Origin of the sequence: Qipengyuania sp. ASV99 (assembly GCF_047872805.1) — a bacterium.
Taxonomy (GTDB): domain Bacteria; phylum Pseudomonadota; class Alphaproteobacteria; order Sphingomonadales; family Sphingomonadaceae; genus Erythrobacter.
The window spans coordinates 113,389-227,484 of record NZ_JBLQUK010000003.1 but is presented as its reverse complement, the minus strand read 5'-3'; the positions used below and the strand labels follow the sequence as shown (position 1 = coordinate 227,484).

Annotated in this window: 105 protein-coding genes and 1 tRNA gene (2 of these 106 cut by a window edge); 44 read left to right on the top strand and 62 right to left on the bottom strand. The window is 60.2% G+C overall.

Annotated features, from left to right (window positions below; translation table 11 throughout):
* Window positions 1–1,025 carry the 5' portion of a glutathione-disulfide reductase gene (gene gorA / locus ACM64M_RS06495; protein ID WP_416227855.1) on the bottom strand. It extends 331 nt beyond the left edge of the window, so the window shows 1,025 of its 1,356 coding nt (coding positions 1–1,025); the start codon lies at window positions 1,023–1,025; its stop codon lies beyond the left edge, outside the window.
* A gap of 243 nt (window positions 1,026–1,268) precedes the next feature.
* On the opposite strand from gorA, the gene ACM64M_RS06490 reads away from it, so the two are divergent.
* Window positions 1,269–1,865: a cytochrome P460 family protein gene (locus ACM64M_RS06490; protein WP_416227854.1), complete on the top strand. Its 597-nt coding sequence runs from the start codon at window positions 1,269–1,271 to the stop codon at window positions 1,863–1,865.
* 75 nt (window positions 1,866–1,940) lie between these two features.
* Here the strand turns inward: ACM64M_RS06490 and ACM64M_RS06485 are convergent, their stop codons facing one another.
* From ACM64M_RS06485 to ACM64M_RS06465, 5 genes are all read right to left on the bottom strand, one after another.
* The gene (locus ACM64M_RS06485) at window positions 1,941–2,969 is read right to left on the bottom strand and encodes a hypothetical protein (protein WP_416227853.1); all 1,029 of its coding nucleotides are present in this window, start codon (window positions 2,967–2,969) and stop codon (window positions 1,941–1,943) included.
* 114 nt (window positions 2,970–3,083) lie between these two features.
* A complete protein-coding gene (locus ACM64M_RS06480; RefSeq protein WP_416227852.1) occupies window positions 3,084–4,565 on the bottom strand; it encodes a DEAD/DEAH box helicase in 1,482 nt (493 codons plus the stop codon).
* Between the two features lie 206 nt (window positions 4,566–4,771).
* Window positions 4,772–5,191, bottom strand: a complete 420-nt coding sequence (locus ACM64M_RS06475; protein ID WP_416227851.1) for a hypothetical protein — start codon at window positions 5,189–5,191, stop codon at window positions 4,772–4,774.
* 89 nt (window positions 5,192–5,280) lie between these two features.
* On the bottom strand, window positions 5,281–6,078 hold the full coding sequence (locus ACM64M_RS06470) for a hypothetical protein (protein ID WP_416227850.1): 798 nt from the start codon (window positions 6,076–6,078) through the stop codon (window positions 5,281–5,283).
* Window positions 6,079–6,098: 20 nt separating this feature from the next.
* A complete protein-coding gene (locus tag ACM64M_RS06465) occupies window positions 6,099–6,533 on the bottom strand; it encodes a hypothetical protein (RefSeq protein ID WP_416227849.1) in 435 nt (144 codons plus the stop codon).
* Window positions 6,534–6,716: 183 nt separating this feature from the next.
* On the opposite strand from ACM64M_RS06465, the gene ACM64M_RS06460 reads away from it, so the two are divergent.
* Window positions 6,717–6,878, top strand: a complete 162-nt coding sequence (locus ACM64M_RS06460; protein ID WP_416227848.1) for a hypothetical protein — start codon at window positions 6,717–6,719, stop codon at window positions 6,876–6,878.
* Here ACM64M_RS06460 and pgi read toward each other — a convergent pair.
* On the bottom strand, window positions 6,875–8,416 hold the full coding sequence (gene pgi, locus ACM64M_RS06455; protein WP_416227847.1) for a glucose-6-phosphate isomerase: 1,542 nt from the start codon (window positions 8,414–8,416) through the stop codon (window positions 6,875–6,877). The genes ACM64M_RS06460 and pgi overlap by 4 nt on opposite strands.
* 50 nt (window positions 8,417–8,466) lie before the next feature.
* Between pgi and lepB the strand changes: the two genes are divergently transcribed.
* The 3 genes from lepB to era all read left to right on the top strand — a co-directional run bounded on the left by lepB (window position 8,467) and on the right by era (window position 11,016).
* A complete protein-coding gene (lepB, locus tag ACM64M_RS06450) occupies window positions 8,467–9,321 on the top strand; it encodes a signal peptidase I (RefSeq protein ID WP_416227846.1) in 855 nt (284 codons plus the stop codon).
* Window positions 9,318–10,010, top strand: a complete 693-nt coding sequence (gene rnc / locus ACM64M_RS06445) for a ribonuclease III (RefSeq protein ID WP_416227845.1) — start codon at window positions 9,318–9,320, stop codon at window positions 10,008–10,010. Before lepB ends, rnc begins: the two co-directional genes overlap by 4 nt.
* Window positions 10,011–10,119: 109 nt before the next feature.
* Complete coding sequence (gene era / locus ACM64M_RS06440; protein WP_416227844.1) at window positions 10,120–11,016, top strand: GTPase Era; 897 nt, start codon at window positions 10,120–10,122, stop codon at window positions 11,014–11,016.
* 170 nt (window positions 11,017–11,186) lie between these two features.
* Here era and ACM64M_RS06435 read toward each other — a convergent pair whose 3' ends face one another.
* From ACM64M_RS06435 to plsY, 7 genes are all read right to left on the bottom strand, one after another.
* Window positions 11,187–11,369, bottom strand: a complete 183-nt coding sequence (locus ACM64M_RS06435) for a hypothetical protein (protein WP_416227843.1) — start codon at window positions 11,367–11,369, stop codon at window positions 11,187–11,189.
* 48 nt (window positions 11,370–11,417) lie between these two features.
* Window positions 11,418–11,891 (bottom strand): response regulator, encoded by a 474-nt coding sequence (locus ACM64M_RS06430; RefSeq protein ID WP_416227842.1) that lies wholly within the window; start codon window positions 11,889–11,891, stop codon window positions 11,418–11,420.
* A gap of 140 nt (window positions 11,892–12,031) precedes the next feature.
* On the bottom strand, window positions 12,032–12,418 hold the full coding sequence (locus ACM64M_RS06425) for a hypothetical protein (protein WP_416227841.1): 387 nt from the start codon (window positions 12,416–12,418) through the stop codon (window positions 12,032–12,034).
* A gap of 117 nt (window positions 12,419–12,535) precedes the next feature.
* Window positions 12,536–15,160 carry a type I DNA topoisomerase gene (topA, locus tag ACM64M_RS06420; protein WP_416227840.1) on the bottom strand — a complete coding sequence of 875 codons (2,625 nt, stop codon included), beginning with the start codon at window positions 15,158–15,160 and terminating at the stop codon, window positions 12,536–12,538.
* A gap of 73 nt (window positions 15,161–15,233) precedes the next feature.
* Window positions 15,234–15,950: a hypothetical protein gene (locus ACM64M_RS06415; protein ID WP_416227839.1), complete on the bottom strand. Its 717-nt coding sequence runs from the start codon at window positions 15,948–15,950 to the stop codon at window positions 15,234–15,236.
* A 66-nt stretch (window positions 15,951–16,016) separates the two neighbouring features.
* The gene (dprA, locus tag ACM64M_RS06410; RefSeq protein WP_416227838.1) at window positions 16,017–17,153 is read right to left on the bottom strand and encodes a DNA-processing protein DprA; all 1,137 of its coding nucleotides are present in this window, start codon (window positions 17,151–17,153) and stop codon (window positions 16,017–16,019) included.
* Window positions 17,150–17,746, bottom strand: coding sequence for a glycerol-3-phosphate 1-O-acyltransferase PlsY (plsY, locus tag ACM64M_RS06405; RefSeq protein ID WP_416227837.1), 597 nt, complete (start codon window positions 17,744–17,746; stop codon window positions 17,150–17,152). Before plsY ends, dprA begins: the two co-directional genes overlap by 4 nt.
* Before the next feature lie 139 nt (window positions 17,747–17,885).
* On the opposite strand from plsY, the gene murI reads away from it, so the two are divergent.
* The 3 genes from murI (at window position 17,886) to ACM64M_RS06390 (ending at window position 20,756) form a co-directional block, all read left to right on the top strand.
* The gene (gene murI / locus ACM64M_RS06400; protein ID WP_416227836.1) at window positions 17,886–18,686 is read left to right on the top strand and encodes a glutamate racemase; all 801 of its coding nucleotides are present in this window, start codon (window positions 17,886–17,888) and stop codon (window positions 18,684–18,686) included.
* A gap of 169 nt (window positions 18,687–18,855) precedes the next feature.
* Window positions 18,856–20,076 (top strand): 5-aminolevulinate synthase, encoded by a 1,221-nt coding sequence (gene hemA / locus ACM64M_RS06395; protein WP_416227835.1) that lies wholly within the window; start codon window positions 18,856–18,858, stop codon window positions 20,074–20,076.
* A gap of 5 nt (window positions 20,077–20,081) precedes the next feature.
* Window positions 20,082–20,756 carry a nitroreductase gene (locus tag ACM64M_RS06390; RefSeq protein WP_416227834.1) on the top strand — a complete coding sequence of 225 codons (675 nt, stop codon included), beginning with the start codon at window positions 20,082–20,084 and terminating at the stop codon, window positions 20,754–20,756.
* A gap of 273 nt (window positions 20,757–21,029) precedes the next feature.
* Here the strand turns inward: ACM64M_RS06390 and ACM64M_RS06385 are convergent, their stop codons facing one another.
* Entirely contained in the window at window positions 21,030–22,235 is a 1,206-nt protein-coding gene (locus tag ACM64M_RS06385) for a type III PLP-dependent enzyme (protein WP_416227833.1), read from the bottom strand.
* 183 nt (window positions 22,236–22,418) lie between these two features.
* A complete protein-coding gene (locus ACM64M_RS06380; RefSeq protein ID WP_416227832.1) occupies window positions 22,419–22,979 on the bottom strand; it encodes a LemA family protein in 561 nt (186 codons plus the stop codon).
* A 65-nt stretch (window positions 22,980–23,044) separates the two neighbouring features.
* Here ACM64M_RS06380 and ACM64M_RS06375 point away from each other — a divergent pair, with 65 nt between their 5' ends.
* The gene (locus ACM64M_RS06375) at window positions 23,045–24,004 is read left to right on the top strand and encodes a DUF3137 domain-containing protein (protein WP_416227831.1); all 960 of its coding nucleotides are present in this window, start codon (window positions 23,045–23,047) and stop codon (window positions 24,002–24,004) included.
* Between the two features lie 9 nt (window positions 24,005–24,013).
* Here ACM64M_RS06375 and ACM64M_RS06370 read toward each other — a convergent pair whose 3' ends face one another.
* From ACM64M_RS06370 to ACM64M_RS06360, 3 genes are read right to left on the bottom strand one after another with little or no spacing between them, the layout of a single operon-like run.
* Window positions 24,014–25,207, bottom strand: a complete 1,194-nt coding sequence (locus ACM64M_RS06370; RefSeq protein ID WP_416227830.1) for a carboxynorspermidine decarboxylase — start codon at window positions 25,205–25,207, stop codon at window positions 24,014–24,016.
* A gap of 44 nt (window positions 25,208–25,251) precedes the next feature.
* Entirely contained in the window at window positions 25,252–25,662 is a 411-nt protein-coding gene (locus ACM64M_RS06365) for a GxxExxY protein (protein WP_416227829.1), read from the bottom strand.
* Window positions 25,663–25,685: 23 nt separating this feature from the next.
* Window positions 25,686–26,897 (bottom strand): saccharopine dehydrogenase family protein, encoded by a 1,212-nt coding sequence (locus ACM64M_RS06360; protein ID WP_416227828.1) that lies wholly within the window; start codon window positions 26,895–26,897, stop codon window positions 25,686–25,688.
* A gap of 223 nt (window positions 26,898–27,120) precedes the next feature.
* On the opposite strand from ACM64M_RS06360, the gene ACM64M_RS06355 reads away from it, so the two are divergent.
* From ACM64M_RS06355 to ACM64M_RS06325, 7 genes are all read left to right on the top strand, one after another.
* Window positions 27,121–28,071, top strand: a complete 951-nt coding sequence (locus tag ACM64M_RS06355) for a threonine ammonia-lyase (RefSeq protein WP_416227827.1) — start codon at window positions 27,121–27,123, stop codon at window positions 28,069–28,071.
* A 98-nt stretch (window positions 28,072–28,169) separates the two neighbouring features.
* Window positions 28,170–29,396, top strand: coding sequence for a DUF3419 family protein (locus tag ACM64M_RS06350; RefSeq protein WP_416227826.1), 1,227 nt, complete (start codon window positions 28,170–28,172; stop codon window positions 29,394–29,396).
* Entirely contained in the window at window positions 29,396–30,043 is a 648-nt protein-coding gene (locus ACM64M_RS06345; RefSeq protein ID WP_416227825.1) for a class I SAM-dependent methyltransferase, read from the top strand. The genes ACM64M_RS06350 and ACM64M_RS06345 overlap by 1 nt, the downstream gene beginning before the upstream one ends.
* 46 nt (window positions 30,044–30,089) lie before the next feature.
* Window positions 30,090–30,458, top strand: coding sequence for a hypothetical protein (locus tag ACM64M_RS06340; protein ID WP_416227824.1), 369 nt, complete (start codon window positions 30,090–30,092; stop codon window positions 30,456–30,458).
* On the top strand, window positions 30,458–30,847 hold the full coding sequence (locus tag ACM64M_RS06335) for a hypothetical protein (protein ID WP_416227823.1): 390 nt from the start codon (window positions 30,458–30,460) through the stop codon (window positions 30,845–30,847). The genes ACM64M_RS06340 and ACM64M_RS06335 overlap by 1 nt, the downstream gene beginning before the upstream one ends.
* 90 nt (window positions 30,848–30,937) lie before the next feature.
* Window positions 30,938–31,387, top strand: coding sequence for an MAPEG family protein (locus ACM64M_RS06330; RefSeq protein WP_416227822.1), 450 nt, complete (start codon window positions 30,938–30,940; stop codon window positions 31,385–31,387).
* 24 nt (window positions 31,388–31,411) lie between these two features.
* Entirely contained in the window at window positions 31,412–31,840 is a 429-nt protein-coding gene (locus ACM64M_RS06325) for an MAPEG family protein (protein WP_416227821.1), read from the top strand.
* A 19-nt stretch (window positions 31,841–31,859) separates the two neighbouring features.
* On the opposite strand, the gene trxB is transcribed toward ACM64M_RS06325, so the two are convergent.
* From trxB to ACM64M_RS06270, 11 genes are all read right to left on the bottom strand, one after another.
* Complete coding sequence (gene trxB, locus ACM64M_RS06320; RefSeq protein ID WP_416227820.1) at window positions 31,860–32,831, bottom strand: thioredoxin-disulfide reductase; 972 nt, start codon at window positions 32,829–32,831, stop codon at window positions 31,860–31,862.
* A 59-nt stretch (window positions 32,832–32,890) separates the two neighbouring features.
* Window positions 32,891–33,682: a tyrosine-protein phosphatase gene (locus ACM64M_RS06315; RefSeq protein ID WP_416227819.1), complete on the bottom strand. Its 792-nt coding sequence runs from the start codon at window positions 33,680–33,682 to the stop codon at window positions 32,891–32,893.
* Window positions 33,683–33,759: 77 nt separating this feature from the next.
* The gene (locus tag ACM64M_RS06310) at window positions 33,760–35,883 is read right to left on the bottom strand and encodes a proprotein convertase P-domain-containing protein (RefSeq protein WP_416227818.1); all 2,124 of its coding nucleotides are present in this window, start codon (window positions 35,881–35,883) and stop codon (window positions 33,760–33,762) included.
* 7 nt (window positions 35,884–35,890) lie between these two features.
* On the bottom strand, window positions 35,891–40,990 hold the full coding sequence (locus ACM64M_RS06305; RefSeq protein ID WP_416227817.1) for a hypothetical protein: 5,100 nt from the start codon (window positions 40,988–40,990) through the stop codon (window positions 35,891–35,893).
* A gap of 49 nt (window positions 40,991–41,039) precedes the next feature.
* Window positions 41,040–42,173 carry a hypothetical protein gene (locus tag ACM64M_RS06300; RefSeq protein ID WP_416227816.1) on the bottom strand — a complete coding sequence of 378 codons (1,134 nt, stop codon included), beginning with the start codon at window positions 42,171–42,173 and terminating at the stop codon, window positions 41,040–41,042.
* A 97-nt stretch (window positions 42,174–42,270) separates the two neighbouring features.
* Window positions 42,271–42,756 carry a hypothetical protein gene (locus tag ACM64M_RS06295; RefSeq protein ID WP_416227815.1) on the bottom strand — a complete coding sequence of 162 codons (486 nt, stop codon included), beginning with the start codon at window positions 42,754–42,756 and terminating at the stop codon, window positions 42,271–42,273.
* 30 nt (window positions 42,757–42,786) lie between these two features.
* On the bottom strand, window positions 42,787–43,767 hold the full coding sequence (locus ACM64M_RS06290; protein ID WP_416227814.1) for a hypothetical protein: 981 nt from the start codon (window positions 43,765–43,767) through the stop codon (window positions 42,787–42,789).
* Between the two features lie 199 nt (window positions 43,768–43,966).
* Window positions 43,967–44,971: a DUF2891 domain-containing protein gene (locus tag ACM64M_RS06285; protein ID WP_416227813.1), complete on the bottom strand. Its 1,005-nt coding sequence runs from the start codon at window positions 44,969–44,971 to the stop codon at window positions 43,967–43,969.
* Complete coding sequence (locus tag ACM64M_RS06280) at window positions 44,962–45,912, bottom strand: DUF979 domain-containing protein (RefSeq protein WP_416227812.1); 951 nt, start codon at window positions 45,910–45,912, stop codon at window positions 44,962–44,964. The genes ACM64M_RS06285 and ACM64M_RS06280 overlap by 10 nt, the downstream gene beginning before the upstream one ends.
* Complete coding sequence (locus tag ACM64M_RS06275; protein ID WP_416227811.1) at window positions 45,909–46,604, bottom strand: DUF969 domain-containing protein; 696 nt, start codon at window positions 46,602–46,604, stop codon at window positions 45,909–45,911. Before ACM64M_RS06275 ends, ACM64M_RS06280 begins: the two co-directional genes overlap by 4 nt.
* Complete coding sequence (locus tag ACM64M_RS06270; RefSeq protein WP_416227810.1) at window positions 46,601–50,155, bottom strand: hydantoinase B/oxoprolinase family protein; 3,555 nt, start codon at window positions 50,153–50,155, stop codon at window positions 46,601–46,603. Before ACM64M_RS06270 ends, ACM64M_RS06275 begins: the two co-directional genes overlap by 4 nt.
* A gap of 179 nt (window positions 50,156–50,334) precedes the next feature.
* Here ACM64M_RS06270 and ACM64M_RS06265 point away from each other — a divergent pair, with 179 nt between their 5' ends.
* Window positions 50,335–51,126: an enoyl-CoA hydratase-related protein gene (locus ACM64M_RS06265; protein WP_416227809.1), complete on the top strand. Its 792-nt coding sequence runs from the start codon at window positions 50,335–50,337 to the stop codon at window positions 51,124–51,126.
* A 2-nt stretch (window positions 51,127–51,128) separates the two neighbouring features.
* Here the strand turns inward: ACM64M_RS06265 and ACM64M_RS06260 are convergent, their stop codons facing one another.
* Window positions 51,129–52,781 (bottom strand): acyl-CoA dehydrogenase family protein, encoded by a 1,653-nt coding sequence (locus tag ACM64M_RS06260; RefSeq protein ID WP_416227808.1) that lies wholly within the window; start codon window positions 52,779–52,781, stop codon window positions 51,129–51,131.
* The gene (locus ACM64M_RS06255; protein WP_416227807.1) at window positions 52,778–53,581 is read right to left on the bottom strand and encodes a TIGR03084 family metal-binding protein; all 804 of its coding nucleotides are present in this window, start codon (window positions 53,579–53,581) and stop codon (window positions 52,778–52,780) included. The genes ACM64M_RS06260 and ACM64M_RS06255 overlap by 4 nt, the downstream gene beginning before the upstream one ends.
* A gap of 299 nt (window positions 53,582–53,880) precedes the next feature.
* Here ACM64M_RS06255 and ACM64M_RS06250 point away from each other — a divergent pair, with 299 nt between their 5' ends.
* Together ACM64M_RS06250 and ACM64M_RS06245 are read left to right on the top strand one after the other, a co-directional pair.
* Complete coding sequence (locus tag ACM64M_RS06250) at window positions 53,881–55,779, top strand: DEAD/DEAH box helicase (protein ID WP_416227868.1); 1,899 nt, start codon at window positions 53,881–53,883, stop codon at window positions 55,777–55,779.
* 89 nt (window positions 55,780–55,868) lie between these two features.
* A complete protein-coding gene (locus ACM64M_RS06245; protein WP_416227806.1) occupies window positions 55,869–56,669 on the top strand; it encodes a hypothetical protein in 801 nt (266 codons plus the stop codon).
* 46 nt (window positions 56,670–56,715) lie between these two features.
* Here ACM64M_RS06245 and ACM64M_RS06240 read toward each other — a convergent pair whose 3' ends face one another.
* Complete coding sequence (locus ACM64M_RS06240; protein ID WP_416227805.1) at window positions 56,716–57,324, bottom strand: hypothetical protein; 609 nt, start codon at window positions 57,322–57,324, stop codon at window positions 56,716–56,718.
* Window positions 57,325–57,623: 299 nt separating this feature from the next.
* Between ACM64M_RS06240 and ACM64M_RS06235 the strand changes: the two genes are divergently transcribed.
* Entirely contained in the window at window positions 57,624–58,820 is a 1,197-nt protein-coding gene (locus ACM64M_RS06235) for a tyrosine-type recombinase/integrase (protein WP_416227804.1), read from the top strand.
* On the opposite strand, the gene ACM64M_RS06230 is transcribed toward ACM64M_RS06235, so the two are convergent.
* Together ACM64M_RS06230 and ACM64M_RS06225 are read right to left on the bottom strand one after the other, a co-directional pair.
* Window positions 58,795–58,989, bottom strand: a complete 195-nt coding sequence (locus ACM64M_RS06230) for a helix-turn-helix domain-containing protein (protein ID WP_416227803.1) — start codon at window positions 58,987–58,989, stop codon at window positions 58,795–58,797. The genes ACM64M_RS06235 and ACM64M_RS06230 overlap by 26 nt on opposite strands.
* A complete protein-coding gene (locus ACM64M_RS06225) occupies window positions 58,986–59,192 on the bottom strand; it encodes a helix-turn-helix transcriptional regulator (RefSeq protein ID WP_416227802.1) in 207 nt (68 codons plus the stop codon). Before ACM64M_RS06225 ends, ACM64M_RS06230 begins: the two co-directional genes overlap by 4 nt.
* Window positions 59,193–59,676: 484 nt before the next feature.
* Here ACM64M_RS06225 and ACM64M_RS06220 point away from each other — a divergent pair, with 484 nt between their 5' ends.
* The 6 genes from ACM64M_RS06220 (at window position 59,677) to ACM64M_RS06195 (ending at window position 62,962) form a co-directional block, all read left to right on the top strand.
* Window positions 59,677–60,255, top strand: a complete 579-nt coding sequence (locus tag ACM64M_RS06220) for a MarR family winged helix-turn-helix transcriptional regulator (RefSeq protein WP_416227801.1) — start codon at window positions 59,677–59,679, stop codon at window positions 60,253–60,255.
* A 69-nt stretch (window positions 60,256–60,324) separates the two neighbouring features.
* Window positions 60,325–60,570, top strand: a complete 246-nt coding sequence (locus ACM64M_RS06215; RefSeq protein ID WP_416227800.1) for a thioredoxin family protein — start codon at window positions 60,325–60,327, stop codon at window positions 60,568–60,570.
* The gene (locus tag ACM64M_RS06210; protein ID WP_416227799.1) at window positions 60,567–61,361 is read left to right on the top strand and encodes a hypothetical protein; all 795 of its coding nucleotides are present in this window, start codon (window positions 60,567–60,569) and stop codon (window positions 61,359–61,361) included. The genes ACM64M_RS06215 and ACM64M_RS06210 overlap by 4 nt, the downstream gene beginning before the upstream one ends.
* An 87-nt stretch (window positions 61,362–61,448) precedes the next feature.
* Window positions 61,449–61,682, top strand: a complete 234-nt coding sequence (locus ACM64M_RS06205) for a hexameric tyrosine-coordinated heme protein (protein ID WP_416227798.1) — start codon at window positions 61,449–61,451, stop codon at window positions 61,680–61,682.
* Between the two features lie 5 nt (window positions 61,683–61,687).
* Entirely contained in the window at window positions 61,688–62,218 is a 531-nt protein-coding gene (locus ACM64M_RS06200; RefSeq protein WP_416227797.1) for a peroxiredoxin family protein, read from the top strand.
* Between the two features lie 57 nt (window positions 62,219–62,275).
* Window positions 62,276–62,962, top strand: a complete 687-nt coding sequence (locus ACM64M_RS06195; protein ID WP_416227796.1) for a 2OG-Fe dioxygenase family protein — start codon at window positions 62,276–62,278, stop codon at window positions 62,960–62,962.
* A gap of 6 nt (window positions 62,963–62,968) precedes the next feature.
* Here ACM64M_RS06195 and ACM64M_RS06190 read toward each other — a convergent pair whose 3' ends face one another.
* The 3 genes from ACM64M_RS06190 to ACM64M_RS06180 form a co-directional block, all read right to left on the bottom strand.
* Window positions 62,969–63,262 carry a DUF1971 domain-containing protein gene (locus ACM64M_RS06190; protein WP_416227795.1) on the bottom strand — a complete coding sequence of 98 codons (294 nt, stop codon included), beginning with the start codon at window positions 63,260–63,262 and terminating at the stop codon, window positions 62,969–62,971.
* Window positions 63,262–63,594 carry a hypothetical protein gene (locus tag ACM64M_RS06185; protein ID WP_416227794.1) on the bottom strand — a complete coding sequence of 111 codons (333 nt, stop codon included), beginning with the start codon at window positions 63,592–63,594 and terminating at the stop codon, window positions 63,262–63,264. Before ACM64M_RS06185 ends, ACM64M_RS06190 begins: the two co-directional genes overlap by 1 nt.
* Window positions 63,595–63,706: 112 nt before the next feature.
* Window positions 63,707–64,168 carry a group III truncated hemoglobin gene (locus ACM64M_RS06180; protein ID WP_416227793.1) on the bottom strand — a complete coding sequence of 154 codons (462 nt, stop codon included), beginning with the start codon at window positions 64,166–64,168 and terminating at the stop codon, window positions 63,707–63,709.
* Between the two features lie 83 nt (window positions 64,169–64,251).
* Here ACM64M_RS06180 and ACM64M_RS06175 point away from each other — a divergent pair, with 83 nt between their 5' ends.
* Window positions 64,252–64,704 carry an RrF2 family transcriptional regulator gene (locus ACM64M_RS06175; RefSeq protein ID WP_416227792.1) on the top strand — a complete coding sequence of 151 codons (453 nt, stop codon included), beginning with the start codon at window positions 64,252–64,254 and terminating at the stop codon, window positions 64,702–64,704.
* Between the two features lie 221 nt (window positions 64,705–64,925).
* On the opposite strand, the gene ACM64M_RS06170 is transcribed toward ACM64M_RS06175, so the two are convergent.
* The 9 genes from ACM64M_RS06170 to ggt all read right to left on the bottom strand — a co-directional run bounded on the left by ACM64M_RS06170 (window position 64,926) and on the right by ggt (window position 75,073).
* Window positions 64,926–66,134 carry a pyridoxal phosphate-dependent aminotransferase gene (locus ACM64M_RS06170; RefSeq protein ID WP_416227791.1) on the bottom strand — a complete coding sequence of 403 codons (1,209 nt, stop codon included), beginning with the start codon at window positions 66,132–66,134 and terminating at the stop codon, window positions 64,926–64,928.
* Complete coding sequence (locus tag ACM64M_RS06165) at window positions 66,131–66,862, bottom strand: hypothetical protein (RefSeq protein WP_416227790.1); 732 nt, start codon at window positions 66,860–66,862, stop codon at window positions 66,131–66,133. Before ACM64M_RS06165 ends, ACM64M_RS06170 begins: the two co-directional genes overlap by 4 nt.
* Window positions 66,862–67,647 (bottom strand): SDR family oxidoreductase, encoded by a 786-nt coding sequence (locus ACM64M_RS06160; protein ID WP_416227789.1) that lies wholly within the window; start codon window positions 67,645–67,647, stop codon window positions 66,862–66,864. Before ACM64M_RS06160 ends, ACM64M_RS06165 begins: the two co-directional genes overlap by 1 nt.
* On the bottom strand, window positions 67,647–68,582 hold the full coding sequence (locus tag ACM64M_RS06155; RefSeq protein ID WP_416227788.1) for a dihydrodipicolinate synthase family protein: 936 nt from the start codon (window positions 68,580–68,582) through the stop codon (window positions 67,647–67,649). Before ACM64M_RS06155 ends, ACM64M_RS06160 begins: the two co-directional genes overlap by 1 nt.
* A gap of 75 nt (window positions 68,583–68,657) precedes the next feature.
* Window positions 68,658–70,280 (bottom strand): N-acyl-D-amino-acid deacylase family protein, encoded by a 1,623-nt coding sequence (locus ACM64M_RS06150; protein WP_416227787.1) that lies wholly within the window; start codon window positions 70,278–70,280, stop codon window positions 68,658–68,660.
* Window positions 70,277–71,287 (bottom strand): N-acetyl-D-Glu racemase DgcA, encoded by a 1,011-nt coding sequence (gene dgcA / locus ACM64M_RS06145; RefSeq protein ID WP_416227786.1) that lies wholly within the window; start codon window positions 71,285–71,287, stop codon window positions 70,277–70,279. The genes ACM64M_RS06150 and dgcA overlap by 4 nt, the downstream gene beginning before the upstream one ends.
* Window positions 71,269–72,282 carry an N-acetyltransferase DgcN gene (gene dgcN, locus ACM64M_RS06140; RefSeq protein ID WP_416227785.1) on the bottom strand — a complete coding sequence of 338 codons (1,014 nt, stop codon included), beginning with the start codon at window positions 72,280–72,282 and terminating at the stop codon, window positions 71,269–71,271. Before dgcN ends, dgcA begins: the two co-directional genes overlap by 19 nt.
* Window positions 72,283–72,369: 87 nt before the next feature.
* On the bottom strand, window positions 72,370–73,278 hold the full coding sequence (locus ACM64M_RS06135) for a LysR family transcriptional regulator (RefSeq protein ID WP_416227784.1): 909 nt from the start codon (window positions 73,276–73,278) through the stop codon (window positions 72,370–72,372).
* Window positions 73,279–73,333: 55 nt separating this feature from the next.
* Window positions 73,334–75,073, bottom strand: a complete 1,740-nt coding sequence (gene ggt / locus ACM64M_RS06130) for a gamma-glutamyltransferase (protein WP_416227783.1) — start codon at window positions 75,071–75,073, stop codon at window positions 73,334–73,336.
* Window positions 75,074–75,577: 504 nt separating this feature from the next.
* Here ggt and ACM64M_RS06125 point away from each other — a divergent pair.
* The 4 genes from ACM64M_RS06125 to ACM64M_RS06110 all read left to right on the top strand — a co-directional run bounded on the left by ACM64M_RS06125 (window position 75,578) and on the right by ACM64M_RS06110 (window position 83,101).
* Entirely contained in the window at window positions 75,578–76,864 is a 1,287-nt protein-coding gene (locus ACM64M_RS06125; protein WP_416227782.1) for an APC family permease, read from the top strand.
* Window positions 76,865–77,118: 254 nt separating this feature from the next.
* A complete protein-coding gene (locus ACM64M_RS06120) occupies window positions 77,119–78,387 on the top strand; it encodes an FAD-dependent oxidoreductase (RefSeq protein WP_416227781.1) in 1,269 nt (422 codons plus the stop codon).
* 429 nt (window positions 78,388–78,816) lie between these two features.
* Window positions 78,817–81,879: a TonB-dependent receptor domain-containing protein gene (locus tag ACM64M_RS06115; protein ID WP_416227780.1), complete on the top strand. Its 3,063-nt coding sequence runs from the start codon at window positions 78,817–78,819 to the stop codon at window positions 81,877–81,879.
* Window positions 81,880–81,907: 28 nt separating this feature from the next.
* Complete coding sequence (locus tag ACM64M_RS06110) at window positions 81,908–83,101, top strand: SGNH/GDSL hydrolase family protein (protein ID WP_416227779.1); 1,194 nt, start codon at window positions 81,908–81,910, stop codon at window positions 83,099–83,101.
* Between the two features lie 202 nt (window positions 83,102–83,303).
* On the opposite strand, the gene ACM64M_RS06105 is transcribed toward ACM64M_RS06110, so the two are convergent.
* From ACM64M_RS06105 to ACM64M_RS06095, 3 genes are all read right to left on the bottom strand, one after another.
* On the bottom strand, window positions 83,304–83,534 hold the full coding sequence (locus ACM64M_RS06105; protein ID WP_416227778.1) for a transposase: 231 nt from the start codon (window positions 83,532–83,534) through the stop codon (window positions 83,304–83,306).
* A 171-nt stretch (window positions 83,535–83,705) separates the two neighbouring features.
* A complete protein-coding gene (locus ACM64M_RS06100; protein ID WP_416227777.1) occupies window positions 83,706–83,966 on the bottom strand; it encodes a conjugal transfer protein TraD in 261 nt (86 codons plus the stop codon).
* Between the two features lie 7 nt (window positions 83,967–83,973).
* Window positions 83,974–84,279, bottom strand: a complete 306-nt coding sequence (locus ACM64M_RS06095) for a conjugal transfer protein TraD (RefSeq protein ID WP_416227776.1) — start codon at window positions 84,277–84,279, stop codon at window positions 83,974–83,976.
* A gap of 172 nt (window positions 84,280–84,451) precedes the next feature.
* Between ACM64M_RS06095 and traA the strand changes: the two genes are divergently transcribed.
* Both traA and ACM64M_RS06085 read left to right on the top strand, forming a co-directional pair.
* Window positions 84,452–87,337, top strand: coding sequence for a Ti-type conjugative transfer relaxase TraA (gene traA, locus ACM64M_RS06090; RefSeq protein WP_416227775.1), 2,886 nt, complete (start codon window positions 84,452–84,454; stop codon window positions 87,335–87,337).
* Window positions 87,338–87,347: 10 nt separating this feature from the next.
* The gene (locus ACM64M_RS06085) at window positions 87,348–88,166 is read left to right on the top strand and encodes a DUF6118 family protein (RefSeq protein WP_416227774.1); all 819 of its coding nucleotides are present in this window, start codon (window positions 87,348–87,350) and stop codon (window positions 88,164–88,166) included.
* Between the two features lie 100 nt (window positions 88,167–88,266).
* On the opposite strand, the gene ACM64M_RS06080 is transcribed toward ACM64M_RS06085, so the two are convergent.
* From ACM64M_RS06080 to aspS, 8 genes are all read right to left on the bottom strand, one after another.
* Window positions 88,267–88,343: transfer RNA gene (locus ACM64M_RS06080), tRNA-Met, on the bottom strand.
* Between the two features lie 137 nt (window positions 88,344–88,480).
* Complete coding sequence (locus tag ACM64M_RS06075; RefSeq protein WP_416227773.1) at window positions 88,481–89,137, bottom strand: cyclic nucleotide-binding domain-containing protein; 657 nt, start codon at window positions 89,135–89,137, stop codon at window positions 88,481–88,483.
* Between the two features lie 64 nt (window positions 89,138–89,201).
* Entirely contained in the window at window positions 89,202–89,720 is a 519-nt protein-coding gene (locus ACM64M_RS06070) for a 2'-5' RNA ligase family protein (RefSeq protein ID WP_416227772.1), read from the bottom strand.
* A gap of 106 nt (window positions 89,721–89,826) precedes the next feature.
* Entirely contained in the window at window positions 89,827–90,798 is a 972-nt protein-coding gene (gene mltG, locus ACM64M_RS06065; protein ID WP_416227771.1) for an endolytic transglycosylase MltG, read from the bottom strand.
* 4 nt (window positions 90,799–90,802) lie between these two features.
* Window positions 90,803–92,062, bottom strand: a complete 1,260-nt coding sequence (gene fabF / locus ACM64M_RS06060) for a beta-ketoacyl-ACP synthase II (protein ID WP_416227770.1) — start codon at window positions 92,060–92,062, stop codon at window positions 90,803–90,805.
* 165 nt (window positions 92,063–92,227) lie between these two features.
* Window positions 92,228–92,464, bottom strand: a complete 237-nt coding sequence (locus ACM64M_RS06055; RefSeq protein ID WP_416227769.1) for an acyl carrier protein — start codon at window positions 92,462–92,464, stop codon at window positions 92,228–92,230.
* 89 nt (window positions 92,465–92,553) lie between these two features.
* Window positions 92,554–93,225: a hypothetical protein gene (locus ACM64M_RS06050; protein WP_416227768.1), complete on the bottom strand. Its 672-nt coding sequence runs from the start codon at window positions 93,223–93,225 to the stop codon at window positions 92,554–92,556.
* A 128-nt stretch (window positions 93,226–93,353) separates the two neighbouring features.
* Window positions 93,354–95,147 carry an aspartate--tRNA ligase gene (gene aspS / locus ACM64M_RS06045; RefSeq protein ID WP_416227767.1) on the bottom strand — a complete coding sequence of 598 codons (1,794 nt, stop codon included), beginning with the start codon at window positions 95,145–95,147 and terminating at the stop codon, window positions 93,354–93,356.
* A 186-nt stretch (window positions 95,148–95,333) separates the two neighbouring features.
* On the opposite strand from aspS, the gene rnd reads away from it, so the two are divergent.
* The 5 genes from rnd to ACM64M_RS06020 all read left to right on the top strand — a co-directional run bounded on the left by rnd (window position 95,334) and on the right by ACM64M_RS06020 (window position 104,453).
* Window positions 95,334–96,548, top strand: a complete 1,215-nt coding sequence (rnd, locus tag ACM64M_RS06040; protein WP_416227766.1) for a ribonuclease D — start codon at window positions 95,334–95,336, stop codon at window positions 96,546–96,548.
* A 9-nt stretch (window positions 96,549–96,557) separates the two neighbouring features.
* A complete protein-coding gene (locus ACM64M_RS06035) occupies window positions 96,558–97,454 on the top strand; it encodes a hydrogen peroxide-inducible genes activator (RefSeq protein ID WP_416227765.1) in 897 nt (298 codons plus the stop codon).
* Between the two features lie 211 nt (window positions 97,455–97,665).
* Complete coding sequence (locus ACM64M_RS06030; protein ID WP_416227764.1) at window positions 97,666–99,339, top strand: BCCT family transporter; 1,674 nt, start codon at window positions 97,666–97,668, stop codon at window positions 99,337–99,339.
* A gap of 370 nt (window positions 99,340–99,709) precedes the next feature.
* Window positions 99,710–102,406 (top strand): TonB-dependent receptor, encoded by a 2,697-nt coding sequence (locus ACM64M_RS06025; RefSeq protein WP_416227763.1) that lies wholly within the window; start codon window positions 99,710–99,712, stop codon window positions 102,404–102,406.
* A 70-nt stretch (window positions 102,407–102,476) separates the two neighbouring features.
* Complete coding sequence (locus ACM64M_RS06020; protein ID WP_416227762.1) at window positions 102,477–104,453, top strand: tetratricopeptide repeat-containing sulfotransferase family protein; 1,977 nt, start codon at window positions 102,477–102,479, stop codon at window positions 104,451–104,453.
* A 9-nt stretch (window positions 104,454–104,462) separates the two neighbouring features.
* Here ACM64M_RS06020 and pgsA read toward each other — a convergent pair whose 3' ends face one another.
* Window positions 104,463–105,071: a CDP-diacylglycerol--glycerol-3-phosphate 3-phosphatidyltransferase gene (pgsA, locus tag ACM64M_RS06015; protein WP_416227761.1), complete on the bottom strand. Its 609-nt coding sequence runs from the start codon at window positions 105,069–105,071 to the stop codon at window positions 104,463–104,465.
* A gap of 134 nt (window positions 105,072–105,205) precedes the next feature.
* Here pgsA and ACM64M_RS06010 point away from each other — a divergent pair, with 134 nt between their 5' ends.
* Window positions 105,206–106,615, top strand: a complete 1,410-nt coding sequence (locus ACM64M_RS06010) for an MFS transporter (protein ID WP_416227760.1) — start codon at window positions 105,206–105,208, stop codon at window positions 106,613–106,615.
* Between the two features lie 4 nt (window positions 106,616–106,619).
* On the opposite strand, the gene ACM64M_RS06005 is transcribed toward ACM64M_RS06010, so the two are convergent.
* The gene (locus ACM64M_RS06005) at window positions 106,620–106,877 is read right to left on the bottom strand and encodes a hypothetical protein (protein WP_416227759.1); all 258 of its coding nucleotides are present in this window, start codon (window positions 106,875–106,877) and stop codon (window positions 106,620–106,622) included.
* A 133-nt stretch (window positions 106,878–107,010) separates the two neighbouring features.
* Between ACM64M_RS06005 and ACM64M_RS06000 the strand changes: the two genes are divergently transcribed.
* Entirely contained in the window at window positions 107,011–108,687 is a 1,677-nt protein-coding gene (locus ACM64M_RS06000) for a thiamine pyrophosphate-binding protein (RefSeq protein ID WP_416227758.1), read from the top strand.
* Window positions 108,688–108,769: 82 nt separating this feature from the next.
* Here ACM64M_RS06000 and ACM64M_RS05995 read toward each other — a convergent pair whose 3' ends face one another.
* Both ACM64M_RS05995 and ACM64M_RS05990 read right to left on the bottom strand, forming a co-directional pair.
* Window positions 108,770–108,940, bottom strand: coding sequence for a CsbD family protein (locus ACM64M_RS05995; RefSeq protein WP_416227757.1), 171 nt, complete (start codon window positions 108,938–108,940; stop codon window positions 108,770–108,772).
* 130 nt (window positions 108,941–109,070) lie between these two features.
* Window positions 109,071–109,463, bottom strand: coding sequence for an EVE domain-containing protein (locus tag ACM64M_RS05990; RefSeq protein WP_416227867.1), 393 nt, complete (start codon window positions 109,461–109,463; stop codon window positions 109,071–109,073).
* 208 nt (window positions 109,464–109,671) lie between these two features.
* Between ACM64M_RS05990 and ACM64M_RS05985 the strand changes: the two genes are divergently transcribed.
* From ACM64M_RS05985 to ftsY, 4 genes are all read left to right on the top strand, one after another.
* Window positions 109,672–111,354, top strand: coding sequence for a putative bifunctional diguanylate cyclase/phosphodiesterase (locus ACM64M_RS05985; RefSeq protein ID WP_416227756.1), 1,683 nt, complete (start codon window positions 109,672–109,674; stop codon window positions 111,352–111,354).
* A 114-nt stretch (window positions 111,355–111,468) separates the two neighbouring features.
* Window positions 111,469–112,278 carry a diaminopimelate epimerase gene (gene dapF, locus ACM64M_RS05980; RefSeq protein WP_416227755.1) on the top strand — a complete coding sequence of 270 codons (810 nt, stop codon included), beginning with the start codon at window positions 111,469–111,471 and terminating at the stop codon, window positions 112,276–112,278.
* The gene (locus ACM64M_RS05975; protein WP_416227754.1) at window positions 112,275–113,450 is read left to right on the top strand and encodes a MiaB/RimO family radical SAM methylthiotransferase; all 1,176 of its coding nucleotides are present in this window, start codon (window positions 112,275–112,277) and stop codon (window positions 113,448–113,450) included. Before dapF ends, ACM64M_RS05975 begins: the two co-directional genes overlap by 4 nt.
* Window positions 113,447–114,096, top strand: partial view of a signal recognition particle-docking protein FtsY gene (gene ftsY, locus ACM64M_RS05970; RefSeq protein WP_416227753.1) — the 5' portion only. The gene runs 265 nt beyond the window's last position; 650 of the gene's 915 nt are visible here — the first part of the coding sequence; its start codon is at window positions 113,447–113,449; its stop codon lies off the right edge, out of view. Before ACM64M_RS05975 ends, ftsY begins: the two co-directional genes overlap by 4 nt.

The window sequence follows — 114,096 nt, the reverse complement described above, 5'->3', positions numbered from 1 at the left end:
ATGCAGGAATGGTCGACCGCATAGGGTTCGCCTGGCCCAAACACGCTGTCGGCAAAGGCCTGACCTTCGCGGATTGCTACGGGGGTTAGCTGGACCCGGTCCGTCACATCGCCGACGGCATAGATGTAATCCACATTGGTGCGCGAAAATTCATCGACCTTGATCTCGCCGCGCTTGCCCAGTTCGACCCCGACTTTTTCCAGTCCCAGCCCTTCGACATTGGGCACCCGTCCGGTGGCGATCATCACAACATCGACTTCGCGTTCATCATGGCCGGTCAGTTTGACCAGCAGCGTGCCGTCATCCTGTTTGCGGACCCATTCAAATGCCGCGTGAAAGCAGAACTCGATCCCCTTGGTCAGCGAGATTTGCAGCAACCGGTCGCGCAGCGCCGCGTCATAGCTGCGCAGCAGCACATCGGACCGATTGACGATGGTCACCTTGCTGCCGAATTCGTTGAAGATGCCGGCAAATTCATTGGCGATATAGCCGCCGCCCGCGATCAACATGCGCCGAGGCACAGCATCAAGATGAAACGCCTCATTCGAGGTGATCGCATGCTCATTGCCTTCGAATTCGGGCATATGCGGATGGGCACCGGTGGCGATCAGGATATATTTCGCGGTAACAATCTTGCCGCTGGCCAGCGTGATTTCATGCGGGCCGGTAATCTCTGCACGTTCGCGGAAAATTGTCACCCCGTGATTGTCGAGCGTCTCGCCATAGAGCCCTTCGAGCCGGGTGATGTCTTTCTGCACATGATCGCGCAGCTTGACCCAATCGAAGCTTTTGCCCTCAATCGTCCAGCCAAAATTTTCCGCATCGACCAGATCCTCGGCAAAATGCGCGCCGTAAACCAGCATCTTCTTGGGAACGCAGCCGCGAATGACGCAGGTTCCGCCGACGCGGTACTCCTCGGCCGCAGCGACGCGCGCGCCGTGCCCGGCGGCAATGCGGCTGGCACGGGTGCCGCCTGATCCGATGCCAATGGTGAAAAGGTCGTAATCGTATTCGCTGTCAGCCATGATTGCTCCTCTTGATTAGGGGCCTATGGTCAGATCCGTTGACACGGGCAAGCGGGTTACGGCCCGGCGGGCCTTCTTTGTTTGCCTTCCTGAAAGTTCAGGTTTTGTCGACTGGCGGCGCGGCAGACACAGGAATTGATGGATTCGTGAGTTTCGCAGGACAGATGTAACCAATTGCCCTCTAACATCGAAAAAAACCAGTCACCGCGCATAAGCAATCGGGCGGTACTGGAGACATTTAGAATGCATTATTCAAAGTACCTGCTGATGGTCGGCATCGGGGCTTTTTCGCTGGTCGGCTGCACAGATGAAGCCAAGACCAATTCAACAGATGCGATCATAGCGAACAATGCGGCAGGCGAAATCTTTTTGCCGCAAGACTTCGATCGTTGGCCAACACTGGGAAGTTGGGCCACTGCTTCCGCCGGCCCCGAAACCCCAGTGGACGAGATGCACACCGTTTACGTTTCACCCGGGGGGATCGAAAGCTATAATGAAAACGGCGTGTTCGCAGACGGTACCGTGTTGATAAAGGAAGTAAGAGGTGCAAAGCCATCACAGCTAACGACGGGCAATGCACATTGGCCGACCGATACAAAGGTCTGGTTTGTAATGGTAAAAGATGCCGCTGGCACGCACCAGGGCAATCCGCTTTGGCAAGAAGGGTGGGGCTGGGGCCTGTTCGAAGCTGGCGATCAGACAAAACAGGTGGCCACGTCATTCGCCGAAAACTGCCAGACCTGCCACGAGCCAGCAAAAGACAGCGACTGGATCTACAGCGCAGCCTACCCCGTTATTCGCGGCGAGGTTCCCAAGAAAGTGAGTTGGGACAACGATTAAGGTTTCACGATCACGCAATTGGACCACGCCGCAGATCAAGCATGTGGCGTGGGTCGGCTGCGGTCTGAATCCCGATCAGCTTTCGAGGAACCGCCCGTAATCGCGCAGCAGTTCAAAGGCTTTCATGTTTTCCAGCGTGATGCGGTCCTCGTCCTCGATCCCGGTGAGTCGGTAGATCAACCGCAGGATCGCCTTTTGCTGGGTCGCACTGATATCAACCAGGCTGATGAGCATGTCGGGGTTTTCATGCTCCAACTCGTCAAACAACATGGCGACATTCATCGGATCAAACCCAAAGCCGAGAAAGCCGAGCCGCCGCCCGCGCGACATTTCAGCGCGCAGATAGGATTGAAACTGGCGCGATGCCGATCGCTGGCTGGCGGTGTAGATGCGTTTGGACAGGGCAACGATATTGTCGAGGTCGGTGTCGCCCCAATTCGCGCCGTGTTCCTCATCGCCCTGCCACGACAGCCGCCCGGCGACGCCATAGGGATGGACGATCCGCAATCGGCCCGCGACCAGCTCGCAGGCTTCATCATAGGTCATGCCGAAAGCGCGCTGCACTACCCACGGCAGATAATGTTCGATCGCGCGGTCATAGTTGAAACAGACGATGGACAGCTTTTCGAAGCATTCCTCCGCCTTGGCACGCGGCACGCCTTTGACGATCAATTGCCCCAGTTGGAACAGCCAGTTGTCGGTTCCGCGCAAAGGCAGTTCGCCCGCACCGCGCGGCTCTATCGCCATCGTGGATTTCGATTCCGCCTGCAGCGTGTAATAAACAATCGCCAGCTTTCCCGCCGCAAGCACCGCGCGGTCATGGCCATATTGTTCGAGAATGGCGTCGATCGAAGTGCTGACCAATGTCGCATCGCGGATCGCCATCGCGCCCGCCACCAGTTCGTCATAGGTCAGGTCAAGCTGATCGCCGACGCGCTGGAACAGGATCGAGAAATTGACCAGATCGCGCGACTTTACCTCAGAATCGAGGCGTTCAAATTCAAACCCTCCGGCAATCTTTGACAGCAGGTCTGGCCCGTCGGGCATTTCGATTTCACGGTTGGCACCGGCACCGATAATCAGCGTGGTATCGGTTCGGATCATGTGAGCAATAGGCCCCCTGGCTGGCGTGGATCACCAATTAGGAGGCCTATGCTTAATTTTCACTTAGGCAGGCAGTGCGCATTTGTAAAAAGATGTGCGCTCTGCATGCGGCATTCAGCCATTGGCAGAGCGGGGGCCGGAGCCTCCGCCCTGACCGCGGCCCCTACCGCCGCCACCGCCGCCACTGCCGCCGCCGCCGCGCCGACCGCCGCCACCGGGACGTCCGCCGCCAGCGCCGCCGCCCGGACGGCCTCCCGGACGACCATTGCGCGCCGAATGTTTGGCACCCGGATTCTTGGACCGCGAAGCGCCTTCGCCTGACCCATCGGCGCCGCCGCTATTGCCGCGCGGTTTGCTGCTGCCCATCGGCTTTGGCTGAATGCGGTGTTTTGACACGCGGTTCTGCCCGCGAGCTTCGGGTTTGGTTGGGCCGACCCCTTCGACCACAGCGCGGAAATTCTCCGGCAGGGATAGCCGGTCCAGCTCCGCTCCGGTGAGCTTGCGAATATCCTTGAGATAGGCGCGTTCATCCTCAGCGCAGAAGGCAATCGCCACCCCGTCCTTGCCCGCGCGCGCGGTGCGCCCGATGCGGTGGACATATTGTTCAGCCACGTTGGGCAGTTCGTAATTGATGACGTGGCTGACGCCGGGAATGTCGATCCCGCGCGCAGCAACGTCGGTGGCGATCAGCACGCTGGTCTTGCCCCGGCGGAATTCATCGAGCGCGCGCTGACGCTGCGGCTGCGATTTGTTGCCGTGGATGGCATTGGCAGGAATGCCGCACTGGCTCAATTTCTTCACCACGCGGTCTGCACCGTGTTTGGTCCGGGTAAAGATCAGCACCCGTTCCAGATCGCCCGGAACATCATGGCGGCCCGACAGGATCATTTCGAGCAGCGCCTGCTTTTCATCCTGCTGCACCATGAAGAGGTATTGGTCGATCCGCTCTGCCGTCGTGCTTTCGGGGGTAACGGAAACCTGCACCGGATTGGTGCAATAACCGCTCACCAATTCCTTGATCGATTTGGGCATGGTGGCGCTGAAAAACAGCGTCTGGCGTTCTTTCGGCACCAGCTTGTTGATGGTGCGCAGCGCATGAATGAAACCAAGGTCGAGCATCTGGTCGGCCTCGTCCAGCACCAGCACTTCGACCGAATTCAGGTTGAGCGCTTTCTGGTCGATCATGTCGAGGAGACGTCCGGGCGTCGCGATCAGAATGTCGGTGCCGCGGTGCAGTTTGTTGCGGTCCTTGTTGACCGATGTACCGCCGACGATGACCTGAACTTTCAGGCCCGCCAGCGCGCCGTAATCCTTGGCGCTGTCGGCAATCTGCACCGCCAATTCGCGGGTCGGGGCCAGCACCAGCATACGGCAGGATTTGAACGGGATGTTGTTGTCAGAGGCGCGCAACCGATCGATGCTGGGCAGCATGAATGCCGCCGTCTTGCCGGTGCCGGTCTGGGCAATGCCCAAAAGGTCGCGGCCAGCCAGCACCGGCGGGATCGCCTGTTCCTGAATCGGGGTTGGAACGGTGTAACCTTTAAGGTCAAGCGCCTGGAGTACGGGCTGCGACAGCCCGAGTTCGGAAAAATTCATAAGTGTAAAACTCGCAAAATATGCGTAGCGCACGAGCGAAATTGCACGTGCGACGCAGGGGTAGAAACCGCCCGCGTGAAAAGGGAAGTAGGGGAACTGGTTCGAGGAGTAGCCGGGGCGCATTCTTGCGAACGCCGCCACTTCACGCTGGCTGTTACGCCTCGGGTGAGCGCCAGATGGACGCAAAGCCTGCAAATGTCAAAGGATTATTGGCTTGGGGCAAAATATGAATAGATTTCCACTTCGCCCGTATAGCTGCCATCGACAGCGTTGCCTTGGGCATCACGCGCCGGCTGAAACTGGGCATAGCGGGCAATCGCCTTGCACAATTCTTTGGTCGTGTAGGGCCTGCGGAAACTGCGCGCCAAGGCACATTCGGTCACTTCGCCATCAGCCGCGACCGTCACGGTGTAACCGAGCGTCTGGGTCAACATGCCCAATCGCATCGCGCGGACGAAAAATTCTTCGTAATCGAATTCAACCAGCTCGACAGGCTGAGCTGCCGTCGGCGATATTGATTCGACAGGTTGGTCTGCGTCCGAATGGGCCGCCAATGGTGCGACGCACGCACAGCCTGCAGCGATACCACCCGCCAGAATTGCGAAACGAAGCGAAACCTTGCCCATAGGTGCGACCCTTTGCATTTGATGCTTTGGAAGATTAGCCAAATCTTGAGCAATGGCCAGTGCTTCCAGCGTCTACCTGTGATGATTGACTAACGATCCTCCGCCTCAAGATAGCCTTGCGGGGTCATCCACATGTCGAAATTGATCTCCATTTCGAAAACGCCCGCGATCCGATTGGCCTCTGCATCCAGCGCGGGCTCGAAGGTCGTGGTTTCCAGCAATGGTCGGCACAACGCAATTTCCGTTGCCCGCCGGCGAAACTTGCGGGTGAGTTCGCAATCGGTCGGTTTGCCCTGGGCGTCGATTGTCAGAATATAGCCAAGCGTGCCCGATAGCAGCCGCTGGCGCGATGCCTCCGCGCGAAGTTGCTGCATGCCATCAAAAGCAGTCAAAATCGGCGCCCTAGGCCCGCGCAACCCTGCCCTATCTGCACTGCACCGATTGAATTCCTCTGCGGCTGCCGCGAAACCGGCGAGCGGGATCTGCTCTGCGCCTGCTTCGGTCTGGAGGGTGAATTCATCGGCGTCACCAAGCGCCGTAAGGAATAGATCAATGGGATATTTGCGCGTTGCCTGCGCCTGTTCGCGCATCGCTTCCTCGCTGCCGAAAAGCAGCATTTCGCCTGACCCAGCGATGATACGAATGTCGCCCGATACACTCCGGCCCGTTCTGGCCATCCGCAGCGCCTCGCCCGAGAGCGAGTATTCCGCGCCGCCAAAGTCACGGATCATGAAAATCATCGTTGGGTCACGATGAAACGAGATATCGCAATAATTATCGCCGGTCGCGGTTCGCCAACCCTCTGGGCTCTGGGCCAGAGCGGGGCGCTGGATCAGCAGCGCCGCAAAAGCGACTGCGATTGCCAGAAATCCGCTAAAGGACCGCATTCAATCCCCCCAAAGCCCGACTATTCCAGCCGTTCGCGCACATCCGCATAGGCTATCCGCGCGGAATAGCTGCCTTCGACCGGTTCACCCTCCGCGTTCTGTGCCGGTTCAAACTCGTGATGTTCGGACAGAATATCGCAAAGGCGTTCGGACACGCTTTTAAGCCGGAAGCTTTCCGTAAGCTCGCAATCGGTAACATCGCCTTCTGCATCAACAGTGAGATTATAGGCAACATGCGAACGCCAGATCCGCATCCGGCGCGATTCCTTCATGAATTCAAAATCGCCGTCCCATGATACCAACCGCACAGGCGTTGCAGTGTCTTGCGCTTCCGACGTTTCCGATTTGGACGGCGCAGGCGGTGCCATCTCCCCGGCACCATCGGCCTTCGCCATCACCGCTGGCGTCAGAACAAGCGTGGCGGCGGCAGCATATTGCGAAAGCTTGCGAACCATGAATTGGGGGCCTTTTTGGGAACACGTGAGGAATGCGACAGGCCTGTGAAATTACTGAAAATTTAATAAAGTGCAAATGCGATATGAATGCTGCGTTGCGGCGAAACATGCGTGCGAATATCCACCCTCGCAAGCAACAGACCTAGCGAGCCGCGCGTTTTGTTCATGATCGGAGCGGTTGGGGTGAAAGAATCACCTCGATGTTTAGAGCGGTTTCCGACCATTCTGACCCATCTCGACGAAGCCGATTTTGGCCCTCTGCAAGAAGGCGAAGCGCGGGAATATGTCGATATTTCTAGCTTCGCCGCCGCCGCAGTGGGTCAGAATGGTCGGAAGCCGCTCTAGCCGCGCAAACCCGCCGCCTGCATCAGCACTGCGGTGCTGGGGTCGAACTCCCCCTCGCCGCTGCCGATGGACTTGGCCATGGCCTTGCCCAGCTCCACCCCGAACTGGTCAAAGGGGTTGATCCCCATCATCACCGCATTGGCAAAGGTCCGGTGTTCATGGAACGCAATCAGCGCGCCAAAGGTGGCCGCGTCCAGATCATCAATCAGGAACATCGCCGATGGCCGGTCCCCCGGGTAATCCCGCGCAAGGTCGTCCGAAGCCTTGCCCGCCATCAGCGCCGCGCCTTGTGCCAGACAATTCATCAGCAGATTGCGGTGATGCGCCGGGTCCAAATCATCGCCGGGTGCGATGCTGGCGATGAAATCGACCGGGATCAGATGTGTGCCCTGATGCAGCAGCTGGAACACCGCATGCTGCGCATCGGTCCCCACCCCGCCCCAGGTGACCGGCGCGGTCGGCTGATCGACCCTATGGCCATCGGTGCTGGCCCGCTTGCCATTGGATTCCATCTCCAGCTGCTGAAGATAATCGGGAAGCAGCCCCAGCCTTTCGTCATAGGCGAACACCGCGCGAGTCTGACAGCCGCGCAGCCGCGTGTAATAGAGATCGCCAAACGCCGCGAGCAGCGGCGAATTGGCGCGTCCCTCTGCCTCACGGAAATGTGTGTCGATGACCTGCGCCCCGGCCAGCATCGCGCGGAAATCCTGCATCCCCACCGCCAGCGCGACCGGAAATCCGATGCTCGACCACAGCGAATAGCGCCCGCCGACGCTTTCGGGGAACGGCAGTATGCGCGTTTCATCGACGCCCCATTCGACCGCGCCAGTGGGATTGGCGGTCAGCGCGATCAGCCGCCCGCTGGGATCGTCCACCCCGTTTTCGCCCAGCCATTTCAGCGCGCTGGCCGCGTTGGTCATCGTTTCGGTCGTGGTAAAGGTCTTGGACGCGACCGCAATCAGCGTCGTCTGCGGGTCACATGCAGCAAACGCCTGTTCCAGCGCCAGCCCATCGATGTTCGACACGACATGCACATCGACCAGTTTCAGATCGCGGGTCAGTGCGTCAATCGCCAGCGCCGGGCCCAGCGCCGATCCGCCGATCCCGATATGGATCAGATGATTGATCTCGCCCAATGCTCCGGCATGAACGGCCTCGACCAGCAATCCCATCCGCGCCAGAAGCGCTTCAGCTTCCTCGACATCGGCGTCTGTGCCGCTGCCGCGCATCGCCCCGTGGGTGGCGGCGCGCCCCTCGGTCGGATTGACGATTCCGCCGCCGAACAGGGCTTCGCGCGCGGCGGCAAAGCCCGCTGCCTCGGCCAATTCCTCAAATGCGGCGAGCAGGTCATCGTCCAGATGCGTCTTTGACCAATCAAGCAGCATCCCGACCTGCCCAAGCTCTCCCAGATCCGCTTCGATCCGCTGGCTGAACTTGGCAACGCGGTCTGGATCGCCTGCAAACAGGTCAGCAAGGGTTCGCCGAGGCAATTCGGCCAAACGGTCCCATGCTGCTTTACGATTAGTCTGATTGGTCATGAAGCAAACTCTCTTTGCGTGACGTGGGAGCGCGAGTAAGGGGAGCGGTGATGAATGTTAAGAGCCAATCTTCCCCCGCTGCGGCGGCGTCCCCCGAAATTGCTCCGCCGCAGGATGAGGTGGTGAAAAAGGAAAGCCTTGGCAGCTTCCTGTGGTTCCTTGCCAAGCTGCTGATCGCGGTGCTGTTGTTCCGCAGTCTGGTGTTTGCGCCGTTTTCGATTCCCTCCGAAAGTATGCTGCCGCGGCTGTGGAACGACGATTACCTGCTCGCGGCCAAATGGTCCTATGGCTATTCGAACAATTCGCTACCCTTCAACGCTCCATTGATACCGGGGCGCATTTTCGCAAGCCAGCCCGAACGCGGCGATGTGGTGATTTTCAAACATCCGATTGACCGCACCGATTACATCAAGCGGGTGATCGGCCTGCCGGGTGACAGCGTGGCGCTGGTCGATGGACAGATCCTTCTCAATGGCGAACTCGTCCCGCGCGAGGCATTGCCGGATTTCGACATTCCGATGTCGCTCAACACACCCTGTGCCTGGGGCGGAGACGAAGCCGATGGCGCGGGCGGCGCGGCGGTCTGCCGCTACAAACGGTTCCGCGAAACGCTGCCGGGCGGGCGCAGCTATGACGTGCTCGATTTTGGCAATGTCCCCGCAGACTCTTACCCGCCCAAGATCATTCCCGAAGGGCATTTGTTCGTACTGGGCGACAACCGCGACAATTCGCGCGACAGCCGATTTGAGGCACGGCGCGGCGATGCAGTGGGGATCGTGCCGCAGGAAAACCTCGTGGGCGAGGCCAGCATCATCATCTGGTCCACCGATGGCAGCGCCGAGTGGGTCAAGCCTTGGACATGGTTTTCCGCCGCCCGCTGGGGCCGGATTGGGCGCACGATATGAGCGAGCTTTCCCCCGAAACGCGCGAATGGCTCACCGCGACCGGTTTCGCCGTGTGCAACGACAGCGTGTGGGTCGAAGCCTTGACCCATGGCAGCTTTAACTCCGGCCTGCTGGGTGCCGCGCCAGAGCCAGATTATCAGCGGCTCGAATTTCTGGGTGACCGGGTGCTGGGTCTGTCGGTGGCGAGCTGGCTCTACCGCGCCAGCGATAACCACGAAGGCCAGCTGTCGCAGCGGCTTAATGCATTGGTCAGCGGGGCAACCTGCGCGCGCATCGCCCGCGCCATTGGCGCAGGCGCGCATATCCGGCTGGGCAAGCAGGCGCGCGAGGATGGCGGCGCGGATAGCGACAACATTCTGGGCGATGTGATGGAATCGCTGATCGGGGCGTGCTTTGTCGAAAACGGCTATGATGTGGCCCGCGAAACGATCTACCGCCTCTGGGAAAGCGAGCTTGGCGGCGATGCAGGCAAGTCGAAACATCCCAAAAGCGCGCTGCAGGAATGGGCAGCGGGCAATCGCCGGGCGATGCCGCATTATTCCGTGGTCGAACGCAGCGGTCCCGACCACGCGGCGCGCTTTACCGTCGAGGTCAGCATCCACAATGTCGGCGCGGCCCAAGCCATCGCCAGCAGCAAGGGCGAGGCAGAAAAGCTCGCCGCAAAGGCATTTCTGGAGGAATTCGGTTGACGAAGTATAGCAATACAAAGGGACGAAGCCGCGAGGCTTCGCTAGGCCAAGTGGCCGCCCGCAGCCGCTCCGCCGCGCAGCAGTGGAAGCGCGGCGAGGAAGTCATGCAATGACCCAACAAAAATGCGGCATGGTGGCCGTCATCGGCGCGCCCAATGCGGGCAAATCGACACTGGTCAATCAACTTGTCGGGCAGAAGGTCGCGATCACTTCGGCCAAGGCGCAGACCACCCGCGCGCGAATGCTGGGTATTGCCCTGCACGGTCCGGTGCAGATGGTGCTGGTCGACACGCCCGGCATATTCGCGCCCAAGCGGCGGCTGGACCGCGCGATGGTCAGCGCCGCATGGGAGGGCGCGGACAGCGCCGATGCAATCCTGCTGATCGTCGATCCGATCAAGCAGCGGCGGCACGAATTGGAGCCGCTGCTCGCATCATTGGAAAACCGCCCCGAGCGCAAGATCCTCGTGCTGAACAAGGTTGACCGCGCCAAGAAGGAACCGCTGCTGGCACTGGCGCAGGAAATCGGCGCGCGCATGGCGTTCGAAGAGGTGTTCTTCGTCTCCGCACTGACCGGCGATGGCGTGGCCGAAATGAAAGATGCACTGGCCGCGATGATGCCCGCCGGCGAATGGATGTATCCCGAAGATCAAGTGTCGGACGCCTCAGAGCGCCTACTAGCCGCCGAGATCACTCGCGAACAGCTTTACGCGCAATTGCACGAGGAACTGCCCTATGACGCCGCCGTGCGCCCGGAAAGCTACACCGTGCGCCCCGATGGCAGCGTCGAGGTGCGCCAACAGATCGTGATCGCCCGCGACAGCCAAAAACCCATCGTTCTGGGCAAAGGCGGGGCCAAGATCAAAGCCATCGGCGAGGCCGCGCGCGCCGAACTGGCGGAGATTCTGGGCGTCAAGGTCCACCTGTTCCTTCACGTGAAAGTGTCGGAAGGCTGGAGCGAGGACAAGGAAGTGTTCGAGGAAATGGGGCTGGACTGGGTGCGGTGATGGTGACGTCATCCTGGTGCCAAGTTGCGCCCATTGCGGTGACCGTAGCCGACGAAACGGATACGCAATAGTTTAAGTCTTCACATCTTGCCGGGCTTGACCCGGGGCGACGATAGAGTGGCTGAATGTTTCGCAGCCTTCGCTGGGAGGACGGGGGAGGCAGCCGCCTCCTACCGCTTCTTCGCAATCGCAATTTTCTGCTGTTTGGCAAAGGTCTTGGCCGAATCCTCGCTGCGGCCCAGCGCTTTTGCGATTTGTTTCAGGCCTTGCCCTTTGGAGGCAAGCAGGCGCAGCTTGGCCGCCTCGTCGGCGTTCCACGGCTGTTTGTGTCGTTCAAAGGTTTCCTTGGCCATGGCCGCGCGCCCTAACGGGTCCGGCGCGGTTTGGCGATAGGGAGCGGTTTACCCTCGCCCCAGCTTCTCCAGCTTTGCCTTGAGCGCCGCTTCATCAAACGGTTTCACGATGTAATCATCCGCCCCTGCCGCGATGCCTTGGTGGATGTCCGTGGCCGCGCCGTTGGAGGTGCAGAACACCACCACCGGCGGTTTGGGGGTCGGGATGGCGCGCAGGCGTTTGACGAATTCGATGCCGTCCATTTCGGGCATGTTCCAATCGGTCAGCACCAATCGCGGCATTGCCTGTTTGCAGCGCGCCAGCGCCTCTTCGCCGTCCTGTGCCTCGACCGGAATATAGCCGAGGCTCTTGGCGATCTTGCTCGAAACCTTGCGGATCACGCGGCTGTCATCGACGATCAGACAGATGTTGGCCTGCTGCACTTGCGACTGCGGCGCGGTGCCATCGCGCATGGCCTTTGCCGCGCGCACGATCGCGTCGATGTCGTGTTCCGACGACCCTACGCCAAGCGCCTCGCGCACGTCCTGTGGCGTAGCGATCGGCGTTCCATCTGGTGCATCATCACGTGCACTGCCCTGCGGCCGCGCATTCGCAAGCTTTTCGACCAGCGTCTTGCCTTCCAGACCTTGCGCCCGTTTATGCGCGCCGGTGGTGCGTTTGATCAGATTTTGAATGGCTCGGCCTCCCCTGCGAGCGAGGCGAAGCGGCCTTCGCGCTGAAATTCTTCCTCGTAATCGTGCCCATATTCGGGGTCATAATCATCACGATATTGGGGGGCGTAGTCGTGTTCCAGCGGGTCCATTTTTGGCTGTTCGGCTTCCGCTCCGGTATCGCCTGCCGCTTCGCCCGGGGTCAGGCGAATATGCAGATAGGGCATCCAGATGTCGCCATATTCGACTTTTTGGTACCATACGTCGATCACGTCATAACTCGCCCAAATGCCTCCGGGCGCGCGCAGGCGGATGCCTTCGCCAATGCGCGGCACAGCGGCAAAGCGAATCCGCTCCTGCGTCTGATGAGTCTCGTTCTGGACTTCGATTTCAATCACAGCATTTGTCCCCGGTCTTTGCGCAGAGATAGGGGACAATACTAAATGATTTACCAACGCCGCAGCGGCGCTAGCCCGGATTGCGCGGGATTCTTGCAGGATTGAGGCGGTGACGCTCTATGCGGCTGAGCTAGTCGCTGATTTTGCCGCGCTTTTGCCGGTCGCAGCCTTCTTCGCGGGAGCCTTCTTAGCCGTCGTCTTTTTCGCTGGAGCCTTTTTTGTGGGAGCCTTTTTCTTGGGCGCGGCTTTGCGGCCCTTCTTCTTGGGCGGACCCTTGGCTGCACGCGCATCGATCAATTCGATGGCCTGCGCCGCTTCGATATCCTCTGGCTTTACGTCTTTGGGCAAAGTCGCATTGGTCGTGCCATCGGTGACATAGGGGCCATAGCGGCCCGGCATCACCTTGATCTCGCCGCCGCTGGTCGGGTGTTCGCCCAGCACCTTTATCGGTTCGGCCTTGCCGCGCGTGCCGCCTTTGCGATTGGCGGCCTCCGCCAGCAGAGCGACCGCTGCGTTCATGCCGGTGTCGAACACGTCAATCGTGCTGGTCAGCTTGGCATATTTGCCATCGTGGCGCAGGTATGGGCCATAGCGTCCGATGGCAGCCTCGATCTCCAGACCGGTTTCAGGATGCGCGCCGATGATGCGCGGCAGATCAAGCAGTTTCGCCGCCCATTCGACCCCGAAATCATCAATATCCTTGGGGATGCTCGCGCGTTTTTTCGTCTCGCCATCAGCCATTTCGACATAGGGGCCAAAGCGCCCGGTCTTGCGGTGGATGTCCGCGCCGGTCTCGGGGTGCTGGCCCAGAATACCGTCTTCGCCGCCATCCTCTCCGTCCCCGCCCGGCTGCGCAAAGCGGCGGGTGAATTTGCATTCGGGATAGTTCTGACACGCGACGAAGGCGCCGAATTTGCCGCCGCGCAGGCTCAATCTCCCGCCTTCGCGCCCTTCGCTGTCGCACAGCGGGCAGTGGCGCGCGTCCTTGCCATCCTCGCGCGCTGGAAACAGGAAGTCGGAGAGATATTCATCAAGCGCTTCGGTCACTTCGGAGGGCAGTTTTTCCATGACCTCATCGGCCTTGGGCTTGAAATCGTGCCAGAATTTGGCGAGCAGCGCTTTATAATCCTCGCGCCCATCGGACACCACGTCGAGTTCATCTTCCATCCCGGCGGTGAAATCATAGGCGACATAGGTGGGGAAGAACCGTTCGAGAAAAGCGGTCAACAGTCGTCCGCTTTCCTCTGCGAAGAAACGGTTTTTCTCCATCCGCACATAGTCGCGGTCGCGCAGGGTCTGGATGGTCGAAGCATAGGTCGATGGGCGCCCGATGCCGAGTTCCTCCAGCCGTTTGACCAGGCTGGCCTCGGAAAAGCGCGGCGGCGGCTGGGTGAAATGCTGGTTCGCCTCAACCCCGGTCTTGGCCGGAACGTCGCCCTGCCGGATCATCGGCAACAGGCCGCCTTCGTCGTCGTCCCCGCCGTCCGAATTGTCGTCGAAGCCTTCCTGATAGACCGCGAGGAAGCCGGGGAATTTGATTACCTGCCCGGTCGCGCGCAATTCATGCTGGCCGGTCGCATCGCGCAGGGTGACGGTGGTGCGTTCCAGCTGCGCGGCGGACATCTGGCTGGCCATCGCGCGTTTGAAAATCAGCGAATACAGCTTTGCCTCGTCGCCCGACCCTGCGCCATCCTTGCTGAAATTGGTCGGACGGATCGCTTCATGCGCTTCCTGAGCATTCTTCGCCTTGGTGCTGTAGAAGCGCGGCTTTTCCGGGCGATATTCCTTGGCAAAGCGTTCTTCGATGGCGTCACGCGCGGCCAATATCGCGCTCATGTCCATCTGCACGCCGTCCGTCCGCATATAAGTGATCGCGCCCGCTTCATACAGCGACTGTGCGCAGCGCATCGTGTGGCTGGCAGAAAAGCCAAGCTTGCGCGCGGCCTCTTGTTGCAGGGTCGAAGTGGTGAACGGCGGCGAGGGATTGCGTTTGAGCGGCTTGGTCTCAACCCCCTCGACGGTAAAGCGCCCGGCTTCGACGGCGGCTTTCGCCTCCAGCGCGATGCCTTCATGGCCGAGCGAGAGCTTCTCCAGCTTCTCGCCCCTAAACCGCACCAGCCGCGCATCGAACGCGGTCCCGTCATGCTCCAGCCGCGCGAGCACCGACCAATATTCATCCGCGCGAAACGCCTCGATCTCGCGCTCGCGGTCAACGATCAGCCGCAGCGCCACCGATTGCACCCGGCCCGCCGATTTCGCCCCGGGCAGTTTGCGCCACAGCACCGGAGACAAGGTAAAGCCGAACAGATAATCGAGCGCGCGGCGACCCAGATAGGCATCGATCAGCGGCTGATCGAGCTCGCGCGGGCTCTTCATTGCCTCGGTCACGGCCTGCTTCGTGATCGCGTTGAAGGTCACACGGTCAACCTTGGTCGGCAGCGCCTTGCGCTTTTTCAGCAGCTCGCGGACATGCCAGCTGATCGCCTCACCCTCGCGGTCAGGGTCGGTCGCCAGCACCAGCCGCGATGCCCCCTTGGCCGCATCGGCGATTTCCTTGAACCGGCTCTGTTTGTCCCGGTAAAGTTCCCAATCCATCGCAAAATCTTCATCCGGGCGCACGCTGCCATCCTTGGGCGGCAGATCGCGGACGTGGCCATAGCTGGCGAGAACCTTGAAATCCGCGCCGAGATATTTCTCGATAGTCTTCGCCTTGGCCGGCGATTCAACGATGACAAGCTGCATGAGAGAGGTCTGAAATCCTTACACGTGTGTATGCGCGCGAGAGTGGGGCGGGTTTTAGATGCCCGTCAAGTGGTCATTCAAACACCTCGGCCAGTTGCTCTCGGTCGTCGCGCATCAGGCGGTATGCTCCGACCGCAAAGGCCGCGTAGACCACTGATCCGGCCGCTTCGACCGCGGCGGCCAGAACGCTAGAAGCGATGCTGCCTTCACCCAGCACAACGGTCATACCCCCAACCACCGCGCCCACCGCGATCAACGCGATCAGCAGGATCAGCACCGCCCCGAACAACGACCAGCCATGCCCGCGCGTCATGTCCCAGCTATCGCCAAAGGAATCCATTGCCCGGTCATCGCGGTCAATCACCACCGCGAGCAACGGCGTCCAGCGAATGGCCAGAATGACGCCTGGCACGATGATGAGGACCAGCCCGAAACCAATCGCCAGCGAACCCAATATGTAAATGCCAAGATAGGGCCAGAACCGCCCGAAACCGGGCGAGTCCGTCCGTTTCGTCATCGCGGCATAGAGCCAGTAATGCGCCAGCAATCCGATCACGAACACGCCCAGAACCACGACCACCGCCAATGCGCCCTGATCGATCAGCGCCTGATCGATCATCAACCCGAAATTAAACAGATCGCCGTTGTCTGCACCCTGCCCATCGAAATATTGCGACAGCGCACCCAGCGGGATCATCAGCGCCAGATACACAGCGACAATTCGGCCATGCTCCTGAAACTGGTCCGAAGTCGCAGATAGCAGGCTGGAAAGGCTCACTCGGTCATTCATTGGCGCTTTACCCCTTAATAATCTGCGCTGTGGCCCCGGTCCCTTGCCCTTCAGGCTCCGATCAGGTCAAGGACCGATGCCCGTCAAACTCACCAACCCGCCGCCATGCCGTTCCAGCTCACCGCTCAATTCCAGTTCGAGCAGCGCCATTTGCACCGCCGCCCCGCTCGCGCCGGATTGGCGGATCAATTCATCGACCGCAATCGGCGCAGCGGATAAAAGTCCCGCAATCGCGGCTGCGCCTGCGTGCGGGTCGGCGCTTTCCAGTTCGCTGTAATCGTAAAGCGCAGCGTCTTCGCCCAGCCGATAGGTGGAACGCGGTGCGCCGGTGAAATCTTGTAGCAATTCCATCACATCCTCAGGCGAGCTGACGAGCACCGCGCCGTCGCGGATCAATTGATTGCAGCCATGCGAGCGGGCATCGAGCGGAGAACCGGGGATCGCCATCACCTCGCGCCCCGCCTCCCCCGCCAGCCGCGCGGTGATAAGGCTGCCCGATTGCAGCGCTGCCTCCACCACCAGAGTGCCATTGGCCAATCCGGCAATGATGCGGTTGCGGCTGGGGAAATGCCGCCCGCGCGGCTCGGTCCCCGGCGGCTGTTCGGCGATCAGCAGACCCTCTGCCGCGATGCGGTCCTGCAAGGCGGCGTGCTGCGGCGGATAGGCAATGTCGATCCCGCTGGCGATCACTCCGATGGTGCCGCCAGCCCGCGCAGCGAGCGCCGCTTCATGCGCGGCCCCGTCGATCCCGCGCGCGAGGCCACTGACAATCGTGAAGCCCGCATTAGCCAACGCCGCGGCAAAATCGCGCGCCAGCTTGATCGCCGCAGCCGAGGCATTGCGCGCGCCGACCATCGCCGCGCAGGGGGCCGAAGCCAGTTCCAGCCGCCCCTTGCAGGTGATGATCGGCGGCGCGCTGTCGATTGCGTCGAGCAACGCGGAATAATCGGCCTGATCGTGAAACAGATAGCGCGCACCGGCGCCGCGTACCCCTTCGATTTCGCGTTCGATCCGGTCGGCGGGCGCTGGGCGATAGGGCACCTTGCCCCGGCTGGCGAGGTCGGGCAGCGCCTCGATCGCCGCCGCCGCGCTGCCGAACCGGGCGAGCAATTGGCGATAGCTGACTGGGCCGATATTGGGCGAACGCAGCAAGCGGATGCGCGCGAAGGCCTCAGCTTGGGTCAGCGCGGGGGTTCCGCTCACTTCTTGCCGCCGATTTTCGGTTCCTCACCCTTCATCAGGCGGGCAATATTGGCGCGGTGAAGGTAGATTATCAGCCCCGCAATCGCCGCAAGCACCGGGAAAAACTGCGGATAGCCGAACAGCGCCGAGGCTGCTGCGGCAGCGACAACCGCGCTCATCCCGGCGAGGCTGGAAATGCGGAAAATGCCAAGCATCGAAAGCCAGATCAGCGCGTAGGCCAGCCCGATGGGCCAGGCGAGGCCAAACGACACTCCGGCATTGGTGGCGACACCCTTCCCGCCCTTGAAGCCGAGCCAGACGGGATAGCAATGCCCGATCACCGCGCCGCCCGCCGCAAACGCCTTTGCCACGTCGCTGATGTCCCCCGCCCAGATCATCCCGGCGGCGATGACAGGTGCCAGCCCCTTGAGCAGATCGAGCAGCAACGTCCCCGCCGCCAACCCCTTGTTCCCGGTGCGCAGGACATTGGTCGCACCGATATTGCCGCTGCCGATATTGCGCACATCGCCCAGCCCGGCCGCGCGGGTCAGCAGCAGGCCAAACGGGATGGAGCCGGACACATATCCGATCAAGGCTGCAAGAATTGGTTCCACTAATCTCTCTCATCCGGTCGCCCCAAGCTTGTCTAAGGGCTGCACTTTCTTCTAGGGGCTTGGTAAGAAAAGAAAAGGACAGGGCTTCGACAAGCATGTCCTGAGCCTTTCGAAGGGCTCAGCCCGAATGGAGTTATTTTTGTCGGCCCAGGCTCTCTCTCCCATCCTGTTGTTCGATTCCGGTGTCGGCGGGCTGACCGTTTACGATGCGCTGCGTGCTGCCTTGCCTGATGCGCCGATCATCTATGCAGCCGATTTCGCTGGTCTGCCCTATGGCACCAAATCAGAGGCAGAAGTCGCCGCGCGGGTCGCCGGATTGCTTGGCCGGATGAGCGAACGCTTCGCCCCGCGCCTCGCCTGCATCGCCTGCAACACCGCCAGCACAATTGCGCTGGGCATGGTGCGCGAAGTGCTCGAAATCCCGATTGTCGGCACAGTCCCCGCGATCAAACCCGCCGCCGGCTTGACCCGCAGCGGCGCGATTGGCCTGATCGGCACACAGGCCACCGTCCGGCAGGCCTATATTGACGATCTGGAAGCCCGCTTTGCGAACGGCAATCGCCTGCTGCGGATCGCGGCCCCGGGTCTGGTGCGCTGCGCCGAGGCAAAGCTGCGCGGTAAGCCCTATGACACATCCGCCATCGCTGAGGCGGCAGAGCGGCTGCGCGCGATGCCCGGCGGCGACGAAATCGACACTTTGGTGCTTGCCTGCACCCATTTCCCGTTGCTGGCCGAAGAATTGGCGGCGGCCTTTGGACCCGATGTCGCGTTGATCGACGGGGCAAAGGGGATCGCCGCCCGGATTGCCGAGCTGACGCAGGGTCAAGCCATGGCGAAAGACCGGGCCGACCGATTTGTCATCACCGGACCGATCGAGGCAGCCCACGGACTTGAACAGGCGCTCAGCAGCCGGGGTTTCGGCGTGCCCGAATTGTTCTAATCTGCAAATCATTCGCAAAGATCGTGGTTTTCAACCGCGCCGCACTTGCTAAAACGCAGCCCTCTGAAACCAAGGGGCCATCAGGGGGTTGTATGGCCTGTATTGTTGGAAATTTGGACGTGAAGAGCCTGCCAAACGGGCCGTCCGACACTGCGAGAGCGTGAGACAAGTGAATTACGACCAAATTTTCGACGCCGCGATTGACCGCCTCCACGAAGAAGGGCGCTACCGCGTCTTCATCGACATCATGCGCAACAAGGGTGCCTATCCCAACGCGCGCTGTTTCCACGGGCACAATGGCCCGAAACCGATCACCGTGTGGTGTTCCAACGATTATCTCGCCATGGGTCAGCACGAAGTCGTCATCAGCGCGATGGAGGCCGCGCTGCACGATGTCGGCGCGGGATCAGGCGGCACGCGCAACATCGGCGGCAACACCCATTTCCACGTCGAGTTGGAACAGGAGCTTGCAGACCTGCACGGCAAGGAAACCGCGCTGCTGTTCACCTCGGGCTATGTCTCCAACGATGCAACACTGTCGACGCTGGCGAAATTGCTGCCTGGCTGCGTGATCTTCTCCGACGAACTCAACCACGCCAGCATGATCGCAGGGATCCGCAATTCGGGCTGCGAAAAGCGGGTGTTCCGCCACAATGACGTGCGCCACCTCGAACAATTGCTCGCCGAAGAGGACCCGAACACGCCCAAACTGATCGCGTTTGAAAGCGTCTATTCGATGGACGGCGACGTCGCCCCAATCCACGCGATCTGCGACCTGGCCGAGAAATACAACGCGCTGACCTATATCGATGAAGTCCACGCGGTCGGCATGTACGGCGCGCGCGGCGGCGGCATTTCGGAACGCGACAACGCCGCGCACCGCATCGACATTATCGAAGGCACTCTGGGCAAGGCGTTCGGCGTCATGGGCGGCTATATCGCGGCGAGCACCAAGGTGGTCGATTGCATCCGCAGCTATGCGCCGGGATTCATATTCACGACCTCGCTGTCGCCCGTGCTGGTCGCGGGCGTGCTGGCATCGGTGCGGCACCTCAAACAATCCAATGCGGAACGTAACGCGCAGCAACAGGCCGCCGCCACGCTCAAGCTGAAATTTGCCGAAGCCGGTCTGCCGGTGATGGACAGCACCACCCACATCGTCCCGCTGATGGTTGGCGATCCGGTGCGCGCGAAGAAGATCAGCGACATCCTGCTCGCCGAATACGGTGTCTATGTGCAGCCAATCAACTTCCCCACTGTGCCGCGCGGGACAGAACGCCTGCGCTTCACCCCCGGCCCGCACCACACCGAGCCGATGATGACCGAACTGACACAGGCGCTGGTGGAAATCTGGGACCGGCTGAAACTGGAACTGGCAGAGGCGGCGTGAGCGCGATGAATTTCGATGATGTCATCCTCGGTCGCCGCAGCATTCGCGGCTATCTCGACAAGCCGGTGCCGCGCACGCTGATTGAGGAGGTGCTGGCGCTGGCGATGCGCTCGCCCACTTCGATGAACACCCAGCCGTGGCATTTCCATGTCATAACTGGCGAGCCGCTCGACCGTATCCGGCGCGGCAACACCGAACGGATTCTGGCCGGCGAGCCCGACAGCCGCGAATTTCGCCGGGGCGAGCCGTTCGCAGGCGTCCACCGCGAACGCCAGATCGGCGTTGCCAAGCAGCTTTTCAGCGCCATGGGCATCGAACGCGACGACAAGGACGCGCGGCAGGATTGGGTGCTGCGCGGGTTCCGCCAATTCGACGCGCCAGTCTGCGTGATCGTCACCTATGACCGCGAATTATCAGGCAGCGACGACACTGCGTTTGATTGCGGCGCGGCCACGACGGCGCTGGTCAACGCCGCATGGTCGCGCGGGCTCGGCTGCGTGATCAATTCCCAAGGCATCATGCAAAGCCCGGTGGTGCGCGAACATGCCGGGATTCCCGACGATCAGGTGATCATGAAAGCGGTAGCGCTAGGCTGGCCCGACCCGAATTTTCCCGCCAACGCCGTGGTGAGCGAACGCAAGCCAGTGGAAGAAGCCGCGCGGTTTGTGGGGTTTGATTAGGGCGGATAGGCTTATTATCAGAGGTCAGCGTTTTGGAATTGTCTCTTTAGAATTTTGCGACCGTGATTAGATGCGGAACAGCCACTCCGCCTTTGCCGTCACCCCAGCGAAAGCTGGGGCCCTGGGGCAGCAAGGCGCAGAGTTTGCCGCTTGAGATCCCAGCTTTCGCTGGGAGGACGATAAAGTGCGGTTTTGGCGTCAAGACTCGAACGTCAAATCTGGATGACAAGGCGCTTAAATTCCGCCCCCACCACCAAAGCGGGGCGCGCCAAATTAACGCAAACTCACCACATTGTTGCTGGCTTCGCGCACGCGGGTGCCGTTGAAAAGGCTCAGCATTGGTTCGTCTTCGACCACCACAACCCGCGCATCGCCAAAGCCGTTGAAACCGGTCTTCATCGCCGCGCCATAGGCACCAAGCATCCCGATCTCGATGAAATCGCCGGCCTGAATGTCGCCGGGCAGCGCAAACGGGCCGGCCATGTAATCGGCATCGTCGCAGGTCGGGCCGTAAAAGGCGAAGTCTTCCTTGGCATCGCGCAGATCGTCTTCCAGCGCCTCCACGGGGAACCGCCATGCGACATGCGCCGCATCATACAGCGCGCCATAGGCACCGTCGTTGATGTAAAGCTCATTCCCGCGGCGCTTTTCGACCTTGACGATCATGCTCGAATATTCGGCGCACAGCGCACGGCCCGGCTCGCACCAAAGCTCGGCGTTATAGGCAATCGGCAGAGCGTAAAAGTGCTGGTGGATGATGGCAAAGTAATCTTCGAGCGGCGGCGGCTCCATGCCCGGATAGATCGAGGGGAAGCCCCCGCCGACATCGATCATATCGATCACCACCGAAGCCTCGGCAATGGCGGCGCGGGTGCGGTCGAGCGCTTGCACAAAGGCAAACGGGCTCATCGCCTGGCTGCCGACGTGAAAACAAATGCCCAGCCAGTCGCAATGCTGGCGGGTCTGCTGGAGCAGCAGCGGCGCCTCGGTCAGGTCGCAGCCGAATTTGCTCGCCAGCGACAGCTCCGAATATTCGGACGACACGCGCAGCCGCACGCACAGGCGCAGGTCGCTAGCCGGTTCGCCGGTTTCAGGATCGCGGCAGGCATCGACGATCTTCTCCAATTCCTCGACCGAATCGAGGCTGAAGGTTTTTACACCGTGCTGAAAATAGGCTTCGCGGATAGCACTGGGCGTCTTGATCGGGTGCATGAAACACAGCGTGGCATCGGGCAGCGCCGCGCGCACCAGCCGCACCTCTGCGATCGAGGCGACGTCGTAATGGGTTACGCCCGCACCCCACAGCACCGCGATCAGATCGGGCGCAGGATTGGCCTTCACCGCATACAGAACCTTGCCGGGGAAACGATCGGCAAAGAAACGGGCGGCCCGCCGCGCAGCATGCGGGCGGTTAAGGATAATCGGCTCATCCGGGCGAAGAGCCCGCGCTACAGCCTTGGCGTCAGGATAGATGTGCAACTCAAGGGACCCCCAGAAGGTTTAGTTGGTAGAACCAAACGGTTTTGAGGCTGCCTTGCGGTATGTCCCTTGGGGCAGCGGAAGAGCGCGTATAGTTACCTTGTGCAAATACGCAAACGAAAAAACGCGCGCCATGTTTGGCCATTTCCCGATCAGCGTATGCAAGCGGAAATCGTTCCGAAATTATTGAAATCCGACGCGCGGAACCTGGTCGACCGTGCCGCGCTCGCTATCGTCAAGCTGGTTGAAGTCTGCGGGGTGAAAACCGATCGCTCCGGCAAACAGCACCGCCGGGAAATTTTCGCGCGCGGTGTTGTAACGCGCCACGGCCGCATTCAGTGCACGGCGCGCGGCGGCAAGCTTGTCCTCGATATCGGCCAGTTCGCGCTGCAATTCCTGAAAATTGGCTGAGGCCTTCAGGTCAGGATAGGCCTCCCCCAGAGCCAGCAGATTGTCGAGCGCGAGGCGCAGGCCTTTTTCGCTGCCGCTGTCGGGATCGCCCTTCGCCGCTGCATTGCGCGCTGCAATCACCGCCTCCAGCGTGGTCGCCTCATGCCCGGCATAGCCCTTCACCGTTTCAACGAGGTTGGGGATCAGATCGTGCCGCTGGCGCAATTGCGCGTCGATATCGGCGGTGCCCTGACGGACATTCTGCCTTAACCCGACAAGCCGGTTGTAAATGCCGATCACTAGGAATGCGGCCAGCACCCCCGCGCCAAGAACGATCCAGATCACGAAATCCATTGTCCACCCCTCCTATACCGGGCACGATGATAGTAGCGGGAAAACGGTTAAGGGAAAGGGGCCGAATGCGCGCGGATATTCAGGGTCTGATGGAGGGCGAGCTGGGAAACTGGCTGTCTGGCCAACAATCCATGCGCGAGGCCGCCCGCGCAAAGGCGCACAATCGCTGGTTCTATGGCGGGATCGCGGCGCTGCCGGTGCTGGCGTTTCTGTGGTTTGCGCCGTGGTTTGGCAATTTCAAGATCGTGCTGGCGGCGTTTGCGTTTCTGGGCGTCTCGGCCTGGGGCTATATGCCGATTGCCGAGGCAAAGAAGGCGATCAAGACCGGCATCAATTCGGCCATCGCGCGGCATTTCGGCATTGCCTATTCCCACGATGTCACCCCCGGCGCCGAATATGAAGCGGCGCGCACTTACGGCCTGCTCCCCGGCAGCGACCGCGAGGGGTTCGAGGATTGCTGGCACGGCACGCTCGAAGGGCACGGCTTCCAACTGTATGAAGCGCATCTGGAAGAGCGGCGCGGATCGGGCAAGAATCGCCGCTGGGTCACGGTGTTTCGCGGGGTCATCATACGGATGGAATTTGGCCGAAGGTTCCATTCGACCACCCTGCTTCAGCGCAAAGGCAAGCACAAGAAATGGCTGGGCCTGGGCGGGCGGGCCGATCATGCCAGCTTTCGCGGCCACCGGCTCGATTACGTCGATCAGGTCCACCCCGATTTCGAGGATGTGTTCGAGGTGTGGAGCGACGATCAGGTTGAGGCGCGGGTGCTGATCCACCCCTCCTATATCGAGCATTTGCTGGCGCTGGAACGCGCATTTGGCGGCAAGGCGGTGCGTGCGCTGTTCGCGCGCGGAGAGGTCATCCTAGCGGTGGAAAGCAGAAATTTGTTCGAAAGCGGTTCAATGAACGCTGATGAGGATCACGCGCGGGTGGCAGAAGCCGCAGAGCAGTTCGGCGCGATGGCGGGCCTCGCGCTGGCGATCAACCAGAACGAACGCGGGCGGGTGCTGCGCGGGGGTTAGCCCAAAGGTCTAACTCAGCCGGTCGCGGAAATCTTCGTAATCGAAGCGCTTGATGCATTCGAGCGCGTCGGTTTCGCTGTCCCACAGCCAAATCGAGGGCAATTGCACGCCGTTGAAAGTATTGGTTTTGACCATCGAATAATGCGCCTGATCGAGGAATGCGAAACGCGCGCCGGGATCGGCGGGCACCGGCAGGCGGTAATCGCCGATCACGTCGCCGGCGAGGCAGGACGGCCCGCCAAGGCGCAAGGGGATGATGTCGGGATCGGACAGTTCGCCCAGCATGGCCGGGCGATAGGGGGCCTCCAGCACATCGGGCATATGGCAGGTCGCGCTGATATCGGTGATGCCAACGGGCACTTCGTTGATGAACGTGTCGAGCAGAGTGCCCACCAGAATTCCGGCGTCGAGCGCCACCGCCTCGCCGGGCTCAAGTATGATTTCCGCGCCGGTGTCCTCGGCCGCGTCTTTCAGGAATTGCACCAGTTCATCGCGTTCGTAATCAGCGCGGGTGATGTGGTGACCGCCGCCCATGTTGATCCATTTGAGCTGGCCGAAATACGGCTCGATCACGTCGAACACCCGGTCCCACGTCTGTTGCAGTGGTTCGAAGGTCTGTTCGCACAGATTGTGGAAGTGGATGCCCTCCACCCCTTCCATGTGCTCTTCGGTCAGTTGGTCGAGCGGGAAGCCGAGCCGCGATCCCGGCGCGGAGGGATCGTATTTCGCTACCTCTCCGGTGGGCACCTGCGGGTTGATGCGAAGGCCCACCGACACATCGCCGCCCGTGGTCGCCGCGTGTTCGAGGATCAGCGCCGCGCGCTGCATCTGGCTGGGCGAATTGAAAATCACGTGGTCCGACAGACGGCAGACTTCTTCAAGGTCCTCCGGCTTGTAAGCGGCGGAATAGGTGGCGATCTCGCCGTCGTAGAACTCCGAAGCGAGGCGCGCTTCCCACAGGCCGCTGGTGGACACACCGTCGAGATATTCTCCGATGATCGGCGCGACCGACCACATGGAGAAAGCCTTTAATGCAGCGAAGACCTTTATATTCGCGCCGTCTGCCGCAGCCGTATCGCGGATAGCGGCGAGCAATTGACAATTGGCGCGAATCTTTGCGGCGTCCACAACGAAGGCGGGGCTGTCGACACGCGAAAGGTCAAACTGGGCGAAAGCGCCCGGATCACCGGCTTTGGTTTGCATTGTGAGCTTTGCTCCGTTTTGTATCACGCAAAGACGCGAAGAGGTCATTTGGTGCTGCCACCACCGCGATGATTATTAACGACCCGCCTGACGCCATCTTTGAACATCGCCTGCCCAAAATTCACCAGCAGACCAAGTGGCAGACCGGTGAGCCGCAAATAGGTCAAGAGCTGCTTACCGTGGATCGGCGCAAGCTTTTCGACCGATTTCAATTCGACGATCAGGCTTTCTTCAACCAGGAGATCAATCTTGAATGCGTTGTCTACGACAACGCCATTGTATTTCAGCGGCACGTTGACTTGGCGACGCACATTCAACCCAGCCTGACGAAGTGCCTCGGCCATCAACGCCTCATAGGCCGATTCCAGCAGACCAGGACCCAAGTCATTGTGGATATGGAACCCACAATCCAGAACTGTACGGGCAAGGCGCTCAATTTCGTCAGGGTTCAACATCTTTGCGTCTTCGCGTGAAAAAATCAGAACCCAACCGGCCCGTCCATTTCCTCGACTGTCCATGGCAGGCCATGCGCATTGAGCATTTCCATGAAGGGATCGGGGTCCAATTCCTCGACGTTGAACACGCCGTCCCCTGCCCATTTTCCGGTCACCATCATCGCCGCGCCGATCATGGCGGGGACGCCGGTGGTGTAGGATACGGCTTGGTTGCCGGTTTCCTCATAGGCGGCCTCGTGTGAACAGATATTCTTGATGTAGAACGTCTTTTCGCCGTTGCCATCCAGCGCCTCTCCGGTGGCAATCACGCCGATATTGGTGTTGCCCTTGGTCGTTTCGCCCAGAGTCTCAGGCTGGGGCAGGACGGCGGCGAGGAATTGCAGCGGGATGATGTCCTTGCCCTGATACTTCACCGGATCGATCCGCGTCATCCCGACATTCTGCAGCACAGTCAGATGCTTGATATATTCATCGCCGAACGTCATCCAGAACCGGGCGCGCTCCATTTCGGGGTTGAATTTGGCGAGGCTTTCCAGCTCCTCGTGATACATCATGTACATGTTCTTGGGGCCAACCCCCTCGAAGTCGAATTCGACCTTTTTGCCCATCGCCGGGGTTTCGACGAATTCGCCGTTTTCCCAATGCCGCGCCGGGGCGGTCACTTCGCGGATGTTGATCTCCGGGTTGAAATTGGTCGCAAAGGCCTGACCATGATCGCCGCCATTGCAATCGAGAATATCGAGCTGGCGGATCGTTTTGAGCTTATGCTTCTTCAGCCACATGGTGAAAACGCTGGTCACACCCGGATCGAACCCCGAACCCAGCAGCGCCATCAATCCCGCTTCGGCAAAACGGTCGTGATAGGCCCATTGCCAGTGATATTCGAACTTCGCCTCGTCCTTGGGCTCGTAATTGGCGGTGTCGAGATAGTGCACGCCAGCGGCAAGGCAGGCGTCCATGATTGGCAGATCCTGATACGGCAGCGCGAGATTGACGACGAGGCTCGCATCCACCTTCTTGATCAGGTTGATCATCGCCGGGACTTCCTCGGCGTCGATTTCATAGGTGGCGATATCGGCGCCGCAGCGCTGCTTCACGCTGGCGGCAATCGCATCGCACTTGGACTTCGTCCGGCTGGCAAGGTGAATTTCTGGGAAAATAGCGGGGTTGAACGCCATTTTGTGAACGCAGACCGAGCTGACGCCCCCTGCCCCGATGACCAGAACTTTCGACATACACATGAGCCTTTCAAAATCGAATCTTGCGCACGCCATTAGGGCAAAGCGCAGGGGCGCTCAAATGATCCGGTGTTTCCTACAGGCGGCAAGGTCTGTAACGGGTGAATATGATTAAAGTTGCCCTCCCAACCGCCTTTACCGAACCGCGCGCCGACGACGGCCAGAGTTTCGCCTCTGGACAGTGTGTCAAGTGTGTCAGGCAGGGCGGAGGTAAGCCGCAATGACGCGGTTTCCGGACCATGCAGGCGTGATCGACGCCGCGCGCAGCATCGCCGCTATCCTGCCGCCGACCCCGTTGCTGCCGGCGGAGATCGGCGGCACTGTATGCTGGGTGAAAGCCGAGAACCTGCAACCCATCGGCGCGTTCAAGATCAGGGGCGGCTGGTGGCGGCTGTCCAACCTGACACCCGAAGAACGCAGGGCCGGGGTGGTCGCGGTGTCATCGGGGAACCATGCGCAGGGCGTGGCGTGGGCGGCGCGCAGGCTAGGGATCGCGGCAACCATCGTGATGCCACGCGATGCGCCAGAGGTGAAGCTGGCAAGCACCCGCGCGCTGGGTGCCGAAGTGGTGCTTTACGACCGTCCCGGAGAGGACCGCGACGCGGTCGCCGCCCGGCTGATCGCGGAGCGCGGCGGCGTGCTCGTCCATGCCTTTGGCGACCCCTGGGTGATAGAGGGGCAAGGCAGCGCCGGGATCGAGGCGGCTGCGCAATTGGGGCGTGCGCCTACGCGGATAATCGCCTGCTGCGGCGGCGGCGGTCTCGCAGCGGGACTGGCGCTGGCGTGCCCGGACAGCGCGATCCATCTGGTTGAACCCGAAGGCTGGGACATGGTCGGGCAGGCGCTGGCGGCAGGCGAAATCGTCCACGCAGGGCCGGACGCGCCGCGCACGATCTGCGACGCGCTGCAACCCACCGCGACCAAGCCGATCAACCTCAACGTGCTGAGCGGCCGAGCCGAGCCGGGCGTCACCGTCACCGACGCAGAGGTGCGCCATGCGCAGCGCTGGGCCTTTGCCCATTTGCAACTGGTGATCGAACCTGGCGGCGCGGCAGCACTGGCAGCAGCACTGGCGGGCAATGTGCCGTTGGACGAAGGAACCGTCATCATGGTAACCGGCGGCAATGCCGACCCTGCAGCCTATGCCCGAACGTTGTCACATGCGGACTAGCTGTGGAAACCGTCACATTGCCGACACGCTGGACGAATATGACAAGAGCTTAACCGCCTGCAGGGCGGCAGCCCCCTCGAACCAAGGCCATCAAGACTATGCCTGATACTCTGACAATACAGCCCAAACGAATCATCGAAGATGCGGTGGTGCGCAAGGACGGCAAGGTCGGCGACAAACTGCTCGACAAGGCCTTCGCTTTGGCATTCAACGGTCTCGTCTATGCGCAGATCTGGGAAGACCCGGTGGTCGATATGGAGGGACTTGCGATCCAGCCCGACAGCCGCGTGATGTGCATCGCCAGCGGATCGTGCAACGCGCTGTCCTATCTCACCGCAAACCCGGCGCAGGTGACAGCGGTTGACCTCAACCGCGCACATGTCGCGCTGGGCCAGCTCAAGATCACCGCGATCAGACATCTGCCCAATTACGAACGGTTCCAGCGCTTCTTCGGCCATGCCGATCACGCCGAGAACAAGGCGGTTTACAAGGAGATGATTGCCCCGCATCTCGACACGGAAAGCCGCAAGTACTGGGAAAAGCGCGACATCAAAGGCCGCCGCCGGATCAGCTACTTCACCAAAGGGCTGTATAAGCGCGGGTTGCTGGGCAACTTCATCGGCCTCGCGCATCTGTTTGCCAAGCTCTACAAGATCGACCTGACCAAACTGCTCAAGGCCGAAACGTTGGAGGAACAGCGCGCGGTGTTTGAGAAGGAACTCGCTCCGGTGTTCGACAAGAAGTTCATTCGTTGGCTGACCAATCAGCCCGCCTCGCTGTTCGGCCTCGGAATCCCGCCTGCGCAGTTTGACGAGTTGGCGGGCGATGAACGCATGGCAGAGGTGCTGCGGCGGCGGTTGGAAAAGCTCGCCTGCGACTTCGAGATCAAGGACAATTACTTCGCCTGGCAGGCCTTTGGCCGCGGCTATGACCGTTCCGAACAGGCACCGCTGCCGCCCTATCTCCAGCGCAAGAACTGGGAAATCATGCGCGAGCGGATCGACCGGCTGGACGTCGTGCGCGCCAATATGGTGCATTGGATCGGCGACCGCGAAGAGGCTTCGATGGACCGGTTTGTGCTGCTCGATGCGCAAGACTGGATGAACAATGCGCAGCTTGACGAATTGTGGGGACGGATCACCCGCGCCTCTCGTCCCGGCGCGCGCGTGCTGTTCCGCACTGCGGCTGTGCCAACCATGCTGCCCGGACGGCTCGACGATGCGATCCTGTCAAAATGGCGCTATCTCGAAGAGACATCAGCCGATCTGACCGCGCGCGACCGTTCGTCAATCTATGGCGGCGTGCATCTGTATGAGCTGGCCTGATGGCCGCACAAACAGCACAGGGCGGCCATGCAGCGCTGATGGACAGCGTCTATAAGGGGCAGCGCCACATCTATGATCTGACGCGCAAATACTATCTGTTCGGGCGCGACACACTGATCGAAGGGCTGAACGCGCGGCCCGGCACGCGCGTGCTCGAAGTCGCCTGCGGCACCGGGCGCAACCTCGACAAGATCACCAAGGCGTGGCCGGGGGTGAAACTGTATGGCCTCGATATCTCCGCCGAAATGCTCAAGAGCGCGCGCGCGGCATTGGGGGATGAGGCCCGGCTGGTCGAAGGCGATGCATGCAGCTTCGATGCGCCCGCGCTATTTGGTGAGGACAGGTTCGACCGGGTCGTGCTGTCCTATTCGCTGTCGATGATCCCCGATTGGGAGGGTGCCTTTGCCCATGCCGCGCGCCATCTGGCCGTCGGCGGCGAATTGCACGTGGTTGATTTCGGCGATCTCAGCGGATTGCCGGGGCCGCTGGAAAAGCTGCTCCATGCGTGGCTGGCGAAATTCCACGTTGCGACCCGCAGTGCACTGCCCGAAACCGCAGCGCGGCTGGCTGCGGAGCATGGCCTGACCCTGACGAGCAAACGCGGCGGTCTGGGGTATTTCCAGCTGCATGTGCTTGCCGCAAAGTGAACCATACTCGGTTGCACTGAGCGCAATCTGCAATGAAGATGGCAGCATGCTTGGCGAAGTCGCGTTTATCGAAAGAATAAAACAGCTAGGTTCGTTTGATTGCGCTATAATTCCAAAGCCCACGGTTATTACAGTATATGGTGTAATTTCTACTCTTAGTGGTCAAGGTAAGTATATATTTTGTAAACTTTTTACTTCAGGCCACGCCAATTTAATCAGTCGGTCTGTGTTTCAGCAAGAGCTGAGGGTTTTCGAGAGAAGTTTTGGCCGCGCTGCATTTTTTATTCATGGGCATCCAGAATATTCTTCCGTCTCCGGTGAGAATGGTGATGATGGTGTTGCGAGCGGCTTCGGATTTCCCGTGATAGCGGTTGACAAGGGTTTTGGGGTATCATGTACGGTCGGATCAAACTGATGAAAATGCGGTTTTTAGTTCTGGTTTTTATAATCTGCACCTCATGTGAAAATGATGAGGCAGTGGGTACGTCGTTAGAAATTGATGACAAGACTTACTCTGAACGTCTAAACGTCAACCATTATGAAGCATGCGCCGATGCAGAAAGGGCTTATCCCGATTATGAGTTGTTGCCCAATCGTTCTGCTAAAGCCTATCTGAAGTACCGTCACCAAGGTGAGAGAATTGGCGCGTTCTTAGCCTACAACGAGTATTACTGTGCGCTTCTGAAGAAAAATATTCAAGAAGGCGCGGAGAGATGCGTTGTGTTTACCCCAGCTTATGTTGGATTGGATGGCTCAGTGGAGTTTTGTATAGATAAGGATGGGATGATAACCGATTTTTTATAGCGAATTAACAGCCGCAAAGTAGGTTGCAATTGACAATCTTTTGCGCCTCTCGCAGTTAGGCACAAGAGTCGTTTCGAGAGGGGATTTGGAATGCAAGCGCAAATGCTCGCGCCCGCTGCCGTGCTGGTGGTGTGGACACTTATCATGTTGTTCTGGCTCGCAGGGGCCCGGCTTCCGGCAATGAAGAAGGCCGGGATTGACTTGGGTGACCGGCCCGGCGGACGCGGGCAAGACCTCGAAGGGCAGCTTGACCCCAAGGTCAATTGGCCCTCGCACAATTACAGTCACCTGACGGAACAACCCACGCTGTTCTACGCAATTGTGGTGACCCTTGCGTTGATGGGAGCTGGCGCGATGGACGTGTTGCTCGCCTGGATCTATGTCGGATTGCGGATCGTCCATTCGCTGTGGCAAGTGCTGGTCAACAAGGTTCCGATCCGGTTCCTGCTGTTCATTGGCGCGACTATCGCCTTGGTCGTGCTGGCAATCCGTGCGGTCTTGGCTACGGTGTTCGCCGATCCCAGCCTCGCCCCGCAATAATTCATCGAAAGGGCACGAACTGACATGATTGGTATGGACATTCTGCAGCCGGCTATCGCGCTGATGATCTGGACGATGATTATCTGGCTGTGGATGTATGTCACCCGCATCCCGGCGATGCAGAAGGCCGGAATTGACAGCAAGAACCTAGTTGGCGGTGTTGGGGCGGACTTGCGTCAAAAACTGCCAGACGCGGTCAATTGGAAGGCTGATAATTACAATCACCTACACGAAGCGCCCACTCTGTTTTACGCAGTGGCAATCGTGCTGGCGATCATTGGCCAAGGCGACGGGATGAACGCATTTCTCGCGTGGATTTACGTCGGGCTGCGCGTGGTACACTCGATTGTGCAAGTGACCGCCAACAAAGTGATCGTGCGGTTCGTGCTCTTTGCACTATCGAGCGTGGTGTTGATGGCGTTGATCCTGCACGCCGCGCTGGCAGTGTTCTGAACGCGAGGAAGGCGGCGGGTTATTCCGCCGCCTCAACCTGCGCCACATCGTGCGGGTTCGCAGCAAGGTAACGCTCCCCGTCGAGCGCCGCCATGCATCCCATGCCCGCCGCCGTTACCGCCTGACGATAGACGTGGTCGGTCACGTCGCCTGCCGCAAACACTCCGGGGATCACGGTCTTAGGCGTGCCCGGCTCGGTCAGCAGATACCCGCTGGCGTCCATTGGAAGCTTGCCCTTGAACAACTCGGTCGCAGGCGCGTGTCCAATGGCAACGAAAGCGCCGTCGACTTCGAGTGTAGAGGCTTCGCCCGATTGCGTGTCCTTTAGCATCAGATGATGCAGCGCGCCGTTTTCGCCCGCGGCAAAGCTTTCAACGGCCTTGTTCCACAGCACCGATATCTTGGGGTTCTTCATCAACCGTTCTTCGAGGATCTTCTCCGACCGCAGCGTGTCGCGGCGATGGATCAAGGTCACATCGTCAGAATGGTTGGTGAGATACAGCGCTTCCTCAACCGCAGTGTTGCCGCCGCCGATCACCGCGACCTTTTTCCCGCGATAGAAAAATCCATCGCAGGTTGCGCAGGCCGATACGCCCTTGCCGCCCAATTCCAGTTCGCCCGGAACACCCAGCCATTTGGCCTGCGCGCCGGTGCAGATCACCAGAGTGTCGCCAATATATTCATCGCCGCTGTCGCCGATCGCGCGAAACGGAGGGCCATTTTCCAGATCGACCGAAACGATCGTGTCCCACATCATCCGTGTGCCGACATGTTCGGCCTGCGCCTGCATTTCCTCCATCAGCCACGGTCCCTGCACCACGTCGCGGAAACCCGGATAATTCTCGACATCGGTGGTAATGGTAAGTTGGCCGCCGGGCTGAAGCCCCTGCACCACAATCGGAGCAAGCATCGCACGCGCTGCATAGATCGCGGCGCTGTATCCCGCCGGGCCGGACCCGATGATGAGCATTCTGGTGTGATGGGTGGCCATGTTGTGTCTCTTGCAAGGGGCTTATGGTGCGAAGGATATGGGAGCGTCTGCGCCGCTTGTCACGTCAACAGGCGTTCGCGCAGGCGAGCTTTCCTTGTCTCATCCACACCTAAAGTTTGTGCAAGATAGGCATCGACAGAGCCATGGCTGCGCTCAACCTGCGTCCAGTAGGTGGCGATGTATTCTTCGCGCACGCCCATCAGGTTGCGCACGGCTTCTGGCGCGATAATGCCGTAATGCGCCTCCATTCGGGGAAGCGACTGGCGTTCCAGAATATGCTGCGTCGGCGCGTCATTGGTGCGCAGGAATTCGCCCACCACATCGTCATGATGCACCCCCAGCACATGCAGCAGCAGGCTGGCGGCGATACCGGTCCGGTCCTTGCCCGCAAAGCAATGCACGAGGCTGCCGCCATCGCGGGTTTCAAGGGCTTCGAAATAGCGGGTGAACATGGCGATCATCGCAGGGTTCACCGGCATCTTTGTATAGACCGCAATCATTCGCTCGCGCGCTTTTTCCGGGGTCATTTCAACCCTGCCGCCCCCGCCTTCGTGTGGAGGGGAACTGGTCGTCTCACCATCAAAGGCGATCACATGCGCCGCAAAATCCGCATGGCGGCGGCACGGAAAGCCAGAGCGTTCGCTGGTGCCGCGCAGATCGATGATGGTGCGTATGTCGAGCGCTTGGATCGCATCAAGATCCGCCGCGCTCGCCTCCATATGCTGACCCGAGCGAAACAGCAGCCCGGTCTTTACCTGCGCGCCGCTGGCAGCCGCATAGCCGCCGTAATCGCGCAGGTTGTGGATGCCCTCAGTGGGCAAGAACGGCTCTTTGACAGGGTTGCGAATCATCGTCGGTATCCCTGACACCCCCGCGCATTGGCGGCAACAGCGCAGTCAGCACTTGGCCTTGACGGGCCAGGGTGCCGCTATTCGATCTGGTATCGCACCGTAATCGTGAAATTGCCGCCGCCCAGAAAGCTGCCGCCTGGGCGCACCCGGAAATCGGTGATCGCCGTATCACAGCCGGTGCCGTCATCGCTCGGCACATAGGTAAAGCTCACGCCGTCGTCATTCGAGAATTCGAGATCATCTGCGCCCGAACCGAGACTGGAGAAGCTGTAGCTGAGGCCCGAATTGCTGCCCGGATCAGCGAAGATCACTGGCCCGCCGCTGCGCGAGATGAGGCACATTTTCGCATCCGCAGGACCATCATCCCAGACCATGACGCTATCGGCGTCGGCCGGTTCGCTGCCAGTGTTGGTGACAGTGATAAGATAATCGACGCTCGCGCCGGGCAGAGCCTTGGGGTTGGTGGCACCGTTCACCGGATCAGAAATGATCGAGCTAACTTTGCTGACGCTGAGCGTGGTGAAGGGATTGCACACGGTAATATCGTGCAGCCCGATGCCCTGCTGTCCGGGATCGGCGGGCGCGGTGGTGTGGTTGCCATATCTCAGAATGACCGTATCGACGGCGGAAGTGAAGGTCACCACGACGTTGCCAAGCGCGGCGTCGGTGTTGGATGCGCCGTCTCCGATGATCGCCGAGCCGCTGATGAAGTTGACATTGCCATTGGTCAATGCCGCATTGACCGGTGATCCGTTGTTCAGCCCCACAACTTCGAGCCGATCGGCAAACTGGTTTGTTCCGAAATCGACATCGAATACCGAAAATTGCAGCCCGGTGAAGGCTCGCGGTAAAGTGACTGTAATCTCCACCTCACCGGCCAGATTCGCCTGATTGGCGACCACCGTCAAACTGTCCTCACCCGGAACAAGACCGCCGGTGAAGGCATTGAATACGGTCGGCGATAGCCCGCCGAAAGCAGCGTTGTTGATATAAGCTCCGTCATTGGTCAGGTTGAAACCGATGTTTCCAAACCCGGCAAAGGCATAGGTGTTGCTGGTGGATCCGGCAGTCCATCCTGAAATTGTATCCCAGTCGAATACGGAGAATCCGGCTGGGCAGGACAAGAGCGGCGGCACCCCCGGCGCGCGGCCGCTTTGGACGATGAAACTGGAACTGGCGAAGTCGTCTTCACCCGCAGCACCATTGTTAACGGAGGAGTCGAGATCGATGACGCTGCTCGCGGTAATCTCAGCACTGTTGATCACACTCGCGCCCGCTGCCAGACTGATCGTTCCGGAAATGGTCAGCGAAGCGCTTTCACCTGGCGCAAGGGAGCCAACGTCCCACTGACCCGTTGCCGAATTGAACGAGCCATCGCCGCTGGCCGTGCCGAAAGTAAATCCTGCCGGCAAAGCGTCTTGCACCACCACCCCATTGGCGGTTTGCGACGAAGCGGCCGCACTGGTGACGGTCAAACGCCAGGTCGCGGTCCCGCCTTGGATGGGCGGCGAACCGATCAGCGACTTGGTCAGCGACAGATCTGCAAAATTGGCCGGTGTCGATGTCAGGTAAAGCTCTGCATGGCGGAAATTGCCATTGTCTGCACCTGGAAACAGATCGCAGATTTCGAGCCGCCAAGTCCCTGCACTCGAGCCGCCATTGAACGCGGACAGCGCCGAATTGGGGCTGCGCTGATGCTGAAACGGCGGCGGATTGGTGGCCGAATGCGCAGCGGTGATATTGGTCGAATTGACCGTCACAGCGGCGCTATCATCCAATAGAACATTGATATTGTCGCCATTGGTGCTGTTCGTCTCGCCATTCACCAACTGCACCCGCGTGCCATCGGGCGCTTGCAGGGTTACGCGGATGTCACCGCGCCATGTGTGGGTCGCAAAGAAGCCCAGATTGACGTCGCCAATTGTAAAATTGTCCGCAACCGTGAAATTCCGCACGAGCGGATTGGCGGGACCGGTACAGGTTGTGGTTCCATTGATCGTGCCATCGGCTGCGGCGACATAGGTAAAAGTCGATTGCGCGAATGCAGGCTGCGCAAAAGCAATACAAAGCGCCGCCAACACCATCCGCGATGCTGCGATCAGGCAGGTCTCCAAGCCGGCAGTCAGGCGCGATACACTCATAGTCCAGTTCTGCCGGATCATGGTTAACGCGGGCTTTAGATTGCCGATTTTGCGGGTCATCTCCATGTCACCGCCCCAGCCCAAGGAAATCGAACGTATCGGTGTCAAATTTGAAGCGGACCGCGGCAAAAACTCCCTTGTCGGTGTTGCGCGCTGCGGAGAAATCGCCGTCGCGGAACCCATCGATATTGTATCCGAGCGTCAGCAGCATGCCCTCTGCCGGGACAAAGCCGATGGTCGGACCATAGGCAAAGCTGGTGACGTCATCGTCCAGATTGGCGCGCACAGTGGCGCTTGCGCCGATTTCGAACTGTTCGCTAATCCCGATGCGCGCATCGGCACCGACAAGCACGGTGGTGCCCGAAAATTCGGTCCCTTCAAATTCATCGAAATTATAGCGCCCGCCGACAAACAGCGAATATTCATCCCGGCGGGTCTGATGTTTGATGCCGCTATCATCCACGTCCCAGCCGCGCGGGCTCCAGTTGGTTGACCAGCTGGCGACCAGACGGCGCGACGTTGCATCGCCATCGACGATCAAAGCGGTGCGTCCGGCTGCGCCTGCCTGCCCGGCAATTCCGCCAGTTACGCGGTCGCTGCGATATTCAAGTTTGCCCAGCATGGCGATTTCGGAGTGGTCAGGGCGGTGAGCAAAGGCGATGCTGGCATCAAATATCTCGGTCGCTGCGCCGCCTTCGTCCGTGGCGCGGGTCCAGGTTGCGCCGGACCCGACGATGCTGCCCTCGCCCAACTGGCGGATCGCGCCGAAGGTCACGCCTTTTCGATCTGCCCGCTCGCCATCGCGATATTCGCCGCGCGCTGCCGCGCTCCAGCGATCCTTGCGCCACGCAGCGCCGATGGTGGCTGCGTTGAAGTCTTCAAACTGCTGATTGCCGGCGAGCTGGCCGCCGCTCGCCGCCGGTTGCAGTGGGTTGACCAGCAAATCCGCACCGGGCGCACCGTTCAGCGTCCGGTTGCCGTCGATGGTTGCATCAATGGTCAGTTCAGGGGTCACTTGCAGTGTCTGCGCCAGACCAAAGGAAGCAAAGGTGCGGTTGCCAAATTCGCTGATCGATTGCTGACCCACAGAAGTGACGATCTGGCCTCCTTGCCACGGGGTCGCTTCGATCCCGCCGCGCAATTGCCGCGCATCGCCATTGGCTCCGTCTGCGATCTCATATGTGCCAATCAACCGCACATTGTTGGTGACCGCATAGCGCAATCCGATCCGATGGCGGGCAGGTAGATCAACGCTTTCCGCATCATCAAGCGCGACCGCGCTGGCCAGCGAAACCTCAAGCGAATTTTCGAACAAGCGCTGTGTCGCGCCCGCCTCGATCACACTTGATGTCTGGCCCGTGCCATCGGCGAGTCGGTCGTTGAAATGCGTCAGACCAATCCGCAGATCGGTGTTCTGGCGCGTGAAATTGAGCTGCGCCTGCGCCGCGCGGCGACGCGACGTGTCGGTCAGACTGTCATCCTGCCACGCGCTGCCCACCAGGCTGAGTTCGTCGGTCAAGAACACGCGGCCATCAACACCGATCTTGCGCCGACCCAGTTCTGCGCCGTTTTGCTGTCCAAACCCGTAATCTTCATCAAGCTGGCGGGCATAGGCGAGCAGATCGAGCTTGCCGGTCTGGTGCTGCATTTCGGCGATCCAGCCGGAAGCATTATCCCCTGCGCTGCGGCTCATGGCGATCTCACCGCGCACTTCGGTGCTGTCACCAATGCGGGCGCGCAGGTCGAGCGATCCCAGATCGGTGCGCGCGCCCTCGCCTTTGTCGGTGATCGCATTGGCGCCGATCCGCACGCGGCCATCGGTGCTGGTCCAATCGGCACGCAAACCGGCGTTCAGCTCTGCGCGGCCCAGCCCGTCAGTTTCATATTCCGCGATGATGAATTGCGGGTTGAGATTGTCATCGCGGCTCAACACCGGCTGCGAAAAGGTGATCGTGCCTGACAGCTGATCGATATCGTAATCGAGGAACCGGGTTAACGTTCGGGTCGAGACGATCAGTTCCGAACGGAACCGGTCGCGCACTTCGATCGTCACCCGCTCGCTATTGGCAAGGATGCTGCGGTTGCTCAGATCATAGGGGCCGCTGATCCCCTGCCCCTGAATCTCGTCACGCTGCCGGCGGCTGGAGATTTCTGCAGCAAAGCCGCTGGCCTTCACCTGACCCAGCCGAGCCTCGGCCCGGACACCGGTTGCGGTGCGGTTGTAGCGCGCCAGCCGGGTCTGGTCGAAAGCGGTTTCGAAATCGCCGTATAGAGCATAGAAAGTCGCGGTTTCGATGCGGACATACAGCTTCTCCCGGCTGGCCGCATCAAAACGCCGCGACGATCCATCGGCAAACACCGTGTAATAGGCTTGCGGGTCGATGGTCCCCAATACACGCTGATCTTCGCGCTGTTTGGCGCTGTCATAGGCGAGCGTCAGCAGGTAACGGCCCAGCACCCTGCCCTTTGCATACAGCGCCACGCGGGCATCATCGCCAAGGTCACTGTCGAACCGCCCGCTGCGGTCCATATTATAGGCGACGCTGCGCGCGCCCACGGTGCCCTCTGCCAGACCAACGATGGTCCATTCGATATCGCCCGGCTCTATCCACGCCTCAAGCTGTTGGGCACGCTCAATCTCGCCATCGTCAAAGGCGAAATCGAGGCGCAAGGAACCGCTGACCATGGTCGGGGCAAGTTCGATGCGTGCAATGCCGTCGGTTCCTTCGACCACCCAGCGCGCCGAGCTCGGGTTGAAACCGGTCAACTGGTTGAGTTGTTGCCGGTCAATCTGATCGGCGCTTTCATAGGGGGAATTGAGCTGAAAATTGCCCGAGACACCCGCGCGCAGCGGACGGTTGTTGCGGTCCAGCACGCGAATGGCGACAACCGGGCGCGTGCGGCCATCGGCTATCAGGTTGGACATTTCCGGCACCAGTTCGACACGGGTCGGAGTGCTGGTGAAGAACACTTCGCGGGTGAAGGTCTTGCTGACGCTGCCAAAGCTGTTGATAATGTCGGCTTCGAGCACGGTGCGTTCATTTTCAAGCCGGACCCCGCGCCAGGTACTGACCGCAAACTGGCCGCGTTCGGGATTGAGTGTGCCGTCAAAAGCAAGTCCGCTGACCTCTTCACCATTGACGCGCAGCACCACGCTTTGTCCCTTGCGGTGGCGGATGGCGATGCGGATGGCCGGCGCGCGCGGATTGGCGGTAACTCCCGGCGTTAAGAAACCATCCTCGCCATCACCCAGCGCGATCCAGTCGGTGTCGGGCGCAAAGGAAGGTTCGGCAGGGTCTCTCGTGCTAGTTACAGTTTGTGCTGCGACAGGATCGGCGGGCACATCGGGCGCAGCGGCAGGCAGGACCGCATGGAAATCGGCGACCAGCAGGCTGCCACCCTGCCCAATCACAAAACGCGAGCCTGCACTGCCTGCGCTACGAGTGTCGCTCTGACAATCGACCAGTTCTGCGCCTTCGGGCAGGGTCATTCCGGCAATGGCGACGACATGCGTGCCCGGTACGACGCCTTCGAAGTGATAACGGCCATCGACATCGGTAATGGCGTAGCTGCCATCTTCCATCACCACCCGCACGCCAGGGATGCCGGGCCGCGGATCGTCCAGAGTGCATGGGCCCGCAGTGATGCGGCCAATGATCGTCATCCGGTCTGCTATCGCATCACGTTCGATATCGACAGCGGCGCTGGCGCGGGCGGTGCGGCCCAGCGAATCGGTAACCACTGCGTCATTCAGCGCGCGGCCCGGTGGGGCATCGGCCCGCACCGACATGGCATAGGTGACCCGGCGCGATGTCCCGCCCGGAATATCACCGAGCGCAACGGTGATCGAGCCGCCATCGGGCGCGATGCTTACCGCGCCCGGCGCGGCGGCTCCGTCGATGCGGATGCTGTCGGGACGCAGTCGCAGAAAGCGCGAGGGTATATCGCTAATCACCACATCGCGCTTTGGCCGCGAGCGGTCGGTGTTGCTCGCAGTGATCGAATAGAACACCACGTCGCCCGGCTGCACCCGCTGACGCGAGGCTGTTTTGACCAGCCCGATATCGAGGCTGGGCCGGTCGAGCGGAATATCGACCTGGACAGGGGTGGGGTCGGACAGCGCGAATTGCGCACCAAACGAAGCATCGAGAATGACAAAGCCGCGCCCATCAGGCCGCGAAAGCTGTGAAAGGCTGGCCGGGCTAACCCGCGAAGGCGCGGAGTAAGGCGCAGGCGGCTCAATTTGAAGGCGATATGTGCCCAGAAAGGTCAGCGGGAACCAGAACTCGCCCGCATCAAGATCGGTGACGCGCCCTGCCCCGTCGGTGATCGACTGGCCGGAAATGACGCTGGAGGGCCATGCTGTAACCCCGTCCTGCGCAAACACGGTGGCAGGCTGACCGGTAACAGCGTCGACCAAGGTAACGCGCGCACCGTTCACCGGCTCACCCGTCTCGCTGTCGAACACTACACCGAACGGATCGGCGAGCACATCGACCTGCATTTCGACAATCACTGAGGTTTCGCCGGGCAAAAAGGCCGCAATGGAAATGTCTGCGCCGTCGGCAATACTCAGCTGGCAATCGTTGTGAACTGCACCGGGGGGCATTCGGATCGTATCGATCTGGCCGACGAATACGCCCGTATCGACGCCGGTTTCAAAGATTGTTTCGGTTTCACGGTCACCGGTCGAAGTGGTGATCGTAATGGTCAATTGGTCAACTTCGCCGGGATCAGTGTTGGCGGCAAAAGCGGTGACTTCAAACAGCACCGTCTGACCGGCGCGCACAGTGCTGGTCTGTTCGACCATTCCGCCTGCCGGAGTGATCGCAATCGCAGAGCCATCTGCGCCAGCCGCGGTTCCGCCCGCCGCACCTTGAATCGATTGTCCGCCTGCGCTGCACAGCGGCGCACGGAAATTCAGTTCAATGGTGCCTTGCGGCGCGGGACGGAACGCACGGATTTCTGGAGGCGGAAGCGTGACGTTGAAAGTCACAGTATTGGACGTGGTCTGCACCGGACGTCCCAACACCTGCCACGATGCCTGGGCAGTGTTCTCAATCGTGCCGATTGTGACGGCACCATCGTTCTGGATAGGGGCCTGCGCGCTTGCCCCCTCTTCAGACACGCCGAATGGCAGCAGCACCAAGGAAAGTGCTGCTGCCACGCGCCTGAAAGAGAGGGGCACACGCAAAGTCTAGAACCGGATCGAGATCTTAGTTGATCGTGACGCGGAAATAGAGCGAGCGGGTCGTGCTCGCAGCCAAATCGCTGAGCGAACCAGCGATCTCGTTGAGACCTCCGGTGCCGCCGCCAACGTTGTAGCTGGCAGCGCCGCCTTCTGCGTCGGTGCCGCCCGAACAGACCGCAATGTCATCGCTGACATCACCGGGAGTGCCGTTGTCGTCGATCGCCGCTGCGCCATCGACAAAAATGCCGAAGTCGTTTTCGGTGAAAGTCACGTCAGCAGGCAGGTCGTCCGAGACGTTTACCGCAGTCGCAGTCGCCGCCGAGGCCGCGTTCGAAACCGCAATGCAATATTCGATCACCGCGCCCGGAATGGCTTTCGGATTGGAGGCGCCGTTGACCGGATCGCTGATGATGCGGCTTGACTTGACGACGCTGACCAGCGCGCCCGCCACTTCGAATTGACCGGTGTCGGAATGGTCGCCGCTGTTGGCGGCTTCCTCTGCGGTGCCCGTTCCATCGGCAAGGACGGTGTCCTCTCCGGCGGTGTTGGCATCGGCGCTTGTCAGACCGACGATTTCCGTGCCGAGGCCAGCAGCACCGGCCTCATAGGCGTCAGCAACCAGAACAATATCGAACGTGTCGGCGTTCACCGCACCGGTGGTGATGTCGGCGACAACCAGCACCGAGATGGTCTCTGTGCCGGCGCCATCATCGGCAGCCACTTCGTCGAGGAAGGTGATGGCACCTGCATCGATTTCGGATTGTTGCAGCGCGCCGTCACCGTTGGCGTCAAGATAAATCGTGATGTTTTCGATATTGGCTGCTGTGCCTGCGGACAGGACAGTGGAAAGGTCGAGGTCGATCACGTCATTCGACAAGTTGGTGACGTCGAACGAAAGCACCGCGCGGTCCTGACCGGGCGATACCGACACCGGCGTTGCGCCAGTGAAGTTGACGTTGACATCAATCCGGCGGTCAACCGTGAATGTGTCACTTGCGGTGACTTCGGTTTGAGCTTCGCCGCCGACTTCGAACGAGACGGAGACGTTGTTGGTGATACTATCACCAGCGGTGGTCCCGACCGCAAGGGCCGGGCTGCTGGACATCGCGACAAGCGCAAAAGCGCTCACCGCACCCAGCAATTGGGTGGTACGTGTCATGGTTTTGGTCCTCTGCGTGTGCCCCGTGTAACAAACACCGCCCACGGAACTTGGCGGTTACCGTCCGGCTCTCGCCGGATGATCTGTTGTTCAAATGTCAGCGGATGATGGCGGGGTATTCCAGCCGGCCGCTCGCACCCGGGGCGATTGCCGCAAGCGTCCAGCGCACATGCGTCACATCGGCATGTGTTGCGGCGCGCGCGGTGCCATCGTCATTGGTGAGTGAAAGCTCGACCAGCGTGCCCCATATCTGGCCGCCATCGACCGACACGATCAGCTGCGGATCGGCATCGCTGGCCAGCCGCACCGCACCGGGGAGCGGGTTGGTGACGACGAAATTTTCCACCACTTCGGTGCCGGTGTTGGCGTAGTCGGTGCCAAATATTAGCCGGTCACCGGGGACGATAACACCGGGTTCAACCAGCCGCGTGATTTGTGCACCATTCGCATCGAGCGTGGTTTCAACCGCCTTCACATCACCCGAAAGCGTAACCGGGCTAACGCTTTGCGCCTGAGCGGACAGCGGCCCGGTGGCGGCGGCAAAGAACAGCATTGCTGTGATCATTTTTACAAACGTGTTCATATGCTTAATTCCTCAAGCTCTAAAAATGGATCAATCAATGGTGACATCAAAAGTGATGGTATGGGTGGCCCCCCCGGACACCGTGCCGAGCGCGACGGAAATGCCGCTGGCATCGGATGCCTCGCCCGCATCGTCGCCGCTGGCATCGGTAAGCGCGGCGCCATCGAGGCTGAGCGTCTCACTTGCGTAAGTCGTGCCGTCGGGGATGATGTCGGTCACAACCAGATCGTCGACCGAGCCGCTGCCCGCGACGTTGGCTACGATGGTAAAGGTTGCCACGGTTCCCGGAACGGCGCTGTCGCCGCCAAACGGATCGAGCAGGCTGACAGTCTTGGTCAGATCAACCGACGTGATACCGACCAGCAGCGACCCTCGCGCGGTGCCATCTGCGCCGGTGGTCCCGACGATCGCATCGCCGCCATCGACACCCTGCCCGGCAAAGCTTGTTCCCGGTTCTCCAGTCCCCGTAACCGCCCGCGCGGTCAGTTCGATATCGCTCGCCTGCCCATCGACAACGGTGTCGGGCACGCTGACGATCACGAAAACCGTCAAGGTTTCATCGGCGGCGAGGGATTGTGTGGTTTGCGGCGCGGTCAGAATTTCATCGACGCCGGGGTCATAGGTGCCGTTACCATTGGTATCGACCGCGATGCTGACCAAGGTAACATCGAAATCATTGCCCGCGACGGCAGGGTTCGCAATCAGCTCAAACGCCTCTGGCCCATTGCCCTGATTGGTCACTTCGTAAGTGAGCACCGCTTCGCCGGGGACAGCGCCAATCGGGCCGCTGTCGAGCGAGGTGACCGTCACATCGAGCAATTCATCGACCCGCACCACGACGGTGTTGGAATCGACGGTCTGCGGACCGTCGCCCCCGTCGAAGGTCGCGGTCGCCGTGTTCTCGATCAGCGTGCCGGCGCTCACCCCTTCGGCATAGGCCGGAGCTGAAAGGGTAAACAGAACCGCAACCGATGCGGTGAAAAGCGAATGGGTGATATGCTGAGTATTCATGCCTAGGGCGAATACGGGGCAATGGTTAGCAAACGTTTAGCGATACTCGCCAAGTCCCGGAGTTCTGCGGGTTTGGAGACATGATTTTACAATTGAGCAAGGTTAACGCGGTCACATATGCGATCCGCTTTTTCGCACCAACGTGCTTTAACCTTGCGGGATTTTACCGATCGATCAGTGGGTTGCGCTTACCGGACGGTCATCGCAGATTGGATTGCTGATCCGCCAGCATCGCCAGCAAGGCAAAACTCGCCAGCCAGTGTTCGCCCATGTAATCGCCTGCCACATGCGGCAGCGCGGCATCGAAATGCGCCTTTGCGCGCGATTCAAGCAGGGTGGACGATTCGGATTGCCCAAGCGTCGCCGCAATTCCGCGCAGGCACCACGCCCGGCTGAGGTTGAGTCCGTCGAGATGTGCGATCTTGCCGTCGCTCCGGTCCGACACGGTGACCGGGTGACATTCGCGCTCAAGCCAGCCATTGCTGACAACCAGACGATCAAACCAAGGCTCAAATTGGTCCCGGGGCATGACTTTGCTCATAAGCAATGATGCGGTCAGCACAGGCGACAGAAATTCGTCACCTCCCGGTTCCCATCCTGTATAGTGTGATTTACTATCAAAGGCTTGATTTGCCCACCTATCAATTAATCTTAGAAGGTCAGGATCGCGTTCATCGGCCCAATCTCGGGTCAACGCCAGCGCAAAGGCGGTGTTGTAATGCGTCCCCACCGTGATCGGATAGGTCAGAATGGGAAGATAGGTCTTGAACCGCTCAACGAAGGTGTTTGCCAATGGCTCCAGCCGCTGTGCCCATGCTCGGTCCTTGTGCCGGGCCGCTTCGTGATGCAGGAACAGCAGCCAGGCCCAGCCATACGGCCGCTCAAACCCGCGCGCGTCAGGCCGCTCAATATAAGCGAGTTCCTCGGCAAGATTAGGATCGGTAAAGGTCGTCTGCGCCAATGCGTCGATCTGCGCCGCCTCCGGCATCTCCGGCCAGAGCCGCCTCAGCGTCAGCAGCGTCCACCAGCCGTGGACGCAGGAATGCCAGTCATAACTGCCAAAGAATGCCGGATGCAATTCACGCGGGGTCGACGCATCCGCATCCCCGCCCATCACATGATCGAGCTTGTTCGGATATTCGCGCGCCACATGGCCAAGTGCGGTTTGCGCGAATTTGCGCGCGAGCGCCTCGGTCAGTTCCACAGCAGAAACGCTCCGACATAGATGATCGCGACATTGCACACCCATAGCGGCACCGCCGTGCCGACCTGTTGGCGGATGACCGCGTTCTGGTCCTTCAGTTCGAGCAGCGCAGCGGGCACGATGTTGAAATTGGCGGCCATCGGGGTGAGCAAGGTGCCGCAAAATCCAGCCAGCATCCCGACCGCCCCGATCACTGCCGGATTGCCGTCATAGGTCTCCACCAGCAAGGGTATCCCGATCGCCGCTGCCATCACCGGGAATGCCGCAAAGGCGTTGCCCATGATCATCGTGAACAAGGCCATGCCCAGCGCATAGACGATCACGGTCAGCACGATGCTGCCTTCGGGGATCGCGCTTTGGGCGGCACCGCCGATAATCTCGCCCACTCCCGCGAGCGCGAACACCGCGCCCAAAGCCGCCAGCATTTGCGGCAGAATTGCCGCCCAGCCGATTGAATCGATCAGTCTCCGCCCTTCCTCCGCAGGGGCAAGCAACGGCGGCTTGAGCCACGCCATGGCCGCGATCAAAGCGATCACCACGCCGATCCCGAACAGGATCAAAGTTTCCCGCCGCGCCTCAAACAGGCCTGTCTCGGACATGGGCGTGTAATTGTAGAGCAAAGTGCCCGCGACAGCCGTGATTGGAACAATAAGTGCAGGGATAAACAATCTATTGCCAAGGATTTTTGAGAAATTGTCGCGCTCCATGGCGGACGTCGTGGCCGGTTCGCTGCGCTTCAGCCCGCCCATTCCGGCAATCGCCACCAGCGCCAGCACAAGCACTCCATTGGCGAGGTCGGAAAGGTGGCTGCCGAGGAAAAAGCTGGCCGCCAGCAGACCCCAGAACGCAGCATTGCCGAACCGTCCGTCGCGCAGGCTGAGAATGGACCAGACCGCAAAGAATGCTCCCGCGAGCCAATAGAGCCATTCATAGGTGATCATGACAGGGCTCCGCCAACAACCCTGCCCGATGCCCGACCAAGCCGCCGGTCGAGTGCATTGATCCGCCACCCATGGATTATGAAGGCGCAGATTGCGGTCGGTATCGCCCAGACCGACAGTTCAAGCGGGGTCAAGGGATAACCATACGACTCAAAAACACCCTGTATCAACAAGATAGAAGCGATAGCGAAGAAAATATCTTCGCCGAAGAACAGCCCCACATTGTCGGTCGCCGCCGCCATCGCCAGCACCTGCTCGCGGTCTCCATCTGCCAGTTTCCCATGCGACTTTTCCGCCGCTGCTTCTGCCATCGGGGCAACCAGCGGACGCACAGCTTGAGGGTGCCCGCCAATATCCTTCATCCCCAGCGCCGCAGTGATCTGGCGAAAGCCGAGATAAATGACCAGCAGTTTGCCCATGGTCGCCCCGCGCACGCTTTCGATCACCGCCCTTGCCCGTTGCTGCAATCCGTGGCGTTCCAGCAGACCGATCACCGGCAGGATGATCCACGTGACCGAGATATAGCGATTGTCGTTGAACGCCTTTCCCAGCGCCTCGACCACCGCCACAAGGTCCAGTCCCGCAAGCAGCCCGGTGGCCAGTGCCGCTCCGACCACCACCATCAGCGGGTTAAACCGCAGCGCAAAGCCGATCACCACCAGCCCGATGCCGAGCAAGGGCCAATAGTTCATCCCAATTCCTCCCCAAAGCCCCCGCCGCCCGGCGTCAGGATCACAAATGTATCGCCCGGCTGCATCTCTGCCGATGCGGTGGCGCTCAATTCCTCGCGCGAGCCATCTGCGCGCTCAACCCAGTTGCGTCCTGCCTGTGCATCGCCGCCGCCGCAAATCCCGTGCGGAGCCACCTTGCGACGATTGGCCAGCATATTGGCGCGCATCGGCTGAAGAAAGGTCACGCGGCGCTCGACCCCGTCACCGCCGCGCTGCCGCCCTGTTCCGCCCGACCCGCGCCGAATTGCGAACCGGTCCAGCCGCACCGGCAACCGGCTTTCGAGGATTTCGGGATCGGTCAGACGGCTGTTGGTCATGTGGGTCTGCACCGCGCTGGTCCCGTCATGGTCGGGCCCGGCCCCCGAACCGCCGCAGATCGTTTCGTAATATTGATGTTCGGAATTGCCGAAGGTGAAATTGTTCATCGTGCCCTGGCTCGGCGCGAGCCTGCTGGTGGCCGCAAACAAGGCGTCTGTCACCGCCTGACTGGTTTCGACATTGCCTGCCACCACAGCGGCACCGGGCCGGGGGTTGAGCATCGAGCCTTCGGGCACGATCAGTTCCACCGGCTTCAAACATCCATCGTTCATCGGGATCGCATCGTCGATCAATGTCCGCAGAACATAAAGCGCGGCAGCTCTGGTGATTGATCGCGGGGCGTTGAAGTTTCCGGGCAATTGGTCGCTGGTCCCGGTGAAATCGAACGTCGCAGCGCGAGCCTTTCGGTCGATACGAATGGCGACCCTGATGACCGCGCCATTATCCATCGGATAGGCGAATGCGCCATCCTCCAGCCGGTCGAGCAGGCGGCGCACACTTTCTTCTGCATTGGCGATAACGTGGCGCATATAGGCCGCGACCACCTCCGCGCCGTGTTCCTGCGCCGCGCCGGAGAGCAATTCTGCGCCGCGAGTGCAGGCGGCAAGCTGCGCGCGCAGATCGGACAGGTTGCGCGCCGGATTGCGCGCAGGGTGTTCATTTTCGGCAAGCACAGCGCGCACCGCCGTTTCTTGGAATGCTCCCTCATCCACCAACAGGAGGTTGTCGATGAGGACACCTTCCTCTGCGATAGTGCGGCTTTCGGGCGGCATTGATCCCGGCGCGATCCCGCCAATATCGGCGTGGTGCCCGCGCGCGGCGACAAAGGCGTCTGGCTCTCCGCCGTCTTCTCCGTAAAACACCGGAACGATCACGGTGATGTCGGGCAGGTGCGTTCCGCCGCGATAGGGATCGTTGAGCACATAGGCGTCGCCGCGCCGGAACCCTCGGCCATCGCGCCCGCCATCCTGACCTCCGCGCGCTTCGATCACCCGTGCGACGCTGTCACCCATCGACCCGAGATGCACCGGTATATGCGGCGCATTGGCGATCAGCGCGCCGTCTGCATCAAACAGCGCGCAGGAAAAATCGAGCCGTTCCTTGATGTTGACCGAGGTCGCGGTGGATTGCAGCACCACGCCCATTTCCTCGGCAATCGCCATGAACAGATTGTTGAATATCTCCAGCCGCACCGGATCGACCTCGGTCCCCGCCGCGCGGTCGCGGGTGAGGGGTTCGGCGCGGGTCAGGACCAGACTGCCTTCGTCCGCCAATTGCGCTTGCCAGCCCGACTCCACCACAGTGGTCGAACCGGGGTCGATGATCAGAACGGGTCCCGCCGCGACCTCCCCCGGTTGCACCAAGCAGCGTTGAAGAACGCGCCAATCGCCCGAAGATTCTGCAGTGCTGGCAGCAAGATCAGGGCTGACCGCGCCGATTCCGCCGGACCTGCCGTTTGCCTCCACGCTCAGCGCCTCTACGATAATCGCGGCGCTGTCGCTGGTGTAGCCAAAACGCTGACGGTGCAGCTTGCGGAATTGCTCAGCCATCTCGGCGGCATTGCTGCAAGCAACCGGGATCATCGAATCGCTTCCTTCAAACCGCAAACGCGCACGGCGTTCCAATATTATATCGGATTTGGCGATGCCCTGCTGCGTCAGCGCGCCCAGCGCTTCGGCCTCCAGTTCCGCGAGGCTGGCGGCAAAGCTCTCTTCCAAGGGGCGCACCAGGCTGACCTCGCGGATCGCCTTTACCGGGGCGAGGCCGATTCCATAGGCGGACAGCATCCCGGCCAGCGGGTGCACCAGCACCGTCTCGATCCCCAATTGATCGGCGACCATACAGGCATGTTGTCCGCCCGCGCCGCCGAAACACGCCAGCGCATAGGCGGTGATGTCATGCCCGCGCGCCACCGATATCTTGCGGATCGCATTGGCCATATTGTCGACCGCGATGGCGAGGAAACCTTCAGCCACTTCGGATAGGGCTTTGGGTTCGGGAAGACTTTGCGCCACCGCTTCCAGCGCGGCGCGCGCTGCATCCGGGTCAAGCGCTTCGTCGCCGTCTGGGCCGAATACGCTGGGAAAGAAAGCCGGATCGATCCTGCCGAGAACCAGATTGCAATCGGTGACAGTCAGCGGACCGCCCTTGCGATAGCACGCCGGCCCCGGATCGGCGCCCGCGCTTTCGGGTCCAACGCGAAACCGCGCGCCGTCAAAGCTGCAAATCGACCCCCCGCCCGCAGCGACGGTGTGGATCTGCATCATCGGTGCCGCAACCCGCACGCCTGCGACCACGCTCTCTCCGGTCAGTTCAAGCTGTCCGGCGTAATGCGCGACATCGGTGCTGGTCCCGCCCATATCAAAGCCGATCAGTTTGCGGTGGCCAAGCGGTTCGCACGCCGCGACCATGCCCACCACTCCGCCTGCCGGGCCGGACAGGATCGCATCCTTGCCGCGAAACGCGCCGACTTCGGCAAGTCCGCCGTTGGATTGCATGAACCGCAGCCGCGCTGCTCCGGGCAGCTCAGCGCGCAAAGTGTCGGTGTAGCGCCGCAGAACCGGCGAAAGATAGGCATCGACAATGGTCGTATCACCGCGCGGGATCAGTTTGATGAGCGGCGCGACCTCATGGCTGACGCTGATCTGCGCAAAGCCCAATTCGCGGGCAAGATCGGACAACCGCTGTTCGTGATCGCGGTGCCGCCAACCATGCATCAACACTATCGCCAGCGCATCGAAGCCATCGCCTCGCAGCGCTTCAAATTGCGCCCGCGCGGCATCTTCATCGAGCGGCTTTAGCACATCCCCCTCTGCGCTGACACGCTCCGCAATTTCGATCACGCGCGCGGGCAATTGTTCGGACAGCACAATATGGCGCGCAAAAATCTCTGGTCGGGCCTGCGTCCCGATCCGTATCGCATCGCCAAATCCAGCCGTGATCGCCAGCGCCAGCCGTTCGCCCTTGCGTTCGAGCAGCGCGTTGGTGGCGACCGTGGTGCCGATGCGCAAATCGGCGATCGGTGCCGCGCCGTGTTCCGCCATCATCCGCCGCACCGCTTCGCTTGCTGCATCGGCATAGTTGCCCGGTGCCTCTGACAGCAGCTTGCCGGTGACCGTTCGGCCATCGGGCGTCACCGCCACCACGTCGGTAAAGGTGCCCCCGCGATCAATGGCAAAACGCCAGGCGCTCATGCTGTGCGAAATTCCTTTTTGCAGTTGGCTGAATGACCAGCCTCGATCCTCTTCGCAAGCGCGCCGCGCAAGGTCAATCGCAGCCCCCCGGCACCAACCCACAATTTGAGAGGTTGCTTTTCGCAACGAGTTTGGGTGAGTGCAGTGAAACAGTTTTTGCATTTGGGAGTGACAGGACGATGGCCGATTACGAAACCCTACGGTTGGAACGCAGCGGCGATGTTGCGCGTCTGACGCTCAACCGGCCCGAGCGGCTCAACGCCTGCCCTCCGGCGATGGCGGATGAGATTTTCGCAGCGATCCGCGATCTCGGCGATGCCCGCGCCTTGTTGATTACTGGCGAAGGGCGGGCGTTTTGTTCGGGCGCTGACCTCGCCGGGGGACGCGATAGCAGCCAGTCTATTTCGGGCGGTGACCGATCGTACACCGTGCTTCAACAGAGCTACAATCCGATGATGGCGGCGCTGTGGAACCTGCCGATCCCGGTCGTGACCGCGGTCAATGGCCCGGCGGCAGGGATCGGCTGTTCGATTGCGCTGGCAGGCGATTTCGTGATCGCGGGCAAAAGCGGATATTTCCTGCAGGCCTTCGTCAATATCGGGCTGGTCCCCGATGGCGGATCTAGCTGGATATTGCCGCGCCTTGCGGGCTTGGCACAGGCCACCCGCATGATGATGCTAGGCGAACGCATCTATGGCGAGGAAGCGGAGCGGATCGGCCTCATCACCAAATGCGTAGAGGATGATGCGCTGGCCAGCGAAGCCGGTGCCATTGCGCAGCGGCTGGCCGCCGGCCCGACCAAGGCGCTCGCGCGGATGAAGGCGAATTTGCGTCAGGGCCTGCAATGCGACCTTAACACCGCTTTGATGATGGAGGCCGAGGGTCAGCGCCTTGCCGGGTCGAGCGAGGACGCAGTCGAAGGCGGCAAATCCTTCCTCGAAAAACGCAAGCCGGTGTTCAAGGGGCGCTAGGCCTATGGCGCGGTCTGCCCTTCACTGAGCAAGCCGCGCCCGATCACCTGCGCCTGAATCTCGCCAGCGCCTTCAAAGATGTTGAGAATGCGCGCGTCGCAAAACACTCGGCTGATCTCATATTCGAGCGCATAACCATTGCCGCCGTGTATTTGCAGCGCGTTGTCGGCACTGCTCCATGCGGTGCGCGCAGCGAGCAGTTTGGCCATGCCCGCGGCGATATCGCAGCGTTCGCCTTTGTCCTTTTGCCGAGCAGCGCGGTAAGTCAGTTCGCGCGCCATCACGGTTTCCGTCGCCATCAACGCCAGCTTGTCCGACACGCGCGGGAATGCCAGCAGGTTTTGACCGAATTGCCTGCGCTCCGCTGCATAATTCAGCGCGAGGTCAAACGCATTCCACGCCACGCCAATAGCGCGCGCGGCGGTCTGGATCCGGGCGCTTTCAAAGGTCCGCATCAACTGCTTGAAACCCTGCCCCTCTGCCCCGCCCAGCAATCCTTCACAGGACACGGCAAAACCATCAAAGCCCAGCGCATATTCTTTCATGCCCCGGTATCCGAGAACCTCAATCTCGCTGCCGTCGATGCCCGGATCGGGGAACGGCACAGCATCGGTCCCGCGCGTCTTTTCCGCGAGCATCATCGACAGTCCGCCATAGCCGGGTGTTTCGGGATCGGTGCGGCACAGCACCGTCATCAGATCGGCGCGCGCGGCATGGGTGATCCACGTCTTTGCCCCGCTGATTTGCCAGCTTCCATCCACTTGCCTGACCCCGCGTGTCCTGACCGAGGCAAGGTCCGATCCGGTGTCGGGCTCGGTAAAGACGGCGGTGGGCAGTATCGACCCATCGGCGATTTTCGGCAGGAACTTCGCCTTTTGTGCAGGTGTGCCGTTTTCTCCGATCAATTCGCCCGCAATCTCTGACCTCGTGCCGAGCGAACCTGCGCAAATCCACCCGCGCGACAATTCTTCGGAAACCAGACACATTGCGGCTTTGCCCAGCCCCAGCCCGCCGTATTCCTCGGCGATGCAGACGCCGAACACACCAAGCTGCGCCATTTCTTCAACCACGGCTATCGGGATCAGATCGTCGGCAAGGTGCCAAGCATGGGCATGGGGCGCGATTCGGTCTGCGGTGAACGCTCGGAATTGATCGCGGATCATGTCGAGCGTTTCGTCGCCAAACGCCTCATCCGGCCGCGCACCTTGGGCAAACAGCGCGGTGAGCCGCGCGCGCGTTTCGGCGGTGTTGCCAGCGGAAAGGAAACGCGCGGTCGCGGGGTCGCTGCGCAAGGATTCGGCCTGCGCTGCCGTGCCCATCTCTTGCGGGCGAATATATTCGCTCTGGCTCATCGCCAGTGCACTCAGCAATTGCTGGCAATATTCACCAAAGCCGATGCGCAGCACCAATTCATCCACTTCGCCAAAGCGCTCGGCCCGCTGCGACGCCGCGGCCCAATCGGTCAAAGCTTCGAGCGCGGCGATGGTCGTGCCGATCCATGCCAGCCCATGGACTTGGCGTTGATGCTGTTGCACCAGCGCCGCATCGGGCTTGCTATCCGGAGCGGCGATGGCGGCGACGGCGGCGCGCACTGCATCGCGGTACCGACCCAGCGCCATGCAGGCCTGCTGCGCGGAAGCGATCCAGTCGGTCATTTCTTGCGCCGCGTTCCCGGCGGCGGTGGGTCTTGCGGCGGACCGGCAAAACATTGCGCCATGGCCATCCAGCGCGCGGCATTTTCACCGCGCACCATCAACGCGGTGTCCGCGATGTTGCGGCATTGAGTGACGACCTGACAAAACTCTTCGGCGGAGCCTTCGATGCGCTCCTCCCCGGCCTCCTCACCAAAGCTCTGGACCGCGCCCGAAGGCAAGGTGAGCACCAGTTGCGGACGCGGCTCGGGCGGCTCCAGCCCGCGATTGGCAAAGGTCCAGCCATAGGTGTTGAGCCCCAGAACGACGATGTTGGCGACCGCATCGCTGGGCAGGCGATCCTGTCCCAATTCATCATAGATCGCCTGCGCATGCGACCATGTTTCCATCAATCGCGCGGTGATCGATGATCGCGCACTCATGCTCGGCCCGGCCCATGGCACGCGCGCCTTGGGATCGGCCTCGGCAAAGGCATCCGCCAGCGCGGGATAAAACTCACGCCAAGCCACCAACAACTCGCGCCCGCTCAGATCATCGCAGTGCTCTTTTTCAAACTCCCTGAAATTGAGCCCGCGCGATGCACCGACCGATTGCATGAAGTCGGAAAAATCGTCCGGCCCATGCAGCGACAACAGGGCTGCGCGGTTCCAGACATGCAGATGGCGCAATATTTCTTCGATGGTCCATCGCTTGAACGCGGTCGGCCGCGCAAAATCCGCATCGCTCAATTCCGACAGCAGCGCATCGAGCGCCGCGCAGATGGTCCGAAAATCTTCCGCCTGTTGCATGCAATTCCCTGTCATTTCCGCCCGATTGCGGTGCCTGACATTACCGGCGCAAGCAAGCATCACAATTTGCTCAAATGATTATGCAGCGCGATAAAGATTGCGCGCTGTCACGCTTGTAAGCTACGGGGCGCGGCAAGGACGGAGCAATCGCTCCGCAAAGGGGAGTTAAACAGACCCCTTCCGCGCGGCCCCAACCGCGCGCAGCAATTCACAAAATTCGCGCGTTGCGGCTGATCCGCGAATATATCAACACCCTTTACGGCCCAGACAAAGATGTTTCGCCGTATCGCCGCGCGACCAATGAAATGCATGACATGACCTTCGCAGACCTCCCCGCCCGGCTCAAAGACGCCCTTGCCCAGCGTGATTATTCGCAGCCCACCGATGTGCAGGCGGCGGTGCTTGAGCCCGCAGCGCTTGGCCGTGATCTGATCGTTTCGGCGCAGACCGGATCGGGCAAGACCGTCGCCTTTGGCCTCGCCATGGCGGCGCAATTGCTGGACGAGGCGGGCGATCTGCGCCGCGCCGACAGCCCGCTTGCGCTGGTGATCGCACCGACGCGCGAACTGGCCTTGCAGGTCAGCCGCGAACTTGCATGGCTGTATGATCTTTCCGGCGCGCGGGTGGCAACCTGTGTTGGCGGCATGAACCCATCGCATGAACGCAAAGTGCTGAGATCGGGCGCGACCATCGTGGTCGGCACACCGGGCCGATTGCGCGATCATCTGGAACGCGGCGCGCTTGACCTGTCGGCGCTGTCCGCGATTGTCCTCGATGAAGCCGATGAGATGCTCGACATGGGCTTCCGCGACGAATTGGAAGCGATCCTAGAAGCCTCACCCGATCAGCGCCGCACCTTGATGTTTTCGGCGACCATGCCCCGCCCGATTGAAGCGCTGGCACAGCGTTATCAGCGCAATGCCCTGCGTATTGCCACGGTCGACAAGGGCCGCAGCCATGAGGACATTTCGTATCAGGCGGTCACCGTTTCTCCGCCAGAAGTCGAAAATGCGGTGGTCAATCTGCTGCGCTTTCACGAAGCCGAGACCGCAATTCTGTTCTGCGCCACCCGCGACAGCGTGCGGCGGCTGCATGCCACCTTGCAGGAACGCGGGTTCAGCGTCGTGGCGCTATCCGGCGAACATTCGCAGCAAGAACGCAATCAGGCGTTGCAAGCGCTCCGCGACCGCCGCGCGCGAGTCTGCGTCGCCACCGATGTCGCCGCGCGCGGGATCGACCTGCCCAGCCTTAGTCTGGTGATCCATGTCGAAATCCCCCGCGATGCCGAAACTTTGCAGCATCGTTCGGGCCGGACGGGTCGCGCGGGCAAGAAAGGCACCGCGATCCTGATCGTGCCCTTCCCGCGCCGCAAACGGGTCGAATCCATGCTGCGCCATGCCAGTATCAACGCATTGTGGACCGATGCGCCCGACCGCGAGGCGATCATGGCGCAGGACCGCGAACGTTTGATGGAAACGCTGATGCAACCGGTCGAGGTGACCGATGCCGACCGCGAACTGGCCGAGCGACTGCTGACCCAGAAAAGCCCGGCAGAGCTGGCCGCCATGCTGGTCCACGCGCATCGTTCCAAAATGCCAGAACCCGAAGACATGATGCCCAACAACCCCGAGGCGCGCCAAGCCGCGCAAAAGGAAAAGCATCGTGCAGGCTTTGAAGACACGGTTTGGTTTCGCATGGACATTGGCCGCCGGCAAAACGCCGATCCGCGCTGGATCTTGCCGCTGCTGTGCCGCCGCGGCCATGTGACCCGCAACGAAATCGGCGCGATCCGGATCGGAGCGGACGAAACCTATTTCCAGATCCCGACCGCCATCGCCGACAAATTTGCAGACGCGACGCAGCGCACTGCTGGCACCGAAAGTGACGAGGAAGCCATCCGCTTTGAAGTGTCCAAAGACGGACCCCGTGTGGCCGCTCGGGCCAATCGCAGGGACGGGGCAGGCAGGGATCGCCCCGCCCACAATCCCGGCGTGAAAGTGCATCCGCGCGGACCCCATGGCAAACCGTCGGGCGAAAGATCGGACAAGCCGCGAGGCCCGAAGCCCGCCGGGAAATTTCCTCCGAAAGCCAAAGCGGACGGCGAAGGCAATGGCGGAGCGGGTGGCAAACCCAAGTTCAAGCCGAAGGACCGCGGCAAACCCGGCTTTCACAAAAAGCCCGGCAAACCGGGACGCGGACCAAAGGCCAATTGATCGGAGGCTCGCCAGCAGAGCCGTGACGCCCAACGGGTAATGATATACACTCCGCTCCGAAATATCGCCGGATGGGGAGGGAATGGATCATGTTCGCCTGGGCTCGCGCGATCATCGGCTGGCTGAAACGGATATTTCCTCAAGCAAATCCAGCGCCGCCATCCGGGCCCGACAATTACCCGGGCGATGATGCAAACACCGAACTGCTGCAGGACATCTATCATGGGCCAAAGCCTGCCCGAAATGGCGGCGTGTCCGGCGACAAGATCGATCTGGCATGGGACCGCAAGCCGGGCCCGGGCGGCGGTTTGTGGACGCGGGCCGAAATCGTCGCGGCCTTGCTCGATCGTTATGCAAAAAAACCGACCGTCGCGGGTAGCTGTAAAGTGTGGTTGTGGAACACCAATCTGACCCCTGCCAGCTGTCTTGCAGCGCTTACCACCCCCAAAGGCTATGCTGACGCCTCAGGCTGGCAGGCCTGGGCGGGGCTGCATCAGGGCAGCTGGTATCAGGATCAGGCCGCGCCATCGCCGGACAATGCGCGCTGGCATGCACCGCGCCAAACAGGAGCGCACCTGCCAGCGGGAACGCCCTATGATTTTCAACTGGTCGATTTTCACGCGCCGTCAGGGGGCGTCACGCGCCGAGGTTGGAACCAGTCGCACAAGGACGTTGGCTATGTCTGGGGCTGGGATCCCAAGGATAATGGACAAACCAATGGCGAAATCGGTGCCCATTTGGGTTTTCCCTTCAGCGAAGACGGCGCGGACGCAATTATCTGGTTTACCAAGCGCGAGGTTTTTCTCGAAGCGGTCAAGACGGTCGATGGCGTCCGTCGCCGGATCAGCGTCGGGCTGCGCGGGGTCGGCCAATGGACCATCACGCCCTAAAAGGTTGATGGTTTCTCTTGCGTCTCGGCGGACTTGCGGATGGCCGTTAGCGGAGCCAGCTTTCCGCAGCATGATGCTGGCTTGAATCCGGGGCCATGCCAAGCCATCCCAGCGTCGCCTTCCGGTTTGCCGGACTGCTGAGGAACTCAGGAAACGACAGCGTTACATGGCTTTGACCGAGCCTGACCAGCGCTGAAAAGGCGGCCGGATACAATGTCTTTGCGCCAAGTTCTCCGTAGATTACGGGCCATTTGCGACGGATCCTGGTGGCCTCGATCTGTTCGAGAGGCCGGGTCACCATGACCCATTTTGCCTCACAGCATTCGGAAACCGGCCTCACCAACAGCGACAGAAGCGGGTGCTTGATGACGATGTGCGTTCGCCCGGCATCGCAGGCGATATGCGATTGTTCCTGCAACCATGGCCCCAACCAAGCGGTGAAATCCCTCACGCTCCCCACCTTGATCAAGGTTCTCTCATCAAAAACGTCCTGACAGCGCGCGCGCAGGGCGGCGGACTCGAGACTTTCCGGGGACTTGTCGTCGTTAATAAGGAAATGCGGGGGACACGGCCATGCCCCCGCCTTGGCGATATATCCCGCCACCGCAGTGGTGCCCGACGACCAGCTTCCAAGCACGCAGATGACCGGCAACATATCAAATTGTCCGCAAAGCCCCGTCAATTCAACAATCCTATCAACCTATGGCAGGATCGACCACCGCAAAGACCAATTCGAACGATCGGTAAACTGGTAGCGGAGGAGGCGCTATAACTTTCGTCTCAGGCAATTTCAGAGCGTCTCCAACTACTCTGTAAAATCAGCGATTTATCTTGTAACGTGTTCGCGGTCGGTCGCCCTGAAACGCCTGAATTCCCGCTTAAATGTGGGAACGATTGTGGGACCAAATACCCCCGTTTTTGGCGGTATGAATCCCTGACAGGGACTCGAACCTGATGGCGCTGACAGTATTGAAAGTGAAGAATGCGAAGCCCGGTCGCCACATCGATGGCAGGGGCTTGTGTCTGGTCGTAAAGCCCAGCGGCGCGCGCACCTGGGTGCTGCGTATGCAGTTGAAAGGCCATCGCCGCGACTATGGGCTGGGATCGGCGCATGACGTTTCGCTATCCGATGCCAGAACAGCGGCAGCAGAATTGCGCCGCCGAGTTCGTGAAGGCTTCGATCCTGTCGCCGAACGGCGAAAGGCGCGCAAGGTCATTCCGACCTTTGAGGCCGCAACCCGCACATGCCATGAGACCTTGGGCGACGGGTGGAAGGATGGCCATCATGCCCGGTGGCTGTCTGGTTTCGAGCGGCACCTCTTTCCGCGCATCGGCGAAAAGCCGGTCGACAAGGTGGACAGCGCCTGCGTCGTCGAGGCGCTTTCACCGATATGGCTGGAGATACCGGAAACAGCGCGGCGCTTGCTCCAGCGCATCGGCGTAGTGCTCGATTTCGCGCATGTGAAAGGCTGGGTGCCGGAAGAGGTCTCGTTGCGGTCGGTGCGCAAAGGCCTGCCACGTCAGAACGACAAGCGCGGGCACATGGAGGCCATGCCCTATGCCGACGTTCCGGCGCTGATGCAGAAGCTTGCCAGCGCCGCCCCGACGACCGGACGCGACGCCTTGCGCTTCACGATCTACAACGCCGTCCGGTCCAACGAGACGCGCCTTGCGGTATGGACCGAGTTCGATCTCGAGAACACGGTATGGACCATTCCGGCTGAACGGATGAAGGCAGGCGAAACCCATGTGGTGCCGCTTTCGGCACCGGTTGTGGCACTGCTGCGCAAACGCTGGGCTGAGCGGACCAGCGATACAGGCTTGGTCTTTTCCAACGATGGCAAGAAGCCGATCAGCGACATGACCATGACCAAGCTGCTGCGCGACGATGGTTTCGCCAGCATCACAGTGCACGGCTTCCGATCCACCTTCACAGACTGGGCCGCCGAATGCACCGACTTTCCCAAGGAAGTTGCCGACAAGGCTCTCGCCCACAAGCTGCCAAACAAGGTCGAAGCCGCCTACCGCCGAACCGATTTCTTCGAGAAGCGCCGAACCCTGATGAAGCAGTGGGCAGACTATCTGGGCAATCGCACCCCAGCAGCGAACAAGGCGGCAGCCGAGCCTACTTCGGCTCGCGCTGCCGCATGACCAGTTCGTGCAGACTGGCAGTGGTGATACGGGTCGATTTGCCGAGCTTGACGACCTCAATCTCGCCCGACGCAATCAGTTCGTAGAGCTTGGTGCGGCCGACGCCGATCATGCGCGCAGCGTCATTGACCTTCACGCAGATCGGCTCGACCGGAGGCGGCGCTATCACTGCGCAGCGCTCTCATTCCGATACGACACCGGATCGTCGATCCAGCGGTTCACGGCGGATTCCCGCCAGCCCGCGCCGTGGACGCTAATCTTCACCTGGGACGGGAAAGTCCCCTCTGCGATCTTGCGATACATGGTGGAGCGGGACAGGCCGGTGCGGGCGAGAACGGTCTTGAGGCGGATTATCTTGTCAGAGTAGGACATGGGACTTGCTTCCATTCATTGGTAGTTACTGATGCCCCCTGATCCAAGAATTTCGTCATGAGGCATCCAGCGCAACAGAATTCGCAGTCCCTGATCCGGTCAGCGTAGATACGGATAGAATAACTTGCAGAAGGATAGGCACGGATACGGAAGAGTAGAGAAGACGGCGGACGCAAACACGGGGCGCTTTGAGGTGGCATTTCTGTCAGGTGACCAAGGCAACCACGGAGGCTCGTCGGGAAATATGCGCACCAGCGGCGGATATTTGCGCCATACGTGACGATGTCTGCGCACGAATCGGAGCCCTTTGATCCATGCGAAGTAGAGCAGCATCGACTCACAGAATTTCGTGCGGGCAGTGCGCATTTCTTGCTGTCAGTGGCGCTCTACCGATCCAACCGCAGGGGCATGGCGCCCCCCTCTAAGCCACAGCCCTTGTCGCAATGGTCTTGACACCGGAGTCCATTTGATTAGGACTCCTAACATGATTCGCGACCAGCTCATCTATGGCCTCAGCCGTCTGGCCGCCCTGGCTCGCCAGAAAGACTGGCAGACCGGTGAAGGCGCTGGACTGACTCCCACCCAGGGGGATGTGCTAAGGCTGCTGGCCGGCCGTCCGGAGGGTTTGCGCCTGAAGGACCTTGCCGCACAGCTCAGTGTGCGCTCGTCAACCGCCAGCGATGCTGTCTCGGCTCTCGCCAGCAAACACCTTGTGGAACGCAGGCCCGACCCTGATCATGGCCGGGCAATCCGGGTGTCCCTGTCTCTGGAGGGCCGCGCCCTGCTTGGCCAGCTTCCGGACGGATTTGAAGACATTGTCAGTCTGCTGAGCGACGGCAATGCCGAAAGCTTGCATAGCATAGTCGTGCGAACCATCGCGCAACTGCAACGTTCCGGGCGCATTGCACCCCAACGTATGTGCCTGACCTGCCGTTATTTTGTGTCCGATACGAGTACGACCGAGTCAGGCGAGCATTATTGCCGATTGATCAAGGCTCCGCTTCGCCAATTCGATCTGCGCCTCAATTGTCCTGAGCACGAGGAGGCCTCCTCCTCAGCCTAGATGCCCTTGTGTCGCACCGGGGTAACGCGCACGGCATCTTCTGTGCCTTTGAATGTTAGGAGTCCTATTATGAAGTCCAAGGCCATTTTCTATCACGCCGGTTGCGGCGTCTGCGTCGCTGCCGAACAGGCATTGGGGCAGGCGCTCGATCCGGCGCGCTACGACGTCGAAATCGTCGACTTCAATTCCGCACCGGACCGGGTCGGCGAAGCTGCAGCTGCCGGTGTGCAATCTGTTCCGGCCTATGTCATCGACGGCCAAGCGTTCCACATCAATTTCGGTGCCTCGATGGCGGCGGTCAAGGGAGAGGAATGATGCGCGCTCCTGCCATAGTCGCGGCCGCGCTGGCCCTGGCCGCACCGGCGGTGCAGGCACACGATGGTAGCGCCCATTCCCAGGACCCGTCTAGCGAGCGAATTGCGGCCTCGCACGAACATACCGGCGGTATCCGTCCCGCAGCGGATACTGCCGTGCAGGCACCCTTCGATATCGTCCACGCGAAAATCAGGACGGAGGGCAATGTGGCCATATTCCACATGGCTGTTTCCGGAAGAGCGGGCGTTACGCGCCCCAACGCAACTGGTCGGTTCGAGGGATCGAGCGTCTTCGCCTACGTCTGGCCGACAACGATCGACCCCTACGAGGTCGGTTTCGAGCGCGGCGCTGGCATTCTTGCGCTCGCGGTTACCTCCCATCCCAATTTCGACGACACACCGCTGTTCGATGAGACCAGGGATGGCAACCTCGCCAATGATGGCGGTGAGTGGCATATGCACTGGGTGGTGCTCGGGCCGGACGAGGCCTGCGGTGCCAACGGTCTCAAGGTGCAGGATATTCCCGCAGGGACCAGCCCAAGGCTGCCGATGACCTGGCCAGGGGCGCCGATCCTGCTCGACAGTCCCGGTTGGCAGCCCAATCTGACTCAGGAGACGGTTGAAGTCAGAGTGCCCTTCGGTAACATCTCCATCGTCCAGACCGCCGGGTTTGACGGTGTGACGGCCGGATTGCGCATCAACGAAAGCGCACATTCACCGCTGCTGTGCGTGGCCAAAGTGTTCAAGGTTGCCTCAGGCGATCTGAGCCTGCCCGGCAGGGTCAACCAATAGAAGTCCCTGATGGAAACCAGAGCCAGGCAGGCTCTGTCGGCGGGTCCGGCTTAGGCCGGACCCGAACCAGACTGCGGAGGCCCAACGATGCGAACACCGGCTGACATCGCGTCACTCCTGACGGCTAACCCGGACGAAGGCTTTGCCCTCGCCATCAAATTGTCGTGCCTTGCGGTAAAGCTGACGCAGCCCAATGCGGAAATCCGCGCCAGCTTACGCAGCGCGTATGAGCAGGACGCAATGGCGCTCGTCGCTGTTTCCCACGTCGTTGCAACGCATTTTGCCACGATTGCCGCAGCCAATGACTACTGGAAAGGGTGAAGATCATGAATGTCGAACCGGCCCAGCCTTGGGCGACTAACCGCTGGTTCAACGGCGAGCCGCTGACCCTGGAGGATTTGCGCGGACGCGTCATCGTCCTCGGTACGTTTCAGATGCTGTGCCCGGGCTGCGTTGCCAACGGCCTGCCGCAGCTCCAGCGGATCGAGCAGACGTTCAATGGTAGCGATGTCGCGGTTATCGGCCTGCACACCGTGTTCGAGCATCATGCAGCGATGACCCCGACGTCGCTCGAAGCCTTTCTGCTAGAGTACAGGATTGGCTTTCCGGTCGGGGTCGATGCGCATGACAACCCGGCCGGCGCGCCCATCACCATGACGCGTTATGAATTGCGCGGCACCCCGTCGCTGGTACTGATCGATCGCGCTGGCATAATCCGCTTTCGCGGGTTTGGTCACGAACCCGAACTGGCCCTGGGTGCCCGCATTGCGCAGTTGATTGCGCAGCCGGATATCGGCGTTACCACTGCGGCAGGATCCGGCGCGGCAGTCTGCGTGCCCGGTAAGGGATGCGATTAACGCCTGGATACTTTGTCATCGCCAGGTTCGACCACTTTGACTGACAATTTGCGTGACATGGTTGCCCGTGTCCGATCGTCCGGCTGGGCTTCCGCCGCGCAGAAGGCGACGCGCCAACTGCTCGGACCGTTCGATCAAGAAGCCTGGTCCAGATTTGCAGAGAGTTGGGATCGGCTGGAATCGGACACCTATATGGCTGACGGTGGACGCTACCGCCGTCGGCGTCACGCGGTCCTGCGTTTTTCCGAAGGCCGTCTGGTTCCGCTTGCCCCGCAGGCGCATTTTCAAAGCCGAGACCACAATCGGCTCAACGGCGGGATAGCGCGCTGGTTTGCTCAGGTGGAGCAGGCCACGCTTGAAAATCCAGTCTTTGCCGACCTGCTCAACCTCTGCCTTGCTGTCTTCGAAATGGGTACTACGGCTCTCAAAATCGAGGTGCATCAGTTCCGCATAGAGGCTGGCTTGTCCGCCGGAAATCCGACACCGGAGGGCATGCACCGTGACGGGGTTGATTGGGTCGGAATTTTCCTTATCGAGCGCAAGAACGTCGAGGCCGGAACTACGCAAATCTGCGTCGATGGCCTGGCTGATCCGGCTGAGTTCACTCTGGTCGAGCCGCTCGATGCAGTATTCATCAATGACATCCGCGTCTTGCATGGCGTCACGCCAATCACGGCGCAAGACGCGAAATCGACAGGTCACCGCGATGTGTTGGTTCTGACCTTCCGGACAGTGGCAGTATAGTTTCGCTCAAACGCGGTGGAAGGCTATCGACAACCGCACAGGGCCTACGAGTTCCAGACGATGCTGCTCACGCGACGGAACGACAAACTCGTCGCCCGCGACAAGTTTGCAGCGATCGCACTCCTTGTCGTCCCAAACAAACATGATCGTACCTGCCTCGACAGTAAGCGTAGCCCAAACCGCCGCTTTGAGGCGGTGCTCTGCCAGCAGGCCGCGCGGTATCGATCCCTCATCGTAAGGGCCGAGACGGCGATAGCAGCTGGCGCCGGGCGTCAGGCTGAAGCGAGGGTCCGCATTCATCACATGACCGTGGCGCGGATGATCACGACCGCAAAGCCTAACAGCGCCAGACATATCGGGATAACAAGCACCTGTCCAAACACGGCCTTCATCGACATTGGCCCGGTGTAGGTCTGAAGTGGTGCCACGCCGCGTGCGAAATCCGACCTACGCCTGGCCGGCCTGAGGCCCACCAGAATGCTGGCGGCTGCAAAATACATGACGGTGTATCCAATGCTGACGATGATCGCGAAGAGTGCATGCAGGTCATTGCCAGTTGCAAGGATCATACACACGAAGAAGACCCCATATCCGGCAAACATCACAGCCCAAATCGAGGCCGGAAACTCCATGTCGGAATGTTCCGGCTGGGCCGGGCCGGAGGGCTCGGAGGAAGTGTTCGAGCAGTCCAGTGGTTGCTAAGCCGCGCCCGGGCCCTCTGAGAGCGCGGCAACGCTGTTTTCGTCAAGTATCGGTCAATCCCTTCATGGCTTTGATGTCGCGCCGCCCATCGCGGTGAATGCGAATGCCGGTCAGCAGACTGTCGGCGATCATTCGCGCCCGGCTGCCAATGAGGTTGCTGGCGGATTCGTCGCGTTCGATCTCGAGCAGGGTCTGATTGAACAGCGCAAGCCAGTGCTCGAACTCCGCGCTCTCGATGCCGGGGATCGCGATGTGTTTGAGCATCGGGTTGCCGGAAAATTCACCGCTTTGATGCAAAACCGAACGCCAGAAGGCCTTCATCCGTGCAAGATGATCCGGCCAGTTCGCAATCCGCGCAGCAAAGATTGGCCCGAGAAGTTCGTCATCGCGAACCTTGCCATAGAAGCGCTCGACCAACCCATCGATGAAGTCGCTATCGATCCCCATCGCTTCCGCCGAGCGGAGCCGCTCTGCGCGCACGGACTTTGCGTGATTGACTGACATTCTGCAGGTCCCGACTAAAAAGGGTAATTAATATACCACTAATATACAGTTGCGGTTTAAGCAGCATCCAATATACCACTTTTATGAGACTGAGCCTGCACACCGACTACGCGCTGCGCGTGCTGATGTACCTGGCGACGACCGATGAGCTTGCTTCAGTCGACCGTATCGCGGACGCCTTCGGCATTTCCCGAAACCATTTGATGAAGGTCGCAAGGAACCTCGCGGATTGCGGCTATATCGAAGCCAAGCGTGGTCGCGGCGGCGGACTGGCGCTCGCAATGCCGAAAAACGAGATCAGTGTGGGGCAAGTCGTGCGCTCGATGGAATCGCTGTCCGGTTTCGTCGAATGCTTTACCCCCGAGACCAACAGTTGCCCAATCGCTGGGGCGTGCGGCCTGCAGGGTGCACTCAGCCTCGCGGTCGGCGATTTCCTGAAACGTCTGGATGGATATAGCCTGCAGGATCTGGTGCCCGATCGAAATCGCTTCGAGGCAAGATTGCGCGGAATGTCCAGTCAAGGTTCAGAGCCCTGACCGCAGTATTTCGATCAGGCTAAGGACCAGCGCGTAGGGCGGCAAGAAGTGTAACTTGGCCTCGTCCTTGCGGACAATTGGGAGCGCGCGGCGGGAGAAGTCCGCGCTAAATGGGGCAGATTCCGCCGTTCACGCAAGTCCACCGGTTTGTATCTTGCGATGCTCGGCAGGCCCTCTGATCAAGCCAGATGACGATATCGAAAAAAGCACCGGCGGGAGTTCTATTGCAAGCGACTGCAGAACCCGATGATGCGTGCACAAGCTTCTTCCAGAGTTGCATCATCAAGGGCGTAGGAAATGCGGAAATGCGGCGACAATCCAAAGGCCGCTCCGTGAACCGCTGCCACTCCTTCGTGCTTCAGCAGCTGCACGACAAAATCTTCGTCGGATTGGATCAATTGCCCATCAGCCCTGCGCTTACCCAAGACGCCGCTGCAAGAAGGGAAAAGATAGAAAGCTCCCTGCGGAAGGTCACACGAAATGCCCGGGGCCTCGGCCAGAGCGGCAAACACAAGATCCCGGCGGCGCTGAAAGATAACAGTTTGTTCGGCCAGAAAATCCTGCGGCCCGTCCAGTGCGGCGATAGCTGCCCATTGCGCGATTGTGCAGGCATTGGTGGTGGACTGCCCCATCACCTTGGCCATTTGCCGGATCAGACCTTCGGGGCCGCCACCAAAGCCGATGCGCCAGCCGGTCATGGCATACCCCTTGGACACACCATTAACCGTGAGCGTGCGATCACGCAGGCGCGGTTCGACCTGCGCAATGGTGAAAAAACGCAGGCCGTCAAACAACAGATGTTCGTAGATATCGTCCGACAGGATCCAGACGTGGGGATGCCGAAGCAACACGTCTGCCAGCGCTCGCAATTCTTCTTCGCTGTAACATGCACCCGTGGGATTGCCCGGCGAATTAAGGATTAGCCAGCGCGTCCGTTCGGTAATCGCCGATTCCAACCCTGCCGCATCCAGTTTCAATCCCGTAGCCGTGCTGGTCGGGACGATCACGGGACTGCCCCCGGCGAGGCACACCATATCGGGATACGACACCCAATATGGTGCCGGAATGATCACTTCATCGCCAGCCGAGATTGTTGCCACCAGCGCGTTATAGATAACCGTCTTCGCACCCGGAGACACGTTGATCTCACTCGGCGCGTAGGCAAGGCCATTGTCACGTGAAAACTTCTTGCACACTGCTTCCTTGAGCTGCGGCAGGCCATCGACATCGGTGTAGCGCGTGTGCCCTGCCTCGATTGCAGCAATGGCAGCGCTGCGGATATGTGCCGGCGTGTCAGCATCTGGCTCCCCCACACCCAGATTGATGATGTCACGTCCTTCACGGGCCAGCGCCCGCGCCTGCGCAGAAACGGCGATGGTCGCAGAAGGCGCAACGCGGCGCAACGCGGCTGAAACTGGCACTTCGATCATGAGCCCTGTCCCGATTTGGTTTCTGCCTGATAGCGCGTGCGCGTATCGGCATTCGGTGGATAGAGGCCGGACAAAGCTGATCCTTTGGCCACCTCCTTGACGACCCATTCCTCAAAGGCTTCCTGTTCAAGCGCTTCGGCAGCCACTTCTGCGGCCAGAGCGGCGGGAACAACCACAACGCCATCATCATCGCCAACGATCATGTCGCCCGGAAACACCGCTACTCCGCCACACCCGATCGGCTCCTGCCAGCCAGCAAACACGAAACTTGATACCGAAGGCGGCGCTGCGACCCCGGCTGCCCAGACGGGCAATCCGGTGTCCTTTACCCCCGCAAAATCACGAATGGCCCCGTCAGTGACGAGCCCCTGCGCGCCGCGCACAGCCATTCGCAGGCTCAGGATATCGCCAAAAATGCCTGCATCGGCGACGCCATTGGCTGCCGATGCCACAGCCACCACTCCGGCAGGCATCGCCTCGATTGCAGCGCGGGTCGAAACCGGCGAAGCCCATGCAGCGGGGGTGGCGAGATCCTCGCGCTGCGGAATGAAGCGCAAGGTAAACGCTGGCCCGACAATGCGGTGCTTTTCCGTTCCGGTGATCCGGCTGGCGGTGCGAATCCACACATTGCGCAGCCCCCGCGCAACCAGCACCGTCGTCAACGTGGCGGTTGAAACCTTGCGCAGCGCTGCGACTATGTCCTGTTGGCCTGCTTCCTCACCCGTCATCAGATTGATCCCAGCAAACCGCCATCCACCCTGTGGATGGACCCGGTGATGTAAGATGCCGGACGTCCGGCTAAAAACGCCACCATCGCGCTAAACTCTTCAGGACGACCATAGCGCCCTGCCGGAATGGTTAACCGGCTGGCGGCGGAAACTTCCTCGACTGTGCGCGATTCGCGTCCGGCACGCGCTGCATCGAGTGCGCGAACACGGTCGGTATCGATCCGTCCGGGAGCCACGACATTGACGGTCACGCCCTCGCCTGCAACTTCTGCAGCAAGGGTCTTTGACCAGCCAACCAGGCTGAGCCGCAAGGCATTGGACAAGGCCAGATTGGGCAAAGGTGCGATTACACCCGATGACGCGGTGGTGATGACCCGGCCCCATTGCGCTCGTCGCATGGCGGGCAACACCCGATCAGTAATGCCGATCACGCTGAGGACCATGGCATTGAACTGGCTCGCCCACAATTCTGCCGCCGCTCCGACAGCCGCATGGGGCGGCGGACCGCCGGTATTGTTGACCAGGATTTCGCACGGACCAAACTCGTCTTCGATCTTGCTGATGCGGTCGTCGATAATAGCCAGATCACTCAGATCCCAGACCAGCGGGAGCGCGCGCCCGCCCGCATTTTCTATCAATTTGGCAGTTTCCTCCAACGCATCGGCCCTGCGCGCTGCAATCGCGACATTTACCCCTTCTGCCGCCAGCGCGACCGCGATTGCGCGGCCCAATCCGCCGCTTGCCCCGGTCACCAGTGCCGTTTTGCCTGCAATTGCCAGATCCATCACGCCGCTCCCATCTGCGCGCGGCTGTCCTTGGCGGCGAGCCGTTCGAGCAGGAAGTCCACTTCGGCTTTTGCCGCAGCACTAAGCACCGAACGCGGGGCGCGTTGATGATCGGAGGCAAGAATACCGCGCCGCTTCAGGATATATTTGCGCACCGCAAGACCTACTCCTTGTTGATGCTCATAGCGGAGCAGAGGCAAATGACTGTCAAACAGATCATGCGCTGCTGTCCTGTCCCCGGCGGCGGCCAGCTTCACCAATTCCACCAGCATGTCGGGAAAGGCATAGCCGGTCATGGCCCCATCAGCCCCGCGCTCGGTTTCAAAATCAAGAAACAGTCCGCCATTACCGCACAGGATCGAGATGTGTCGCATTTCGCCCTTTTGTTCCAGTTCACGCAGTTTGGAGATTTTTTCAAGGCCCGGCCAATCCTCGTGCTTGAGCATGATACAGCCAGGATTGTCGGCCACGATCTTGGCAATGGTTGCCACGCTTGAGGTGACGCCGGTGACCATCGGATAATCCTGAATCACGAACGGTGTATCATGTCCAAGAGCAGCGGCCGCCTGGGCAAAGTATCCGGCAATCTGTTCATCAATCTTCAGCCCGCCAGCAGGCGCAACCATGACGCCGGCCGCCCCTGCATCCATGGCCGCGCGGCCAAGATTGCTCATCGCCGCAAACCCCGGAGCAGAAACACCGACGATGATCGGTAGCGGGCTGCGGCCCAGCACATGGCGGGCAATTTCGAGCGCTTCATCACCGCCCAGCTTGGGAGCTTCTCCCAAGACGCCAAGGATGGTGATGCCATCCGCGCCGCATTCCTCGTAAAAATCGCACAGCCGGTCAAGTGAATGAAAATCTATCCGCCCGTCATCGTCAAAGGGTGTGGGGGCAATGGCGTAGAGCCCATTGGCAGACGCATCTAAAAGCATGGTAACCTCGCTAAATCGGGAAATCGGTTAATGGGATTGCTCAAAAGTCGGGCTTCAGGGTGATAGGTCCCTGATTTACGATGGACATTGCCAGCCAGCGGCGCGCGGCTTGAGCAGCGCAGAGCCGGGCAAGGCACTCGTGGGATTGCCCGCCTCGACAACCGGCGTGCCATTGACGAACAGGAACTGCACGCCTTGGGATAGCAGCGTCGGGTTGGCAAAATCGGCGTTTTCGCGGAAATTGCGCGGATCGAACACCAGCACGTCGGCAAAAGCTCCCCGGCGCAGATAGCCGCGATCAGTCAAACCATAGATGTCGGCGGTCAACCCGGTGCTGCGGTGGATGAATTGCTGCGCTGTCAGCACTTCCCGCTTGCGCACCAGAGCGCGCCAGCGCAGCGGCATGCTGCCGAATTTGCGCGGATGGCCTGTCGATGCGTCGGAGCTGGAGATGACCCATTCCTGCCGTGCAAAGTTTTCCATATCCGACGTGGTCATATTGAAGGAGGCAATCCGCGCATCGCCTTCATCGCGCACCACCCGCATACCGGCCTCAACCGGGGTAACACCCCATTGCTGCGCCAGCGCCCCCAGCGTGATCCCGCTATGCGGCCCGCTGGTCAGCAGGATCGATTCCGGGCCTCCCCTGCGGCGGATATTGTCGGCCATTTCGCGCTCAAGCCGGTCTTGCAGCGAGGGATCACCCAAGCGGCTAACCACCTCACTCATCCCACCGTCCATCGCCCAGCGCGGGACCAGCGCATTGCTCACGCGCGTTCCCGAAGCAATCCAAGGGTATTGGTCGGCGGTCACGTTCTGACCGCGAGCACGCGCGGCATTAATGATGCCGATCACTTCGGTGCTCTTGCCATGAACATCGACGCCTTGCGCCTTGATATGGGCAATATGCACCGGAATGCTCGCCCGCAAGCCGATCTCAAGCGCTTCATTGACCGCCGCGATCAGGCCGATATTGTCAGAGCTTTCATCGCGTAAGTGGGTGTCATAGATGCCACCACGCCATCCAGCCTCTTCAGCCAACGCAATCACTTCGTTCGTCGTCGCATAACTTTGCGGAGCATAGTAAAGCCCCGCCGACAATCCGAGGGCACCTTCGCACATCGCGCCACCAACCATGTTGCGCATTGCCGCAAGCTCGTCTGGCGATGCTGCACGCGCGGTTTCGCCGATCACCCGTTTGCGCACTTCGCCAAAGCCGACAAACTGAGCGACATTGACCGCCGCCGGGGCTGTCCGCAGCCGCGCCGCCATCGCCGAAATATCCGGTGTCCCGCCCCCGTCATTGCCAATGAAGATGGTCGAGACACCTTGCAATGTATGATTGGGAACGCGCCGCTCAGCCGCATCTTGCGATGTCAACTCGGCTTCCGAATGGGTGTGCACATCAATCAGGCCAGGCGAAACGACCATCCCTGTGGCATCAATTGTGCGCTTCGCCGTGATGCCTTCGGCCTTGGCATCGCCGACAAAAATGATCCGATCCCCGGTCAAGGCCACATCTGCCCAGATCCCCGGCTTGTCCTCGCCAGTATAAACCAGCCCATTGGCAATCAGGACTTCGGCATCTTGCGATGGATTGGCATGAGCTGCCATCGTTAGCGAGCCAGACAATGCCAGCGCGAGCGCCAGTGCACTGCTTTGCCAGCACACGATCCGTGCTCTGATAGGTTTGGTCATTCCGCTTCCCCTTTCATTCCCAAATCGCCCCAAAAGCCGGGACGCGGTGGCAAGATCATGCCATTTTCAAACCGGCAGCCGCCGTCCCGATCCTGTGCCAGCCACCAAGGTCCGTCGAGATCAGCAAAGTCGCTGGCGCTGGCGATAAACAGCGCCGGTGCAATCGAAAGGGAACTGCAGATCATGCAGCCCGTCATGACCTGAAACCCGCCTGCTCGTGCCGCAGCCTGAAGCCGCAGCGCCTCGGTCAGCCCGCCGGTCTTATCCAGCTTGATATTGACCACGGAATATTTGTCGCCAATTGCATCCAGATCGTCCGTGGTATGAACCGCTTCATCCGCGCAGATTGGCGCAGGATAATCGAGGTCGCGCAAATCTTCATCGGCATCAGCGGGCAGCGGTTGCTCAACCATCATCACCCGATAGCGCGCAACAACCGATTCCATCTGCCGCAATGTGGCGATATTCCAGCTTTCATTCGGGTCGATGATGAACTGCGAGCCTTGGGCTGCCTCGGCAACCGCTTCGAACCTCGCTGGAGCATCATCGGCATCCAGCTTGACCTTGATAATCGGTGATCCGGCTGCTTGTTGCGCCGCAGCCCGCATCGCGCCCACGCTATCGAGGCCGATCGTGATCGCCGCAGCCAGCGAAGCGGGATGCTCCCGCCCAAGCCGCTCTGCCACAGTCTGTCCGGTTCGCCGTGCAAGCAAATCCCAAATAGCGCAATCAAGCGCGTTGCGGGCAGCACCAGCTGGCAAGTAGCCTGCCAGATTATCGAACGGTTCCCCCGCAGCAATCCGTGCCTCCAACGGCTGTAATTGCGCGATCACGTTGGCACAGCTTTCGCCATAACGGGGATAGGGGACACACTCTCCGCGCCCAACGAGACCTTCCTCGTGCAATTCGACTACGACCACCTCAGTGGCGGTTTTGACGCCCCTTGATATGCGGAATGGAGTCCGCAGCGGCAGGCTCTCGGGCTTGATTATGAGGGTTCGAAGCATGCGATCAGATTGTCCACAATTTGGCCAACACCGTCGATGAGAGGGTCCTGGCAAGGCAATCCCAGCGTATCAGACAGATTCTCGCAAAATGCCCGGCGCTCGCGTGGGTCAAGTCTGGAGGTGTTCACACTCACGCCGATGGCGCGGACCGTCGGATTGGTAAGACGCGCGGCAGCAAGATTGGCATCAATGCATTCGGCGAATCCTGGCAATGGGCGACCTTCAAGACCGCGAATATGCGGCCTGCCAGCTTCATGACACAGCACCAGAGCGTGCGGCTGAGCGCCGTGTAGCAAACCCAGCGACACGCCGGCATAGGATGGATGGAAGAGCGACCCCTGCCCCTCGATAATATCCCAGCCGGGGACATTCCGCGCAGGGGCAAGCTGTTCTACTGCGCCTGAGATAAAATCAGCGACCACTGCATCAATTGCTATGCCGTTTCCTGAAATCAGAACGCCGGTCTGCCCGGTTGCCTTGAAGTCAGCAGGGATACTGCGTGCCCGCATTTCTTGCTCAAGCGCCAGACTGGTATACATTTTCCCGACCGAACAATCTGTTCCGACGGTCAGCAGACGAAGCCCCGCCCGCGGCTTGCCCGTGCCTACTTTCAGCCCCTCTGGCGCATCACGGACATCGTGCAATGTTCGGCCCAACCGCTGGGCCGTGTCCTGGATCGCGGCAACATCCTTAAGCCGCTGATGCAAACCTGATGCGACATCAAGACCCGCTTCCAACGCGGCAATGATCTCAGGATGCGCGCTTGTTCGCAACACACCTCCCGCATTGGCATCGCCGATCACCATGATCTTCGCACCGGCGGCAGCTGCCTCGGCATAGGTAAGATCAGCCAAGCCAAGGTCGATTTCACAGCCGGGCAAGCGCCGCTGACCAATACAAGCGTCCGGGCGCCACTGCGCGATCCCGCGCGCTGTCTTTACCGATATAGGATCAGCGGCTTCGCCAAGATAAAGCAGATATGGACCCGAGATCAAAGCATCCTCCAGTAGCTCAGCGCATCTTATTGAGTAGCTGACATGACGGACTGATCCGTGACCAGCTATTTCCAATCGCGCCGGATGCTATGCCGTGAGGTTATGCCGGCTTCGGGCCTGACGCAGTTGAAGTTTGAACTCGGTCACAAACGTGCGCGCCAGCCGTGACAAAGGACGATCGGCCGCATGGACGCAATAAACACCAAAACTCAGATCAGCTTCGAGATGATGCGTGCTCAGGCCATCCGCGAGCCTCGATTTGGCGGTGTATTCATCAACCAGCGCAACCCCTCCCCCGCGCCTGACCAGCTCGACCGCGGCGTAATAGGCATCGACCGACACCACTTCGTTGAGAACCAGCGATCGGCGCGCCAATGCAATGTCAAGAATGTCACTAACCGGGCCCGTATCAGCCGATCCGATGTAGGGCACGTCCGCCAATTGATTGAGAGTCAACCGCTTATCAGAATCTGTCAATTCGCTGCGCCGGCTCAGCGCTATGATTTCGCCCGATCCAACCTTGAAGGTCTGCAATAGCGGGTGCTCCACCGGATCGTAGACAATCGCCACATCGGTTTCACGCGTCAATAAGGTGCGATCAACCTCATCATGGTGCAGCACCTTTACCGAGAAATTGACGCCAGGATTGATGGCGCGAAAGTTTGATATAGCAATCGGGGCAACATCAAGCGCCAGTGCCGGAACCACCGCGAGCCGAATATGTCCGCCGGATCCCGACCGGAGATTGTGAGCAACCAGTCGCAAGGTTTCGAGCCGTTCGAAGATCGGGCGCACTTCTTCGAACAGGACATGCGCTTCCTCGGTGGGAATCAACCGGCCAGCAGTGCGCTTGAACAATGGAAAACCGATCTGACTTTCGGCATGCATCAATGCCTTGCTGACAGAGGGTTGCGAGACATTCAGGACGTGAGCCGCCGCGGTGATCGAGCCATTGGCATAAACCGCGTAGAATATCTCTATATGGCGAAGCCGCATGCCGTGCCTTCTGTTCTGGTCAGCAAAAATGCTTCCGGCAACTCTGTCAGCACCTTTAGGGCGCAACTGCAAGCGCATCTGGTCGGCGCGGGTCGGCAGCGCCGCTAAATCGATTTCCAGGTTCAATCATGATTGTTTGGGCGCTGCCAAAGGCAAAATCGCTCACCCGCAATTCGTGCCCCATGCTGGACAGGATTGCTTGTGTATCGGGATTGAGCGCCTGTTCGATGCTCAGCAGATTGGTGCCTTCCTGATGGATGCGCGGTTGATTGGTCGCCTCTGCCGCGTTCAGGCCAAAATCGACTACGCCAACAATGACCTGCAGGACATTGCCGATAATCGTGCTGCCTCCCGGCGATCCCGTGACCAGCCATGGCTGATTATCCTTCAATATGATGGTTGGTGTCATGCTGGAAGACATCCGTTTTCCTGGCGCCAAGGCATTCACCGGAGCCTGTCGACCGTCGCGTTCAGCGCGATAGGCAACCTCGTGAGAGAAATTATTCATCTGATTGTCGAGCAGGAAACCTGCCCCTTCTACCATCACCCCAGAGCCAAAATCCGATCCCAGAGTATAGGTATTGCTGACGGCATTTCCTTCTGCATCTGCAACCGAAAAATGGGTTGTGTTCTGGCTTTCAAAGCTCCACGGATCGACTTGCGCATGATCGCGCGGGTGCAGGGCACGAGTGAGAGAAATTCGCTGGCCACGCTCGCGGGCATATTCCTTTGAAATCAGTTGTTCGACTGGCAAGCGGAAGAAGGCAGGGTCGCCAATATATTTCCGCCGATCTACCGTTCCAAGTTTCATGACTTCGGACAGCAGATGCAGACTGGCTGCCGAGCCAGCCCCCATCGATGCCAGATCATACGGCTCCAGCAAGTTGAGCATTTCAATCAGGGCCGTACCACCTGAACTTACTGGCGGAGCGCTGATGACGGTCAGGCCGCGATATGTGCCGCTCACTGCCTCTCGTTCAATCGGCCTGTATGCGCTCAGATCAGCTTGTGTAATCAACCCGCCGTGACGGGCCATGTCTTCGGCAATCTTGCGCGCCACTTCACCCGAATAAAAACCGTTGGCACCAAATTGCGAAATCTGTCGCAGAGTCCACGCCATATCGGGTTGCCGGAGTATTTCACCGGGGGCGTAAGCCGAACCATCGGGTTTGAAATAGGCACTGAATGCCGCGTCGCTGCGCATGATCCGTCCCTTGCCGGCAGCAAACACTGCGACATGTTCATGGCTGAGCGCAAATCCCTCTTCTGCAAGTCGAATGGCCGGTGCGACCACACGTTCCCACGGGAGGCGTCCATAGCGCTGGTGTGCATGATAAAGGCCCGCAACGGTACCAGGTACTGAGGGAGCGATATAGCCACTCGAAGCAGCGGCACTCTCATTTCCATCGCTGTCTATATACATCTCGGTCCGGGCAGCCGCTGGTGCGATGGTGCGATAATCAATCACGAGGGAGCGGCGTTCTTCGCCAAGATAGACGACCATGAACCCGCCGCCGCCAATATTCCCCGCGCGCGGCAAAGTGACCGCCAGCGCAAAGCCCGTAGCGACAGCTGCATCAATCGCATTGCCACCATCTCGCAGCACTTGCGCGCCGACTTCGCTGGCGAGACCGTTCTGGCTTACGACCATGCCACTGGAACCGTAGACAGGTTGCTGGATACGTGGACTGAGGTTTTCGACAATCTCATTGTGCTGAGAATGTGCCGGTATGGCGAGGCTGACCAATGCGATCGAGGCAAGGACACGCGCAAATATGGCGACCAATTTTGTCATGACCTCGGATCGCTCTGACAAGCTATCGCTTTGAGACTGGCAAAGGACGCATTCTTGCAAACAATTCATGATAACAACCTATCTCATCCAATGCGTTCTGGCAGCTTTTTATCTGGTTGAGAGCAAACTGCCCGCGCAAGCCCGGTTGCGCCAGCCTACATGCATTTCCATCTGTTCCTATGACCATAACTCTGAGGCATAGGACAACGATCCGCAAAATGGCTTTGGAATGCGGCGCGAAGCCAGTCGGCACAATGGCACCCTGCCCGTTTGAAAATCGCGGTAATCTGCGCGTTCTGCCCGATACAAAGGACACAGAGCGGCGTAATTCCACCGGCCCTTACCCCTCTATTAATTATCCAAAGGGCAGTTTTTGATCAATCGAACCGTTGGTCATCCATACACGATTTCGTTCCGCTAGTCCCCCAGCCAAGTTGCGTTGGGAAATTGCAACGTTAGTCACAAACCCTTGGTCCAATTTCGGATCACATGGGGTTGCTCAAGATGGCAAATGAAAATAACGGCGTGCAGGACGACGCTCTTAACCGCGATATCGGTTTCTTTGGGTCGGCATTCCTGTCATTCAATGGAGTCGTTGGCGCAGGAATTTTTGCGCTTCCCGCTGTCCTCTATTTGCAATTCGGCGATTTCAGCCCTTGGCTGTTTCCCTTGTTCGGTCTCCTGGTTCTGGTGATCGCCGTGCCATTTGCCAAGGTGGCAGCCCATCACCCGACCTCAGGTGGCCCGGTCGTTTACGCAGCAGTATTTGGACCAGTGGCCTCGTTCCAGGCCGGTTGGCTTTATTATGTTGCGAAACTGACATCGCTTGCCGCCAACACGAATGTTCTGATCGCTTATCTGGCGACCCTATGGCTTCCGTTCGCCGATGGAGCGATGCGCGCTGCCGGAATACTGGTCGTGGTGGCGGCGATCACATTCATCAATATTGTCGGGCTGAAACGCGCAGTCCAGCTGATTGATGCACTTACCTTGCTCAAGGCCTTGCCACTGATTTTCATTGCGATTTTCGGTTTGGTGGTCGCTGGAGGATCGATCACCGCGCCGGCCGGGCCGCCGCCGCTGACCGAACTTGAAGCTGCGGCCCTGTTGATTCTCTATGCCTTTGTCGGATTTGAAAACAGCGTTGTCCCCGCGGGCGAGACCACGAACCCGCAGCGGACAATCCCGCGCGCCTTGATCGCTACGATCCTGGCTACAGCGACACTCTATTTCATCGTGCAACTATCCTATGTTGCGGTAATGGAGCCGGGCGAAGGCGGCGATGCTCCGATGGTGGCATTCGGGATTGAACTGCTCGGCCCGGCGGGCGGATTGCTGCTGACCGTAGCCGCTGTGTCGTCGCTGCTCGGCAATATCAGCGGGGGCATGACCGCTACGACCCGCACCACCTTTGCAATGGGGCGCGACGGGCTTTTGCCGATTTGGTTTGCAAGAGTGAGTGAGCTTTACGCCACACCAGTCAATTCGATCCTCTTTATGGGCGGCTTGATCGTCTTTCTGGCATTGACCGGCAGCTTTGTCTGGCTGGCGATTGTCAGCACGCTTGCGCGCATGGTGGTCTACGCCATCAGCATCGCCTCATTGCCCAAAAAGGAACGGGGCACGCCCATCGTCTGGTTGTTGGTGCTCGGCGCAATCGCGGTTTGCGCATATGCGGCCCTACAATCCGCATGGGCATCGTGGCAGGTGTTGTTGATCCTGTGCCTGGCAGGAACCGTGCTGTATCTGCTCGCCCGCTTCGGGAAAAGGCAAAGGTCGGGCAGTTCGTAAGCACGACCAGCAAGCACAGCGCGCCGGTCCCCATCAATCGACTGCGCTGGTCCGTCTTGGGTGCAGCCTCTCAGGCCTGATGGACCATTTGTGGCATAACCTGAAGCTATCAAGCTCTGCGCAAAATCAGGCTGCCCAAGGCAAGCTCAGACAATATCCTAATTTCGGCATCAGGCATGGCAGCGACCTTTTCGCAATGCGTCGAACGTTTTGCTGAACCTTGCCAACGACCTTGGGGCGAGGAAGAATTGAATATGAAACAAGAGTTTGACGTCATCGTAATTGGCGCTGGCGTTGTGGGGATGGCCACTGCGCTAACCCTTATAGAACAAGGACACCGGGTAACTGTTGTCGATGCATCGGCAAAGCCAGGCATGGGCACTTCCCACGCCAATGGTGCGCAATTGTGCTATGCCTACACTGATGCGCTGGCCAGCCCATCGACCCTGCGGCAATTGCCCGGATTGATGTTTGCGTCGGACTCGGCGTTTCGCCTGCACCCTTCCCTCGACCCTGATTTCCTTCGCTGGGGCATCGCCTTCTTGCGTGAATGCAGAGCGAGCAGGTTCCTGTCCAACACGCTGGAGGGGCTGGAACTCGCTGTCGAGTCACGCAAGGCGCTTGACCGATTGAGCGCGCATTTCAAACTCGCATTTGACCAGGGAATGCCAGGTAAATTGCACATTTACCGCAGTGCAGAAGGCTTTGTAGCTGCGTCCAAGATAGCCGCTGTCAAGCGGGACTTCGGGATCGAACAGCATGCCGTTGATTCAACAGGTGCGGTCGCCATCGAACCGATGCTGGCCCCGGTCGGCAATGACATAGCAGGCGCATTATACACACCGCGCGAGGAAGTCGGCGATCCCCACCTGTTCTGCACCAGCGCTGGTCAGGCGCTATTGGCCAGTGGACGCGGGAGAGCAATGTTCAGCACTGAGGTAATTGCAATTTCAGCCGGTCAGCAGCCCGCCATAGAAACCCTTTGTGGAAAGCAGCTCAGTGCCGACCGATTGGTCCTGTGTGCAGGAACCGGATCGCCGCGCCTTGCACGCCTTCTCGGGGTGCGGATCCCGATTCAGCCGATGAAGGGCTATTCGATCACCGCGCAACCCGGTGCAGCGGCTCCGTCTGTCTGCGTGACCGATGTAGCAAACCGGATCGTCTTCGCCCGTTTGGGCGATCGTATGCGCATTGCTGGCCTGGCAGAGTTAGGCAATCGCGACCGAGCGGTGGACCCCGCACGCATCGACTTGCTGATTGCGACGGCACGCGCGGCCTTGCCAGAGGCGGCGGATTACAACGCAATTGACCTACGATGGGCCGGTTTGCGTCCAATGTCGCCAAATTCCCTGCCAGTAATTCGGTCAATCGCTCAGGGAGTTATTGCCAACACCGCACATGGATCGCTGGGGTGGACCTATGCTGCAGGTTCGGCGGAACGTGCGGCAAGATTGCTGGCTGAGACATTTCCGGCTTCGCGGAAGACTCGCTCAGCCACAGAGTTAGCGACGCAATCGGCATAACCCCTATGCATGGCACACAATGCTATTGGAAATGGCATTCGTTCCCTGCGTGCGGAACTATCGGAGGATGATAAGAACACACATCCGTCTCGATGGATAAAATGACAGCCATCACGCGCGTAAAGGTTAGCCAATCGCAGTGCCCGACTCTTGCTGCTGTCATTTGCAAGAGCGGATTCGCACGCCACGGTTTCAATTTGGCGACGGCGTTTCAATGACCGTCAGCCCGCGTCATGCAGCAAAGCCTGCTCTGCAAGAAGTTGGAGTGGGAAATATTCCGTTCTAAATAATGCTTGATGTTAAAATATCAATTATGAAACAATTACATTAATATTAAAATATGGGTACAAATAAATCGAAATCGAATCAAGTAATATTGAAATGAGGGGAATTTTCATGCCGATTTGCACAATCCGAAAAGCGATTTTGTTGGCCAGTGCTAGCGTAATATCGCCCTCTGTTGCCTATGCACAGGACGCCGCAAACGATCAGGCACAATCCTCCGCCACCTCGGGCAATGATGTCATCACAGTTACTGGTTCGCGGATCGAAGGTGCGAAGATTGATGATATCCTGCCTGTTACGGTGGTCGATGAAGAATTGATCGAAGCGATCAATCCGGCATCTGGTGACGAATTATTCCGCTCATTGCCGCAAGCGGGCGCTGTCAATTTCAACGAGCAGTCAGGCGTGGGCAGTGTCAACTTTGCGCGCGGCGATATTGCCTCGATCAATTTGCGCGAATTGGGCACCGGCAATACGCTCTTGCTGCTGAACGGCCGCCGCATGGCGCTGGACCCTGGTTTTCAGACCGAATTGCTGGTCCCGGCCGTGTCGCCTGATACCAATACAATCATGCCGGGAAGCGTGCGCCGCGTTGAAGTGCTGCGCGATGGTGCCTCGGCAATCTACGGCGCCGATGCGGTCGCAGGCGTGGTCAACACAGTGCTGCGCGGTGGCCGGGACGGCGGCTTCGTGCAGGGTGACATCCGCAAATCTGATGGCATCGACCTTTGGAGCGGGAGCATTCGCGGCGGCTTCGGCTTCGATTTTAACGAAGGCCGCAGCAATATTACCCTGTATGGCGGTTGGTTCCATGAAAATGGCGTGCCGGCATCTGTGCGATCCTATGCTGGAAACTCCGATCAACGCTTCAATCCAGCATTGATCGGCACGCCTTTTGAAGGTGATCTCAACTTTGATAATCGTTCTTCGTTGTCCCCCTGGGGACAATTCGACATTCAGGGAGCTGGCGCCAGCAGTGCGACCGCAATAGGCGATGATGATTTTCAGATTCAACCCGATTCTCTAAGCGGTTGCCGCCTGGACTTGGGCAATGGCCTGTGTGCCGATAATGGCACTACAGTCGATCAGGAAATTCGTTTTGACCGCGATAATGAGCGAACGTTGTTTTCGGACAAAGACCGATACAATGCCTCTGTCTTGTTCAATCATGAATTTAACCCCGGGCTGGAGCTGTATTTCGAAGGATCCTATTATCGGTCCGAAGCCAGCCGACTGATCGAGACTTCGGCTCTACTGAGTGCCGTTCCGATCGCGATTTCGCGGGAAGCATACTGGAATCCATTCGGGGCAGCTGTGTTTGCTAATGGAGTAGCCAATCCCAACCGCTTGGCAAGCGGGATCAACGGCGTTGGTCCCGAAGGCCGCGATTTGCTTTTGGAGCGATACCGGGTGGTTGATCCCGGTCCACGCACGAGCATCACGACCAAGGATGATTACCGGATCGTGCTGGGTCTGCGCGGGGAATTGGGCAATTGGGATTTCGACACCGGCTTTGTTTATCACGACGTCAGAAAAGACAATCTGACCCTCGGTCGCATTTCCAATACCTTGCTCGAAAACCAGATCAATCTGAGCACACCCGATGCCTACAACCCTTTCAATGGTGGCTGCTTTGACCCAACGCTGTCAGTGGCGGCAGCCAATGGCGACTGCACGCCAAGTGCGCAAGCAGCGCTTGACGCCATTCAGGTGGATGTATTCCGCAATGGTGGAACCACGCTTCTGCTGGGGGATTTCAAAGTATCGCGCAATGATCTGTTCAAGCTTCCCGGAGGTGACCTGGGTGTTGCCGCCGGGGTGGAATTCCGCCGCGAAACTTTCTTTGACGATCGTGATCCACGGCTTGACGGCACGATCACTTACACCAACAGCGTAACTGGTGACTTTTTCGGCTCTGATGTGGTCAATTCCAGCCCCTCTCCTGATACCAGCGGGAACCGCGAAGTCTATTCGGGCTACCTCGAAGCCTTCGTCCCGATTATTTCAGAGGATATGAACATTCCGGTGGTTCAGGAACTCAGCGTGCAATTGGCCGGTCGCTTTGAATATTTTTCCGACATTAAGGAGACCGCAATCGTCCCGCGTGTTGCGGCATCGTGGACCGTTTTCGAAGGAGTGATGCTGCGCGGCGCATGGTCGCAAGGGTTCCGGGCACCCAATCTGGTGCAGGTGAACGATCTTGGCACCACCCGCGCCAACTCGCGCGATGATTTTGTCCGGTGCTTTGCCCAGATCCAACAAGGGATCATTGCCTCCTTCGACAATTGCGTTGGCGAAGGCACGGTTTCCCTGCGCACCGGCACCAATGTTCTGCAGCCCGAAGAAACCGAAAGCATCAATCTGGGGATTGTGTTCACTCCTGAATTTCTTCCCGGATTGGCGCTGACGGCGGATTACTGGCAGGTTGAGCAAAAAGGGATCGTCGGCGTGTTCGGCGATGCCAATGCCATTGCCCTTGATCTGTTGCGACGCATCAATGGCAGCAGCAATCCCAATGTCATCCGCAACGCGCCTGAAGCAGATGACATCCTCCTGTTTGAAGGCACTGGCCTTGAGCCGGTGGGCCGGATTGCCCAGGTGCTTGATCCCTATCTCAACCTGGACGGACGCGATGTTGGCGGATGGGATTTCGGGATGGCCTGGAATTTTGGCGATGTGCTTGGACTTGGCAAGCTCGAGATTGGAGCGAATGCAGCCTACCTTGAGAAGTTCATCCAGTCGCCCGGCCCTGACGGAACAGAATTGCTGGCGGCAATTGCCAATGGCGATCTGCCCGACAGTTTGACTATCGCCAATATTGGCGAATTGCGCGAACAAAATGGTCGCCCGAAATGGCGCTGGACTGCCAATCTCAGTCTGGAATCCGGTCCGCTCAATTTTCGCCTGTTCGGGCAATATGTGGGCGGCGTATTCGATACAAGCGCATTGCAGGATACCACCGACATCAACGGCAATCCCAATCCCGATCCAGGCTCGCCTTACCGTGTCGACGACATGTTCACGCTCAATGCATCAATCGGATATCGCATCAATTCCGGGGCGCTTGATGGCACAAGTTTCCAACTCGGCATCAACAATCTGTTCGGTGAGGATCCGCCTCTGGCAGATAGCGATTTCAGCTTCATCCCGCAATTGCATAGTGCGCGCGGTCGGCAGTTAACCTTCCGAATTCGCAAGAATTTCTGAAGGAGGTCAGGTGTAAAGGATCAAAAAAATGGCCGCCAAGCTGAACTCCAGGGCGACTCTGGGCAATCTGGTATTCTGTATAGCGCTGCTGATTGCTGCGGTTCCCGCCCTCGCATCGGAACCGCAGCATTGGACGCGGGCATGGACATCCAGCGTGTGGCAAGGCACCCAACGGCACACGCTGGAAATCGAAAATGCTACGATCCGCATGGAAATCCGCTCTGGCGCAGCGGGGAAAGCGATCAGATTGCGGCTGTCAAATGAATATGGGGACGACCCGCTAACAATCGGTGCTGTGACGGTAAGGCGAGCAAACGGGCAAATCGCGCGGGCAAACTTTGATGGCGCGCCGACAGCCACGATCTGGCAAAGGACGCCTTTGATAAGTGATCCGGTCGATTTGCCTGTTGATGCATTCGAACTGGTGCAAGTGGCAATCTATTTTCCCGATGAAACGAGCCTTTCGACCGTTCATGGCGTTCGCGGGGAGCCAACTCTCGTTTCGGCAAAGGGCGATCATACTGCCAGCTCTGATTTTCCCGTCAGCAAGACCCATGCCTATCGCCCTGTGCTCGCCGGCCTTGACGTGCTGGGCAGCACGTCAAGGCCGGTGATTGTCGCCTTTGGCGATTCAATTACCGACAATGTCGGTTGCGCCAACGCCGCACCCATTGCGTGCCGCTGGGGTGAGGTGCTCGGCAGGCGCCTCGCCGCGACCGACATGCCGCATGTTGTGATCACCCAAGCCATCGGAGCCAATCGCGTGTTGCGCGGCGGGGTTGGACCCAGCGCGCTTGCCCGGTTTGACCGCGATGTTCTCGCCGTGCCGGGCGTCAGCCATGTCATCCTGCTAGAGGGTATCAATGATATCGGCAATTCAGGGCCAGAAAATCCGCTCAAAGCGGGCGATTTGATCCGCGGCTATCGGCAGTTGATCGCTCGCGCGCACGAAGCGGGCATCAAGGTTTATGGGTCGCCGATCCTGCCCTGGCGCGGCGCGTCGCGCTACACCGACGAGCGCGAAGCGATCCGCGCAGAAGTAAATCGCTGGATCCTGACCTCGGGGGAATTCGACGCCGTGATCAGACTCGATACCGTGGTTGCCGATCAATCCGATCCGTCGCGGCTGGCAGCCCCGCTGCAACTTGGCGACAATCTCCACCCCAATGGAGAGGGTGAAACGGCAATGGGTAATTTCATCGATCTGGATCTGTTTCGTTGATGGTTCCCCGAACACTGCTTCGGATGAGAAGGTAACCCGGCCGAATTTGATCTGTGCTATGATTTTGGACCGTCGCTTCATTATAATCCGGTCGATTGGTAATCCACAGTGCGACTTGTCGCGGATGTCATCATAACCGCTCCTGGAGGGGCGTCGGTGTCACCAATACCGGCGAAAAGCCCGCAGAATGCGCCACACCAAATCAGACTTCGAGCCGAAGCAAACGAACCTGTGCGGACGCCCTTTCCTGAAAGCGGAGGAAGGATTGATGCTGAGGTGATGGCGTTGACGGCCCCTGCACCGGCGTAACAGTGCAGAAGTAGATCGCCTGGCTGATCCCTGCCTTGCGGCAGATCTCCGCCACCGACGTTCCGTCCTCACCCTGCTTGACGACGAACGCCTTCTGCGGGTCTGTGAACTTCGATGTCTTCATGCCGTTACTCCTCGCCCAGACAAGGATACATACGGCGGAAAACTCCAGACCCACGTGGTCCAAGGTTGGGGGCAGTGCAGCTCCACCACCACCGTCCTTTGCTCTGACCATAGTCGAGCTACAAAAGATGCGAGCAAGCTCGACATCATCCGTTGTTTTCTTCGGTCCGAGCTACTGCGGCACGTCCGTTCCATGTTTCAACTCAACCTCGAACGCCCGCTTCCCCTTGCGCTTCCAAAGCGCCAAAACCTGTTCCCGATCCTCGCCGCGCAGCTTGACCGCGACGGTGAGAAACGCGCCATAGAGCGTGGCGCGATCATCGTCGGTAAGTTCGACCAGTCCGGCCTTTACGACCAGGCCGCCAAGCTCGATCAGTTGCCGCGTGCGTTCACGGCGCTGGACTTGCCGTTCGCGCATGTCGGTGCGGGCCATTGCTGCTTCAAGCCGATGCCGCGCCGCCGTCAAGCGGGAGAGTGCCGTCCGGCTGGCCCTGAGTTCCGTCGCCACGCTTGCGCGCCTTGCTTTGAAAGAATGCAGCGCCGCGTTTACGCCACGCCTCCTTCTTTCCAGTGTCAGTGGTATCGGCGATGACGAGCAGCGCACCGGCCAGCGTTTCCGAGTCGGTCGCATCGGCGCCGGTGGCGATCACCAGTTCGCCGAGCTGCTGCACGCGGCGTTCCTTCAGCTGCTTCGCCTTGTCGGCGAGTGCCTTCAGTTCCGAATCAAAGTCGCGGGGTTTGCGCATCGAAGTTCTCCATTGAGAGGTGATGCGCTGATGATAATATCGATGCTCTCCCAATGCTGTAGAGTCGTCGAGACGGCCTGATACTGAATAGTCCCGAGCAGGATTTTATCATGGGAGGGCGCGCTTATACGTCGTGCCGACGTCGCGCTCATGGCGTAGATGGATTGCCATCATGGCGATCTTCCACCTCTCCGTCAAAGTCATCAGCCGGTCGAGCGGGCGCAGCGCCGTGGCCGCCGCAGCCTATCGCGGGGCCGAACGGCTGCACGACGAACGGCTCGACCGCGATCATGATTTCACCAACAAGGACGGGGTCGTCCATTCCGAAGTGCTGTTGCCGGAAGGCGCGCCGGAAGAGTTCGCCGACCGCGAAAAGCTCTGGAACGCTGTCGAGGCTGCCGAGAAACGCAAGGATGCGCAGCTATCCCGCGAGGTCGAATTCGCCATTCCGCGTGAGCTTACCAAGAAACAGGGCGTCGAGCTGGCGCGGGAGTTTGCCGAGGCAGAATTCGTCGAAAAGGGCATGATCGCCGATCTCAACGTCCATTGGGATATTGGCGCAGGCGACCAGCCCAAGCCCCATGCCCATGTCATGCTCACCATGCGCGAAGTCGGCAAGGATGGCTTCGGCGCGAAGGTGCGCGAGTGGAACAAGGCGGAGTTGGTCGAGCAATGGCGCGAACGCTGGGCCGATCACGTCAACCAGCGCCTTGCCGAACTCGATATCGATGCGCGGATCGATGACCGCAGCCTGGAGGCGCAGGGCATTGCGCTGGAGCCGCAAGACAAGATCGGTCCCGCCGCATCGCGCATGGGGGTGCGCGGGCTTGAGGCCGAACGGATCGAAGAGCACCGCGCCGTCGCGCAGCGCAATGGCGAACGGATCATCGCCAATCCCGCTGTCGCACTGGATGCGATCACGCACGGCCAGGCCACCTTCACGACACGCGATCTTGCCATGTTCGTGCATCGGCACAGCGACGGGAAGGAGCAGTTCGATTTGGCGATGAGCGCGGTGCGCGGATCGTCCGACCTGATCGCACTTGGGAAGGACGGTCGCGGCGAAGACCGGTTCACATCGCGCCAGATGATCGAGACCGAACAGAGGCTTGGGCGCGCATCGGAATTGCTGGCCGAACGCGAGCGGCATCAGGTCGAAGATCGTGGCCGGGAAGGAGCGCTGGCGCGCGCGGCGGAGCGCGGGCTGGTGCCATCCGGCGAGCAGTGCGCGGCGTTCGATCATGTGACCGATAATCGCGGCCTCAGTGTTGTCGTCGGCTATGCCGGGACCGGCAAGAGCGCGATGCTGGGCGTTGCGCGCGAGGCTTGGGAAAGCGCGGGCTATACAGTTCGCGGCGCAGCACTATCCGGCATTGCAGCCGAGGGCTTGGAACACGGTTCGTGTATTGCATCACGCACGATAGCCAGCCTTGAGCACCAGTGGAGCCAGGGCCGCGAACAGCTCACTTCGCGCGACGTTCTGGTGATCGACGAGGCAGGCATGGTCGGCACGCGCCAGATGGAGCGCGTGCTCTCCCATGCCGCCGATGCTGGCGCAAAAGTGGTGCTTGTTGGCGACCCGCAGCAGCTTCAGGCCATCGAAGCCGGAGCAGCCTTTCGCGCGATCCATGAACGGCACGGCGGCGTCGAAATCAGCGAAGTGCGCCGCCAGCACGAAGGCTGGCAGCAGGATGCCACGCGGCACCTTGCCACGGGGCGCACCGGACTTGCCATTCAGGACTATGGCGAACGCGGTATGATCCACGCAGGTGAGACGCGAGAAGCTGCACGCGGCGAGCTGATCGAGCGCTGGGATCGGGACCGGCAGACCAGCCCCGGCGATACGCGCATAATCCTCACCCATACCAATGACGAAGTGCGCGAACTCAATGACGCGGCACGCGGAAAGCTGCGCGCTAATGGCGAGTTGGGCAATGAAGTGACCATCCGCGCCGAGCGCGGCGAGCGTCTGTTCGCCAGCGGCGACCGCATCATGTTCCTGCGCAATGAGCGGGGCCTGGGCGTCAAGAATGGCACACTGGGCACCATAGAGCAGGTGACGCCGCAGCGCGTGGCCGTGCGCACCGACGATGGCCGCAAGGTCGCCTTCGACACAAAAGACTATGCTCACCTCGATCATGGCTACGCCGCGACGATCCACAAGGCGCAGGGCATGACAGTGGACCGCACACATGTGCTGGCAACGCCGGGGATGGACAGCCACGGGGCCTATGTCGCGATGTCCCGCCACCGTGATGGCCTTGCCCTGCATTATGGGCGCGACGACTTCGCCGATCAGTCCAAACTTGTCCGCACGCTCAGCCGCGAGCGCGGCAAGGACATGGCGAGCGACTACAATCCCGAACAGCAATTCGCCGAACGGCGCGGCATCACCTTCCGCGAACGTATCGTGGAGATCGCCCGGCAATTGCCTGAACGGGCGAAGTCGATCTTCTCAGGCTTCCGTCCGCTGGCCAACCGGCTCGAAGCGCTGCCCACCGAACAGGTTGGTCTTTCCGATCAGCGCCGGGCCGTCGAACGCTACGCTCGCGCCGCCGCCGATATCGAACAAATGCGCGAGCAGGGATTGCCGATCCTGCCACACCAGCGCGACGCGCTGGAGAAGGCCGGAAAGGCGCTCGACGCAATCCGGCCCCATGGCACAGCCGACCTCACCAGCGCCTTGCAGCGCCAGCCCTCGTTGGCCCGTGATGCCGCCGATGGTCGCAGCCAGGGCGCGATCCGGGCCATGCAGCTCGAAGCTGAAATCCGCGTCAATCCAGCGCAGCGCGCAGACCGCTTTGTCAGCGACTGGCAGCGCATCGGGCAGGCGCGCCAAGCGATGCAGCGCGATGGCGACAGCAAGGGCGTGCAAAGCCTCACCAACCGCATGACGGACATGGCGAAGGGGCTGGAGCGCGACGCGCAGGTTGAATCCCTGCTGCGCGCTCGCACCCGCGAGCTTGGCATCAAGACAGAACTCGGTCGCGATCTGGCCCGCGACCTTGCCGCCTCCATCTCGATGGAGCGGAGCCGGTCAATCGGTCTCGGCCTATAGGAGAAACACAATGGATACCGACACGGATGACGTGGAATTGACCCTGGACCTTGAGCCGGAACCCGACCCTGATCCGCTCACCCCGGATACCGCAGGCGATCCCGCCGCCGAGGCGTTTGCCCGCCTTGAGGGCGAGATGGCCCTGATGCGCCGGGCGGTGCAGCACCTTGCCGCCGAACGCGCAGACATTGCCATCCCCGACTACGGTGCGACCCTGACCGACTTATTCAAGCGGATGGGCGCGATCGGCGAGAGCCTGAAGGGCATGGCGCGCCATCCAGCATTGCAGATGACACCTGAGAGCATTGGTCAGCGGATCGCCGCAACAGCAGAATCAGCCCGGCGCAGCGATCAGGACAGGATCAGTCAGGCCCGGAGCGACTTGATCCACGCCGCTCAGGAGATGCGCAGTGTCACGGCCCATGCGCGCACTGCCGCCGAGCAGCGGCATCAGCTCTACCAGGTAGCAGGCGGAGCCGTGCTCGCTGGTATCTTGCTTTGGTCTTTCCTTCCCGGCACCATTGCTCGCGCGATGCCGGATAACTGGCACTGGCCAGAGCGTATGGCGGCGCGGGTCGTGGGCGCGCCCTCACGCTGGGATGCAGGCGCGCGGCTGATGCAGAGCGACAGCCCTGAGGCATGGAATGCACTGGTGCAGGCCGCTGACATCCAGCGCGACAACCGAGATACCATTGACGCTTGCCGGAAGACCACTGCAACATCGCAGCAGCCAGTGCGATGCACCCTCAAGATTCGTCCGGACAGCTCAGAGAGGAAGACAGCAACAACGCGAGAGGGGGCCGCGCAACGATCCCACAGAGGAGCATAACAGCCCATTCCGACCCGCACAAAATGTGGGAACGAATGTGGTTTCGATTTTTCGAAAAAGTCATTTGATCCTTTGAAAACAAAGCGATAATTGACTTGAATGGTAGCGGAGGAGGGACTTGAACCCCCGACACGCGGATTATGATTCCGCTGCTCTAACCACCTGAGCTACTCCGCCACATAGGCCTGCACTTATCGTGCTTTCGGCGTCGCTTGGCGAGCACGGAACGTGCAAATCACCGCTAGCGAGCGGCGCATTTAGGGCGCGGCCTACGCGCGGTCAACCTGAAGTTTTGCCTTGCCCCCTGCCGCCTGTCAGCGCGAGTTTTCGTTCATCCGCATCACTTTGACTGCAAGGCTGCGGTTGAACGCCCGATCGACCGCTTTGCCGATCTCCGGCAGGCTCATCGCCAATTGGCCGAGCGCATCCCGGTCGAGCCGGGCGAGGCGCATGGTTTGCGTCACTGTCACCGTGGCGCTGGCGCGTTCACCTGAGACGTGGCTCATCTCGCCCAGAAATTCGCCTGCCCCGCATTCGCTGACAATGGCAAGATCGCGTTCAATCTCTGCACGGCCGCTGGCGATATAGATCAGCGGCGGGTTAACCTCTCCCTGCTTAATCAATTGCGTGCCCACGCTGACGTCTTCCCACTGCATCAGATCGCGCAAACGGCTTTGCTGCAAGGGCTCTTCAATCTTCATCACATGGTCGAACAATTCGCGTTCTTCGCGGGTCATGACCCCGGAACGCGCGCGGCGGCGCAGTTCAAACAGGCGCGCAATGTTGACGATGAGATAGGCGGCGGTGAAGGCGAGGCCTGCGCCCAACCCTTCGGCCAGCGCGAAATAGAGCGCCCCCAATGTTCCCGCGACAAGGCTGACCAGACGAATATGGCGAACCTGATGCGGGATCATTGATGCCATCAGCGCCAGTCCGGCGAGTACGCCGAATGTTGCCGTCAATACACTCATCCCGAAACGCCCCCATTTCCCGTTCTGCCCACGAAAACGGGCAACTTACGGCAAAACTTTCAAACTACAACCGATCCTTGCCGCGAAAGGCGCTGCGTTTGACGAGTTCCCACGGCCCACCTTTGTAAAGAAATAGCTCCAGCGCGAGAAAGTTGAACTCGCGCGCCGCAATGGCCGGGCGAAGCTCCGCCTGAAGCGCGCGCGCCTCGCGTTTGGTCACTTTATTTTGAATGGTGATGTGCGGGCGCGGTTCGTACAGATCCTGCGCTGTCAGGCTGCCGCGGAAATGTTCAGCGATCAATCCCCGCAGGGCAAGCAGGGGCGCGCTTTGTATTGCAATGGCGGTGCCCGTGCCGAGGTCCATCAGCCCGGTGATCGCAGCCGCTGGCGGTGCAAATTCGCGCGTCAGGACCGGGAAATAATCCTGCAACTCTTCGAGCAGAGAGGGTGCAAAGGAATGGAACATTGTGACATGCGCGTGCAGGTGATTGCGGTCCGGGGGGTAATGCGCGGCACGCAGCGCCCCTGCCCAACTCTGAATGTCAGGCGGCAGCGCGGCGGTGAGAATAAACGGAGATGCCACGCGATTGCCCTATTCTATTTCTCCGCGATCCCGGCGTTTCTGCCTTTCTAACGCCGAGGTCCTTTGCGAGTGTTGGACAGACCTGTTCGAATACGCCGCCCTGCCCTCATTCGATTTCTCCGCGATCCCGGCGTAGCTGAAACCAGCGCTCTACGGCCGCATTGTGCCCTTCCAGCGTGGCATTGAATTCGTGCCCGCCGGTGCCGTCGGCGACCATGAAAAGGTAATCATGCTTTTCCGGATTGAGCACGGCGGCGATGCTCTCGCGCCCCGGATTGGTGATCGGGCCTTCGGGCAGACCCAGCATCGTATAGGTGTTATAGCCATTGACCTGCGCAATCTCGGACTGGCGGATGCGGCGGCCCAGCGGCTTTCCCTGTGTGATCGGATAGATAATGGTGGGGTCCGCCTGCAGCATCATGCCACTGCGCAGCCGGTTGGAATAAAGACCCGCGACCGCGCGGCGTTCACCCGGCGTGCCGGTTTCCTTTTCGACTATCGAGGCCAGGATCAACGCCTCCCGAATTGTGTCAACGGCAATGCCTGGGCTGCGTTTCGCCCATGCCTCGGCCAGATACAGATCCATCGCCGCCTGCATCTGTTCGATCAGCACGCTGCTTTTTTGACCGCGTTCAAAGGCATATGTATCAGGCAGGATTGACCCTTCGGGCGGAATGTCGACCTCTCCGGTCAGCAATTCCTCCGCCATGACCCGTTCCCAGACCAACACCGAGGGCATCCCTTCGGGAATGGTGACGAACCGCCGAACCACGTCGCCCGATTGGAACGCGGTGAGGATTTCGCGCTGCGACATGCCGGGGGAAAGCGAAAATTCGCCCGCCTGAATCGGATCGGCATTGCCGAACAGCCGCGCGCTCAGCAGGAAACCATCCGCCGACGTAATCAGGCCCGCGCTTTCCAGATCCTGCGCCACCGCGCTGAGCGATGCTCCCGCCGGGATCACGAAAGGCGTCTCTTCGTCAATCGTGGCCTCGCCCAGCACCGCTCCGCTAAAGAACAGCGCCGCCGCAGCGGACAATGCCAGGACCAGCCCGACGACGCAGCCGAGCCTTTTCATGCCGCTAAATGACCTTTTGCATGACGATCGAAGCGTTCGTACCGCCAAAACCAAAGCTGTTGTTCAGCACCGCGCGCACTTCGCGTTTGCGCGCCTTCAGCGGGACCAGATCGATGCCTTCGGTGCCATCGTCGGGATTGTGCAGATTGAGCGTGGGCGGAACCACGCCGTCGCGCATCGCAAGGATGCAGAACACCGCTTCAACCGCGCCTGCGCCGCCGAGCAGGTGTCCGATGGCGCTTTTGGTCGAGCTCATCGAAGCGCCGCCCAGATCGTGGCCCAAAACGCGCATCACTGCGGCGAGTTCGATTGTGTCCGCCATGGTGGAAGTGCCGTGGGCGTTGACATAGTCTATGTCGCCTGGACCCAGTCCGGCCTTCTTCAAAGCCATGCGCATCGCCAGTTCTGCACCCCGCCCTTCGGGATGCGGCGCCGTGACGTGATAGGCATCGCCGGACAGACCGTATCCGGTCACTTCGGCATAGATTTTGGCACCGCGCGCCTTGGCGCGTTCGTATTCCTCCAGCACCACCATGCCCGCGCCTTCGCCCATGACAAAGCCGTCGCGGTCCTTGTCATAGGGGCGGCTGGCCTCGGTCGGGCGGTCGTTCATGCTCATGTTGAGTGCGCGCGCCTGCGCGAATCCGGCAATGCCCAGAGGGTTGATCGTGCTCTCTGCGCCGCCCGCCACCATCACGTCGGCATCGTCCATTGCGATCATGCGCGCGGCGTCGCCGATCGAATGCGCGCCGGTCGAACAGGCGGTCACCACGGCGTGGTTCGGTCCCATGAAGCCGTATTTTATCTGCACCTGTCCGGTGACGAGGTTGATCAGCCGTCCGTGAACGAAGTGCGGCGAGACGCGGCCCGGTCCGCGTTCATGCAGCACGATGCTCTCGCTCTCGATCCCCGGCAATCCGCCAATTCCCGAACCGATGGAGCAACCCGTGCGCTCTTTTTCGGCCTGGCTCATGTCGGTCAGTCCGGCGTCTTCAATCGCCTGACCGGCTGCATCGATGCCAAAGATGATGAAGGGATCGACCTGCCGCTGAACCTTGTGATCGACGCGTCTATCCGGATCAAAGCCCCAAGGGTGATCCTTGCCCTTCACTTCGCAAGCGATGGTGCATTTGTGCCCCTCGGTATCGAAGTGGGTGATCTGACCCGCTCCGCTTTCACCAGCGATCAGGTTTTTCCAAGAGGTTTCGACATCTGCCCCCAGCGGGGTGACAAGTCCAAGCCCGGTTACAACAACGCGGCGCATTCATTTCTCCAAAGCCCCCAAGGGCACTTGTGGTGGACGCAAAACCCTGCGCCCAAAAACACTACAGGCCCGCCGCCCTGCAAGAGGGCTCGGGCCTGTCGGTCAGAACCCCGCCCCCATTTGAAGATGGGGAGCGGGCGTTCTGAGGGCGAATAGCCCCAATTATCAGCCTTTGTTCTCTTCGATGAATTTGGTCGCATCGCCGACGGTGGTGATCTTCTCAGCTGCATCGTCGGGAATTTCCACGCCGAATTCTTCCTCGAATGCCATCACCAGTTCGACGATGTCGAGGCTATCCGCGCCCAGATCATCGATGAAGCTGGCTTCCTGAGTGACTTTGTCACCTTCGACGCCGAGATGCTCGACGACGATTTTCTGCACGCGTTCGGCAGTATCGCTCATATGTTTCCCTCTTGTATTGGGGTTAGAAATACCTTTTCCGCCCTAAAGGTCGGTTCGAAATAGCGCAAGTCAAGATGCGCACCTGCCGATCACGGCGCGTGGACAAACAACGCGCGCGTTTCTTGCAGGGCAAGATCACGCCGCGCGGAAAGGCTGCGCAGGATCATATATTTATGCGCCGTGCCAAAGGTGACAAGCACGGACAGGCCCTTTCCTGTGACTTTATCGAGCGCAGCGTGGATCAGATCATTGTGCGCGCGGTTGATCTGCGTCCACCCGCCGGGACCAAGGTCGGCGTCGAAATATTGCTGATAGGGCTGGCGCGAGGCGGCGGTGAGAGAATCGAATTCGTCCGTATGGATAAAGCGCGGATCATCGCCCCTCCCCGAAAGCGCGCGCGTATATTCGCGCTGCGCCGCAAGATGCTCGGCCCATTGCCTGGCGCGCCCGGGATCGCTGCGAATACGGCGCAGCGCGGCGGCGCGATTGTCGGCGATCTCCTGCGTCCAGCCAGAGGTGCCAAGAATGCGAAAGCCCATCTCCCGGCTCAGCGGGAAAACGACATCGGTGTATTCGGGGAAAACCCGCGTGCGTGGCTCGGTAATCTCGCCGGTGTCGCGGAACGATTGCAGCGCCCGAACCGCGCGGTCCGGCGGGATCTCGGTCAGGATCACATCGGGCGCGGCCTTGCTGATCGCGGTCTTGAGCACTTCGAGTGAATAATCGGTGCCGGTCCGGTGAATCGCATGGATAGTACCCATTACATGCAGCCGCGTCGCGCCAGGAGGTGCGGGTTCAGTCCCTCTGCAACCAATCAGAGGCACCGCCGCGAGCGATGCGGCAGTCGTCCCGGACACGAATGATCGCCGGGAAAAGTCGGCAACGCCGGTCAGCCCGGCAGCCCTTCCTTTTTGGGGGGCTCGACCAGTCGCAAATGCAATTCGCGCAGTTGATGCGGCTCTGCCCGCGATGGAGCGCCCATCATCAGGTCTTCGCCTTTCTGGTTCATCGGGAAGGCGATAACCTCGCGGATCGCCTCTTCCCCCGCCAGCAGCATCACGATCCGGTCAATCCCCGGCGCGGAACCGCCATGCGGCGGCGCGCCCAGTTTGAACGCTTCGATCATGCCCGAAAATTCACGGTCGACCGTTGCCTTGTCATAGCCGGCGATTTCAAACGCCTTGTACATGATTTCGGGCTTGTGGTTCCGGATCGCGCCCGACGACAATTCATAGCCGTTGCACACGATGTCATATTGCCAGGCCTTGATGTCGAGCGGGTCCATCGTCTCCAGCGCTTCCATCTCGCCCTGCGGCATGGAGAAGGGATTGTGGCTGAAATCGACCTTCTTGGCTTCCTCGTCATATTCAAACATCGGAAAATCGACGATCCAGCAGAATTTGAAGCAATCCTGCTCGATCAGGCCCAACTGTTCGCCCACTTGCGTGCGCGCCGCACCTGCCAGTTTGGCGGCGTCTTTCTCCTTGCCTGCGGCAAAGAACAAGCCGTCGTCAGGGCCAAGGCCGAGCTGATTGTAAAGCTCTTCCATCCGATCTGGTCCGTGGTTTTTGGCAATCGGCCCGCCAAATTCACCGGCTTTCCTCGTGACATAGCCCAGTCCGGCAAAGCCCTCGCCCCGCGCCCAATTGTTCATGTCGTCGAAGAATTTTCGGCTCTTGTCGGCGGTGTTCGGGGCCGGAACCACACGCACCGTGCCGCCGGAACCGACGATCTTTTCAAACAAGCCAAAGCCCGATTGGGTAAAATGGTCCGTCACATCGCTGATGATGAGCGGGTTCCTGAGATCGGGTTTGTCGCTGCCGTATTTGAGCATCGCCTCGGCATAGGGGATGCGCGGGAAAGTGCCCGATGCGGTAACACTCTTGCCGCCTGAAAATTCCGCGAACACGCCCGCCAACACCGGCTCCAGCGCCTGAAACACGTCTTCCTGCGTGACAAAGCTCATTTCAAAATCGAGCTGATAGAATTCAAGGCTGCGGTCGGCGCGCAAATCTTCATCGCGGAAACACGGAGCGATCTGGAAATAGCGGTCGAAACCCGACACCATCAGCATTTGTTTGAACATCTGCGGCGCCTGCGGCAGCGCATAAAAGCTGTTGGGATGCATCCGGCTGGGCACGAGGAAATCGCGCGCGCCTTCGGGGCTTGAGGCGGTCAGGATCGGGGTCTGAAATTCGGTAAAGCCCTGCCCGATCATCCGCTGGCGCAGCGATGTGATGACCTGACTGCGCAGCATGATGTTGCGGTGCATCACCTCGCGCCGCAAGTCGAGAAAGCGGTATTTGAGGCGGATGCTTTCCGGATATTCCTCGCCGCTGGCGACCGGCATCGGCAGTTCTTCGGCGGCGCTTTGCACGGTGATCGCGCGGGCAAAGACCTCGATTTCTCCGGTTGGCAGATCGCCGTTTACGGTCGCGGCGGTGCGGGCCTTCACCTCTCCATCAATCGTCACGACCGATTCGGCGCGCAGCTTTTCAAGCTGCGCGAGCGCGGGCGAATCTTCATCGGCGACAATCTGCGTAAGGCCGTAATGATCGCGCAAATCGACGAACAGCACCCCGCCATGGTCGCGCTTGCGGTGCATCCAGCCGGACAGGCGGACGGTTTCTCCGACATTCTTGGCCGAAAGCTGTGCGCAAGTGTGGGTACGATAGGCGTGCATCTAAACTCTTGTCCTGTACGAAGGTATGACGCTATTGGCGCGCCAGTATCAGCGGCGGCAAAACCCCGCTGTTTCTGCGCGCGCTAACAGGGCATGACCTGCAGTTTGTCAAGTCGCGCACCTCTCATCCGAAGGGTCCAGTTTCGGCCCGAGGGCGGCACTCCGCCCAAATTGATAAGAAGAACAATGAAAATACATGATCTGATTACCACCACCGACGCGCTGGCAGATTTGTGCGAGCGGCTGGCCACATCCGAATTCGTCACCGTCGATACCGAATTCATGCGCGAAAACACCTATTGGCCTGAATTGTGCCTGGTGCAAATCGCCAACACTGAGGAAGCCGCCGCCATCGATCCGCTGGCCGAAGGAATCGATCTGGCCCCGCTGCTCGATCTGCTGTGCGAAAATGACGATGTGCTCAAAGTGTTTCACGCAGGCGGACAGGATGTCGAAATCATCGTCAATCTGACCGGCAAGACCCCCTTCCCCATATTCGACACGCAGATTGCGATGATGGCAATCAGTCAATCGGAACAGATCGGCTATGCCAACCTCGTCGATCACTGGCAGAACATCCAAATTGACAAGGGCGCGCGCTTTACCGACTGGTCGCGCCGCCCGCTGACCGAACGCCAGATCGAATATGCGATTGGCGATGTAACGCATCTTTCAGTGATCTTTCCCAAGATGCTGAAAAAACTAATCAAGACCGGGCGCGGTGCGTGGCTGGATGCCGAGATGGAGAAACTCTCCGACGCCTCCAATTACGTAACCGACCCCGCTTCCGCATGGAAACGGATCCGTCAGACCGGCCGCAATCCGCAGGCGCTTGGCCGCCTGAAAGCGCTCGCCGCGTGGCGCGAAGGCGAAGCGCAGCACAAGAACATCCCGCGCGGGCGCATCATGCGCGACGAAACGCTGGCCGATATTGCCAACCATCCGCCCAAGAAACAGGGCGATCTGGCCAAGGTGCGCGGGCTTTCCAATGCGTGGAAAGACAATGACATCGGCAAGCGTCTGCTCAAAGTGATCGAAGAAGCCGAACCGCTGCCCAAGGCGGAAATGCCCGAAAAGGTGAAACGCGGCGCGCCGCTGGGCAAAGAAGGCGCGCTGGTCGCCGATCTGCTCAAACTGCTGCTCAAGATTCGTTCGCGCGAGATTGACGTGGCCCCACGCCTGCTGACCCGCGCCGATGAGATGGAAGCGCTCGCCGCCGGGGTGCGCGACCTGCAAGTCCTGCAAGGCTGGCGTTACGAGGTGTTCGGCAAGGACGCGCTCGAACTGGTCGAAGGCAAGACCGGCTTTACGGTGAAGGACGGCAGACTGAACATGACCCATATTGACGACGCTCATGGCGATGCTCACGCCGATATGGGAGCCGCGCTGGCGGCGGAGTAGACAGGGGCAATGTCCACCTATCTGCCCACCATCAAACAGCTGCAATATCTGGTTGCACTGCACGAACACGGACATTTTGGCCGCGCGGCAGAGGCCAGCTTCGTATCGCAATCGACGCTGTCGGCAGGCATCCGCGAACTGGAATCGCTGCTCGGCGTGACTTTGGTTGAACGTTCGCGCCGGGTGGTGCGGTTCACTTCGCTGGGCGATCAGGTGGTGGCAAAGGCGCGCCGCCTGCTGCGCGAGGCAGAGGAACTGTCCGATCTGGTGCAGGCTGCGGGCAAGCCTTTGTCCGGGCAACTCCGCATGAGCGTGATCCCGACCATTGCGCCGTTCATGCTGCCGCGCATACTGCCGCGCCTGAGGCGTGAACGGCCCGATCTGCAAATGATGCTGCGCGAGGAAACCAGCCACGATGCGCTGGAGTCGCTTCAACATGGGCGAGCAGATTGCGTGCTGCTGGCGCTGCCATTCGACACCGGTGACGTTGAAATCGAACATATTGGCGATGACCGGTTGTTTGTCGCCTTTCCCAAAGATGACCCGCGCGATCCCCCGGCAACGATTGCGCCCGAGATGATCGATCAGGGGCGTTTGCTGCTGTTGGAGGATGGGCACTGCCTGCGCGATCACGCGCTGGCGGCGTGCAACCGCAGCGAACTGCGCGCCAGCGCGGCGATGATAGGGACCAGCCTGCATACGCTGGTGCAATTGGTCGACAATGATCTGGGCCTGACAATGCTGCCCGAAATGGCGATTGATGCCGGGATACTGAGCGGCACCGACGTCGTCGCACGGCCCGTGGAAGGCGACACGGCAACGCGCGAGATTGTGCTGGTGTGGCGCAAGAACAGCCCGAGGGAGGCAGACTTCCGACTATTGGCAGCGGAGTTGCGCGCGGGATAGCGCCCATTCACCGCAGCTCGGGCAAATCGGCGGCTGATTTGCATCTGCTAGGCAAGCCGCTATGCTCTGGCCTGCTCGGACCGCTCGTGACCGAGCTGCGCATTGAGATCCTGGGCAACCTTCGGGAAGAACAATTTCACATTCGATTACACCAAACGAGGCGCCTGCGCCCGATGACACTGAATCTCCCATCGACCCTCCGATAGTCGAATTGCCGATAAACACGCATGACAGCGGTTTCTATGACGGGTTCAGCCGAGAAGTCGCGATCCCTGCCAAATTCATCGTGTCGCTGATAATCATGTGGGCGATATTCTTCCCTGTAAATGCAGCGGAAACGCTGGCAGTGGCCAATTCAACCATCATTGCATCCTTCAGCGGCTGGTATGTCTATCTGGTCGCATTCATGGTTGTGATTTGCGCCGTGTTGGCGCTCTACCCCGGCACCGGCTCGCTGCGCATCGGCGCACCGGGCGAGGCTGCAGAATTTTCGCGCTTCTCATGGTTTTCGATGCTGTTCGGGGCCGGGATCGGGATCGGCATGCTGACCTATTCCACCGGGGAACCGCTGGCGCATTTCGTCACCAATCCCGACATCATCCGGGGAACGGTCGCATCGGCATCGCCAGAGGCGGTAGGTTCGGCGTTCAAATGGACCTTTCTGCATTGGGGCTTTGGCGCATGGTGCACCTATGCGCTGGTGGGGTTGGCAATTGGCTATGTCTCGCACCGAAGGGGTCTGCCGCTGACGATCCGGTCCAGCCTGGTTCCGCTGTTTGGCAAAGGGATGTCTGGTCTGGCAGGTCATCTGGTCGATGTGGTGGCGGTGGTGGCGACGGTGCTTGGCGTGGCGGTGACGATGGGTCTGGGTGTGCAGCAATTTGTCGCCGGGCTTTACCGGATCAGCCAATCCAGTGGCAGTGGCGACTGGTTGATGGTGCCCGGCAGCGACGGCGTCTTGACGGCATCGGCGGCGGCAATTGTCCTGGCTTTGATCGTGTTGGTGGGTGCCTCTACGCTCAGCGCGCTTTCGGGTGTGGGACGCGGGATCAAATGGCTCTCCAACATCAATATGGTGCTGTCGTTCGCGCTGCTGACCCTGTTCGCCGTGCTGGGCGCGGGGCTGTATGGACTGAAGCTGCTGGGCGTCGGGATCTGGGATTACCTTATCAGCCTGCCCGCCAATTCGCTGACATTGTTTTCCAGCGACGGCAGCGAAGCGGGCGAGGCGCTGGTGCAATGGCAGCTTGACTGGTCGGTGTTCTACTGGGCGTGGTGGATCGCCTTTGCCCCATTTGTCGGCATGTTTATCGCAAGGATTTCGCGCGGGCGCACGATCCGCGAATATATTCTCGGCGTGGCGCTGGTGCCTTCGCTGATGTGCTTCGTCTGGATGGCGCTGGCGGGCGGCACGGCGATCCAGCTTGAATTGAGCGGCGCAGCGGGCGGACAAATTCTGGGCACCGGCATTTCGGATCAACTGTATGCAACACTGGCTGTATTGCTTTCCCCTAATGCGGCGTTGATCGCCTCGACGCTCGTCGTGGTGTTGTTGATGACCTACCTCATCACCTCGGTCGATAGCGCGATCCTGATCGTCAACACGATCAACGGCGCTGGCGAGGAAGAAGGCCGCCGCCGATATCACGTTGTGTTCTGGGGTGTGGCGCTCGCCTTTGTGGTGGGCTCCATGCTGATCCTGGGCGGGATCGAAGCGATCCGCATTACCATGATCATCGGCGCATTGCCGTTCTCGGTGGTGCTGACGTTGATGTGTGTGTCGATCATCAAGGCGCTGGTGTTCGACCTGATCCGCAAGCGTCACGGCGTCCCCACCACCGCAGAGGCATGCGCGGACTGGCATAGCGAGCGGGCGCAAGGCTGAGACTTTGGCTTGCAAAGTGCAGATTATAGTATCGTATAAATAATTAATTCTTTAACTTGAATTATTATAATCAAAAGTTGAATATGACTTCAACAGATTTCAATATTTATCATGGTAATATATAGTCAATTTTGAAAGTTCTTGAGTTTACATCGCTATATTTTATATTGTTGCTATTATGCAACATTCTGCGATTGCGTTCTAAAATGTTCGTAACGCCCTGTGGTAAGCCCCATGGACTCTTGTTAACGCCCTTGAGCGCGACGCCTTTGTTAATCTCGTCCTGAGATTTTCATGCGCGCAATTCTTGGGTGAACGCTGATGCAGTTCCGCGTCGCGACCCGCAAGAAAGCTCAAAAAGGGGTTTAGAATGTCGAAATACATCAGCGGCGCGTCGATTGGCGCGCTGGCTATTGCGATGGCTACGCCTGTTGCGGCGCAGACCGCACAGCAGGCGGGACAGCAAACGGCTCAACAACCTGCCCAGCAACCTACAAGGCAGGCCGGACAACGCAGCGGCGGGGTTGGTTCCATCGTAGTGACCGCCCAGCGCCGCAGCGAAGATCTGCAGGACGTGCCGGTTTCAGTCGCGGCCATCAACGCAGAACAGCTCGACGAATTGAACATTGATACGTTTGAGGATTACCTCGAACAAATCCCCTCTGTCACCGCTGGCGGCAGCGGTCCGGGGCAGAGCACAATCTACATTCGCGGCCTCGCCTCGACCACGCCAAACATCTCGATTGCCGGGGTTGCCGGACTTGCGCCCAATGTCGCGCTCTATCTCAACGATCAACCGCTATCGCAGCCGGGTCGCAATCTTGATGTCTACGCCGCCGACCTTGAACGGATCGAGGTGCTATCAGGTCCGCAAGGCACGCTGTTTGGTGCCAGTTCACAGGCCGGCGTGGTGCGGCTTATCACCAACAAGCCCGACCTCAGCGGCTTTGATGTCAGCGCTTCAGCCGGGGTCTCCTTCACCAAGGGCGGCGAAAGCAGTTACAAGGGCGAAGTCACGGTGAACGTGCCCGTCACCGATACATTCGCACTGCGCGGCGTCGTCTATCTTGATGATCAGGGCGGCTATATCGACAATGTCCGCGGCACCCGCGATCTTACCGAAAGCGCGCGTTTCCGCCCCGAAGGCACCGTGCGTGCGAATGGCGTGCCGGTATCAGCAGCGCGCGCCGGGTTCCAGTCCACCTCGGACCTATCTGGCGTGAACTTCCTTTCCGCCGACAACGCCGGGATCGCGGAAGACGATTTCAACGATACCCAATATTCCGGCTTTCGCGTGACCGGGCTGTGGGAAGTGACGCCCGACTGGACCGTGACCGTCGCGCATCAACGCCAAAGTCTGGAATCGGACGGTGTGTTCTTTGCTGATCCCGAACTGGGCGGGCTCGACGATCTCGAAATCGAACGGTTTGAATCCGAACGGCTCGAAGACGATTTTTCCAACACCAGTTGGACCGTCGAAGGGCGGATCGCCATGCTCGATGTGATCTACACCGGCGCCTATACCGACCGCGAAAGCCAGCAGCGCGCCGATTACACCGATTACATGTTCGCCGGGCAATATCTGCCCTATTACATCTGCGACGGATCGGTAAGCTATCCCGGCGCGGCGGATCCAAGCGGGACGTGTCAGGCTCCGAACCTGTATATCAACTCGCTATCCAACACCGAAGTGTTCACGCAGGAGCTGCGATTGAGCACGCCTGAAGACTGGCGCATCCGGTTTCAGGGCGGCGGGTTCTATTCCGATCTCAGCCTCGAAGAACGGGTCGATTTCAACTATCCGGGCAATGTCGCAGCGGCCCCGTTCGGGCCGTTCGCGCCGAATTTCCCGCAAACCACAGGGTTCACGTCTGATCCGGGGCCGTTTCAGCCCGATACGATCTTTCGCAACGACATTCGCCGCACCGATGAACAAATCGGCCTGTTTGGCGAAGCCAGCTTTGATATTGTGCCCGACCTGCTGACGGTGACGTTTGGCGCGCGGTATTACGATGTCGAGGTTGATTTCGAAGGCAGCGCCAACGCCTCGTTCTGCAATTCGGGCGCGGCGCAGGATGCCAATGCATTCGGCACCGACATCAGCGATCTGTATAATGGCGACGGTGAATTCACCTTTATCGGATCGTGCGACGCGTCGCTGCGTCAAACGTTCGACCTGAACGACAGTCTCGCCGATATTCAGGCTGCCGGGCTTTCCGCGTCGCAGGCACAGCAGGTGTTCAACGCTGTGCGCGCGCCCGACACCGCTTCGACCGATGGCGTGATCTACAAGGGCACGATGACGCTGACCCCGACGCCCGACCTGTTGTTCTACGCGACCTATTCCGAAGGTTTCCGCCCCGGCCTGCTGAACCGGCCCGGCGGCGCAGTGTCGCAAGACGGTGCCTTTGTGGTGCCCTTCACGGTCGAAACCGACGAAGTGAAGAATTACGAACTGGGCTGGAAAATGGACCTGATAAACGGCCAATTCCGCTTCAACGGATCGGCATTCTTTGTCGACATCTCAAATCTGCAGACGCAGATATTCGACCCTTCGATCACCAATCTGTTTTTCTCCTCCAACGCGGCGAATGCAGAGATTTACGGGCTCGAAGCTGACTTCACGATCGCGCCATACAGCACGCCGGGGCTAACGATTGCTGGCGCGTTCTCGGTGCTCGATACCGAAATCACCGAGGTGCTGATCCCCACCAACGACGTGATAGAGGGCAAGGAATTGGCCTATGCGCCCGGATTTCAGGGCAATATTCGCGCCCGCTACGAATGGGACCTGCCAAACAGGTTGATGGCCTATATCCAGCCGCAGGTCAGCTATTCTTCGTCGAAGTTCACCGACATAATCGAAATCAACCGGATAAAGCTCAACAGCTACACCCTGTTTGATCTCGCGGTGGGGGTGAAGAAAGATCAGTGGCGGCTCGAGGTGTTTGGCGAAAACCTTTCGGACGAACGCGCCGAGATTTCCGGCAATTTCAGCTATGACCGCGAACGCATCGTTACCAATCGTCCGTTAACGGTGGGGATGCGGGTCTCGTTCGACTATTGATCGAAACCGCCCTATCCATCAGGCGGCGGGGGAGGCAGGGGCTTCTCCCGCCGCTTTGCGATTGCAGACCATGACAACACGCCAGGATCACCTCAAACAAGCGCAAACCACCTTGCAAGCAGGGCAGTATGCTGCCGCGCTGGAATTAGCGCAGGCGGTGCTGGACGGTGCGCCCGATGATGGAGAGGCGCTGTATTTGGCAGCGGTCGCGGCGCGTTATTGCAAAGATACCGACAAAGCGCAGGATTATCTCGCCGCGCTCCATAGCGCGATGCCCGAATATGGCCGCGCGTGGCAGGAACAGGGGCACCTGGCGATTGCCCGCTCGGATGCGCAGGGGGCGCTTTCAGCCTTTACCCGCGCGGTCCGTTATAACCCCGCGCTGACGGCAAGCTGGCGTGAACTGGCGCGGTTGCAAGGGGCGGCGGGGAACCATGCCGAGGCTGGGACTGCCACTGCGCAGCATCAACGTCTGGCCGCGCTCCCACAGGAACTGATCGCGGTTACCAATCATCTGGCGGAGGGACGGCTGGCGCGGGCAGAGGAAATCTGCCGCCATTTCCTGCGCCGCAACCCTGCCCGCGACAAGCACCACGTCGAAGCGATGCGGCTGCTGGCCAAGATCGGCATTGAGTTCGGCGTGCTCGACGATGCGGAATTTCTGCTCGAAAGCGCGGTCAGTTTTGCCCCGGACGATGTGCAATTGCGGCTGGATTATATCGACGCGCTGCGACGGCGCCAGAAATCGGCGGAGGCGCTGGCACAGGCCGAATTGCTGATCGAGCGCGACCCGGAAAATCCGCTGTTCCAATCGCGGCTGGCGATCGAATGCATCCAGATGGGCGATTACGAACGCGGGCTGGCGCTGTTTGGCACGGTGCTGAAAAAATTGCCGAACGATCCCGCCAGCCTGACCAGCCGGGGCCACGCGCTCAAAACCAAGGGCGACCGCGCCGAAGCCGAAGCCAGTTACCGCGCGGCAATCGCGGCAAAACCCGATCACGGCGATGCGTGGTATGCGCTGGCCAATCTGAAAACCTACCGCTTTTCAGGTGCCGAGATTGACCAGATGCAGCACCTTGCCGCGCGCAGCGAGATACCCTTTATGGACCGCGTGCATGTCAATTTTGCGCTGGCGAAGGCACTGGAAGACGAAGGCGATTACGAAGCCAGCTTCCGCCATTATGATCAGGGCAATGCAATGAAGCGCGCGCAAACCCGTTACAGCGCCGATGCCATGACCAGGGAACTGGCGCGGCAGGAGCAATTCTGCACCCCCGAATTGTTTGAAAAACATGCGGGCCAGGGCCATGCTGCCCCCGATCCGATATTCATCCTTGGCCTGCCGCGCGCAGGATCGACATTGCTTGAACAAATCCTCGCAAGCCATTCACAAATTGATGGGACGCTGGAGCTGCCCAATATCCTCGCGCTCGCGCACCGACTGCGTGGGCGCAAGGCGGGGCATCCGCGCTATCCGCAAATCCTGCATGATCTGACAGGCGAACAACTGGCGAAATTCGGCGAGCAGTTCATCCAAGACACAAGCATCCACCGCGCCGGTGCGCCGTTCTTCATCGACAAGATGCCCAACAATTTCCGCCACATCGGGCTGATCCATCTGATCCTGCCGCATGCCAAGATCATCGATGCACGCCGCGCGCCGATGGATTGCTGTTTTTCCGGCTTCAAGCAGTTGTTCGCCGAAGGGCAGGAATTCACCTATGGCCTGACCGAAATCGGGCGATATTATGCCGACTATGTGCAATTGATGGAGCATTGGGATCGGGTGCTGCCGGGCAAGGTGCTGCGCGTAGCGCATGAGGACGTGCTCGACGATCTCGAAGGGCAGACCCGGCGGATGCTCGATTTTCTGGGGTTGCCATTTGAACAGCAATGCCTCGACTTTCACACGACGCCCCGCGCGGTGCGCACCGCATCGAGCGAACAGGTGCGGCAGCCAATCAACCGCAAGGGGCAGGATGCGTGGAAACCGTTTGAGCCGTGGCTGGATGAATTGAAAGCGGCCTTGGGCGAAGCGGGGTAAATTGCCCGGTCACTCCATGTGTTTTAGGCCAACCCGCAAGTAATCCCACCCCGTCACGCAGGTCAGCACCGCCGCCGCCCACAGACAGGCAAGTCCGACGACATGCACCCAGCTTTCGGCGAAGGTCTGGCACATATCGCCCACCGACTGGCACGGCTGACCATGCACCGCGCCGCCCAGGATCAGCGCGCCGAGCGCGACCAATTGCAGCGTCGTTTTCCATTTGGCGAGCCGCGAGACCGGCACCGACACTTGAATCCCGCCCAGAAATTCGCGCAAGCCCGACACGGCAATTTCGCGGATCAGGATCACCAGCCCGGCGATCACGTGAGCATCGCCAACATAGGGCCCGCGCAGATAACCCTGCGCGGTCAGGATCAGGATGACCGCCGCCACCATGATCTTGTCCGCAATCGGATCGAGGAAGATGCCCAGTTTCGATACCGTCCCCTGCGCGCGCGCCAGATAGCCATCGAGAAAATCAGTGAGCGCGATAATGCAATAGAGCACAAAGCCGATCAGATAGCCGAGCTGCCAACCCGGCCACCACAGGAAAAATCCCAGCAGCGGGACCGCAAAAATACGCGACAGCGTAAGAATGTTCGGTAGCGTCAACATGGCTGCCTGCCGCCATAGCGCGGCGCGCCGACAAGCCAAACCCTAACCGTGCAATCGATGCACAGGACTTGTGCGCTTTGGAACGTGCGCTATGTCAGCGGCCTGATGCAAAACTGCCGGGCGCCGATTTCCGCATGACAACCACGACGCACCTGTTGCGCCAAAGGCGATTTTTGCCGCTCATGGTGACGCAGTTTTTCAACGCCTTTAACGACAATCTCTACAAGACCGCGCTGGTGCTGTTTGTCGTTTATTCGGTCTATAATGACGAACAGCAAGAGGCGCTGTTCAGCGGCCTAGCCTCGGTCATTTTCATCGTGCCCTTTGTCGTGTTGTCGGCGCTGGCCGGGCAGCTCGCCGATACGCGCGACAAAGCCATGATAATCCGCACCGTCAAAATCTGCGAGATCGGCTGGGCGACGCTGGGGGCAATCGGATTGTTCATGGCGTGGCAGGGGATCATGGTGGAAACTGTCGCCATCCCGCTATTGCTGTTCGTGGTGTTCCTGGCGGCGGCACAATCGACATTTCTGGGGCCGATCAAATACGCAATCCTGCCGCAGCATCTGCGCCGCGAAGAGGTCCTGCCTGGCACCGGACTGGTCGAGGCGGGAACCTATATTGCGATCCTGACCGGCACGATCCTGGCGGGCTTTATTGCGGTGGAGGTGGCGATGGTGCTGGTGGTGCTGACCGCCTTTGCCGGATATTTCGTCAGCCGATTTGTGCCCGACGCGCCGCCGCAAAGCGATTATGAGATGCATTACCCGCTGCTCGAACCCTATGCCAAAAAGGTCCGCAATCCGGTCATGCGCTGGCTGGGATACGCCCCGGTGGCGATTGCCGATCAGGTGGTGATGAGCTGGAAACTGGTGCGCGACACCATGCACAACCGCGAAATCTGGCTGGCGATTGTCGCCATCAGCTTTTTCTGGACGATTGGTGCGGTGTTGTTCATCCAGTTCCCCCCGCTGGCCAAGAACCAATTGCTCGCCAGCAAGGAAGTGGCGAGCCTGTTTCTGGTGATTTTCTCGATTGGCATTGCCGTCGGGTCGGTCGGGGTCAACGCCTTGCTCAAAGGCGAAGTGTCCGCGCGCTATTCCCCGGTTTCGGTGGTTATTATGGGCGGATTCGTGTTCGGATTTTACCTCGTGGCTAAAGCATGGACGCCCAATGCGGGCGGGGAATTGCTGCCGATTGAGGCATGGATATTGGAGCCGCTGGCGATCCCGCTGTCGCTGATGCTGCTGGGCATTTCGACTGCGGGCGGATTTTTCGTGGTGCCGCTTTATGCGTTTCTCACCACCCGCTGCGCGCATGACGCGGCCAGCCGCACGATTGCCGCGAACAATATCGTCAATTCATTGGCGATGGTGGTGGGATCGGTGCTCGCCATCGGGCTGACCACACTTGGCATACCGGTGGTCGAACAATTGCTGCTGGCCGCTGCGATGTCGGGCATTGCAGCGTGGCTGGGCTGGCTGTTGTTTCAGGCGGAAAAGGCAGCCGCAGCGCAATTGCTGGTGGTGCAGGCGGCCGAATAGAGCGTTATAGTATAAACACCAACACCGCCGCCGTCGCCGCGACATAGGTGCTGACCGCGCCGCGCACATCCTCTGCGGTGAGGCGCCACAGGCTCTCGGCAGGTATATCATGCAGATCATCGCGCACATGCGGCGGCAGGCTGGCGCGGAACGGATGCCGCGCGCGTTCATCGGTGAGCACCAGGCTGCGTCTGCGTCGCCCCGGCTGGCCTTTGCCAAGGCGCGGCTTCACATGGTCATGGGTGAGGATCGCATAGGTCATGCATCAAGGGATTAACGATTTCTTAACCCTTGCATAGGCCCACGAATCGGTTGCTCAAAAAGGGGACAGTAAGGCACTGTTGTGGTTAATCGCGCTCCGACCTAGACGCGCGTCAGCAAGGAGATTGTAAAGCGTGCCAAACCACCGCCAGACCGCCGCGCAATTGCTGGTCGATTGCCTCGCCATTCAGGGCACTGACCGGATCTTTACCGTGCCGGGGGAAAGCTTCCTCGCGGTGCTCGATGCGCTCCACGAACGCGAGGATATTGAAACCGTGGTGTGCCGCCAGGAAGGCGGCGCGGCATTCATGGCCTGCGCCGACGGAGCGATGCTGCAGCAGCGCCCCGGCATCGCCTTTGTCACGCGCGGTCCCGGCGCAACCAACGCCAGCATCGGGGTGCATGTCGCGCATCAGGATTCGCAGCCGATGATCCTGTTCGTCGGCGACGTGGCGCGCCCCATGCGCGACCGCGAAGGGTTTCAGGAAGTCAATTTCGAGGCGTTCTTTGGCCCGATCTGCAAATGGGCGGCGCGAATCGACGATCCGGCGCGCATCCCAGAATATGTCGCACGCGCCTATAGCGTGGCGATCAGCGGGCGGCCCGGCCCGGTGGTGCTGGCCCTGCCCGAAGATATGCTGTGTGAAGAACTCGACGCCACGCTCCAGCCACGGCCTCCCATCACCCGCCCGGCGCAAGCGGTCTGCCCTGACGCCATGCAGACCCTGCTTGCGATGATCGCCGATGCCGCCAGCCCGGTGGCGATTATTGGCGGCGCGGGCTGGAATGCCAAAGCCCGCGATTATTTCCAGACCTTTGCCGAAAGCATCGGCCTGCCGGTCGCGACCGCGTTTCGCAGGCAGGATGCGATTGATCCGGCCAGCCCGGTCTATGCCGGCAATCTGGGCTATGGCCCCAATCCCAAATTGATCCAACGGGTCAAGGATGCCGATCTGGTGCTGGCCGTGGGTGCGCGGCTGGGTGAGGCAACAACCGATGGCTACAGCGTGCCCACCACCGAACATCCCGGACAATTGCTAATCCATATTCACCCCGATCCCGATGAGCTGGGCCGGGTCTACCGCACCGATCTGGGCCTGTGCTGCGCGGTTGACGAATTCGCCGAAGCCGCCGCATTGTGGGAGGATCATTCGATCATCCCCTTTGACGCCGGAGCAGAGGCACACCGCGAATGGCAGGATTGGGCCACCTACACCAAGGGTCAAAACCCGCCCGCGCTCGATATGGCGGCCTGCGTCGCCGCCATGCGCGCGGCGCTACCGGCCGACAGCATTATCTGCAACGGCGCGGGCAATTTTGCCGGATGGTGGCACCGTTACTGGCGTTATGGCGGCCTCCCCAGCCAGCTTGCGCCGACCGCAGGCGCGATGGGATACGGCGTGCCCGCCAGCATCGCCGCCGCCTTGCGCCATCCCGACAGGACAGTGGTGGCGGTGGCGGGCGACGGCGATTTCCTGATGAACGGTCAGGAATTGGCGACCGCCGCGCAATATGGCGCGAATCTGCTGGTGTTGGTGGTGGACAATGGCGCCTATGGCACGATCCGCATGCATCAGGAACGCGAATATCCCGGCCGGGTGTCGGGCACGCGGCTCGCCAATCCCGATTTCGCGGCGCTGGCTGCGGCGTATGGCGGATGGAGCGCGGCGGCCACAACGACCGATGAATTCATCGCGGCGCTTGGCAAGGCGCAGGATCAGCGCGGGCTGCGCCTCATCCATATGAAAATCGACATCGAACAACTCGCCGCCAGCGGCGCAACGATCAGCGGACTGCGCAAAAAGGCATAGAGGACACCAAAAGGACCGCTCCTCCCGATGGAGAAGCGGCCCCTGTCAGATAATCAGGCAATTGTGAAAAGCGGATTGCTGATCAGATGTTGTCGCCCAACGCGCCCTTGACCTTGCCTTTGGCCTTGTCGGCCTTGCCTTCGAGTTCCTGCGCCTTGCCCTCGGCGCGGGTTTCGGGGTCGTCCGAATGCTGCTTGGCCTCGCCAAGCGCTTCCTTGATGGTCCCTTTGATTTTGTCGGTGAGTTCACCCATGAATTGTCTCCTTTGACTAAGCCAATGGAATTATTGACGTTTCATATAACCAACGGCCATGGACACCATTCGGTTCCGAAACAGTTTGGGCGGCGTCGGTAAACCGTGCCGGGACCGCACTGGTCCGGCCCTATGCTTCCGACATTTTGCAGATAAGATCCCATTCATCAGGCCGGATCTTCGCCACCGACAGCCGCGACAGCCGCACCAGTTCGCATTCGGCAAGACGTGGCTCAGCCTTGATCGCTTTCAGCGACACCGGATGCGCGAATTTTCGCTTTGCCCTGATCTTTACCGCAGCCCATTTGCCAGTTTCATCGGTGGGGTCTGGGATGCCCGCAAGGGTGACTTCGCAAATGCCGACAATCTCCAACCCTTCGCGCGAATGGTAAAAGAAGCATTCGTCGCCCACCGCCATCGCGCGCAGATTGAGCTTTGCAGTGTGGTTGCGGACCCCGTCCCAGGTGCCCTCGCCCTCGCGCACAAGATCATCCCAACTGTATTTGAACGGTTCGGATTTCATCAGCCAGCGATTGGGCGGGGTACGGGGCACTTGGGTTCTCCAGACAGAGGAATCTCGGTCAGTTTCCTAGGGAAGCACCGCCTGCGATGCCACCCCATGACCGCGCTGGTGCCCACAAATTAACGCTAATTTCACGCAGGCCATGCATAGTCATTCGCAAGTCGCTTTGGATGAGCAGCGCCGCCTGAAAGATCGGGACACAATGGGTATGACAGAGCCAAATGCGGCCATAAAGACATCAAGGGGCCTCGGCAAATCAGACCGTGACCTGGTCGCTTTGGGGATCGCGGCGGCGGCGATCATCCTGTTTGTCGCAACCGGCAGCTCGGTGCTTCCCAGCGCAATCAGAGCGGTGTTTGCCAATGGTCAGGCACCCGACCATCTGCTCGTCAACGCGCTGCTTCTCAATGTCGTGCTGGTGGTGTTTGGCTGGCGCCGTTACCGCGAATTGCAGCAGGAAATCAGCGAGCGTCGGCGCGCCGAGGAACTGGCGCGTGAACTCGCCGAAACCGATCCGCTGACCGGCTGTCTCAATCGCCGCAGCATGGCCGCCGTCACGGATAATGTGCGCCTGCAGGCCAATGCGCGCGGCATGGCGGTCGCCTATTGCATGATCGACCTCGACAATTTCAAGCAGGTCAATGATATGCACGGCCATCTGGCGGGCGATGCCTTGCTGGTGGAACTGGCGCACCGCATTTCCGAACAATTGCCCCGTGACGCCCGGCTGGCGCGGCTGGGCGGCGATGAATTCGCCTTTGTCGTCCCCTATGACGTCGCCCACCGCGAACGGATTGACGATCTCGTGATCCGGCTGTTCGAAAAGGTTTCGCTGCCCTTTGCGCTGCGTGATGTGACCATCGACACGACAATTTCCATCGGTGTTTCATCCGACCATGACGAAAATGGCTTTAACCCGGCAATGGCCGATTCCGCCGCACTGATGCAGCGCGCGGATATCGCCATGTATCAGGCCAAAAAGCTGGGCAAGAACCGCTATTTCTGGTTCGAAGCGACCATGGAAAACGAATTGCGGTTCCGCAATGAGCTTGAAATCGGCATCCGCCGCGGGATCGCCCTCGGAGAATTCGTGCCCTATTACGAACAACAGGTCGATCTGGATTCGGGCGATCTGGTCGGGTTCGAAATGCTTGCCCGCTGGAAATCGGAGCAATTGGGGTTCGTCAGCCCAGAAATTTTCATCCCGATCGCAGAAGAGATCGGCCTGATTTCGGAAATGTCCGATCAATTGATGGAACAGGCGTTTCGTGACGCCAGCGACTGGCACGATGAGTTGACGCTTTCGATCAATATCTCACCAATCCAGCTGCGCGATCCGTGGTTTGCGCAAAAGATCCTCAAGCTGTTGGTAAAACACAATTTCCCCGCGCGGCGGCTGGAAATTGAAATCACCGAAAGCTGCCTGCACGATAATATCGGCATGGTGCGTTCAATCATCACCAGCCTGCGCAATCAGGGGGTGCAGATCAGTCTGGATGATTTCGGCACAGGCTATTCCTCGCTCGAACAATTGCGCAATTTGCCGTTTGACCGGATCAAGATTGACCGCAGTTTCGTCAGCGAATTGAACCAGCCCAACAGCAATTCAAAGATTGTCGATGCGATTGTGTCGCTTGGCCGGGGCTTTGATCTGCCGATCACCGCTGAGGGGATCGAGGATGAGGAAATCCTTGAGGCGCTCAAGAAGATGGGCCGGCTAAAGGGCCAGGGCTTCCTCTACGGCAGACCCGAAAGCGGGGCTGAAGTGCGCCAAAGGCTGGCAAGTGTCGGCAAACTCGCCGCCAATCCGCCGATTGACAGGGCAGAGCCGCGAACCGGCAGGGTAGCAAATTCCTTCATAGCAAGCCTGCCCAAAGCGGCCCAGCAATAACCCGGATTGATCTCCGCGCCGAGGAAATTGGCACCAGTTGAACGGCGGCAATTGGACCGGTGATGCGACACGGCACTGGACTGCGCCCGTGCGGGTGCATAGATGCGAGGCATAATGCGCGTCCCCTTTGTCAAAATGCACGGTCTCGGCAATGATTTCGTCGTGCTGGATGGGCGCGAGATGGACTTGCCTGCCGTCTGTGAGGATTTCGCGCGCGCTATCGCCGACCGGCACACAGGGATTGGCTGCGATCAGTTGATCGTGCTGGAACCGAGCGAAGGCCACGATTTCCGGATGCGCATTTTCAACAGTGATGGCGGCGAGGTCGAGGCCTGCGGCAATGCCAGCCGCGCGGTCGCTTTGCTGCATGGAAAGCCCGCGCGGGTTGAGACGGCGGGCGGAATTATTGCGCTGGAACCAACCGCAGGCGGGGCCAGCGTCGATATGGGCATACCCCGGTTTGATTGGGACGCGATCCCGCTGGATTATCCGATGGATACCAATCCTATGCCGCTGGGGTGGGGGCCGCTCAAATCACCGAGCGCGGTCAATGTCGGCAATCCTCACGTGGTCTTTTTTGTGCCCGATGTCTGGGCAAGCGCGCTCGATACCTTGGGGCCAGACATTGAAACCGACCCTGTTTTCCCACAAGGCGTGAATGTGAATGTGGCGCAGCTGATCGGTGCAAACCACTTGCAGCTGCGCGTCTGGGAGCGCGGCGCGGGGCTGACGCGGGCTTGCGGGACCGGTGCCTGCGCGGCCGCGGTCGTCGCCATCCGCAAGGGGTTTGTCGGCGAAACCGTCCGCGTTTCGCTGCCTGGCGGCGATCTGACGATACAATGGCGCGAGGGTTCAAGCATCCGCATGACCGGCCCGGCCACAGAGGCCTTTCGCGGCAGTTTCGAATGGGACGATTTCGCGTGAACGCGCCTGAAGTTATCTCGCTCGGGTGCCGTCTCAACATCGCCGAAAGCGAGCGGATGAAGGCGATGCTGGCAGATAGCGGTGACGTCGTGGTCATCAATTCCTGCGCGGTCACGTCAGAGGCCGTGCGGCAGACCCGGCAAGCGATCCGCCGCGCCCGCCGCGCGCGTCCCTATGCGCGGCTGATCGTCACCGGCTGCGCCGCAGAGATTGAACGCGACGCCATCGCCGCCATGCCCGAGGTTGACGGCCTGATCGCCAACGCGGCCAAGCTCGACCCGCGCGCCTGGAACGTGCCCCTGCCCGCAGCGCCCCCTGCCCCAACCCGCACCCGCTCCTTTATCGCGGTGCAGAACGGCTGCGATCACGCCTGCACTTTCTGCGTCATCCCGCAGGGGCGCGGGGCCAGCCGGTCGATGACCATTGCCGAGGTGCTGCGCGAGGTCGAACATCACCTCGATCTGGGCGCGCAAGAGGTGGTGCTGACCGGGGTCGATGTCACGTCATGGGGCCACGATCTGCCCGGCACCCCGCCGCTCGGCGCGCTGGTGGAGGCGGTGCTGAGCGCCTTTCCGCAGCTACCCCGGCTGCGCATGTCCTCGCTCGATGGGGTGGAAATCGACGAAGCGCTGTTTGAACTGTTCGCCAGCGAGGAACGGCTGATGCCGCACCTCCATTTGTCGATGCAGCACGGCCACGATCTGATCCTCAAGCGGATGAAGCGCCGCCATTCGCGCGCCGATGCGATCGCACTGGTGCAGCGGCTCAAGGCGCGCCGCGCTGACGTTGCCATCGGTGCCGATCTGATCGCCGGATTCCCGACCGAAACGGCAGAGCATCACACTGCCAACCTTTCGATTATCGGCGATCTCGACATCGTCCACGGCCATATCTTCCCCTATTCCCCGCGCCCCGGCACCCCCGCCGCGCGCATGCCGCAGGTCGAACACGCCGCGATCAAGGCCCGCGCCGCGCAATTGCGCTCCGCCGTCGCCGCCCGGCGCGGTGCTTGGCTGCAAAGCCTTGTGGGCGAAACGCTCACCGTGCTCGCCGAACGCGACGGCACCGGCTATGCGCCCAATTACGCGCGGGTCGATCTGCCTGAGGGCACGCCTGCGGGCACGCTGATCGACATCACCCCCGCCGCGCTCGAAGGAGGGCTATTGCGATGAGTTCGAGCTGGACCGAGCGATTGCTGGGCGGTTTCCGCAAGACCTCCGAACGGCTGGGCAGCAATCTGACCGGGGTGGCCGCGCGGCTCGATGACGCGACGCTTGATGATATTGAAGATGCGCTGATCACCTCCGACCTTGGCCCTGCCGCCGCCGCACGCATTCGTCAGCGATTGTCGGACAAGAGCTTTGGCCTTGAAATCACGCAAGACCAATTGAAACAGGCGGTGGCGGATGAAATCGCCGAGATCTTGCGCCCGGTGGCCAAGCCACTGGAGATCACTGCCTTTCCGCGCCCGCAGGTGATCCTGGTGATCGGAGTCAATGGCAGCGGCAAGACCACCACAATTGCGAAACTGGCGCATCTGTTCACCGAAGACGATTACGGCGTGCTGCTCGCCGCAGGCGACACCTTCCGCGCCGCTGCCATCGGCCAGCTCGCAACCTGGGCGGAGCGCGCCGGGGTGGACCTTGTGCGCGGACCCGAAGGCGGCGACCCGGCGTCCATCGTATTTGACGCGGTCAAGCAGGCTACGGACACCGGGATCGACGCGCTGATCGTGGACACCGCCGGACGGCTGCAAAACAAGAAGGAGCTGATGGAGGAGCTGGCGAAAATCCGCCGTGTCCTCGGCAAGCTCAACCC

What these genes read in the sequence shown, in the direction of transcription:
- ACM64M_RS06180 (WP_416227793.1), bottom strand. Translation starts at nt 64,168, where the DNA reads ATGTCAGTCAATCACGCAAAGTCCGTGCGCGCAGAGCGGCTCCGCTCG.
- ACM64M_RS06250 (WP_416227868.1), top strand. Translation starts at nt 53,881, where the DNA reads ATGACCTTCGCAGACCTCCCCGCCCGGCTCAAAGACGCCCTTGCCCAG.
- ACM64M_RS06195 (WP_416227796.1), top strand. Translation starts at nt 62,276, where the DNA reads ATGGTTGCCCGTGTCCGATCGTCCGGCTGGGCTTCCGCCGCGCAGAAG.
- dgcA (WP_416227786.1), bottom strand. Translation starts at nt 71,287, where the DNA reads ATGCTTCGAACCCTCATAATCAAGCCCGAGAGCCTGCCGCTGCGGACT.
- ACM64M_RS05995 (WP_416227757.1), bottom strand. Translation starts at nt 108,940, where the DNA reads ATGGGTGAACTCACCGACAAAATCAAAGGGACCATCAAGGAAGCGCTT.
- ACM64M_RS06365 (WP_416227829.1), bottom strand. Translation starts at nt 25,662, where the DNA reads ATGTTGAACCCTGACGAAATTGAGCGCCTTGCCCGTACAGTTCTGGAT.
- ACM64M_RS06240 (WP_416227805.1), bottom strand. Translation starts at nt 57,324, where the DNA reads ATGTTGCCGGTCATCTGCGTGCTTGGAAGCTGGTCGTCGGGCACCACT.
- topA (WP_416227840.1), bottom strand. Translation starts at nt 15,160, where the DNA reads ATGCAGCTTGTCATCGTTGAATCGCCGGCCAAGGCGAAGACTATCGAG.
- ACM64M_RS06480 (WP_416227852.1), bottom strand. Translation starts at nt 4,565, where the DNA reads ATGAATTTTTCCGAACTCGGGCTGTCGCAGCCCGTACTCCAGGCGCTT.
- ACM64M_RS06485 (WP_416227853.1), bottom strand. Translation starts at nt 2,969, where the DNA reads ATGATCCGAACCGATACCACGCTGATTATCGGTGCCGGTGCCAACCGT.
- ACM64M_RS05990 (WP_416227867.1), bottom strand. Translation starts at nt 109,463, where the DNA reads ATGAAATCCGAACCGTTCAAATACAGTTGGGATGATCTTGTGCGCGAG.
- ACM64M_RS06085 (WP_416227774.1), top strand. Translation starts at nt 87,348, where the DNA reads ATGGATACCGACACGGATGACGTGGAATTGACCCTGGACCTTGAGCCG.
- ACM64M_RS06330 (WP_416227822.1), top strand. Translation starts at nt 30,938, where the DNA reads ATGCAAGCGCAAATGCTCGCGCCCGCTGCCGTGCTGGTGGTGTGGACA.
- ACM64M_RS06035 (WP_416227765.1), top strand. Translation starts at nt 96,558, where the DNA reads ATGTCCACCTATCTGCCCACCATCAAACAGCTGCAATATCTGGTTGCA.
- ACM64M_RS06075 (WP_416227773.1), bottom strand. Translation starts at nt 89,137, where the DNA reads ATGAGTGTATTGACGGCAACATTCGGCGTACTCGCCGGACTGGCGCTG.
- ACM64M_RS06235 (WP_416227804.1), top strand. Translation starts at nt 57,624, where the DNA reads ATGGCGCTGACAGTATTGAAAGTGAAGAATGCGAAGCCCGGTCGCCAC.
- ACM64M_RS06275 (WP_416227811.1), bottom strand. Translation starts at nt 46,604, where the DNA reads ATGAACTATTGGCCCTTGCTCGGCATCGGGCTGGTGGTGATCGGCTTT.
- ACM64M_RS06120 (WP_416227781.1), top strand. Translation starts at nt 77,119, where the DNA reads ATGAAACAAGAGTTTGACGTCATCGTAATTGGCGCTGGCGTTGTGGGG.
- ACM64M_RS06255 (WP_416227807.1), bottom strand. Translation starts at nt 53,581, where the DNA reads ATGACAGGGAATTGCATGCAACAGGCGGAAGATTTTCGGACCATCTGC.
- rnd (WP_416227766.1), top strand. Translation starts at nt 95,334, where the DNA reads ATGAAAATACATGATCTGATTACCACCACCGACGCGCTGGCAGATTTG.
- ACM64M_RS06185 (WP_416227794.1), bottom strand. Translation starts at nt 63,594, where the DNA reads ATGGAGTTTCCGGCCTCGATTTGGGCTGTGATGTTTGCCGGATATGGG.
- ACM64M_RS06435 (WP_416227843.1), bottom strand. Translation starts at nt 11,369, where the DNA reads ATGGCCAAGGAAACCTTTGAACGACACAAACAGCCGTGGAACGCCGAC.
- ACM64M_RS06280 (WP_416227812.1), bottom strand. Translation starts at nt 45,912, where the DNA reads ATGATCACCTATGAATGGCTCTATTGGCTCGCGGGAGCATTCTTTGCG.
- ACM64M_RS06260 (WP_416227808.1), bottom strand. Translation starts at nt 52,781, where the DNA reads ATGACCGACTGGATCGCTTCCGCGCAGCAGGCCTGCATGGCGCTGGGT.
- ACM64M_RS06220 (WP_416227801.1), top strand. Translation starts at nt 59,677, where the DNA reads ATGATTCGCGACCAGCTCATCTATGGCCTCAGCCGTCTGGCCGCCCTG.
- ACM64M_RS06095 (WP_416227776.1), bottom strand. Translation starts at nt 84,279, where the DNA reads ATGCGCAAACCCCGCGACTTTGATTCGGAACTGAAGGCACTCGCCGAC.
- ACM64M_RS05985 (WP_416227756.1), top strand. Translation starts at nt 109,672, where the DNA reads ATGACAGAGCCAAATGCGGCCATAAAGACATCAAGGGGCCTCGGCAAA.
- ACM64M_RS06265 (WP_416227809.1), top strand. Translation starts at nt 50,335, where the DNA reads ATGGCCGATTACGAAACCCTACGGTTGGAACGCAGCGGCGATGTTGCG.
- ACM64M_RS06170 (WP_416227791.1), bottom strand. Translation starts at nt 66,134, where the DNA reads ATGATCGAAGTGCCAGTTTCAGCCGCGTTGCGCCGCGTTGCGCCTTCT.
- ACM64M_RS06020 (WP_416227762.1), top strand. Translation starts at nt 102,477, where the DNA reads ATGACAACACGCCAGGATCACCTCAAACAAGCGCAAACCACCTTGCAA.
- ACM64M_RS06005 (WP_416227759.1), bottom strand. Translation starts at nt 106,877, where the DNA reads ATGACCTATGCGATCCTCACCCATGACCATGTGAAGCCGCGCCTTGGC.
- ACM64M_RS06125 (WP_416227782.1), top strand. Translation starts at nt 75,578, where the DNA reads ATGGCAAATGAAAATAACGGCGTGCAGGACGACGCTCTTAACCGCGAT.
- ACM64M_RS06490 (WP_416227854.1), top strand. Translation starts at nt 1,269, where the DNA reads ATGCATTATTCAAAGTACCTGCTGATGGTCGGCATCGGGGCTTTTTCG.
- ACM64M_RS06210 (WP_416227799.1), top strand. Translation starts at nt 60,567, where the DNA reads ATGATGCGCGCTCCTGCCATAGTCGCGGCCGCGCTGGCCCTGGCCGCA.
- ACM64M_RS06465 (WP_416227849.1), bottom strand. Translation starts at nt 6,533, where the DNA reads ATGGTTCGCAAGCTTTCGCAATATGCTGCCGCCGCCACGCTTGTTCTG.
- ACM64M_RS06300 (WP_416227816.1), bottom strand. Translation starts at nt 42,173, where the DNA reads ATGACACGTACCACCCAATTGCTGGGTGCGGTGAGCGCTTTTGCGCTT.
- ACM64M_RS06200 (WP_416227797.1), top strand. Translation starts at nt 61,688, where the DNA reads ATGAATGTCGAACCGGCCCAGCCTTGGGCGACTAACCGCTGGTTCAAC.
- ACM64M_RS06010 (WP_416227760.1), top strand. Translation starts at nt 105,206, where the DNA reads ATGACAACCACGACGCACCTGTTGCGCCAAAGGCGATTTTTGCCGCTC.
- ACM64M_RS06165 (WP_416227790.1), bottom strand. Translation starts at nt 66,862, where the DNA reads ATGACGGGTGAGGAAGCAGGCCAACAGGACATAGTCGCAGCGCTGCGC.
- ACM64M_RS06345 (WP_416227825.1), top strand. Translation starts at nt 29,396, where the DNA reads ATGGCCGCACAAACAGCACAGGGCGGCCATGCAGCGCTGATGGACAGC.
- fabF (WP_416227770.1), bottom strand. Translation starts at nt 92,062, where the DNA reads ATGCGCCGCGTTGTTGTAACCGGGCTTGGACTTGTCACCCCGCTGGGG.
- pgi (WP_416227847.1), bottom strand. Translation starts at nt 8,416, where the DNA reads ATGACCAATCAGACTAATCGTAAAGCAGCATGGGACCGTTTGGCCGAA.
- ACM64M_RS06355 (WP_416227827.1), top strand. Translation starts at nt 27,121, where the DNA reads ATGACGCGGTTTCCGGACCATGCAGGCGTGATCGACGCCGCGCGCAGC.
- ACM64M_RS06325 (WP_416227821.1), top strand. Translation starts at nt 31,412, where the DNA reads ATGATTGGTATGGACATTCTGCAGCCGGCTATCGCGCTGATGATCTGG.
- ACM64M_RS06470 (WP_416227850.1), bottom strand. Translation starts at nt 6,078, where the DNA reads ATGCGGTCCTTTAGCGGATTTCTGGCAATCGCAGTCGCTTTTGCGGCG.
- ACM64M_RS06315 (WP_416227819.1), bottom strand. Translation starts at nt 33,682, where the DNA reads ATGATTCGCAACCCTGTCAAAGAGCCGTTCTTGCCCACTGAGGGCATC.
- ACM64M_RS06370 (WP_416227830.1), bottom strand. Translation starts at nt 25,207, where the DNA reads ATGCAAACCAAAGCCGGTGATCCGGGCGCTTTCGCCCAGTTTGACCTT.
- ACM64M_RS06335 (WP_416227823.1), top strand. Translation starts at nt 30,458, where the DNA reads ATGAAAATGCGGTTTTTAGTTCTGGTTTTTATAATCTGCACCTCATGT.
- ACM64M_RS06290 (WP_416227814.1), bottom strand. Translation starts at nt 43,767, where the DNA reads ATGAATACTCAGCATATCACCCATTCGCTTTTCACCGCATCGGTTGCG.
- aspS (WP_416227767.1), bottom strand. Translation starts at nt 95,147, where the DNA reads ATGCACGCCTATCGTACCCACACTTGCGCACAGCTTTCGGCCAAGAAT.
- ACM64M_RS06360 (WP_416227828.1), bottom strand. Translation starts at nt 26,897, where the DNA reads ATGTCGAAAGTTCTGGTCATCGGGGCAGGGGGCGTCAGCTCGGTCTGC.
- ACM64M_RS06310 (WP_416227818.1), bottom strand. Translation starts at nt 35,883, where the DNA reads ATGACCCGCAAAATCGGCAATCTAAAGCCCGCGTTAACCATGATCCGG.
- ACM64M_RS06215 (WP_416227800.1), top strand. Translation starts at nt 60,325, where the DNA reads ATGAAGTCCAAGGCCATTTTCTATCACGCCGGTTGCGGCGTCTGCGTC.
- ACM64M_RS06160 (WP_416227789.1), bottom strand. Translation starts at nt 67,647, where the DNA reads ATGGATCTGGCAATTGCAGGCAAAACGGCACTGGTGACCGGGGCAAGC.
- ACM64M_RS06270 (WP_416227810.1), bottom strand. Translation starts at nt 50,155, where the DNA reads ATGAGCGCCTGGCGTTTTGCCATTGATCGCGGGGGCACCTTTACCGAC.
- ACM64M_RS06135 (WP_416227784.1), bottom strand. Translation starts at nt 73,278, where the DNA reads ATGCGGCTTCGCCATATAGAGATATTCTACGCGGTTTATGCCAATGGC.
- trxB (WP_416227820.1), bottom strand. Translation starts at nt 32,831, where the DNA reads ATGGCCACCCATCACACCAGAATGCTCATCATCGGGTCCGGCCCGGCG.
- pgsA (WP_416227761.1), bottom strand. Translation starts at nt 105,071, where the DNA reads ATGTTGACGCTACCGAACATTCTTACGCTGTCGCGTATTTTTGCGGTC.
- mltG (WP_416227771.1), bottom strand. Translation starts at nt 90,798, where the DNA reads ATGAAAAGGCTCGGCTGCGTCGTCGGGCTGGTCCTGGCATTGTCCGCT.
- ACM64M_RS06415 (WP_416227839.1), bottom strand. Translation starts at nt 15,950, where the DNA reads ATGAATGACCGAGTGAGCCTTTCCAGCCTGCTATCTGCGACTTCGGAC.
- lepB (WP_416227846.1), top strand. Translation starts at nt 8,467, where the DNA reads ATGAATGTTAAGAGCCAATCTTCCCCCGCTGCGGCGGCGTCCCCCGAA.
- traA (WP_416227775.1), top strand. Translation starts at nt 84,452, where the DNA reads ATGGCGATCTTCCACCTCTCCGTCAAAGTCATCAGCCGGTCGAGCGGG.
- ACM64M_RS06105 (WP_416227778.1), bottom strand. Translation starts at nt 83,534, where the DNA reads ATGAAGACATCGAAGTTCACAGACCCGCAGAAGGCGTTCGTCGTCAAG.
- ACM64M_RS06155 (WP_416227788.1), bottom strand. Translation starts at nt 68,582, where the DNA reads ATGCTTTTAGATGCGTCTGCCAATGGGCTCTACGCCATTGCCCCCACA.
- ACM64M_RS06390 (WP_416227834.1), top strand. Translation starts at nt 20,082, where the DNA reads ATGAATTTCGATGATGTCATCCTCGGTCGCCGCAGCATTCGCGGCTAT.
- ACM64M_RS06475 (WP_416227851.1), bottom strand. Translation starts at nt 5,191, where the DNA reads ATGGGCAAGGTTTCGCTTCGTTTCGCAATTCTGGCGGGTGGTATCGCT.
- ACM64M_RS06350 (WP_416227826.1), top strand. Translation starts at nt 28,170, where the DNA reads ATGCCTGATACTCTGACAATACAGCCCAAACGAATCATCGAAGATGCG.
- ACM64M_RS06150 (WP_416227787.1), bottom strand. Translation starts at nt 70,280, where the DNA reads ATGACCAAACCTATCAGAGCACGGATCGTGTGCTGGCAAAGCAGTGCA.
- ACM64M_RS06340 (WP_416227824.1), top strand. Translation starts at nt 30,090, where the DNA reads ATGCTTGGCGAAGTCGCGTTTATCGAAAGAATAAAACAGCTAGGTTCG.
- ACM64M_RS06110 (WP_416227779.1), top strand. Translation starts at nt 81,908, where the DNA reads ATGGCCGCCAAGCTGAACTCCAGGGCGACTCTGGGCAATCTGGTATTC.
- ACM64M_RS06245 (WP_416227806.1), top strand. Translation starts at nt 55,869, where the DNA reads ATGTTCGCCTGGGCTCGCGCGATCATCGGCTGGCTGAAACGGATATTT.
- ACM64M_RS06225 (WP_416227802.1), bottom strand. Translation starts at nt 59,192, where the DNA reads ATGTCCTACTCTGACAAGATAATCCGCCTCAAGACCGTTCTCGCCCGC.
- rnc (WP_416227845.1), top strand. Translation starts at nt 9,318, where the DNA reads ATGAGCGAGCTTTCCCCCGAAACGCGCGAATGGCTCACCGCGACCGGT.
- ACM64M_RS06380 (WP_416227832.1), bottom strand. Translation starts at nt 22,979, where the DNA reads ATGGATTTCGTGATCTGGATCGTTCTTGGCGCGGGGGTGCTGGCCGCA.
- ACM64M_RS06205 (WP_416227798.1), top strand. Translation starts at nt 61,449, where the DNA reads ATGCGAACACCGGCTGACATCGCGTCACTCCTGACGGCTAACCCGGAC.
- ACM64M_RS06175 (WP_416227792.1), top strand. Translation starts at nt 64,252, where the DNA reads ATGAGACTGAGCCTGCACACCGACTACGCGCTGCGCGTGCTGATGTAC.
- dapF (WP_416227755.1), top strand. Translation starts at nt 111,469, where the DNA reads ATGCGCGTCCCCTTTGTCAAAATGCACGGTCTCGGCAATGATTTCGTC.
- ACM64M_RS06295 (WP_416227815.1), bottom strand. Translation starts at nt 42,756, where the DNA reads ATGAACACGTTTGTAAAAATGATCACAGCAATGCTGTTCTTTGCCGCC.
- era (WP_416227844.1), top strand. Translation starts at nt 10,120, where the DNA reads ATGACCCAACAAAAATGCGGCATGGTGGCCGTCATCGGCGCGCCCAAT.
- ACM64M_RS06055 (WP_416227769.1), bottom strand. Translation starts at nt 92,464, where the DNA reads ATGAGCGATACTGCCGAACGCGTGCAGAAAATCGTCGTCGAGCATCTC.
- ACM64M_RS06100 (WP_416227777.1), bottom strand. Translation starts at nt 83,966, where the DNA reads ATGGCCCGCACCGACATGCGCGAACGGCAAGTCCAGCGCCGTGAACGC.
- ACM64M_RS06050 (WP_416227768.1), bottom strand. Translation starts at nt 93,225, where the DNA reads ATGGGTACTATCCATGCGATTCACCGGACCGGCACCGATTATTCACTC.
- ggt (WP_416227783.1), bottom strand. Translation starts at nt 75,073, where the DNA reads ATGACAAAATTGGTCGCCATATTTGCGCGTGTCCTTGCCTCGATCGCA.
- ACM64M_RS06190 (WP_416227795.1), bottom strand. Translation starts at nt 63,262, where the DNA reads ATGAATGCGGACCCTCGCTTCAGCCTGACGCCCGGCGCCAGCTGCTAT.
- ACM64M_RS06025 (WP_416227763.1), top strand. Translation starts at nt 99,710, where the DNA reads ATGTCGAAATACATCAGCGGCGCGTCGATTGGCGCGCTGGCTATTGCG.
- ACM64M_RS06375 (WP_416227831.1), top strand. Translation starts at nt 23,045, where the DNA reads ATGCGCGCGGATATTCAGGGTCTGATGGAGGGCGAGCTGGGAAACTGG.